The sequence below is a fragment of the Streptomyces sp. NPDC033178 genome, from assembly GCF_055577685.1.
This window is the reverse complement of record NZ_JBVIPT010000011.1, coordinates 278471-371669: the sequence shown is the minus strand read 5'-3', so window position 1 is coordinate 371669 and position 93199 is coordinate 278471. Positions and strand designations below refer to the sequence as shown.

At 70.8% G+C, this 93199-nt stretch carries 90 protein-coding genes and 2 pseudogenes (1 of these 92 only partly in view); 45 read left to right on the top strand and 47 right to left on the bottom strand.

The annotated features are described in order from the left end of the window. Nucleotides 1–143 precede the first annotated feature (143 nt). A complete protein-coding gene (locus ACZ5VQ_RS27720; RefSeq protein WP_469107247.1) occupies nucleotides 144–1934 on the bottom strand; it encodes an ABC transporter ATP-binding protein in 1791 nt (596 codons plus the stop codon). After that, a complete protein-coding gene (locus ACZ5VQ_RS27715) occupies nucleotides 1931–3730 on the bottom strand; it encodes an ABC transporter transmembrane domain-containing protein (RefSeq protein ID WP_469107246.1) in 1800 nt (599 codons plus the stop codon). Before ACZ5VQ_RS27715 ends, ACZ5VQ_RS27720 begins: the two co-directional genes overlap by 4 nt. A 187-nt stretch (nucleotides 3731–3917) precedes the next feature. Between ACZ5VQ_RS27715 and ACZ5VQ_RS27710 the strand changes: the two genes are divergently transcribed. Continuing rightward, nucleotides 3918–4658, top strand: coding sequence for a hypothetical protein (locus ACZ5VQ_RS27710; protein ID WP_469107245.1), 741 nt, complete (start codon nucleotides 3918–3920; stop codon nucleotides 4656–4658). Nucleotides 4659–4687: 29 nt separating this feature from the next. Here the strand turns inward: ACZ5VQ_RS27710 and ACZ5VQ_RS27705 are convergent, their stop codons facing one another. Both ACZ5VQ_RS27705 and ACZ5VQ_RS27700 read right to left on the bottom strand, forming a co-directional pair. Then, nucleotides 4688–5305, bottom strand: a complete 618-nt coding sequence (locus ACZ5VQ_RS27705; RefSeq protein WP_469107244.1) for a hypothetical protein — start codon at nucleotides 5303–5305, stop codon at nucleotides 4688–4690. Continuing rightward, on the bottom strand, nucleotides 5263–6183 hold the full coding sequence (locus ACZ5VQ_RS27700; protein WP_469107243.1) for a glycosyltransferase family 39 protein: 921 nt from the start codon (nucleotides 6181–6183) through the stop codon (nucleotides 5263–5265). Before ACZ5VQ_RS27700 ends, ACZ5VQ_RS27705 begins: the two co-directional genes overlap by 43 nt. A 118-nt stretch (nucleotides 6184–6301) precedes the next feature. Between ACZ5VQ_RS27700 and ACZ5VQ_RS27695 the strand changes: the two genes are divergently transcribed. Further along, complete coding sequence (locus tag ACZ5VQ_RS27695) at nucleotides 6302–7924, top strand: peptide-N4-asparagine amidase (protein WP_469107242.1); 1623 nt, start codon at nucleotides 6302–6304, stop codon at nucleotides 7922–7924. A gap of 142 nt (nucleotides 7925–8066) precedes the next feature. Beyond that, nucleotides 8067–9467, top strand: coding sequence for a cation:dicarboxylate symporter family transporter (locus tag ACZ5VQ_RS27690; RefSeq protein ID WP_469107241.1), 1401 nt, complete (start codon nucleotides 8067–8069; stop codon nucleotides 9465–9467). Nucleotides 9468–9579: 112 nt separating this feature from the next. Here the strand turns inward: ACZ5VQ_RS27690 and ACZ5VQ_RS27685 are convergent, their stop codons facing one another. Both ACZ5VQ_RS27685 and ACZ5VQ_RS27680 read right to left on the bottom strand, forming a co-directional pair. Further along, the gene (locus ACZ5VQ_RS27685; protein ID WP_469107240.1) at nucleotides 9580–11037 is read right to left on the bottom strand and encodes a Gfo/Idh/MocA family protein; all 1458 of its coding nucleotides are present in this window, start codon (nucleotides 11035–11037) and stop codon (nucleotides 9580–9582) included. A gap of 261 nt (nucleotides 11038–11298) precedes the next feature. After that, nucleotides 11299–11763 carry a MarR family winged helix-turn-helix transcriptional regulator gene (locus ACZ5VQ_RS27680; RefSeq protein ID WP_469107239.1) on the bottom strand — a complete coding sequence of 155 codons (465 nt, stop codon included), beginning with the start codon at nucleotides 11761–11763 and terminating at the stop codon, nucleotides 11299–11301. A gap of 95 nt (nucleotides 11764–11858) precedes the next feature. On the opposite strand from ACZ5VQ_RS27680, the gene ACZ5VQ_RS27675 reads away from it, so the two are divergent. Both ACZ5VQ_RS27675 and mltG read left to right on the top strand, forming a co-directional pair. Further along, entirely contained in the window at nucleotides 11859–13658 is a 1800-nt protein-coding gene (locus tag ACZ5VQ_RS27675; protein ID WP_469107238.1) for an ABC transporter ATP-binding protein, read from the top strand. Nucleotides 13659–13701: 43 nt separating this feature from the next. After that, nucleotides 13702–14547 carry an endolytic transglycosylase MltG gene (mltG, locus tag ACZ5VQ_RS27670; RefSeq protein ID WP_469107237.1) on the top strand — a complete coding sequence of 282 codons (846 nt, stop codon included), beginning with the start codon at nucleotides 13702–13704 and terminating at the stop codon, nucleotides 14545–14547. 2 nt (nucleotides 14548–14549) lie between these two features. Here the strand turns inward: mltG and ACZ5VQ_RS27665 are convergent, their stop codons facing one another. The 7 genes and pseudogenes from ACZ5VQ_RS27665 to ACZ5VQ_RS27635 all read right to left on the bottom strand — a co-directional run bounded on the left by ACZ5VQ_RS27665 (nucleotide 14550) and on the right by ACZ5VQ_RS27635 (nucleotide 19447). Beyond that, nucleotides 14550–15686 carry an NAD(P)-binding domain-containing protein gene (locus ACZ5VQ_RS27665; RefSeq protein ID WP_469107260.1) on the bottom strand — a complete coding sequence of 379 codons (1137 nt, stop codon included), beginning with the start codon at nucleotides 15684–15686 and terminating at the stop codon, nucleotides 14550–14552. A 182-nt stretch (nucleotides 15687–15868) separates the two neighbouring features. After that, nucleotides 15869–16081 (bottom strand): annotated as a pseudogene (locus tag ACZ5VQ_RS27660) (alkanesulfonate monooxygenase); the annotation flags it as partial. Between the two features lie 86 nt (nucleotides 16082–16167). Continuing rightward, complete coding sequence (locus ACZ5VQ_RS27655) at nucleotides 16168–16314, bottom strand: hypothetical protein (protein ID WP_469107236.1); 147 nt, start codon at nucleotides 16312–16314, stop codon at nucleotides 16168–16170. Nucleotides 16315–16318: 4 nt separating this feature from the next. After that, nucleotides 16319–17350 carry an ABC transporter substrate-binding protein gene (locus ACZ5VQ_RS27650; protein WP_469107235.1) on the bottom strand — a complete coding sequence of 344 codons (1032 nt, stop codon included), beginning with the start codon at nucleotides 17348–17350 and terminating at the stop codon, nucleotides 16319–16321. A 175-nt stretch (nucleotides 17351–17525) separates the two neighbouring features. Then, on the bottom strand, nucleotides 17526–18302 hold the full coding sequence (locus ACZ5VQ_RS27645; protein ID WP_469107234.1) for an ABC transporter ATP-binding protein: 777 nt from the start codon (nucleotides 18300–18302) through the stop codon (nucleotides 17526–17528). Then, nucleotides 18275–19189 carry an ABC transporter permease gene (locus ACZ5VQ_RS27640; RefSeq protein ID WP_469107233.1) on the bottom strand — a complete coding sequence of 305 codons (915 nt, stop codon included), beginning with the start codon at nucleotides 19187–19189 and terminating at the stop codon, nucleotides 18275–18277. Before ACZ5VQ_RS27640 ends, ACZ5VQ_RS27645 begins: the two co-directional genes overlap by 28 nt. Before the next feature lie 189 nt (nucleotides 19190–19378). Beyond that, the gene (locus ACZ5VQ_RS27635; RefSeq protein WP_369693269.1) at nucleotides 19379–19447 is read right to left on the bottom strand and encodes a putative leader peptide; all 69 of its coding nucleotides are present in this window, start codon (nucleotides 19445–19447) and stop codon (nucleotides 19379–19381) included. Nucleotides 19448–19738: 291 nt separating this feature from the next. On the opposite strand from ACZ5VQ_RS27635, the gene ACZ5VQ_RS27630 reads away from it, so the two are divergent. Beyond that, complete coding sequence (locus ACZ5VQ_RS27630; protein WP_362068294.1) at nucleotides 19739–20161, top strand: secondary thiamine-phosphate synthase enzyme YjbQ; 423 nt, start codon at nucleotides 19739–19741, stop codon at nucleotides 20159–20161. A 42-nt stretch (nucleotides 20162–20203) separates the two neighbouring features. Here the strand turns inward: ACZ5VQ_RS27630 and ACZ5VQ_RS27625 are convergent, their stop codons facing one another. Beyond that, nucleotides 20204–20863, bottom strand: coding sequence for a response regulator transcription factor (locus ACZ5VQ_RS27625; RefSeq protein WP_362068297.1), 660 nt, complete (start codon nucleotides 20861–20863; stop codon nucleotides 20204–20206). Continuing rightward, nucleotides 20860–21987: a sensor histidine kinase gene (locus ACZ5VQ_RS27620; protein ID WP_469107232.1), complete on the bottom strand. Its 1128-nt coding sequence runs from the start codon at nucleotides 21985–21987 to the stop codon at nucleotides 20860–20862. The genes ACZ5VQ_RS27625 and ACZ5VQ_RS27620 overlap by 4 nt, the downstream gene beginning before the upstream one ends. A gap of 232 nt (nucleotides 21988–22219) precedes the next feature. Between ACZ5VQ_RS27620 and ACZ5VQ_RS27615 the strand changes: the two genes are divergently transcribed. Then, complete coding sequence (locus tag ACZ5VQ_RS27615; protein ID WP_469107231.1) at nucleotides 22220–22618, top strand: DUF6223 family protein; 399 nt, start codon at nucleotides 22220–22222, stop codon at nucleotides 22616–22618. Between the two features lie 77 nt (nucleotides 22619–22695). Here the strand turns inward: ACZ5VQ_RS27615 and ACZ5VQ_RS27610 are convergent, their stop codons facing one another. Continuing rightward, nucleotides 22696–23967: an APC family permease gene (locus ACZ5VQ_RS27610; protein ID WP_469107230.1), complete on the bottom strand. Its 1272-nt coding sequence runs from the start codon at nucleotides 23965–23967 to the stop codon at nucleotides 22696–22698. Between the two features lie 82 nt (nucleotides 23968–24049). Between ACZ5VQ_RS27610 and ACZ5VQ_RS27605 the strand changes: the two genes are divergently transcribed. The 3 genes from ACZ5VQ_RS27605 (at nucleotide 24050) to ACZ5VQ_RS27595 (ending at nucleotide 26243) form a co-directional block, all read left to right on the top strand. Next, nucleotides 24050–24835, top strand: coding sequence for an arsenate reductase/protein-tyrosine-phosphatase family protein (locus tag ACZ5VQ_RS27605; protein ID WP_469107229.1), 786 nt, complete (start codon nucleotides 24050–24052; stop codon nucleotides 24833–24835). Further along, entirely contained in the window at nucleotides 24832–25209 is a 378-nt protein-coding gene (locus ACZ5VQ_RS27600; RefSeq protein ID WP_469107228.1) for a VOC family protein, read from the top strand. The genes ACZ5VQ_RS27605 and ACZ5VQ_RS27600 overlap by 4 nt, the downstream gene beginning before the upstream one ends. A gap of 248 nt (nucleotides 25210–25457) precedes the next feature. Next, the gene (locus ACZ5VQ_RS27595; RefSeq protein WP_469107227.1) at nucleotides 25458–26243 is read left to right on the top strand and encodes a TSUP family transporter; all 786 of its coding nucleotides are present in this window, start codon (nucleotides 25458–25460) and stop codon (nucleotides 26241–26243) included. A gap of 203 nt (nucleotides 26244–26446) precedes the next feature. Here the strand turns inward: ACZ5VQ_RS27595 and ACZ5VQ_RS27590 are convergent, their stop codons facing one another. Then, nucleotides 26447–27289, bottom strand: a complete 843-nt coding sequence (locus ACZ5VQ_RS27590) for a DUF6215 domain-containing protein (RefSeq protein ID WP_469107226.1) — start codon at nucleotides 27287–27289, stop codon at nucleotides 26447–26449. 15 nt (nucleotides 27290–27304) lie between these two features. Here ACZ5VQ_RS27590 and ACZ5VQ_RS27585 point away from each other — a divergent pair, with 15 nt between their 5' ends. Both ACZ5VQ_RS27585 and ACZ5VQ_RS27580 read left to right on the top strand, forming a co-directional pair. Then, nucleotides 27305–27727 carry a hypothetical protein gene (locus ACZ5VQ_RS27585; protein WP_469107225.1) on the top strand — a complete coding sequence of 141 codons (423 nt, stop codon included), beginning with the start codon at nucleotides 27305–27307 and terminating at the stop codon, nucleotides 27725–27727. Nucleotides 27728–27818: 91 nt separating this feature from the next. Continuing rightward, nucleotides 27819–28922 (top strand): hypothetical protein, encoded by a 1104-nt coding sequence (locus ACZ5VQ_RS27580; RefSeq protein ID WP_469107224.1) that lies wholly within the window; start codon nucleotides 27819–27821, stop codon nucleotides 28920–28922. 351 nt (nucleotides 28923–29273) lie between these two features. Here the strand turns inward: ACZ5VQ_RS27580 and pgm are convergent, their stop codons facing one another. From pgm to ACZ5VQ_RS27565, 3 genes are all read right to left on the bottom strand, one after another. Next, nucleotides 29274–30914 (bottom strand): phosphoglucomutase (alpha-D-glucose-1,6-bisphosphate-dependent), encoded by a 1641-nt coding sequence (gene pgm / locus ACZ5VQ_RS27575; RefSeq protein ID WP_469107223.1) that lies wholly within the window; start codon nucleotides 30912–30914, stop codon nucleotides 29274–29276. Between the two features lie 535 nt (nucleotides 30915–31449). Beyond that, complete coding sequence (locus ACZ5VQ_RS27570; RefSeq protein ID WP_055614988.1) at nucleotides 31450–32472, bottom strand: DNA-directed RNA polymerase subunit alpha; 1023 nt, start codon at nucleotides 32470–32472, stop codon at nucleotides 31450–31452. A gap of 253 nt (nucleotides 32473–32725) precedes the next feature. Next, nucleotides 32726–33487, bottom strand: a complete 762-nt coding sequence (locus ACZ5VQ_RS27565) for a class I SAM-dependent DNA methyltransferase (protein WP_469107222.1) — start codon at nucleotides 33485–33487, stop codon at nucleotides 32726–32728. A gap of 287 nt (nucleotides 33488–33774) precedes the next feature. On the opposite strand from ACZ5VQ_RS27565, the gene pqqA reads away from it, so the two are divergent. The 6 genes from pqqA to ACZ5VQ_RS27535 all read left to right on the top strand — a co-directional run bounded on the left by pqqA (nucleotide 33775) and on the right by ACZ5VQ_RS27535 (nucleotide 38240). Beyond that, complete coding sequence (pqqA, locus tag ACZ5VQ_RS27560; RefSeq protein WP_307531887.1) at nucleotides 33775–33906, top strand: pyrroloquinoline quinone precursor peptide PqqA; 132 nt, start codon at nucleotides 33775–33777, stop codon at nucleotides 33904–33906. Between the two features lie 10 nt (nucleotides 33907–33916). After that, nucleotides 33917–34807: a pyrroloquinoline quinone biosynthesis protein PqqB gene (gene pqqB, locus ACZ5VQ_RS27555; RefSeq protein ID WP_469107221.1), complete on the top strand. Its 891-nt coding sequence runs from the start codon at nucleotides 33917–33919 to the stop codon at nucleotides 34805–34807. Beyond that, on the top strand, nucleotides 34804–35538 hold the full coding sequence (gene pqqC / locus ACZ5VQ_RS27550; protein WP_469107220.1) for a pyrroloquinoline-quinone synthase PqqC: 735 nt from the start codon (nucleotides 34804–34806) through the stop codon (nucleotides 35536–35538). The genes pqqB and pqqC overlap by 4 nt, the downstream gene beginning before the upstream one ends. Continuing rightward, nucleotides 35535–35945, top strand: a complete 411-nt coding sequence (pqqD, locus tag ACZ5VQ_RS27545; protein WP_469107219.1) for a pyrroloquinoline quinone biosynthesis peptide chaperone PqqD — start codon at nucleotides 35535–35537, stop codon at nucleotides 35943–35945. Before pqqC ends, pqqD begins: the two co-directional genes overlap by 4 nt. Beyond that, complete coding sequence (gene pqqE / locus ACZ5VQ_RS27540; RefSeq protein ID WP_469107218.1) at nucleotides 35942–37072, top strand: pyrroloquinoline quinone biosynthesis protein PqqE; 1131 nt, start codon at nucleotides 35942–35944, stop codon at nucleotides 37070–37072. Before pqqD ends, pqqE begins: the two co-directional genes overlap by 4 nt. A 61-nt stretch (nucleotides 37073–37133) precedes the next feature. Next, nucleotides 37134–38240 carry a PQQ-dependent sugar dehydrogenase gene (locus ACZ5VQ_RS27535; protein WP_469107217.1) on the top strand — a complete coding sequence of 369 codons (1107 nt, stop codon included), beginning with the start codon at nucleotides 37134–37136 and terminating at the stop codon, nucleotides 38238–38240. A 120-nt stretch (nucleotides 38241–38360) separates the two neighbouring features. Here the strand turns inward: ACZ5VQ_RS27535 and ACZ5VQ_RS27530 are convergent, their stop codons facing one another. Both ACZ5VQ_RS27530 and ACZ5VQ_RS27525 read right to left on the bottom strand, forming a co-directional pair. Then, nucleotides 38361–39218, bottom strand: coding sequence for a helix-turn-helix domain-containing protein (locus ACZ5VQ_RS27530; protein ID WP_469107216.1), 858 nt, complete (start codon nucleotides 39216–39218; stop codon nucleotides 38361–38363). Next, nucleotides 39215–40102, bottom strand: coding sequence for a peptidoglycan-binding protein (locus tag ACZ5VQ_RS27525; RefSeq protein WP_469107215.1), 888 nt, complete (start codon nucleotides 40100–40102; stop codon nucleotides 39215–39217). Before ACZ5VQ_RS27525 ends, ACZ5VQ_RS27530 begins: the two co-directional genes overlap by 4 nt. Before the next feature lie 335 nt (nucleotides 40103–40437). Here ACZ5VQ_RS27525 and ACZ5VQ_RS27520 point away from each other — a divergent pair, with 335 nt between their 5' ends. From ACZ5VQ_RS27520 to ACZ5VQ_RS27510, 3 genes are all read left to right on the top strand, one after another. Continuing rightward, on the top strand, nucleotides 40438–40905 hold the full coding sequence (locus tag ACZ5VQ_RS27520) for a peptidoglycan-binding domain-containing protein (RefSeq protein WP_469107214.1): 468 nt from the start codon (nucleotides 40438–40440) through the stop codon (nucleotides 40903–40905). A gap of 166 nt (nucleotides 40906–41071) precedes the next feature. After that, on the top strand, nucleotides 41072–42019 hold the full coding sequence (locus ACZ5VQ_RS27515) for a hypothetical protein (protein ID WP_469107213.1): 948 nt from the start codon (nucleotides 41072–41074) through the stop codon (nucleotides 42017–42019). A 160-nt stretch (nucleotides 42020–42179) separates the two neighbouring features. Further along, complete coding sequence (locus tag ACZ5VQ_RS27510) at nucleotides 42180–43355, top strand: cytochrome P450 (protein ID WP_469107212.1); 1176 nt, start codon at nucleotides 42180–42182, stop codon at nucleotides 43353–43355. 15 nt (nucleotides 43356–43370) lie between these two features. On the opposite strand, the gene ACZ5VQ_RS27505 is transcribed toward ACZ5VQ_RS27510, so the two are convergent. The 6 genes from ACZ5VQ_RS27505 to manD all read right to left on the bottom strand — a co-directional run bounded on the left by ACZ5VQ_RS27505 (nucleotide 43371) and on the right by manD (nucleotide 50498). Next, a complete protein-coding gene (locus tag ACZ5VQ_RS27505; RefSeq protein ID WP_469107211.1) occupies nucleotides 43371–43994 on the bottom strand; it encodes a bifunctional 4-hydroxy-2-oxoglutarate aldolase/2-dehydro-3-deoxy-phosphogluconate aldolase in 624 nt (207 codons plus the stop codon). A 130-nt stretch (nucleotides 43995–44124) separates the two neighbouring features. Next, complete coding sequence (locus ACZ5VQ_RS27500; RefSeq protein ID WP_469107210.1) at nucleotides 44125–45138, bottom strand: sugar kinase; 1014 nt, start codon at nucleotides 45136–45138, stop codon at nucleotides 44125–44127. 188 nt (nucleotides 45139–45326) lie between these two features. Next, nucleotides 45327–46370: an L-idonate 5-dehydrogenase gene (locus ACZ5VQ_RS27495; protein ID WP_469107209.1), complete on the bottom strand. Its 1044-nt coding sequence runs from the start codon at nucleotides 46368–46370 to the stop codon at nucleotides 45327–45329. After that, a complete protein-coding gene (locus ACZ5VQ_RS27490; RefSeq protein WP_469107208.1) occupies nucleotides 46367–47761 on the bottom strand; it encodes an MFS transporter in 1395 nt (464 codons plus the stop codon). The genes ACZ5VQ_RS27495 and ACZ5VQ_RS27490 overlap by 4 nt, the downstream gene beginning before the upstream one ends. Before the next feature lie 86 nt (nucleotides 47762–47847). Then, the gene (locus ACZ5VQ_RS27485; RefSeq protein ID WP_469107207.1) at nucleotides 47848–49293 is read right to left on the bottom strand and encodes a mannitol dehydrogenase family protein; all 1446 of its coding nucleotides are present in this window, start codon (nucleotides 49291–49293) and stop codon (nucleotides 47848–47850) included. Then, entirely contained in the window at nucleotides 49290–50498 is a 1209-nt protein-coding gene (gene manD / locus ACZ5VQ_RS27480) for a D-mannonate dehydratase ManD (RefSeq protein ID WP_469107206.1), read from the bottom strand. The genes ACZ5VQ_RS27485 and manD overlap by 4 nt, the downstream gene beginning before the upstream one ends. A gap of 101 nt (nucleotides 50499–50599) precedes the next feature. Here manD and ACZ5VQ_RS27475 point away from each other — a divergent pair, with 101 nt between their 5' ends. The 3 genes from ACZ5VQ_RS27475 to ACZ5VQ_RS27465 all read left to right on the top strand — a co-directional run bounded on the left by ACZ5VQ_RS27475 (nucleotide 50600) and on the right by ACZ5VQ_RS27465 (nucleotide 53903). Next, complete coding sequence (locus tag ACZ5VQ_RS27475) at nucleotides 50600–51310, top strand: GntR family transcriptional regulator (protein WP_469107205.1); 711 nt, start codon at nucleotides 50600–50602, stop codon at nucleotides 51308–51310. A 103-nt stretch (nucleotides 51311–51413) separates the two neighbouring features. Further along, on the top strand, nucleotides 51414–52379 hold the full coding sequence (locus tag ACZ5VQ_RS27470) for a hypothetical protein (RefSeq protein ID WP_469107204.1): 966 nt from the start codon (nucleotides 51414–51416) through the stop codon (nucleotides 52377–52379). Between the two features lie 84 nt (nucleotides 52380–52463). Beyond that, nucleotides 52464–53903: a tetratricopeptide repeat protein gene (locus tag ACZ5VQ_RS27465; protein WP_469107203.1), complete on the top strand. Its 1440-nt coding sequence runs from the start codon at nucleotides 52464–52466 to the stop codon at nucleotides 53901–53903. Between the two features lie 45 nt (nucleotides 53904–53948). Here the strand turns inward: ACZ5VQ_RS27465 and ACZ5VQ_RS27460 are convergent, their stop codons facing one another. Further along, nucleotides 53949–54467: a hypothetical protein gene (locus tag ACZ5VQ_RS27460; protein ID WP_469107202.1), complete on the bottom strand. Its 519-nt coding sequence runs from the start codon at nucleotides 54465–54467 to the stop codon at nucleotides 53949–53951. A 204-nt stretch (nucleotides 54468–54671) separates the two neighbouring features. Between ACZ5VQ_RS27460 and ACZ5VQ_RS27455 the strand changes: the two genes are divergently transcribed. Then, on the top strand, nucleotides 54672–55466 hold the full coding sequence (locus tag ACZ5VQ_RS27455; RefSeq protein WP_469107201.1) for an FHA domain-containing protein: 795 nt from the start codon (nucleotides 54672–54674) through the stop codon (nucleotides 55464–55466). 32 nt (nucleotides 55467–55498) lie between these two features. Here the strand turns inward: ACZ5VQ_RS27455 and ACZ5VQ_RS27450 are convergent, their stop codons facing one another. From ACZ5VQ_RS27450 to ACZ5VQ_RS27440, 3 genes are all read right to left on the bottom strand, one after another. Then, the gene (locus ACZ5VQ_RS27450; protein WP_469107200.1) at nucleotides 55499–57532 is read right to left on the bottom strand and encodes a serine/threonine-protein kinase; all 2034 of its coding nucleotides are present in this window, start codon (nucleotides 57530–57532) and stop codon (nucleotides 55499–55501) included. 215 nt (nucleotides 57533–57747) lie between these two features. After that, complete coding sequence (gene katG, locus ACZ5VQ_RS27445; RefSeq protein ID WP_469107199.1) at nucleotides 57748–59970, bottom strand: catalase/peroxidase HPI; 2223 nt, start codon at nucleotides 59968–59970, stop codon at nucleotides 57748–57750. Nucleotides 59971–60003: 33 nt separating this feature from the next. After that, on the bottom strand, nucleotides 60004–60441 hold the full coding sequence (locus ACZ5VQ_RS27440; protein WP_362068389.1) for a Fur family transcriptional regulator: 438 nt from the start codon (nucleotides 60439–60441) through the stop codon (nucleotides 60004–60006). A 108-nt stretch (nucleotides 60442–60549) separates the two neighbouring features. On the opposite strand from ACZ5VQ_RS27440, the gene ACZ5VQ_RS27435 reads away from it, so the two are divergent. From ACZ5VQ_RS27435 to ACZ5VQ_RS27425, 3 genes are all read left to right on the top strand, one after another. Continuing rightward, on the top strand, nucleotides 60550–60843 hold the full coding sequence (locus tag ACZ5VQ_RS27435; RefSeq protein WP_469107198.1) for a hypothetical protein: 294 nt from the start codon (nucleotides 60550–60552) through the stop codon (nucleotides 60841–60843). A 73-nt stretch (nucleotides 60844–60916) separates the two neighbouring features. Next, entirely contained in the window at nucleotides 60917–61558 is a 642-nt protein-coding gene (locus ACZ5VQ_RS27430; RefSeq protein ID WP_469107197.1) for a GOLPH3/VPS74 family protein, read from the top strand. 88 nt (nucleotides 61559–61646) lie between these two features. Next, the gene (locus tag ACZ5VQ_RS27425; RefSeq protein WP_362068395.1) at nucleotides 61647–62252 is read left to right on the top strand and encodes a TetR/AcrR family transcriptional regulator; all 606 of its coding nucleotides are present in this window, start codon (nucleotides 61647–61649) and stop codon (nucleotides 62250–62252) included. Nucleotides 62253–62299: 47 nt separating this feature from the next. Here the strand turns inward: ACZ5VQ_RS27425 and ACZ5VQ_RS27420 are convergent, their stop codons facing one another. The 3 genes from ACZ5VQ_RS27420 to ACZ5VQ_RS27410 form a co-directional block, all read right to left on the bottom strand. After that, the gene (locus tag ACZ5VQ_RS27420; RefSeq protein WP_469107196.1) at nucleotides 62300–62863 is read right to left on the bottom strand and encodes a CGNR zinc finger domain-containing protein; all 564 of its coding nucleotides are present in this window, start codon (nucleotides 62861–62863) and stop codon (nucleotides 62300–62302) included. An 82-nt stretch (nucleotides 62864–62945) separates the two neighbouring features. After that, a complete protein-coding gene (locus ACZ5VQ_RS27415) occupies nucleotides 62946–64826 on the bottom strand; it encodes a SpoIIE family protein phosphatase (protein ID WP_469107195.1) in 1881 nt (626 codons plus the stop codon). 51 nt (nucleotides 64827–64877) lie between these two features. Then, the gene (locus ACZ5VQ_RS27410) at nucleotides 64878–65549 is read right to left on the bottom strand and encodes a class I SAM-dependent DNA methyltransferase (RefSeq protein ID WP_469107259.1); all 672 of its coding nucleotides are present in this window, start codon (nucleotides 65547–65549) and stop codon (nucleotides 64878–64880) included. 191 nt (nucleotides 65550–65740) lie between these two features. On the opposite strand from ACZ5VQ_RS27410, the gene paaA reads away from it, so the two are divergent. The 8 genes from paaA (at nucleotide 65741) to ACZ5VQ_RS27370 (ending at nucleotide 72689) form a co-directional block, all read left to right on the top strand. Beyond that, the gene (gene paaA / locus ACZ5VQ_RS27405) at nucleotides 65741–66715 is read left to right on the top strand and encodes a 1,2-phenylacetyl-CoA epoxidase subunit PaaA (RefSeq protein WP_469107194.1); all 975 of its coding nucleotides are present in this window, start codon (nucleotides 65741–65743) and stop codon (nucleotides 66713–66715) included. Then, entirely contained in the window at nucleotides 66712–67032 is a 321-nt protein-coding gene (gene paaB / locus ACZ5VQ_RS27400) for a 1,2-phenylacetyl-CoA epoxidase subunit PaaB (RefSeq protein ID WP_362068407.1), read from the top strand. Before paaA ends, paaB begins: the two co-directional genes overlap by 4 nt. Nucleotides 67033–67042: 10 nt before the next feature. Next, a complete protein-coding gene (gene paaC, locus ACZ5VQ_RS27395; RefSeq protein WP_469107193.1) occupies nucleotides 67043–67870 on the top strand; it encodes a 1,2-phenylacetyl-CoA epoxidase subunit PaaC in 828 nt (275 codons plus the stop codon). Beyond that, nucleotides 67864–68379, top strand: coding sequence for a 1,2-phenylacetyl-CoA epoxidase subunit PaaD (paaD, locus tag ACZ5VQ_RS27390; RefSeq protein WP_469107192.1), 516 nt, complete (start codon nucleotides 67864–67866; stop codon nucleotides 68377–68379). The genes paaC and paaD overlap by 7 nt, the downstream gene beginning before the upstream one ends. Further along, the gene (paaE, locus tag ACZ5VQ_RS27385; RefSeq protein ID WP_469107191.1) at nucleotides 68379–69584 is read left to right on the top strand and encodes a 1,2-phenylacetyl-CoA epoxidase subunit PaaE; all 1206 of its coding nucleotides are present in this window, start codon (nucleotides 68379–68381) and stop codon (nucleotides 69582–69584) included. Before paaD ends, paaE begins: the two co-directional genes overlap by 1 nt. 220 nt (nucleotides 69585–69804) lie before the next feature. Further along, the gene (locus ACZ5VQ_RS27380; protein WP_469107190.1) at nucleotides 69805–71169 is read left to right on the top strand and encodes an FAD-dependent oxidoreductase; all 1365 of its coding nucleotides are present in this window, start codon (nucleotides 69805–69807) and stop codon (nucleotides 71167–71169) included. A gap of 178 nt (nucleotides 71170–71347) precedes the next feature. Further along, a complete protein-coding gene (locus ACZ5VQ_RS27375; protein ID WP_469107189.1) occupies nucleotides 71348–72049 on the top strand; it encodes an SDR family oxidoreductase in 702 nt (233 codons plus the stop codon). A gap of 70 nt (nucleotides 72050–72119) precedes the next feature. Continuing rightward, on the top strand, nucleotides 72120–72689 hold the full coding sequence (locus ACZ5VQ_RS27370) for a TetR/AcrR family transcriptional regulator (RefSeq protein ID WP_362068424.1): 570 nt from the start codon (nucleotides 72120–72122) through the stop codon (nucleotides 72687–72689). 335 nt (nucleotides 72690–73024) lie between these two features. Here ACZ5VQ_RS27370 and ACZ5VQ_RS27365 read toward each other — a convergent pair whose 3' ends face one another. Further along, nucleotides 73025–73720 carry an HAD family hydrolase gene (locus ACZ5VQ_RS27365; RefSeq protein ID WP_469107188.1) on the bottom strand — a complete coding sequence of 232 codons (696 nt, stop codon included), beginning with the start codon at nucleotides 73718–73720 and terminating at the stop codon, nucleotides 73025–73027. A 125-nt stretch (nucleotides 73721–73845) separates the two neighbouring features. Then, nucleotides 73846–74322 (bottom strand): Lrp/AsnC family transcriptional regulator, encoded by a 477-nt coding sequence (locus ACZ5VQ_RS27360; RefSeq protein WP_306941286.1) that lies wholly within the window; start codon nucleotides 74320–74322, stop codon nucleotides 73846–73848. 281 nt (nucleotides 74323–74603) lie between these two features. Here ACZ5VQ_RS27360 and ACZ5VQ_RS27355 point away from each other — a divergent pair, with 281 nt between their 5' ends. Both ACZ5VQ_RS27355 and ACZ5VQ_RS27350 read left to right on the top strand, forming a co-directional pair. Beyond that, nucleotides 74604–76112, top strand: coding sequence for an FUSC family protein (locus ACZ5VQ_RS27355; protein ID WP_469107187.1), 1509 nt, complete (start codon nucleotides 74604–74606; stop codon nucleotides 76110–76112). A 314-nt stretch (nucleotides 76113–76426) separates the two neighbouring features. Further along, on the top strand, nucleotides 76427–77470 hold the full coding sequence (locus tag ACZ5VQ_RS27350) for a lactonase family protein (RefSeq protein ID WP_469107186.1): 1044 nt from the start codon (nucleotides 76427–76429) through the stop codon (nucleotides 77468–77470). 120 nt (nucleotides 77471–77590) lie between these two features. Here ACZ5VQ_RS27350 and ACZ5VQ_RS27345 read toward each other — a convergent pair whose 3' ends face one another. From ACZ5VQ_RS27345 to ACZ5VQ_RS27330, 4 genes are all read right to left on the bottom strand, one after another. Then, nucleotides 77591–78514 carry a sirohydrochlorin chelatase gene (locus ACZ5VQ_RS27345; protein ID WP_469107185.1) on the bottom strand — a complete coding sequence of 308 codons (924 nt, stop codon included), beginning with the start codon at nucleotides 78512–78514 and terminating at the stop codon, nucleotides 77591–77593. A 119-nt stretch (nucleotides 78515–78633) separates the two neighbouring features. Continuing rightward, nucleotides 78634–79650, bottom strand: a complete 1017-nt coding sequence (locus tag ACZ5VQ_RS27340; RefSeq protein ID WP_469107258.1) for an N-acetylglucosamine kinase — start codon at nucleotides 79648–79650, stop codon at nucleotides 78634–78636. Nucleotides 79651–79673: 23 nt separating this feature from the next. Continuing rightward, nucleotides 79674–80351, bottom strand: coding sequence for a uracil-DNA glycosylase (locus tag ACZ5VQ_RS27335; RefSeq protein ID WP_055614099.1), 678 nt, complete (start codon nucleotides 80349–80351; stop codon nucleotides 79674–79676). 132 nt (nucleotides 80352–80483) lie between these two features. Then, nucleotides 80484–81569, bottom strand: a complete 1086-nt coding sequence (locus ACZ5VQ_RS27330) for a WD40/YVTN/BNR-like repeat-containing protein (RefSeq protein WP_362068438.1) — start codon at nucleotides 81567–81569, stop codon at nucleotides 80484–80486. A 201-nt stretch (nucleotides 81570–81770) separates the two neighbouring features. Between ACZ5VQ_RS27330 and ACZ5VQ_RS27325 the strand changes: the two genes are divergently transcribed. The 3 genes and pseudogenes from ACZ5VQ_RS27325 (at nucleotide 81771) to ACZ5VQ_RS27315 (ending at nucleotide 83786) form a co-directional block, all read left to right on the top strand. Further along, nucleotides 81771–82343 carry an Rv1733c family protein gene (locus ACZ5VQ_RS27325; RefSeq protein WP_469107184.1) on the top strand — a complete coding sequence of 191 codons (573 nt, stop codon included), beginning with the start codon at nucleotides 81771–81773 and terminating at the stop codon, nucleotides 82341–82343. Between the two features lie 260 nt (nucleotides 82344–82603). Beyond that, nucleotides 82604–82912 (top strand): annotated as a pseudogene (locus ACZ5VQ_RS27320) (RNA polymerase subunit sigma-24); the annotation flags it as partial. A 106-nt stretch (nucleotides 82913–83018) separates the two neighbouring features. Further along, a complete protein-coding gene (locus ACZ5VQ_RS27315) occupies nucleotides 83019–83786 on the top strand; it encodes an SDR family oxidoreductase (protein WP_469107183.1) in 768 nt (255 codons plus the stop codon). Between the two features lie 43 nt (nucleotides 83787–83829). On the opposite strand, the gene ACZ5VQ_RS27310 is transcribed toward ACZ5VQ_RS27315, so the two are convergent. After that, on the bottom strand, nucleotides 83830–84909 hold the full coding sequence (locus tag ACZ5VQ_RS27310) for an NADH:flavin oxidoreductase/NADH oxidase (RefSeq protein ID WP_469107182.1): 1080 nt from the start codon (nucleotides 84907–84909) through the stop codon (nucleotides 83830–83832). A gap of 150 nt (nucleotides 84910–85059) precedes the next feature. Here ACZ5VQ_RS27310 and ACZ5VQ_RS27305 point away from each other — a divergent pair, with 150 nt between their 5' ends. Further along, the gene (locus ACZ5VQ_RS27305) at nucleotides 85060–85416 is read left to right on the top strand and encodes an ArsR/SmtB family transcription factor (protein ID WP_469107181.1); all 357 of its coding nucleotides are present in this window, start codon (nucleotides 85060–85062) and stop codon (nucleotides 85414–85416) included. Here ACZ5VQ_RS27305 and ACZ5VQ_RS27300 read toward each other — a convergent pair. Further along, nucleotides 85336–86739 carry a nucleobase:cation symporter-2 family protein gene (locus ACZ5VQ_RS27300; protein ID WP_362068453.1) on the bottom strand — a complete coding sequence of 468 codons (1404 nt, stop codon included), beginning with the start codon at nucleotides 86737–86739 and terminating at the stop codon, nucleotides 85336–85338. The two genes, ACZ5VQ_RS27305 and ACZ5VQ_RS27300, sit on opposite strands and share 81 nt — an antisense overlap. 183 nt (nucleotides 86740–86922) lie before the next feature. Continuing rightward, complete coding sequence (locus ACZ5VQ_RS27295) at nucleotides 86923–88275, bottom strand: FAD-dependent oxidoreductase (RefSeq protein ID WP_469107180.1); 1353 nt, start codon at nucleotides 88273–88275, stop codon at nucleotides 86923–86925. 225 nt (nucleotides 88276–88500) lie between these two features. On the opposite strand from ACZ5VQ_RS27295, the gene ACZ5VQ_RS27290 reads away from it, so the two are divergent. Beyond that, nucleotides 88501–88986 (top strand): DUF6214 family protein, encoded by a 486-nt coding sequence (locus tag ACZ5VQ_RS27290; RefSeq protein WP_469107179.1) that lies wholly within the window; start codon nucleotides 88501–88503, stop codon nucleotides 88984–88986. A 42-nt stretch (nucleotides 88987–89028) separates the two neighbouring features. Here the strand turns inward: ACZ5VQ_RS27290 and ACZ5VQ_RS27285 are convergent, their stop codons facing one another. Further along, nucleotides 89029–89682 carry a DUF305 domain-containing protein gene (locus ACZ5VQ_RS27285; protein WP_469107178.1) on the bottom strand — a complete coding sequence of 218 codons (654 nt, stop codon included), beginning with the start codon at nucleotides 89680–89682 and terminating at the stop codon, nucleotides 89029–89031. A 193-nt stretch (nucleotides 89683–89875) separates the two neighbouring features. Between ACZ5VQ_RS27285 and ACZ5VQ_RS27280 the strand changes: the two genes are divergently transcribed. Beyond that, a complete protein-coding gene (locus tag ACZ5VQ_RS27280; RefSeq protein WP_469107177.1) occupies nucleotides 89876–91378 on the top strand; it encodes an LVIVD repeat-containing protein in 1503 nt (500 codons plus the stop codon). Here the strand turns inward: ACZ5VQ_RS27280 and ACZ5VQ_RS27275 are convergent. After that, nucleotides 91366–92118 (bottom strand): TetR/AcrR family transcriptional regulator, encoded by a 753-nt coding sequence (locus tag ACZ5VQ_RS27275; RefSeq protein ID WP_469107176.1) that lies wholly within the window; start codon nucleotides 92116–92118, stop codon nucleotides 91366–91368. The genes ACZ5VQ_RS27280 and ACZ5VQ_RS27275 overlap by 13 nt on opposite strands. A gap of 243 nt (nucleotides 92119–92361) precedes the next feature. Here ACZ5VQ_RS27275 and ACZ5VQ_RS27270 point away from each other — a divergent pair, with 243 nt between their 5' ends. Continuing rightward, nucleotides 92362–92607 carry a DUF2630 family protein gene (locus ACZ5VQ_RS27270; protein ID WP_359935955.1) on the top strand — a complete coding sequence of 82 codons (246 nt, stop codon included), beginning with the start codon at nucleotides 92362–92364 and terminating at the stop codon, nucleotides 92605–92607. 15 nt (nucleotides 92608–92622) lie between these two features. Here the strand turns inward: ACZ5VQ_RS27270 and ACZ5VQ_RS27265 are convergent, their stop codons facing one another. Further along, nucleotides 92623–93199, bottom strand: the 3' portion of a protein-coding gene (locus ACZ5VQ_RS27265) for an HAD family hydrolase (RefSeq protein ID WP_469107175.1). The gene runs 134 nt beyond the window's last position; 577 of the gene's 711 nt are visible here — the last part of the coding sequence; its start codon lies beyond the right edge, outside the window; its stop codon occupies nucleotides 92623–92625.

The window sequence follows — 93199 nt, the reverse complement described above, 5'->3', positions numbered from 1 at the left end:
GGGGGGGGGAAGGGGGAGGGGGGGGGGACAATTTTTTCCCTACCCCCTCCCCCCTTCGTGTTTGGATTTGGGATTTCCCTTGTTTCCCCCTGCGGGGAGCCCCCCCCGGGGCAGTGCCCGCTCACACCGGGGGCAGTGCCCACTCACCCGTGCCAGGACCGCCACAGCGCCGCGTACGCGCCGTCCGCGGCGACCAGTTGATCATGGCTGCCCAGCTCGCTGATGCGGCCGTTCTCGACGACCGCGATGACGTCCGCGTCGTGGGCGGTGTGCAGCCGGTGGGCGATGGCGACCACGGTGCGGCCGTCCAGGACACGGGCCAGGGAGCGCTCCAGATGCCGGGCCGCGCGCGGGTCGAGGAGCGAGGTGGCTTCGTCCAGCACCAGCGTGTGCGGATCGGCGAGGACCAGCCGGGCGAGCGCGATCTGCTGCGCCTGGGCCGGGGTGAGGGCAAGCCCGCCCGAGCCGACCTCGGTGTCCAGACCGTCGTCCAGCGCCCGCGCCCAGCCGTCGGCGTCGACCGCGCCGAGGGCGGCCCACAGCTCGGCGTCGTCGGCTTCAGCGCGGGCGAGGAGCAGGTTGTCGCGCAGGGCGCCCACGAACACGTGGTGTTCCTGGTTGACCAGCGCCACATGGGAGCGGACCCGTTCGGCGGACATCCGGGACAGTTCGGCGCCGCCCAGCGTGATCCGGCCGACCCGGGGTGCGTAGATCCCGGCGAGCAGCCTGCCCAGCGTGGACTTGCCCGCGCCGGACGGACCGACCAGGGCCAGCCGGGTGCCCGGCGCGACCTCCAGAGTGACCTTGCGCAGCACGTCGACGCCCTCGCGGTAGCCGAAGTGCACCTGGTCGGCGTGCACGTCCCGTCCGTCGGGGGCCAGCGAAGCGTCACCGGCGTCCGGCTCGATGTCGCGGACGCCGACCAGCCGGGCCAGCGACACCTGGGCCACCTGAAGCTCGTCGTACCAGCGCAGGATCAGGCCCACCGGGTCGACGAGCATCTGCGCGATCAGGGCGCCCGTCGTCAGCTGCCCCACCCCGATCCAGCCCTGGAGGACGAAGTACCCGCCGATCATCAGGACCGAGCCGAGAACCGTGACGTGGGTGAGGTTGATGACCGGGAAGAGCACCGAGCGCAGCCACAGGGTGTACCGCTCCCAGGCGGTCCACTCCTGGACCCGCCGGTCCGACAGCGCGATGCGGCGCTCGCTCAGACGGTGCGCCTCGATGGTGCGGCCCGCGTCCACGGTCTCCGAGAGCACGGCGGCCACGGCGGCGTAACCGGCGGCCTCGGAGCGGTAGCCGGACGGCGCGCGCTTGAAGTACCAGCGGCAGCCGACCACCAGGATCGGGACGGCGACCAGCACGGCGGGCGCGAGCGGCGGCGCGGTCACGGCGAGCCCGCCGAGCAGCAGCGCCACCCACACCACACCGATGGCCAGCTGCGGCACGGCCTCGCGCATGGCGTTGGCCAGCCGGTCGATGTCCGTGGTGATCCGGGACAGCAGATCGCCCGTCCCGGCCCGCTCCAGGACGCCTGGCGGCAGCCCCACCGACCGTACGAGGAAGTCCTCGCGCAGGTCGGCCAGCATCCGCTCGCCGAGCATCGCGCCCCGCAGCCGCACCTGGCGTACGAACACGGCCTGGACGAAGAGGGCGAGGACGAACAGCGCGGCGGTGCGCTCCATATGCAGTTCGCGTGCCGCCGCCGTGCCGTCGGAGACGCGCTGGACGAGCGAGCCCAGCAGATAGGGGCCCACCATCGAGGCGATGACGGCGACCGTGTTGACGGTGATGAGCAGCAGGAAGGCCCGGCGGTGCCGTTGGAACAGTTCGGCCACGTAGGCGCGTACGGTCGCGGGGGCGCCGACGGGCAGGGTCTCTGCGGTCGTCGGGGCCGCCGGGTCGTAGGCCGGTGGCGCCACGCCGATCATGCGGTCTCCTCGATTTCTTCCAGTTCCGGCAGGTGGCCCAGTTCGTGGGCGGCGGCCTCGTCGTCGGTCTCACGAGTCACCACGGCCCGGTACCGGGGCTCGCTGTGCAGCAGCTCGCGGTGCACGCCGACCGCCGCGACCTCGCCCTCGTGGACGAGTACGACCCGGTCCGCGTGGTCCAGGAGCAGCGGCGACGAGGTGAACACCACCGTCGTACGGCCCTGGCGCAGGGACCGGACACCGTCGGCGATGCGTGCCTCGGTGTGCGAGTCGACCGCGGACGTCGGTTCGTCCAGGACGAGCACCTCAGGGTCCGTGATCAGCGACCGGGCCAGCGCGAGACGCTGGCGCTGGCCGCCCGACAAGGAGCGGCCGCGTTCGGTGATCCGGGCGTCCATCGGATCGGCGGCGTCCAGCGACCCCTGGGCGAGCGCGTCCAGGACGTCGCCGCACTGCGCGGCGGTCAGTGCCTCCTCGGGACTGACGTCCCCGGAGGCGGGCACGTCGAGCAGTTCGCGCAGGGTGCCGGAGAGCAGCACCGGGTCCTTGTCCTGCACGAGCACGGCGCTGCGGGCGGAGTCGAGCGGCAGTTCGTCCAGCGGCACGCCGCCGACCAGCGCCGACGGCAGCTCCGAGGAGTCCGCCGCATGACCGCCGAGCCGCTCGGCGAGCACGCCCGCCGTGTCCGGGTCACCGCACACCACCGCGGTGAGCCGTCCGGCGGGCGCGAGCAGCCCGGTCGCGGGGTCGTACAGATCGCCGGCCGGTACGACGGCCTCGCGCGAGCCCTCGCCGTCCGTCGCCCGCTCCAGCGACAGCACCCGGGCGGCGCGTTTCGCGGACGGCCGGGAGAAGGAGTAGGCCATCGCGATCTCCTCGAAGTGACGGAGCGGATAGGTGAGGAGCATGGCGGCGCTGTACACGGTGACCAGTTCGCCGACGGTGATCCGGCCCTCGCGGGCCAGGTTCACGCCGTGCCAGACGACGACGATCAGCAGCAGCCCGGGCAGCAGGACCTGGATCGCGGAGATCAGCGCCCACATACGGGCGCTGCGCACGGCCGCGTGCCGGACCTCCTGCGAGGCGCGCCGGTAGCGGTCGAGGAACAGCTCCTCGCCGCCGATGCCGCGCAGCACGCGCAGACCCGCGACGGTGTCCGAGGCGAGCTCGGTGGCGTGTCCGGCCTTCTCGCGCTGGAAGTCGGCGCGCCGGGTCGCCCGGGGCAGCAGCGGCAGCACCGCGAGCGCCAGGACGGGCACACCCACGGCGACGACGACGCCGAGCGCCGGCTGGTAGACCACCAGGGCGACACAGACGAACACGATGGTGACCGCGGCTGCGGTGAACCGCGACACGGCCTCCACGAACCAGCCGATCTTCTCCACGTCACCGGTCGAGACCGCGACGATCTCACCGGCCGCCACGCGCCGCGTCAGCGCGGAGCCCAGCAGGGCGGTCCTGCGCGCCAGGAGCTGCTGGACGCGTGCGGCCGCGGTGATCCAGTTGGTGACCGCGGCCCGGTGGAGCATGGAGTCGCCCAGCGCGATACCGACCCCGCACAGCGCGATCAGCCCGCCCGCCATGCCGAGTCGCGCACCGGAGCGGTCCACGACGGCCTGGACGGCGAAGCCCACACAGAAGGGCAGTCCGGACACGGACATGAAGTGCAGCAGACCCCAGGCCAGGGCCTTCGCCTGTCCGCCGAGCTGGTTCCGGCCGAGCCACACCAGGAACCGGGGCCCCGAGCGTGCGTCCGGCACACCCGGGTCGGGATACGGAAGGTCTTGAATCTGCATGACGTCCCAGGGAGCTCGTTGAAGGGAGTGGGGGAGGCAACAAACTGTGAAAGGTTCGCGTCACAGCGTGTCCGCAGGCAAACGGTTTTCCGCCGCGAGGCAAAGATTCGGCCCGGACCGCCCGCATATCGCCCGGAAGCCGAGGGGCCGGACGCAATCGTCCGGATCGTGATGCGACGATGGACCGATGCGAATAGGCGGTGCGATGCGCACGACGGCCGCGGCCGCGGTGTCCGGTGCCCTTCTGATGTCCCTGGCGGCGTGCGGCGGTTCGGACGGCGGCAGCGGAAAGAAGGGCGACGCGCAGGCGGACGGCCGGCCCGAGCAGGCGCGCACCGTCGACCTCAAGAGCATCCCGGACGTCGGGGACAAGCTGCGGAAGCAGATCCCCGAGGGTTCCCGCCAGGTCGTGGCCGTCTACGGAGAGGGCGAGGACTCGGCGGACTCCACGATCGTCCTCTACACCAAGTCCGGCTCCACCTGGGACAAGACCCGCAGCTGGAAGGGACACAACGGCAAGAAGGGCTGGACGACCAACCACCGGGAGAACGACAAGCGCAGCCCCGTCGGGGTCTTCACGCTCAGCGACGCGGGCGGAGTGCTCGCCGACCCTGGTGCCAAGCTTCCGTACACCGAGTCGGCGGGCTTCCAGGCCCCGCACTACTGGGCCAAGTCGCACTGGAACGACTTCGACTACGTCATCGCCATCGACTACAACCGCGTCAAGGGCACCTCACCGAACGACCCGACCCGCCCCCAGGGCCAGTCCAAGGGCGGCAGCATCTGGCTGCACATGGACCACGGCAGCGGTACGTCGGCCTGCGTGAGTCTGCCCAAGTCCGGCATGGAGTACCTGTTGCGCACCCTCGACCCGGACCAGAAACCGGTCGTGGTGATGGGTGACAAGGCCAACCTGAAGGCCGCCTGACCGCCCGTCACCGGCCACTGCGCGCCCCCTCAGTAATAGTGGCGAAGGGACGGCCACAGACGCGACCACGGCTGCGTCGTCCCCGAGCACAACACCACGGCCGCGCCCTGCTCCTCGTTCTCCACCCCGTGCCCGTTGTCCACGCGCGCGACCCGTCGGCAGTCGGTGAAGTACCGCTCGATGCCGTCCGCGTCCTCCTGCCGGACGACGAGCACCGGTCCGTCGGCCGAGTCCGGCGGAGGGCCCCAGTCGGCGTAGCTCATATGGCTGGAGTAGGGCCGAGGCAGCCCGCGCGCGGGGCCGTAGCGGTCCAGGGCGCCCGCCTCGCCGTAGTTCTGCGTGAAGACCACGGCGCGCGCCCGCTCACCCGCGGGAATCGTGGACCACCCCTTCGCGGCCGCGTCGGCCAGCCCGGGCCAACCCACCTGCTCGCCCTGCTCCTTGTTGAGGGCCATCGGTACGGCGAGCGAACTCGGCGGCAGCACGGGCAGGGTGACCATCGCGTTGACCGCGACGGTCACGAGAACGGCCGCCACGGGCCACGTACGGCCGTGCCGCCGCGTCCAGGCGAGAGCCGGCTCGCAGCCCGCCCCGAGCAGCACGATCAGCAGCGGAACGACGTAGTACCCCTTGCCTCCCAGCGCCACGACCAGCACGCACAACGGGGGGTACGCGACCGCCGCAGGACGAGCCCACCGCAGGGCCGGATCGCGCCAGAACCGCAGCCAGCCGGCGACCCACACCGGCACGAAGAGGGGGACAGATAGATGAGTTGCTCGGGCACGAACAGGATCCGGTTCTCGGTCCCGTCGTCCGTGCCGATGCCCTCCGCGACCGTCAGCTGAGGCCAGTCGTGATCCGCCTGCCACCACAGATTGGGCGCCGCCACCGCGAGAGCCAAGACAGCGCCGGCGAGCAGCCACGGGCTGCGCAGCACCCTCCGCGGACCCACGGCGAGCACGCCCGCGAGCAGCGCGACGACCAGGAGCGCCACGAGGTACTTGTTCAGCAGACCGACCCCGGCGCACAGGCCGATCGCAAGCCACCACCGCCCGTCGCCGGTACGCAGCAGGCGCAGTACCAGCCAGCAGATCAGCAGCCAGGCCAGCAGGTCGAAGGTCGCGGTCGACATCATGTGCCCGACCCCCAACGGCTGTGCGGACACGCCCGCGAGCCCCGCCGCGACCACCTGTGTCCCGCGGTCGCCGCCCAACTCCCTTGCGACGAGGGCGACCACGAAGACGGCGGCCACGAGCGCGAGTGTCGCCGGGACCCGCAACGCGACGGTGGAGTCCCCGAACAGCGCCGTGGCCGCCCGCGCGAGGAACGGCGTCAGCGGCGGCTGGTCGACGTACCCCCAGGCCGGATGATCGCCCGCCGCGAGGAAGTACAACTCGTCGCGGTGGTACCCGTATCGGCCCGACAGCGCGGTCAGTACGGCGGCGAGAACGGCCGTCAGACCCGTCACGGGGCCGAGGGCGAAACGAGGTAACTCGCGCGGCGCGTCGTCCCGTTCCCGATCCATAGCGTCCCCCCGCCAACCGGTCGCAACACCGTACTGAGGGGGACCGATCCGGTCGAGGGGCCCGTCATGACCCGAGGACGCATTGCGGACCGGGCCAACTCCCCGTAGAACACCGCCCATGAGAAGACGGATCATCATGTCCATGCTCGCCGGAGCGACCCTCGTGGCGAGCACCCTCCTCGGGGCGGCCCCCGCTCAATCGGCCGACGCGCCTGCCGAGTTCGGCGCCGACTGGCACGACCCGGTCACCGCCGCCCCGCCCGTCACCCGACCGGACGCCAAGTCATGCGACGTCACCGTCGCCGAGGCCCAGTTCAAGGACTTCACGCCCTACAAGGGCACGTACTCGCCCCCGCGAGGCTGCGGCGACCGCTGGAGCAAGGTCGTCCTGCGCCTCGACGGCAAGGTCAAGGGGCGGCAGTTCGACCGGCTCGGCCATCTGCACATCGGCGGAGTCGAGGTCTTCCGTACGTCCACACCGCAGCCCTCGCCCGACGGCATCGAGTGGTCGGTGGAGAAGGACGTCACGCGCTACAGCGACACGTTCCGGGAGGGCCAGGACGTCGAGATGCTCATCGGGAACGTCGTCGACGACACCTACACGGGCATCATCGACGTCAAGGTCACGCTCACCTTCTACGCGGGCGAGCCCGCCGCCACTCGCTACGAGGGTGAGCCCGCCGCGAAGAAGACCCCCGACCGCGTCCTCACCCTCCAGGACGGCACCCTCACCACGCCCCGCAACAGTGAACGCATCGTCGCCGAGGTATACGCCACAGGGTCGGGCGGCGGCTGCGAGGAGTACTGGTATCTGACGGTGCCCGACGCCGCGCCGTACTCCTGCAAGGCCGGCGACGGCGCCTACCGCGAGGTGCAGATCAAGGTCGACGGCCGGCTCGCGGGCATCGCGTCGCCCTTCCCGACCGTCTGGACCGGAGGCTGGTCCAACCCCTTCCTCTGGTACGTGATTCCGGGCCCACGCGCCTTCGACATCAAGCCCGTCGAGTACGACCTGACACCGTTCGCCGGGCTCCTCAACGACGGCCGTCCGCACCGGATCGACGTCTCCGTAGTGGGCGTTCCCGAGGGGCAGAGCGGCTGGAGCACCCCGGTGAACGTCCTCGTCTGGCAGGACGCGAAGAGCAGGCACGTCACCGGGAAGCTCACCGCGCACAGGGCGGGAGACCTCGACAACTCCTCGACGTACACGCCGGGTTCGGAGCATCGTCTCGACACCGAGGCCGGGCACCGGCTGACCGTGGCCGGGTACGTCGACACCTCGTACGGCCGCGTGAAGACCACCGTCGACCGCAGGCTGGCCAACACCTCCGTGCACCGCTGGACCGACGGCGAGAACACCGATGCCCTGAAGGGGACCTGGACCGACGACGAGACCGTCACCGTGGACGGGCGCGGGCCCGCCAAGTCGACCCGGACGCACCGGATCTACACCATGGACGGCACCACGACACTCGGCGCGGGCGACCGGCTGCGGACCGTGCTGTCGCTGGGGGACCGGGCCGCGGTCGAGGACACACGAGGCGGTCGGCGCACGGCGTGGTCCCGGCTCGACGACAGCTACGCGGGCGACGCCACGTATACGGCGAACGTGCCACGGGACCAGCGGCACGCGGTCGGCACGACCAGCGAGCGTTACCGGCTCTACGGATCCGGCGGTTGCCACGACCGGACGCTCGTGACCGTACAGGGGACGCTCACCCAGGACCGCACGGACTGCTGAACGGTCCGGTGTGGGACGTGCCACATCCTCGATGATTTACACGCATGTCACATCGAGGTTCCCGGCGGTAGCAAACTCCCCCGATAGTGATCACCGCGGAATCCGCTTTCCGCATCCCAGAAGTCCCCCTGGAGGAGTGCCCGTGCCGCCGTCTGTACCGTCCCCGCGACGCGTCGCACGCATACTGCGTACCTCACTGTTCGCGCAGGTCGCCTGCGCGCTCGTACTCGGAATCGTCGTCGGAAGGTTGTGGCCGGACACGGCCACGACCTTCCAGCCGCTCGGCGACGGTTTCGTGCGTCTCATCAAGACGGTGATCTCACCGCTCGTGTTCTGTGTGGTCGTCGTCGGCATCGCCAAGGCCGGCAATCTGAAGGCCTTCGGTCGGATCGGGCTCAAGGCCCTGATCTGGTTCGAGATCGCCTCCACGGCCGCGCTGCTCATCGGCCTGATCGCCGCCAACGTCTTCGCCCCCGGGGCGGGCATGAACGTCGATCCGTCGAAGCTCGACGCCTCGGCGGTCGACGACAAGACCGCAGGCGGCGCGTTGCCGTCGACCACCGAGTTCGTCCTCAACGCACTGCCGCAGAGCGCGGTCGGTGCCTTCGCCGAGAACTCGCTGCTGCAGGTCCTGGTGCTGGCCTGCCTCACGGGCGCGGCGCTGCTCCACCTCGGCCACACCAAGGTTCCCGCGATCCTGCCCGCCATCGAGCAGGCCCAGGAGATCATCTTCGCGATCGTCGGCTTCGTCATGAAGCTCGCCCCGCTCGCCGTCTTCGGCGCGATGGTCCACCTGGTGGGAGAGTACGGCCTCGGGGTCATGAAGACGTACGGCAAGCTGATTGTTCTCTGCTACGCCGTGGCGGTGCTCTTCCTCGTGCTGCTCGCGGTCGCGTTGAAGCTGGTCACCGGGCTGAGCCTGTGGAAGTTCGTCCGCTACACGCGTGCGGAGTTGCTGCTCGCGCTCGGCACCGCGTCCAGCGAGACGGTCATGCCCCGCATGATGCAGAAGCTGCGCCAGGCGGGTGCCCGTGACGACGCGGTGGGTCTGGTCCTGCCGACGGGGTACTCCTTCAACCTCGACGGCGCCTCGATCTACCTCTCCATCGGCACCTTGTTCATCGCGCAGGCCGTGGGCGTCGACCTCAGCCTGAGCCAGCAGGTCACCGTGATCCTGGTGCTCATGCTGACCAGCAAGGGCATGGCCGGCATCCCGGGTTCGGCCTTCCTCGCCCTGTCGGCGACCGCCTCCTCACTCGGCGCCATCCCCGCAGGGGCCGTCGCCCTGCTGCTCGGCGTCGACCGCATCATGGATTCGATGCGCGTCGTCACCAACCTGCTCGGCAACTGCGTCGCCGTCTTCGCGGTCTCCCGCTGGGAGGGCGCACTGGACACGGACCGGGCGAAGAAGATGCTCGACGGCGAGATCGCGTTCGTGGAGGAGGACGTGACGCCCTCCGGCAGCGACCCGAAGGCGGAAGTGCCCTCGCAGACCGCCAAGACTGCCTCGTTGGCCAAGGAGCCTGCGGGCGAGGTGAGTTGAGCGCCGGGGCCCGGCGCATCCGCTCGACGCCGGGCCCCACCCACGCTTCCCATCCCCGAAGGACTCCCGAAGGACTTCAGGAGGACCCGCACCGGGGGTCACTCCCGCCCGGTCACCCCTCCGGCTTCTCCGAGTCCACCCCCGATCGCTCCTTCTTCCACAGCCCGCGCGTGAAGTCCGGGATCGCCTGCGGTGCCCCGTGCGCCTTGATCGAGGCATGGCTCAGCGGCACCGGCGCGGTCCAGGTGGCGGCGTCGTACACGTCGAAGTCCGGGACGAGCCCGAGCCGCATGCACTGCATCAGCCGGAACAGCATGATGTAGTCCATCCCGCCGTGTCCGCCGGGCGGGTTGGAGTGTTCCTTCCACAGCCAGTGATCCCAGTCCGCGTACGCCCCGAAGTCGCCCCAGGCGTCATCTGTGTGGTCCGGCTCTATGTAAATCCGCTCCGGGTAGTCCTCGAAGACACCCTTCGTGCCGCCGAGACTGTTGATCCGTGAGTAGGGGTGTGGCGTCGACACATCGTGTTCGAGCCGGATCACCCGTCCCTTCGCGGTCTGTACGAGGCTGATGGTCCGGTCGCTCTCGATGTACGTCTCCTTCCAGCTCGGGTCGCCCGGCGGCATGTTCGCCGCGCGGTACTCGGCCAGTCCGAGCGAGGGCGTGCCGAAGCTGGAGACGTGGGTGACGCGGTCACCGCGGTTGACGTCCATGTAGTTGGCGACGGGCCCGAAGCCGTGGTTCGGGTAGAGGTCGCCGCGCAGCCGGGTGTGCCAGAGTCGCCGCCAGGGGCCCTCGTAGTAGTCCGGGTCGAACATCAGTCCGCGCAGGTCGTGGTTGTAGGCGCCCGCGCCGTGCAGCAGTCGGCCGAACTTCCCGGCGTGCGCCATGCGCAGGACCCGCATCTCGTTCCTGCCGTAGCAGCAGTTCTCCAGCTGCATGCAGTGTCTGCGGGTGCGCTCGGAGAGGTCGACCAGTTCCCAGAGCTGGTCGAGCCGCATCGCGATCGGACACTCCACGCCGACGTGCTTGCCGCTGAGCATCGCCGTCTTCGCCATCTCGAAGTGCCAGTCCCAGGGCGTCGCCACGTACACGAAGTCGAGATCGCCGCGCTCGCACAGACCGACGAAGTCGTGATCACCCTTCGTGTACGTCGCAGGGGCGGGCTGTCCCGCAGCCACCACCTTGGCCGCGGCGCTCGCGATCTTGTCCTTGACCGGGTCGCACAGCGCGACGACGCGGACTCCGTCGAGGGCGAGGAACAGGTCGATCATGCCGTTGCCACGGTTGCCGAGCCCGATGATCCCCACCCGTACCGTGCCGCGCCCCTCGAAGGGCACGCCGATCATGGTTCTGCCCTTCGCGGCGGGTACGGCGGCCTCGGCTTCCGCCGCTGCCCCGGGCGCTGCCTCCGTCGCCGTGCCGGGCTCGGCCGCGTGAGCCGTGCCCCCACTCGCGAGCGCGCCGATCCCCAGACCCGCTCCGGCGGCTCCGGCCGTGCGCAGGACCGAGCGTCGGGAGTAGCCCTCGGGGTTCTCGTCAGGTTCCGGTGTCGCGTGCTCGTCGTGCATCGGACCTCCTCGGTGGGTGAGCGCGGGTTCGGCGCGCTGTCACCCTCCTAGGGGGCGGACCGGGTCGCAAGGGGCCGAAGTGGCCAGGGAGTTGGACTTCCGGGGCTCGGTCTTTGGACTTCCGTGCGCGGGTGCGAGCGGGCGGCGCGGAGCCATCGTCGGCCCGGCCCGGTGGTGGAGCGGGGCATGCGTCGGCCCGTGGTCCGCAGTGGGCCCCTCACCCCTGTCGGCGCGTCTTCGGCTCCCGTCGGCACCGCCCGTTCAGCAGTCGCGCTTGGGCGCCTCCACCGCGCCCATTCCGTCCACCAGCGTGTTCAGCAGCCCTCCGAGCACTTTGCGCTGATCGTCCGACAGCGGCGCCAGGATGTCCTCCGCCGCGGTCCGCCGCGCGGCGCGCAGCTCGCGCAGAGCCCCGCGGCCGTCGTCCGTCAGCTCGATGCGGATCACCCGGCGGTTGGTGGGGTCCGGTACGCGCCGCACCTTGCCGCTCGCCTCCAGGCCGTCGACCAGTGTCGTCACGGCTCGGGGCACCACCTCCAGACGCTCGGCCAGGTCGGCCATGCGCGGCGGCGAGCCGTAGTGCGCGAGGGTGCGCAGGAGCCGGGACTGGGCCGGAGTGATACCGAGTCCGCGCTTCTCCAGCTGACGCTTCTGGATGCGGTGCACACGGCGGGTCAACCGCAGCAGCTGCTCGGCGAGCAGACCGTCGGCGTCGGGGGTGTCCATGACGGGAACAATATCAGGACTTCGTTCATTGTGAGTATAGGTAACAATGAGCTATGATCCGTCAGTCATCGTTCTCTCACCCTCCGTAGGAGCCCATGCCCCGCGACGACATCAAATGGACACCGCCACCTGTCGAGGACGGACAGCCCCGGCAGGTGCGCCGCATTCTCAAGCTCTTCCGCCCCTATCGCGGCCGGCTGGCCGTCGTAGGCCTCCTCGTGGGCGCCGCGTCCCTGGTCTCGGTCGCCACACCCTTCCTCCTCAAGGAGATCCTCGACACCGCGATCCCGCAGGGGCGCACAGGCCTGCTGAGCCTGCTCGCGCTCGGCATGATCCTCAGCGCCGTCCTCGGCGGTGTCTTCGGAGTCCTGCAGACCCTCATCTCCACGACGGTCGGCCAGCGCGTCATGCACGACCTGCGCACCGCCGTCTACGGTCGGCTGCAGCGTATGTCGCTCGCCTTCTTCACCAGGACCCGTACGGGCGAGGTCCAGTCGCGCATCGCGAACGACATCGGCGGTATGCAGGCGACGGTCACCTCGACGGCCACCTCGCTCGTCTCGAACCTCACCAGCGTCATCGCCACGATCGTCGCCATGGTCGCCCTGGACTGGCGGCTGACCGTCGTCTCGCTGCTCCTGCTGCCGGTGTTCGTGTGGATCAGCCGCCGTGTCGGCAACGAACGCAAGAAGATCACCACCGAGCGTCAGAAGCAGATGGCCGCCATGGCCGCCACCGTCACCGAGTCGCTCTCCGTCAGCGGCATCCTGCTCGGCCGCACCATGGGCCGCTCCGACTCGCTCACCCGCTCCTTCGCCGACGAGTCCGAGGGCCTCGTCGACCTGGAGGTCCGGTCGAACATGGCGGGCCGCTGGCGGATGGCCGTCATCGGGATCGTCATGGCCGCCATGCCGGCCGTCATCTACTGGACCGCGGGCATAGCCCTCCAGTTCGGCGGACCCGCCATCTCCATCGGCACGCTCGTCGCCTTCGTCTCGCTCCAGCAGGGCCTCTTCCGGCCGACCGTGAGCCTGCTCTCCACCGGCGTCCAGATCCAGACCTCGCTCGCCCTGTTCCAGCGCATCTTCGAATACCTCGACCTGCCCATCGACATCACGGAGCCCGAGGATCCGATCCACCTCGACCAGGTCAAGGGAGAGGTGCGCTTCGAGGACGTGGAGTTCCGCTACGACGACAAGAGCGGCCCCATCCTCGACGGCATCGACATCACCGTGCCCGCCGGCGGCAGCCTCGCAGTCGTCGGCGCCACCGGTGCGGGCAAGTCCACGCTCAGCTATCTGGTGCCGCGTCTGTACGACGTCACGGGCGGCCGCGTCACACTCGACGGGGTGGACGTGCGCGACCTGGACTTCGACACCCTCGCCCGCGGGATCGGCGTCGTCTCCCAGGAGACGTACCTCTTCCACGCCACGGTCGCCGAGAACCTGCGGTTCGCCAAGCCGGACGCCACCGACGAGGAGCTGTACGCGGCCGCGAAGGCCGCGCAGATCCACGACCACATCGCGTCGCTGCCCGACGGGTACGACACGGTGGTGGGGGAGCGCGGACACCGGTTCTCCGGCGGTGAGAAGCAGCGCCTGGCCATCGCCCGCACCATCCTGAGGGACCCGCCGGTCCTGATCCTCGACGAGGCGACCAGCGCCCTGGACACCCGCACCGAGCTCGCCGTTCAGGAGGCCATCGACGCCCTGTCGGCCAACCGGACCACCCTCACCATCGCGCACCGGCTGTCCACCATTCGGGGCGCCGACCAGATCGTGGTCCTCGACGGCGGGCGCCCGGCCGAACGGGGCACGCACGAGGAGCTGTTGGAGCGCGAGGGCCGCTACGCCGCACTGGTCCGCAGAGACGCCCAACTGGAGCCAACAAGATGAAGATATGTCGAGATTATGGCGGTATGCGGGTTACCGTGCCCGCATGCAGATCTACACGCCGCCCAGTCGGCCACGGAGAACGATTCGACTGACGAGCCGGGGCCGGACCGCCCTCATCGTGACCGGCGCCGTCGTGGCGGCCACCGCCGTGGCGGTGCCGCTGCTGAGCACGGACGAGAAGAAGGAGCCCCTCGCCCTGGTGATCCCGGAGGGTTGGCGCTCAGGCCAGGTCTACGAGGCCGTCGACAAGGTCCTCGCCCTGCCCGGGGGCACCACGAAGAAGTCCTTGGAGAAGGCGAACCTCAAGCTTCCGAACGACGCGAGCGGCAACCCCGAGGGGTATCTGTTCCCGGCCACGTATCCCATCGACAAGAAGTCGACCCCGGTGTCCCTGCTGACGTACATGGTCGACACGGCGAACAAGAGGTTCGGCGGCGGGACGGTCACGGCCGGGGCCGAGCGGAACGCGATGAACGTCTATCAGACCGTCACCGTGGCAAGCATGGTCCAGGCCGAGGCGGCCACCAAGAAGGACATGGGCAAGGTGGCCCGCGTGATCTACAACCGGCTCGACAAAGGCATGCCCCTGCAGCTGGACTCCACCATCAACTACGCGCTGAACCGCAGCACCCTGCGCACCAGCGAGAACGACACGCGGCTCAACAGCCCGTACAACACGTACGTGCGGATGGGGCTGCCGCCCTCGCCCATCGCCAACCCCGGCGAGGAGGCGATGCGTGCCGCGGTCGCTCCGCCGCAGGGCGACTGGCTCTACTTCGTCACCGTCAAGCCAGGCGACACACGTTTCACCGCCGACTACGAGGAGCACCGGAGGAACGTCGCGGAGTTCAACCGCACCAACAAGAGCGCGTCGCCGAAGTCCGGCTGACCTCACCCCACCGGCGCAACGTTCGGCGCACCCACCGGCACAGCCTTCGGTCCACCCGTCGGCCCACCCGTCGGGGCGGCGCTCGGGTCGACCGCCAGCAGCCGTCCGATGTCACGCACCGCCGCGCGCCCGGCGCGATTGGCTCCGATCGTGCTGGCCGACGGCCCGTACCCGACCAGATGGATCCGCGGATCGGCGACCGCGCGGGTCCCCTCGACACGGATGCCGCCCCCGGGCTCGCGCAGCCGCAGCGGCGCCAGATGGTCGATCGCGGCGCGGAAACCGGTCGCCCACAGAATGACGTCGGCGGCCACGCGACGCCCGTCGTCCCACTCCACGCCGTCCGGAGTGATCCGGTCGAACATCGGCAGCCGGTCCAGGACGCCGTCCTCGATGCCCTGCCGGATCGCGTCGTTGAGCGGCAGCCCGGTCACCGACACGACACTCTTCGGCGGCAGCCCCTGACGGACCCGCTCCTCCACCAGCGCGACCGCTTCCCGGCCCACGTCCTCGGTGAACGGACCCTCGCGGAACACCGGCGGTCGCCGCGTCACCCAGGTGGTTCCGGCCGCGTACGGCGCGATCTCCAGCAGATGCTGCGTACCGGACGCGCCCCCGCCGACCACCACGACCCGCTGCCCGGCGAACTCCTCGGGACCCGGGTACTGGGCAGTGTGCAACTGCCGCCCCCGGAAGGTCTCCTGCCCCGGGTAGCGAGGCCAGAACGGCCGGTCCCAGGTGCCCGTCGCGTTGATCAGCGCCCGCGTCGACCACGTACCGTCGGAGGTCTCGACGAGCAGCCGGCCTCCCTGGCCCTCGCGCACGGCCTTCACGTCGACCGGCCGCCGCACCCGCAGATCGAAGGTGCGCTCGTAGGTGTCGAAGTACTCCGCGATGACCTCGGAGGACGGGCGTGCGGGATCCGCGTCCGTCAGCTCCATCGCTGGCAGCGCGTGCATCCCGTGCACCTTGCCGTACGTGAGGGACGGCCACCGGAACTGCCATGCCCCGCCCGCCCGCGGCGCGTGGTCCAGGACCACGAAGTCCCGCTCCGGCTCGAAGCCGCTGCGCCGCAGGTGATAGGCGCTGGACAGGCCGGCCTGCCCGGCGCCGATCACCACGACATCGACTTCCCGCACTGCCCCCGCCTGCGCTCCGGTGTTGTTCACGCTTCTACCAACCCCGCCGATGGCAAGGATCTTCCCGGGCCCGCGCCCCTTCAGGGGCGCCGGGAACCGCGCGACCAACCACGGAGGCCCGCAGCCGAGGAACGGTCCGCCCATGGCGACCGGCACTCCCGGCGAAACGCTCGCCGGGGCGCTCAGCGACCACTGGCAACCAGGATCGGCGCCCCAGAGGCGGGAACACGCGACAACAGCCCCCGCACGGCCAGCTCGGGAATCACCCCCTCCCCGAACCAGTACTTCTCCTCCAGATGCGGATACCCGGACAGCGCGAAGTGCTCGACGCCCAGCGCGTGGTACTCCTCGATCCGGTCGGCGACCTCGGCATTGCTGCCGACCAGCGCATCACCCGGGGCCGGCTGCTCCTGAACCTCGTCACCAGCGGCGACTCCACCGAGCAGCACCGCCTCGAAGCCCAACTGCTCGGCTGCCTTGGCTATTTGGGCCAGATACTCGATGTCGGGCGCGCGCACCCCACTGACTGCCGGGCGCGGTCGACGGGGTTGGCCGCGTAGGCGTGCCGGTCCACCAGGGTGCGGCCGTCGCCGCCCGTCGGCAGGAACCAGTGCAGACGTACGGTCATGGCGTCACGACTCCTTCGAGGGGCGGGGCGTGGTGGTGGACGGCGGCAGGTCGCCGTTGAAGCGGGTGTCCACGAAGTCGCCGAAGTCGACCTTGCGGGGGATGAGCTTCAGGCCGGTGAACGTGTCCGCGATCTCCTGCTCGGAGGCGATGAGCGGCTTGTCGATGGCCACCGGGACCCTGGTCGCGTTGGTCCGCTTCACCGAGGCCAGCGCCACCTCGTAGGGCAGCCCGGTGTCCTTCGCCCAGACCTTGGCCCACTCCTCGGGGTGCTCGTAGACCCAGTCCTGCGCGCGCCGCAGCCGCTCCAGATAGTCGGCGATCGCCGCGGCCTTCTTCTTGTCCTTGAGCGCTCCGGGCGCCGCCACCTGGAAGGTGAGCCCGTTGACCACGTCGTCGCCGTCCGTCAGGACCCTGCCCTGCTTGGCCTGCAGCACCTGGGAGGTGTACGGGTCCCAGACCGCCCACGCGTCGACCTTGCCGGAGGTGAACGCGGCCAGTGCGTCGGCGGGCTGGAGGTACTTCACCTTGACGTCGCCCAGCGTCAGCCCGGCCGCCTTGAGCGAGGAGACCAGCTGGTAGTGCGCGGACGAACCCTGCGCCACCGCGACCGACTTGCCCTTCAGCTCCTCGGCCTTCTTCAGCTTCGAGTCCGCGGGAACGAGGATCGCGTCTCCCTTGGACCTGCCGCGGTAGGCCGCGACGGCGGTGATCTTGGAGTTGGCGCCGGCCGCGAAGACCGGTGGAGTGTTGCCGACGCCGCCGATGTCGACGGCCTTGGCGTTGACTGCTTCCAGGAGGGGCGGACCGGATGTGAACGTCGACCACTTGATCTTGTAGTTGAGGTTCTTGAGTTCTCCTGCGGCTCGCAGCACCGCTTCCGAACCGCCCTTCTGGTCACCGACGTTGAGGGTGAGCGATCCCTTGCCGTCGGTTCCGTCGCCCGTCGAGGTGCTGGCCGACGAGTTCCCGCCGCAGGCCGCGGCCAGCAGGGCCAGGGGGAGGAGCAGGGCGGCGGGGACGAGGTGTCGTCGCATGAGGATTCCGTTCGGTTGGTTCAGGTGAGGGTGAGGGTGAGGGTGAAGGTGAAGGTGAAGGCGATGGCTTCGGGTGTGCATGGCCGGGCAAACGAGTGGTTCGGGTGCGTGTGGTTGCTCGACCGGGCGGTTCGGGGTCGCGTGGTGGTGTAACTGAGCTTCCTGGAGAGGGAGTTCAGACGGCTTCGGCGGCGGTGTCGACGCCCAGCCGTTCCAGCAGCCCTGCGCGCAGCTCGGCGAACCGCGGGTCGGTGATGTCCCGCGGACGGTCCAGCTCGACCTTGGTCTCGTACGCGATCACGCCGTCGTCCATCACGAGGACGCGGTCGGCCAGCAGCACCGCCTCCTCCACGTCGTGCGTGACCAGGAGCACGGCGCAGCCCCGCCGTTGCCACAGCTCGCCGACGAGCCGCTGTGCCTTGATCCGGGTCAGCGCGTCCAGCGCGCCGAACGGCTCGTCGAGCAGCAGCAGATCGGGTTCGCGCACCAACGCGCGGGCCAGTGAGGCACGTTGGGCCTCTCCGCCGGAGAGGGTCTTCGGCCAGGCGTCGGCCCGGTCGGTGAGGCCCACCTCGGTCAACGCCTGCTCGGCGACGGCGCGTTCGGGCTTTCCGGGCAGCCCGAGCAGGACGTTGCGCCACACCTTCTTCCACGGCATCAGCCGGGGTGCCTGGAAAGCGACAGCCTTGCGGCGCGGCACGAGGACGGTGCCCTCGATGTCGCGGTCGAGCCCGGCGAGGATGCGCAGGAGGGTGGACTTGCCGCAGCCGCTGCGACCGAGGAGGGCCACGAACTCACCCGGCCGCACGTCGAGTCGGAGGTTGTCGATGACGGCGGGGCCGTCGAAGGAGCGGGTCAGGCCTTCGACGCGTACCACCGAGGAGGGGGCGGGCGCGGCGGGAGCGGTCGTGACCTTCTCGGTGGTCACCGGCCGGTGAACGTCGGTCGCCATTGCAGCAGCAGCCTTTCGAGGGAGCGGACGATGAAGTCGGCGAGCAGGCCGAGGAAGGCGTAGACGATCAGGCAGACCACGATCACGTCGGTACGCAGGAAGTCGCGCGCCTGGACCATCAGGAAGCCGATGCCGGCGTCCGCGTTGATCTGCTCGGCGAAGACGAGCGCCAGCCAGGCGATGCCGAGCGAGTAGCGCAGACCGGTCATGGCACCCGGGAGGGCGCCCGGCAGGACGACATGCCGTACGAGTCCCCAGCGGGACAGGCCGAGGGACTCGCCGGCCTCGATCAGCTGCGAGTCGACGCCGCGGATGCCCGCGTACACGTTGAGGTAGAGCGGGAAGGACACACCCAGCGTGATGATCGCGACCTTCGGAGCCTCGCCGATGCCGAACCAGATGATGAACAGCGGGATCAGGCCGACGAACGGTACGGTCCGCAGCATCTGGACGCTCGCGTCGACGAGGTCCTCGCCGATCCTGAACAGGCCCGAGACCAGGGCGAGTCCGGTACCGACGATGGTGCCGAGCAGAAGGCCCACCGCGACGCGCTGGAGCGAGACACCCATCGCGTTCGTCAGCGACCCGTCGGAGACCAGATCGCCGGCCACCCGCGCGATGGTGCCGGGCGAGGCCAGGACGTCGGCCGTCAACACGCCCGTACCGCTGAGGACTTGCCAAAGGGCGAGCAGCAGTACGGGTCCGGAGGTGCGGCGCAGCCAGCGGGGGACGCGAGTGCGGCGGGTCGAGGCGGGGACGATGGGTTCGAGTTCGGGCAGGGCGTCGTGGTCGGTGGACTTGGTATCGCTGGACTCAGAGGCGGCAAGCTCTGGTATTCCCGGAATATCGGGTCCATGAGAGTCCGGCGGGGCATGGCTGATGCTCATGAGGGCTCCACGGCAGGAGAGCGACGGAGGGCGCGCACAGAAGAGATGCGGCGGTGCATGGGGGTGTGCGAGGGACGGGGGCGCGCGTCAGCGTCCCGGCATCGGCGTTGGCATCCGGCTCAGATCAGCCGGGCGTGCGGACGCGGGGGTGCGCTGAGGTGCAGGAGAGGTGAATCGGGTGAAAGGGCGTCAGTGTCCGCGGCGACACGCGGCGGAGGCCACCCGCAGCAGGTCGATGTGACCGCGCGTGGTGAGCATGGCTGAACGCAACATGCGGCTGAAAGTAGCCAGCTGGGCCGCGTACGGTCAATGGCGTCTCGCGGAGTGGACCTCGGGTATCACAGGTCGGGCGAGTGAGGTCCTGGTGGAGCGGGGGGAGCGACCGGCGGCGCGGGGCGGGGAATTGCCGGGACTGCTGGGAGGGGGAGCGGCGGTCGGGACTGTGGGGGCGGCCGGGACTGATGGGGTGCGGCCGGACCCGCGGAACCCGCAACGGGCGCGGACTCCGGCTACAGGTGCGGAATCCGGGGGATCGGCGAGGATTGGTCCATGTCCGATGCCTTCACCAGCCGTGTACTGAACATCGCCTCCGGATCCAGGGAGCGGGTCGTCGACCTCACCCGTGAATGCGAGGCATTCCTCCGCGAGGTCGCGGGCGGTCGCGACGGCCTGCTCAACGTCTTCGTGCCCCACGCGACAGCCGGCGTCGCCCTGATCGAAACGGGTTCCGGCAGCGACGAGGACCTGCTCGCCGCCCTCCACACCCTCCTCCCCGCGGACGACCGCTGGCAGCACCGCCACGGCAGCCCCGGCCACGGCCGCGACCACGTCCTCCCGGCAATCGTGCCCCCACACGCCACGCTGCCGGTACTGGGGGGCCGTCTGGAACTGGGGACGTGGCAGTCGGTGTGCCTGGTCGACACGAATCGGGACAACGCAGACAGGCAGGTTCGGTTGTCGTTCCTCGGTTGAGGGGTGGCGCGTGACGGCCGTAGGTGTGATGTGCCTTGGCTGTCAGCGGTTGCGTGGGGCGACCAGGCCTGATTCGTAGGCGAGGACCACGAGTTGGGCCCGGTCGCGGGTGTGGAGTTTGGTCATGGCCCGGTTGATGTGGGTTTTCGCGGTCATCGGGCTGATCACCATGTGGTCGGCGATCTGGTCGTTGGACAGGCCCTGTGCGGCCAGGGCGACCGCTTCGCGTTCGCGGCCGGTCAGCTTCTCCAGTGCGGCACCGGTGGCGGGGGGTGGCTGGGTGACGTACCGGTGGATCAGCTTGCGGGTGATGGACGGGGCGAGCAGAGCGTCGCCGCGGGCGGCCACCCGTACGGCGTGCAGGAGGTCCTCCGGCACGATGTCCTTGACCAGGAACCCGGCGGCGCCGGCGCGCAGCGCTTCGAAGACGTACTCGTCCATGCCGTAGTTGGTCAGCATGACGACGTGCACGTCGGCCAGGGCAGGGTCCGCGGCGATGCGCCGGGTCGCCTCGATACCGTCCATGACCGGCATCTGGATGTCGATGAGCGCGACGTCGGGCAGATGCTCCTTGACGAGCACCAAACCCTCTTCACCGTCGGCGGCTTCGGCCACCACCTCGATGTCGTCCTCGAGGCCGAGCAGCGCGCGGAAGCCGCTGCGGATGAGCGGCTGGTCGTCGACCAGCAGGACACGGATCATGATGCTCGTTCCACGGGGAGTTCGGCCTGGACGGTGAAACCGTGCTCGGCGCGCGGCCGCGCGCTCAGCCGGCCCCCGAGGGCGGTGACGCGTTCGCGCATGCCGAGCAGCCCGAGGCCGGGGGCCGGGGCGTCATCGGGGGCGGCCTTGCCGTCGTCGTCCACCTGGACGGCAAGGGAGTCGGGCCGGTATTCGATCCGGACCACCGCGGTGGTGGCACAGGCGTGCCGGGCGGTGTTGGTCAGCGCCTCCTGGACGATGCGATAGGCGGTCCGGCCCACGGCGGCCGGCACGTCGTGCCGTTGCCCTTCGATGGTCAGCGTCGCGTCCAGGCCCATCGAACGGGCGCGCTCCACCAGTTCCGGTATGTGCTCAAGGCTCCGCGGCGGGGTCGTGTCGTCGTCGCGCAGGGCCTCCAGAGTCGCGCGCAGCTCCCGGGTCGCCTCCCGTCCGGCCGTCCGGATCGCCAGCAGCGTTTCGGGCACCTGCTCACCACGCCTGCGGGCCACGTGGACGGCGACCTCGGACTGCACCTTGATGATCGAAATCTGGTGGGTGAGGGAATCGTGCAGCTCCCGCGCGATGTGGAGGCGCTCCTCGTCCGCGCGGCGCCGAGCGGTCTCCTCCCGGGTGCGCTCGGCTTCGTCCGCCCGCCGCTCGGCCTGCCGCAGCGCCTCGCCGGCGGCGAACGCGGCGATCAGCCAGGCGATCTCCAGTACGTTCCGGGCCTGCGTGAACGCCTCGCGCGCCGGCCCGTCGCGGAAGACCAGCGCCGTGAGAGGGAGGACGACGAGGAGGGACACGGATGCCACCACGGTCAGGGCACGGTGCCCGGCCCGCACGGCGCCGTACACCGCAACCAGGTACGAGACAGCGAGGATCTCAAAACCCGCCGCCTCGTACCCCACCGCGCACAGGCCGGTGACAGCCAGCACGGCAATCGGAGCCCTACGACGCGCGACCAGCGCCAGGCCGCCCGCCGCCAGCAGCACGGCGCCGAACAGCTCGCGTTCCCCGGCCGGGTGCTCCCCCGACAGCCCGGTTCCCAGCAGCAGTGCCGCCACGCTGACGGCAATCGCCCAGTCCATGGCGTCGGCCGGGACACGAAAACCCCCTGTGTCCATGCGCGCACCCTAGCCGGACGCCGTTGCGGGCGAGTCCCGCCCGCGGACGAGCGGCCGGCTACCGCACCCGCGGTACTTGCCCGCCGACTGCCGTATGCGCGGCAGCCGACTGCCATGTCGACGGCAGTCCGAAGAGACTGCCCCCGCGGGACGACCAGCAGGGTGGTCGACAGGCACGCTCAAGGCACAACGGAAACCGCGGAATTCGCCACGTGCGAAGGAGGAGAGTGGCATGAGTGCAACAGATGTCCTCACGGTGGCCGCCGAGGGCGGAGTCATCGGCGACGGGCGGACGGGGGCGAACCTGGCCCTCGGCGTGGGCCTGATCGGCGTCGCCATCGGCTGGCTGTCCCTGGCCCGCATCGCCGGCCGTATCAGCACGGGCAACGCGCGCACCGGCGCCATGGCGGCCATCGGGGTGGGCCTGGTCGGCACGGCCCTCGCGGCGCTGCACCTGGCCACCTCCAGTGGTGGTCCCGGCACCGGCAACGGGATGGTGGGAGCCATCGGGGCCATCCCCTTGGGGCTGATCGCCATGGCCCTCGGCCGGCGCGCGCTCTCCCGCTCCCGGCGCAGCGAGCGGGGCGCCGAACGCGTCGGACACGGGCGGGAGTTCGGGTCCACCTCATAAGCACCGCCGGACCTACGGAGACGGTCCGCCCGGGCATGTGAGTTCGGGGCGACACCCCGCTCGTGCAGGTGAGCGGCTCAGGACGTCCGGCGGGGGCTGATGGCCCGGCGTACGCCGTAGGCGGCGATGCCGGCGGCCAGGACCAGGGTCCCCCATGCGACGGAGCCGGCGGGCAGGGTGAAGGCAAGCACCAGGCAGCCGGCCAGGCCGACCGCGGGGACGATGCGGGGCGGACGGTTCTCGTCCGGTGTGAGCGTCCAGGCGGAGGCGTTGGCGACGGCGTAGTAGACGAGGACGCCGAAGGAGGAGAAGCCGATCGCGCCCCGTACGTCGGCTGTGGCGGCGAGCACCACGACGACGGCGCCCACCAGCAGTTCAGCGCGGTGCGGCACCTGGAAGCGCGGATGAACGGCGGCCAGGACGTGGGGCAGGTGCCGGTCACGGGCCATCGCCAGCGTGGTGCGGGAGACACCCAGGATCAGCGCGAGCAGGGAGCCGAGCGCGGCGACGGCCGCCCCGACCCGCACGACGGGCGCCAGCCAGTCCGCCCCCGCGGCCCGCACCGCATCCGACAGCGGCGCGGCCGTCTCGCCCAGCCCCCGGGGGCCGAGCACCATCAGGACGGCGACCGCCACGGCCGCGTACACGACAAGTGTGAGGCCGAGGGCGAGCGGGATGGCGCGAGGGATGGTGCGCGCGGGGTCGCGGACCTCCTCGCCGAGGGTGGCGATGCGGGCGTACCCGGCGAAGGCGAAAAACAGCAGGCCCGCCGCCTGCAGCACGCCGGTGACGGTGGCATCGGAGCCGACATCCAGCCGGACGGTGTCCGCCGCCGACGAGGTGAGGCTCGCGACCACGACCGCCGCAAGCACCGCCAGCACGACGGCGACGACAGACCGGGTCAGCCACGCGGACTTCTGGATCCCGGCATAGTTCACAGCGGTCAGTGCCACCACCGCGGCGACCGCCACCGCGTGGGCGTGATCGGGCCACACATACGAGCCGACGGTCAGCGCCATCGCCGCACAGGAGGCGGTCTTGCCGATCACGAAGGCCCAGCCGGCCAGGTAGCCCCAGAAGTCGCCGAGGCGTTCGCGGCCATAGACGTACGTGCCGCCGGAGGCCGGATAGCGGGCGGCCAGCCGGGCGGAGGAGGTGGCGTTGCAGTACGCCACCACCGCGGCCACCGCCAGAGCGACCAGCAGCCCGGAGCCGGCCGCGCGGGCGGCCGGGGCGAGCGCCGCGAAGATGCCCGCGCCGATCATCGAGCCCAGCCCGATGAGGACGGCGTCGCCGACGCCGAGCCGCCGCTGGAGCTGAGGTGACGCGGAATCGGCGGGCTGACTCATGACGTGCCTCCGTCTTCCGGCATTGAGCGTCGTGACTCCCGACAGCAAGGTACATCAATTCGGTTTGATGTATTTTGGCTTCATGAGGCCCTCGGATCCTGCCGCTCCGACGTTCGTGCAGCTGGCCGCCCACCCGCTGCGGTGGAAGCTGCTGACCGAACTGGCCACGAGTGACTACCGGGTTCGTGAACTGGTGGAGCGGGTCGGTCAGCCACAGAACCTGGTCTCCTACCATCTGCGGCTGCTGCGCGGCGGCGGGCTGGTCACCGCCCGCCGCAGCAGCTTCGACGCCCGCGACAGCTACTACCACCTGGACCTGGAGCGATGCGCCCACGCCCTCGCCCACGCCGGTAGCGCCCTGCACCCGGCGCTGGGATTCGCCCCCGCCCCGCCGCCGCCCTCGACGTGGCCTTGGCCTGAGAGGCGGCCCACCGTCCTGTTCACCTGCACCGGCAACAGCGCCCGCTCCCCGATCGCCGAGGCTCTGCTGCGCCACCGCACCGACGGTCGGGTCGAGGTGGCCAGCGCCGGCAGCCATCCCAAACCCCGGATCCATTCCGATGCCGTGCGGGTCCTGCGTGAGCACCACGGCCTCGACATCTCGGGGCAGCGTCCACGACACCTGGACACCCTGATCGGCCGCCGGTTCGACTATGTGATCAGCCTGTGCGACAAGGTCCGCGAAGTCTGCCCCGACTTCGGCGACCAGGTGCGGCTGGTGCACTGGAGCATCCCCGACCCGGCTGCAGCCGCCGGCCCCGGCCCGACCGGCCACCCCGCATTCGTCCGCACGGCAGCAGGGATCGACACCCGTATCCGCTACCTGCTGCCGCTGCTCATCCCCACGCCACAGGAGGTTCAGCCGTGACCACGTCCGACCAGTTCGCCGGCGTCCGCTACCTTGTCGACGACGTCCAGGCGGCCATCGACTTCTACACCACCCACCTGGGCTTCACCCTCCGCAGCCACCCCGCCCCCGCCTTCGCCGACGTGACCCGCGGGCCGCTGCGGCTGCTGCTGTCCGGCCCCGCCAGCTCCGGCGCTCGCGCCACCCCCAGCGACCTCGGCGCCGGGGGCAACCGCATCCACCTGATCGTCGACGGCCTCGACGCCGAGATCGACCGGCTGCGCAGCGCCGGACTGACCTTCCTCAGCGATGTGGTCTCGGGCCCCGGCGGGCGTCAGATCCTGCTCACCGACCCTGCCGGCAACCTCATCGAACTGTTCGAACCCGCCCGCTAGGCGAAGCGCATTCCCGCCCGCCGCGGTGGGCCTGTGCCGGTGGATGTGGGTCCACCAGTGACAGTGCGCGGAATCCTGAAACCGGAGAATCGTGAATCATTGATTCCTGGTGCACGGGCGCCGCACGAGTGCTGCTCGTCCCGACCGGCAGCGCTCGGCTGATCATGAACATCTTGTTGCAGGCCGCGCCGCTTCCCTTTCGGGCGCCGATACTGGCCGGGCGATCGAGGAGCCGGGGGGGGGCGACGGTGGACTGGACGGTGCCGGGAGGGCTGGCCGTCGGCCTGCTGATAGCGACCGTAACCGCGCCGGTCGGCGTGTCCGGCGCGGTGTTCCTCCTGCCCATCCAGCTGAGCGTCTTCGGCGTGCCCAACCCGGCGGTCAGCGCGACCAACCTGCTGTTCAACGTCGTCGCCGGGCCCGGTGCCCTGTGGCGCTACCGCCACGACGGCACACTGCGCGGCGACCTCGCCCGGCGTCTGGTGCTGGGCACGCTGCCGGGCGTCGTCCTCGGCGCTGCCATCCGCGTCTTCGCCCTGCCAGGTCCGGACGTATTCCGGCTCCTGATCGCCACTCTGCTGCTGCCGCTGGGGCTGTGGCTTTGCCTGCGGGCCCTTTCCCCGGCGCACCAACAGCATCCGCCCGCTGGAGAGTTGGGGCCTCGCACGCTCACTGGTATCGCGCTGGCGGTCGGCGTGGTCGGGGGCGTCTATGGCATCGGCGGTGGTTCGCTGCTCGGCCCGGTTCTCGTCGGTCGCGGTCTGCCCGTCGCACGCGTTGCTCCGGCCGCGCTCGCCGCCACGTTCGCCACCTCCCTTGTCGGCGCAGTCGCCTACGCGCTGCTGTCACTCGTGAGCTCCGGAGAGGTCGCCCCCGACTGGTGGCTCGGCCTCGCATGCGGCATCGGCGGCCTGATCGGCGGTTACCTCGGGGCTCGCCTCCAACCCCGCCTGCCCGAACGAGCCCTGCGACTTCTGCTCGGCACCCTCGCCACAGCCCTCGGCGCCCTGTACGCCGCTCAGACCCTGAACTGAGCCCACCCAGTGGGGAACTACGACGGAGGACCTGAACGGGCGTTCGGCATTGGACAACGGGTAACGGGCAACGAGGAACCCTGTCCACGACTCCGGCTCTGCTGTCCACCCCGCGGGCAGAGCGGGGCCCTCCACGGCGACGGTGAGCATCGGCCAGAGCAAGGACCACGTCAAACGGTTGTGCCTTCCATGTTCTCGGCGTCTCATCGGACAGGTCGTTCGGGGATCCTCGGAAGAACCTTTCCAGCGATGTCGAGGAGAACGCTGTCGTCCGCGAGGGCTCCGGATGTGCTCCACACGGTGATGTCGCAGTAGCCGCCCCGGTCCTTGCTGTCGAGGGCCACGGTCAGCGTCCTGGCCAGGGGACCTTGTTCGACCGGTCCGCCGGATCCGCTGCTTCCGAGATTGATCTCGAACTTCATGGTGTGAGCCGAGGAGAAGACCGCGGGCCGACCGAGAACCGTAAGGGTCTTGATGTCCGTCTCGTCCCCGAACTTCATCAGCTTCACGTACTGGTCAGTCGTCAGCTCGTTGTAAGTGGCCGAGACGTTCACGGTGTACGTGTCGAACGTGACCTCGGCCTCCGGTTGGGCGACCTTCCCATCGGTCAGGGGAGCGGTGTTGTTGGTGCCGGAAGCAGCGGTCGGCGTCTCTCCAGGCGTTCCCAGGAGCTTGGCCAGGTCCGGCCGGTTGAGCGCCTTGCACAGCTCTTCACCGGTCACAGGCTGGGGCGTCTGCTTGTAGGTCTTCGGCAACTCCTCGTGTGTCCCGTCCGAACACGAGGCGGGCTGCGGGGTGCTGACGTCGGAAGGCATCATGCGTGGGCCCACCCACAGCGCGGCCGCGAGTGCCCCGAACACGGCCACGGCCGCAACGGCCTGGCCCCATGCGTTGTGATCCTTCTCCGGAGTGACCGGGCCGGGACGAGGCCCCGTTCCGACCTGGGCCTGCGCCTGCGCCTGCACCTGGGTCTGGGCCTGGGCGGCAGCATCGACCGCAGCCCCGTCTGCGGAGGCTGCCGGACTCGGGTTCCGGCGTGCGCGCAAGGCCCGGACCATTGCATGGACGCGTATTGCGGTGAACACGAGGAACACCGCGCCGAGACCGGCCGCGACCCGATCGTGATCGCGCACGGCGAGATACGTGATGCGTACGCCGAGAACGGACCCGACCGCGATGAGGAGGGGTTCGCGGACCCAGAACGGCAGGAGACGGAGGAGGAAACCGAGCATCCGGTGATCTCACCAGGACAAGACCACATTCGCCGTGGTGGAAGCCACAATTCCGGGTACGTGCGGGCCCTGCCGATCAAGAGACGCCAAGCCGGCGATCCCGAGACCGCTTTCGGGGCGTCAGCGGGTGCGGGCGCTTGCGGCCAAGCCCTTGCTCTCGACGTCCATCTCGACCTGTCCGCGCTGATCGTTTTCGCGTTCTTCCAGCGACGGTTCGTCCAGGGCGTCTCCAGTTCCGCCGTCAAGGACTGAGCCAGAGCTGCCTGACGCAGCGGCCGTAAAAACGCGTTGGCCGGCCGCCGTCGAGCTGCGACGATGCCCCTGTTTCCCCAGCGGAGGGCATTTGTTCGTTTTCGTGTGTGCGGGGTGCGGCGCCAGGCTGACCACCCCGCTGTCCCAGGTGGCCCTGCCGGTCCACGCCCATCAGAAGTACGGGAACGGGATTCAGCTCCCGGTGCTCATGGAGTCGGGCACGTTCGCCGTGGACCCGGAACCCTCGGGGCCGCCGTGGCGGACGTGGGAGGAGATCGATCCGGACGAGGCGGAGGCCTGCGGCATCTATGCGCCGGTCCATGCCCTGTCCGGTGGCGCGCCCGGTGCGATCGTCATCGCGCCGGGAGACGCACGCTGCACCGTGCTGATCCCGGAGAAGGGCGGCGGCTACTGCTGCGGACTCGACGGGGCCGACGGCCCCAACATGGCCTGCGAGGCATGCGGCCTGCCCGTGGCGAGCAGAATCGACGACTGCTCGCTCTGGCAGGCGGTGTGGCTCGCCCCGAACGCCGTGCGTCGCCGCTCCGTCTCCGCCGACGCCGCACCGCTTTCCTGGGCGGAGCTGACGGCAGAGGGGAAGGGCACGCCCCCGTTCGAGCCGATCGCCACGTGGGGATCCCGGCTGGGGTCGAGCCACTGGTGGTCATGGAGCCCGCAGTGGGAGGCGGCAGTCGGCCAAGCGCTCGCCCACTTGCTGGTGGCCTCGGAGGGCCGGCCGGTGACCGTCCCGGACGGCCTGATCGCGGACGTGTTCCAACGCGCCCTCGACGCCCTGCTGCCCGCAGGTCCGTCTGCGCGGCGCGCCGTCCTGGCCGGACCGGGAAGATGCGCCCCCTACGCGAACGCCGACATCCTCCTCGTGCCTGCCCATCCGCAGACGGGGCAGACCTGGACCCCGCCCGACCCGGCCGCCTCGGCATACTCGGTGCCGCTGCCGTTCGGGATATGGCTGTGGCTGGCCTCCCCCGAGCCGTACTTGCCCGTCCCTGCGGCGGGCGGCATGCCCGACGGCGTCCTCCGCGACGACCCGCCCGCGCCGCGCCCCCGTCACCTGTTCCGGGCCGACCCGGGAGTGTTCCAGCACGCCCTGGTCCGGCTGCCGGCCGTCCGCAGCCCGTGGCTGCGCGAGATCCTCGAGAACCTCACGCAGCACATGCGTGCCCGCCTCTTCTAGCCAACTGACAGAATGCGCCTACGCCGGTTTTGCAGCGCTCCGCCGGCGCATGAGGGCCGCTGTTCCCGGAATGGCCGATCGCAGCGCCCGACAAGGGAGATTGAGCCGACAGGGCCGCATGGACGGCGACCTGTGATCCGAGGCTGTCCACGCGGTTCTCGGTCGGACCGATCCGCCCGGTTCGGTTGTCGTTCCTTGGCTGAGGGGCAGCGGCCGCCTGCTGCCGACCGGCCTCCCAAGCGGCCGCCGCCTGGCGCTTGGCCGCAGCAAGCGTGAGCAGTCCCGTGAGACCTCCGCCGTCGATCGCGGCCCCGGCCGCGATCAGCGCCGCGCATGACGGCCTCGTCCGTGTCAGGCGTTGAGCGCCGCCAGTACCACGGACCTGGCCTCCTCCTGGACCTGGCGCAGATGGTCGGGGCCGAGGAAGGACTCGCCGTAGATCTTGTAGACGTCTTCCGTGCCCGAAGGGCGGGCCGCGAACCAGGCGTTGGTGGTGGCGACCTTGATACCGCCGAGGGCGGCGCCGTTGCCGGGGGCCTCGGTGAGGACCGTGGTGACCGGCTCGCCAGCGAGGGTGTCGGCGGTGACCTGGGCCGGCGACAGCTTGGCGAGCAGGGCCTTCTCCTCGCGGGAGGCCGGGGCGTCGACGCGCGCGTAGGCGGGGGCGCCGAAGCGGTCGGTGAGCTGCGCGTAGTGCTGCGACGGGGTCTTGCCGGTGACGGCCGTGATCTCGGAGGCGAGCAGGGCCAGGATGATGCCGTCCTTGTCCGTGGTCCACACCGAGCCGTCGCGGCGCAGGAACGACGCGCCGGCCGACTCCTCGCCGCCGAAGCCGAGCGTTCCGTCGGACAGGCCGTCCACGAACCACTTGAAGCCGACGGGGACTTCGACCAGCGGCCGGCCGACGTCCGCCGCGACCCGGTCGATCATGCTGGACGACACCAGGGTCTTGCCGATCCCGGCGCCCGCGGGCCACTGCTCCCGGTGCGAGAACAGGTATGAAATCGCCACGGCCAGGTAGTGGTTGGGGTTCATCAGGCCCCCGTCCGGTGTGACGATGCCGTGCCGGTCGGCGTCGGCGTCGTTGCCCGTGGCGATGTCGAACCGGTCGCGCTGCTCGATGAGCGAGGCCATGGCGTACGGCGAGGAGCAGTCCATGCGGATCTTGCCGTCCCAGTCCAGCGTCATGAAGCGCCAGGTGGGGTCGGTGAGCGGATTCACCACCGTGAGGTCGAGCCGGTGCTGTTCGGCGATCCGGCCCCAGTAGGCGACCGAGGCGCCGCCCAGCGGATCGGCGCCGATGCGCACTCCGGCGGACCGGATCGCCTCCAGGTCCAGCACGTTCGGCAGGTCGGCCACATAGGTGCCGAGGAAGTCGTACCGGCCGGTGCCGGGTGCGGCCAGGGCGCGGGTGCAGGGGATGCGCCGTACGTCCTTGAGGCCGCCGGTGATGATCTCGTTGGCGCGGTCCTGGATCCAGGAGGTCGCCTCGGAACCGGCGGGGCCGCCGCTCGGCGGGTTGTACTTGAAGCCGCCGTCGGCGGGCGGGTTGTGCGAGGGGGTGACCACCACGCCGTCGGCGAGCGCCGAGGTGCGGTTGCGGTTGTGGGTGAGGATGGCGTGCGAGACGGCCGGGGTGGGTGTGTAGCCGTCGGTCTGGTCGATGAGGACGGTGACGTCGTTGGCGGCGAACACCTCCAGGGCCGTGATCCGCGCGGGCTCGGACAGGGCGTGGGTGTCGGCGCCGAGGAAGAGGGGGCCGTCGGTGCCCTGAGCGGCGCGGTACTCGCAGATGGCCTGGCTGGTGGCCGCGATGTGGTCCTCGTTGAACGCCGCCGCCAGGGACGAGCCGCGGTGTCCCGAGGTGCCGAACGCCACCCGCTGCCCGGGATCGGCCGGGTCCGGGTGCAGCGCGTAGTACGCCGTGACCAGGCGGGCCACATCGATGAGGTCCTCGGGCCCGGCGACCTGCCCCGCTCGCGCGTTCTGCATGTGCCCGCTCCTCCGCAAGAGTCGACCATTGGGTACGGCCCTCATTCTCCCCTGCCCGGCCCGCAGCGACGCGCACCGGGCGGCCGTGGTGGCACGCGTGCGGCGGGTACGACGATGCGAACGTCGCGCGCAACACCGCGCGGGCGGCACGAAGACACTAGGCCGCGCTCAGCAGAGTCCCACCTCCCGACCCCCTGCCGGACTTCGCCGACGAGGTGACACAGCGCTTGGTAAACGACATGTCAGGGACGCCATGGGACGGGCGGGCGTCGGTTTTACGTTCGAAGGCCCCCCAAAGGGCTACGCCCGGGTCTTCGACTCGTCCAGCCTCGTCCACCTCGGAACAACCGATGCGGCGCTCACGGAGGTTGGCGTCACGGACAAGGCAGGTGAGGCGGGTGAGGTGCCGGGCAGCTCACCCTGAGTGAGCCGCCAGAGGGCGTCCGCCGCGGCGGACGCCCTCTCGTGTGCCGTCTCGTCTTCACCGGCTCCACTGTTTTCCCGGATCCCCCGTGATCCGGTCACGGCGCGGGGATCAGTACTGCTCGGTCTCCACGAAACCCGCGTCCGCGTCGTCGTCGGCGCCGAAGGCGTCGGCGGCGGCGGTGGGGTCGAATCCGGGCGGGCTGTCCTTGAGGCCCAGGCCCATGCCGGCGAGCTTCGCCTTGACCTCGTCGATGGACTTCGCACCGAAGTTGCGGATGTCGAGCAGGTCGGCCTCGGAGCGGGCGACCAGCTCACCCACGGAGTGGACGCCCTCGCGCTTGAGGCAGTTGTAGGAGCGGACGGTGAGGTCGAGCTCCTCGATCGGCAGCACCAGGTCGGCGGCGAGGGCGGCGTCCGTCGGGGACGGGCCCATGTCGATGCCCTCGGCGTCGATGTTGAGCTCACGGGCCAGACCGAACAGCTCGACCAGGGTCTTGCCGGCCGATGCCATGGCGTCACGCGGAAGCATGGCCTGCTTGGTCTCGACGTCGACGATCAGCTTGTCGAAGTCGGTGCGCTGCTCGACACGCGTGGCCTCGACCTTGTACGTGACCTTGAGGACCGGCGAGTAGATCGAGTCGATCGGGATGCGCCCGATCTCCTGGCCGACCTGCTTGTTCTGCACGGCGGAGACGTAGCCGCGACCGCGCTCGACGGTCAGCTCCATCTCCAGCTTGCCCTTGCCGTTGAGCGTGGCGAGGACGAGGTCGGGGTTGTGGACCTCGACACCGGCCGGGGGCGCGATGTCGGCGGCGGTGACCAGACCCGGGCCCTGCTTGCGCAGGTACATCACGACCGGCTCGTCGTGCTCCGAGGAGACGACCAGCTGCTTGATGTTGAGGATCAGGTCGGTGACGTCCTCCTTGACGCCCGGCACGGTGGTGAACTCGTGCAGGACACCGTCGATGCGGAGGCTGGTGACAGCAGCGCCGGGGATCGACGAGAGGAGCGTGCGGCGGAGCGAGTTGCCGAGGGTGTAGCCGAAGCCCGGCTCCAGCGGCTCGATCACGAACCGGGAGCGGAACTCGTCAACGACCTCTTCGGTCAGGGACGGACGCTGAGCAATGAGCACGAGGTGTTGCCTCCAGTAGTTTGGCGCCCGCTATGTGACGCCGTAGACACCTCGAAGGGTACGGGCGTTCCGGGCGTTCCGGTCTCACCGGAGGCCGAACCGCCGTCTCCGACCCGGCGAGGAAGCTGCGGGCCTTCCTTCCGCCACCGAGGAGGACTCGGCTCCGGTCAGCTCGTACGACCGGTGGTTTCGGCAGGAATTGCGCCTGTTTCGGGAACGGGAATCGCACCTCTTTCGGGCAGCGGACCCGAACCTACGGCGACGGCTTGCGCCACACCGAGATGTGCTTCGCCGAGTCCTCGGTGAACGGTTCTCCGGACCAGTCCGCGACACGCCGTTCCAGTTCGAGCCCCGCGAGCCGGGCCATCAGGTCGAGCTCCGCCGGCCACGCGTACCGGTGCCGTGAACTGTCGCGGCGGTAGTGATCGCTGTCGCTGTCGCCGTGGCCGTCGCTTTCGCGGGTGAAGTGGTGCGAGACGAGGATCTGCTCGACCAGGTCGAAGGTGTCGAAGCCGAGATGCCGCTCGGACACGTCGAACGGCACCGCCACCTGCCCAGGCGGCAGGAACCGCAGCGGCGGCACGCCCAGCTCGATGACGAATCGGCCGCCGGGCGTCAGGTGGCGCGCGGCGTTGCGGAAGCACTCGACCTGCTCGTCCTGGGTGAGCAGGTTCGTGATGGTGTTGTAGACGAGGTAGACCAGCGTGAAATCGCCCGGGACGACGGTCGTGGCCATGTCCCCGATGGTGACCGGGAGCGTTTCCTCGTCGACCTTGCGCCGCAGCACCGCCGCCATGTGCTCGGACAGCTCGATGCCCGCCACCGGCACGCCGCGTTCCCGGAGCGGGACGCCCACCCGTCCCGTTCCGATCGCGAACTCCAGCGCCCGGCCGTCTCCGGCGAGGTCGGCGAGAAAGGCGAGAGTCGGTCCCAGAAAGGCGGCCGAGGACCTTTCGTTCTCCTCGGTGTCGTAGCGGTCGGCGTTCGCACGGGTCCACAGCTCACTGCTCGTCACGACCAGTCACTCTGCCGGGCACCGTGAGGCGGTGTCGACGCATTTTCCTTCCGGCGCGCGGCAGGACGAGCCGTGGGATCGGATCGGGCCGGATCTGATCCGGTTCGGTTCGAGTGATTGACCGTGTTCCGTCAGATGGAGATGCTGGAGCAGAGGACTGAACGCGAAGCACTCTTATGAACGCCGTGTCCAGTCTGTCCAGGTACACCAGTAATGATCTGTTCGATCCTGAACCCCCACGCAGGAAGGCAGGAACAGACATGCAGGAGATCCAGGAGCCCCAGGAGATCAGCAGGACCCAGGAGACGCCGGACCGGTCCGGAGCCACCTTCACCGGTGGGACGGGCTGGCAGTCACCCGAGTACGAGGTCGTCGACACCGCGCTCGAAGTGACGGCGTACGCACTGGTCACGCGGTAACCCCGCCGCTGTGCTGCTGCAGGTGCTCGGCACCGCGGCGGGCGGCGGACTGCCCCAGTGGAACTGCGCGTGTCCCGGCTGTGCCGGGGCACGCGCCCATCCGGAGCGGCGCCGCCGCCACGCGTCCCTCGCCGTGCGAGCGGACGCCGGTCGCTGGTACATCGTCAACGCCACCCCCGACATCGGGGACCAGATCGAGGACACCCCCGCGCTTCACCCCGGTCCCGGCGCCCGGCAGACCCCGGTCGCGGGCGTCGTCCTCACCGACGCCGAACTCGACCACACCCTCGGCGTCGCGCGGCTGCGCGAGGCGGACGGCGTGGAACTGGCCGCCACTGCCCCGGTGCGCGAGGCACTGCTCACCGGCCCGCGCCTCGGAGCCGTGCTCGGACCGTACACGGAGCTGCTCTGGCGGGAGTTGGGCACGGCTCCGCTGCCACTCGGCCCGGAACTGGAGGCCGTCGCCGTGCCCATCGCCGCCAAACGACCCCGGTACGCGGCGGGAACGGGCGCCGACGACCCGCGCTGGGTGGTCGCCCTCGTACTCCGCGAACCGTCCACGGGGAAGACCCTCGTCTACGGCCCCGCCCTCGCCGCCTGGCCCCACGCGCTGCAGGAGGCCGCCGAGGCCGCCGACTGCGTCATCGTCGACGGCACCTTCTGGGACGAGGACGAGCCCGTGCGCACCGGGATCTCCAGCAGGACCGCCAGCGGCATGGGACATCTGCCGATCGACGGCTCCGCCGGCACCGCGCACCGACTGACCGGGCTGCGTGCCCGCTGTCTGTACACGCATCTCAACAACACCAACCCCCTGACCGACCCGGACGACGACCGGCACAAACAACTGGCCGACCGGGGACTAGAGGTCGCCGCCGACGGAATGGTCATCGAGCTGTGACGACAACACCTGTACGGGACACGACCGCCCGGGACCGCCAGAACCCCTGGAGCCGCGCGGAGTTCGAAGCGCGGCTGCGCGACATCGCCGCCACTCGCTACCACGACCGCCACGTCTTCAACGTACGGATGCACGAGGGCGCACTGACCCCGGCCGAGCTGCGACGCTGGATCGCCAACCGCTTCCACTACCAGCGGCACATCCCCGTCAAGGATGCCCTGATCCTCGCCAAGTTCGAGGACCCGGCGCTGCGCCGCATGTGGCTGCGCAGGATCGTCGACCACGACGGCGTACGGGAGGGGGAAGGCGGCATCGAGCGCTGGCTGCGGCTCGGCGAGGCGGCCGGGCTCGACCGGGAACGGCTGTGGTCGGCCGAGGACGTACTGCCCGGGGTGCGGCTTGCCGTCGACGGATACGTCAACTTCTGCCGGCTCAGGTCCCCGCTGGAGGCCGTCGCCGCCTCCCTCACCGAGTTGTCCGCTCCCGGAATCATGCGCACCCGCATCGCCGCCTTCGAACACCACTACCCGTGGATCGAGTCAGAGGGGCTCGCCTACTTCCGTACCCGCGTCGAGCAGGGCAGCCGGGACAGCGCCGAGGCGCTCGCACTGGTCGAACGGTGGGCGCTCACCCGAGAGGAACAGGAACGGGCCGTCGCCGCGCTCGCCTTCAAATGCGACGTGCTGTGGTCGCTGCTCGATGCCGTGGACGGGGCGGGGGAGCGGCCATGAAACCCCTGCGGGAGGCGCCTCCCGGTGGCAGCGCCTCGGCCACGAACGAGGCCGAGAACGCGAACGCCAGCGAGAGCGCGGGCGAGACCGCGGGCGAGAGCGCGAACGGGGGCGAGAACGAGCACGCGGGCGCGGGCACCGTTGCGGACGCCGCGGACTGGAGCCCCGCGCTGAGCCGGTCCGTCATGCTCCGGCACGACCGGGTGCGCGGCACCGACCTGTTGCTCATGCCCGAACGCGTGGTCGTGCTGCGGGGCAGCGCGGGTACCGTCCTGAGGCTCTGCGACGGCCGACGCCAAGTCACGGCGATCGTCGCGGAGTTGGCCGAGCGCTATCCCGGCGCGTCCGTCGCCACGGAGGTTCCGGAGTTCCTCGGGCGGCTGCGCGAGGAGGGCTGGATTCGATGACCGGGACCTCCGCCGCGCCCATCGCCCCTCCCTGGGCGCTGCTCGCGGAACTCACGCACGGCTGCCCGCTGCACTGCGCCTACTGTTCCAACCCCTTGGAACTGGTGCGCAGATCCGCCGAACTCCGTACCGACGAGTGGGCCGACGTCATGCGCCAGGCCGGGGAGCTCGGCGTCGTCCACACGCACCTGTCCGGCGGTGAACCGCTGCTGCGGCGCGACCTGCCCGAGATCGTCGGGGCGGCCGACTCGGCGGGCATCTACACCCAGTTGGTCACCAGCGGCGTCGGCCTGACCCGGGAGCGGCTGACCGGCCTCACCGACCGCGGGCTGCGCAGCGTCCAACTCTCCGTGCAGCACGCCGAATCCGCCGCCTCCGACCGGATCGCCGGGACCCGCTCCTTCGCCGCCAAGCGGAAGGCCGCGGCCCTGGTCCGGGAGGCTGGACTGCCGTTGGGCCTGAACGTCGTGCTCCACCGGGACAACCTGGACGCGATCGGCGCCCTCCTCGATCTGGCACTCGACTGGGGAGCCGAGCGGATCGAGCTGGCGAACACCCAGTTCTACGGCTGGGCGCTGGTCAACCGGGACCGGCTGCTGCCCGGCCGGGAGCAGATCGACCGGGCACGGGCCGTCGTCGAGGCCCGGCGGGAGCAACTGGCCGGACGGGTGGACGTGGTGTGGGTGGTGCCGGACTACATCGACGGGATCGCCAAGCCCTGTATGGGCGGCTGGGGTGCCGTCTCGCTGACCGTGGCACCCGACGGCACGGTGCTGCCCTGCCCGGCCGCCGCCACACTGCCGGGGCTCGACGCCCCGAACGTCAAAGACCGTTCCCTGGAGTGGAGTTGGCGTCATTCGCCCGCGTTCCACCGCTACCGGGGCACCGGCTGGATGGCCGAACCCTGCCGTTCCTGCCCCGAGCGGGAGACCGATCTCGGGGGCTGCCGCTGCCAGGCGTACGCGCTCACCGGTGACGCCTCCCGCACCGATCCCGTGTGTCGGCTGTCCCCCGACCACGGTGTCGTACGGACGCTCGTCGAGGCACCCGTGTCGCGGGCCGCCCTGCCGACGGTCCCCCGTTCCCATCCATCGCGAGGCGCCCCGCAGGGCCCTCGGAGGGTGTGACCCACCACCAGATCCCTTCCAACCCCCACTTGGAGGACCGATGCGAACGACCAGCAGGCGCATGACCCGCAGAGCGCTGACCGCGGGCGCGGCCCTGTCCCTGACCGGGCTGTTGCTCACGGGAGTCCCCGGACTCGGAACGGCCCAGGCCGACACCGCCGACACCACCGCCCCAGCGGCAGTCACCGGCGTACCGACCGGCGTCACCCCCATCACCACCGGGCTGACCGTCCCCTGGGGCGTCGGCTGGCTGCCCGACGGCTCCCACGCCCTGGTCACCGAGCGCGACGACTTCCGGGTCTGGAAGGTCACCCCCGACGGCGCCAAGACCCAGGTCGGTACCGTGCCCAACAGCCAGACCACCGGCGGCGAGGGCGGACTCATGGGCGTGGCCGTCGACCCCGGCTGGGCCACCAACCGCTACGTGTACTTCATGCACACCGCCGCCGAAGGCAACCGCATCGCCCGCATGACGTACAACGGCACCTCGCTCACCGGCTACACGGTGATTCTCCAGGGCATCAGCAAGGCCCGGTACCACAACGGCGGACGGCTGGCCTTCGGCCCCGACGGCTATCTGTACGCCACGACCGGCGACGCCCAGAACACGGCTCTCGCCCAGGACCGGAACTCACTCAACGGCAAGATCCTGCGCCTGACCACCTCCGGGCAGCCGGCCCCCGGCAACCCGTTCGGGAACCACGTCTACAGCCTCGGCCACCGCAATCCGCAGGGACTCGCCTTCGACCGCAACGGGCGGCTGTGGGAGGCCGAGTTCGGCAACACCCGGTTCGACGAGCTGAACCTGATCAAGCCCGGCGCCAACTACGGCTGGCCCACCTGCGAGGGCACCTGCTCGACCGCCGGGATGACCAACCCGAAGAAGACCTGGACCACCGGCGAGGCCTCGCCCAGCGCCATCGCCATCGCCGACAACGTCGTCTACATGGCGGCGCTGCGCGGTGAACGCCTCTGGCGCATCCCCATCGACGGCGACACCGAGAACGTGGGCACGGCGACGGCGTACTACATCGGCACGTACGGCCGGCTCCGTACGGTCGTCAAGGTGCCCGGCCGCGAGCAGCTGTGGCTGACGACCACCAACGCCGACGCCAACGGAGGCGAGCCGGACGGCGCGGACCGAGTCCTGCGGGTGACCCTGGGCTGACCGCCGAGGCCGGTCCGGAGAGGTGACGGCTCCTCGGACCGGTCCGGTCGGCCGGTCCGGTCGGCCGGTCAGCCCGGCGCGTGCGTTTCGTGTGGGCTCGCCCGGCGCACGATCGGCCGCTCAGCGGACGCGGCTCTCGAAGCACTCCTCCCTGCCGTCCGACGCCGGACGGAAGCAGGCCCGTACGACAGTGCCGGAGCGGGTGGTGGTCATCGGGGTGTAGACGTACGCCGCCGCGTCGGCCTCGTCCTCGACCTCGGCAGAACGGGGGCGGCCGTCCGCGGTCACCTCCAACCGGTCGCCGATCCGCGTTCCCCACATCCGGGCCCAACTGGTCCCGCACGTCCGGCTGTGGCGCAGTTCCAGCATCGCTCCCGAGGCGGTGCGGTGCGAGGCGAGGGTCTGCGGCCCGACCCCGCACTTCATGTCCATCGGGTTCCGGCCCTCGCACGCAGCTCCCCGGCAACGGGGCCCGGTGGCGGACGGGGACGGGGAGGGGGAGGACGACGAGCGTGGCGCGTCCTGGCCCAGGACGAGGAAGAGAGTGATCGCCACACCGCCGACGACCACGGCGCACACCGACGCGAGCACCGCCACGGCCGCACCCTTGCGCCCGGCATGCGTGTCGTCCAGCGACGCCGGAGCGGACGCCTCGGACGGGACCGGTTCCGGAGCCGGTGACGGCGCCTTTGCGGGCGTGTCCGTACGTCGTTCCTGTGCCGCGCGCCCGCTCCACTCCGACTCCGCGATCTCCCACAGCGCCAGACAGCGCCCCTCCGGTTCGCCGGCGAGCCGGCACAGTTCCCGCACCGCGTCGCGCGGCGGCACGCTCTTGCCGTTGAGGTAGCGCTCCCAGGACGACTTGCTGAACGCGGTCCGTTCCGCCAGGCCCACCATGCTCAGGCCCGTGCGTGTCCGCAGGTCCCGCAGTGCGGCCGCCAGTCGTGCACGTTCCGGCGACGGCGTCGTGCGCGTCATCGCCGTAGTGCTCCCCAGGTGTGCCGGCCGATGATGCCGTCCACCACGAGGCCCGCCCGCTTCTGTAACTGCTCGACCGCGCTCTTGGTGTGCGGACCGAAGATCCCGTCGACGACCCCCGGGGCGAGGCCCGCCCTGCGCAGCAGACACTGCGCCTCGGCCACCTCCGGACCGGCGAGGCCCTCCGCCAGGACGGCGTCCCGGGTACGGCTGTTGCCCGCGTACCAGCGGCCGTCGATCCGCTCCACCTCGCAGGCGTACGTACGCGGCCCCGACGGCGACGCCGACGGCGACACGGACGAGGTGGCCGAGCCGAGAGGGGTTGCCGACGCCCTGCTGTCGCCGTCCGAGAGCCGTACGGCCAGCAGGACCGCCGAGGAGACGGCCAGCACCAGGGCCACGGACCCCGCCACCAGCGCGACGCGCAGCGAACGCCCGTGCCGTGTCTGCTCGTTCGGGGCCGACGGGCTGTACGGCCCGGTGTCGTCGGCTCCGGCTGCCCGAAGCGCGCCGGCCGCTTCAACCGTGTGAGCCGCTCCAGCCGCTCCAGTCGTGCCGGTCGGGCCAGTTGCATCGGATGGTTCCGGTGTTTCCGGCGCCGACGTGCCCGCGCGTCCCTCTCCCCAGGCCTCGGCGGCGACCTCGTGCAACGCGAGCAGCCGGGTCGGATCGTCACCGCCGATCCGGGCCATCGCCTCCACGGCCTCCCGGGGCGGCAGCGACCGCCCGCCCAGGTACCGCTCCCACGAAGACGCGCTGTACCCCGTCTTCGCCGCCAGCTGCCGCAGGCTCAGGCCGCTGTGGTCCTTGAGCCGGCGTAGGCGCACCACCAACTGCCGTACACGCGGATCCAGTTCTCCGGGCAGCGCTTTCCAACGCGACATGTTCCCCCCACTCGCGTTCGCGGACCATGGTCAGCGGTCCAATTTCCCGCGCATTCTGCATCAGCTTTCACGATGTGCCCCATACACCGGTTCCGCCCCCGTACCGAATCGGCCACCGTCCGCCACGACGGCCCAGGCCGGAACCGTCCCGCGGGATCGTCCCGACGAGTGAGGTCCTCGCAGGTCAGCGAGTGGGACGTCCCGCGATGACGTCACTTTCCCGGCGGTCGTGGCGCAGCACACCGTCCGCCACACAGTCTGATTGCCGAGCCGACCACACGGTCGGCCCGGCCCACCGAGGGCACAGAGGGAACCGAAGCATCGGAGGGGAAAGTATGCGAGCTCTGACGAGGACGATCGTCAGTGTCACCGCCGCCGTCGGGATCGCCGCGGGGGGCCTGGCGGGCTCGGGCGCCGCCTTCGCGGACTCCGCACCGGCCGTGAAGACGGCGGTGAGCACCCAGGACAGCACCATCCTCGCGACGAACAACCTCGGCCTGAGCACCCAGCAGGCCAAGAACATGCAGTGCTTCCTGCGGAACTCTCCGGCGAGCTACACCGGCGCCATCGACGGACTGCTGGGCACCAACAGCTGGAAGGCGTACCAGCGCTGGCTCAAGGAGTACTGGGACTACACCGGTGCCATCGACGGCATCGTCGGCCCCAACACGATCAAGGCTCTGCAGCGCAAGCTGGCCTTCAACTGGGGCTACACGGGCGCCATCGACGGGATCGCCGGATCGGGGACCAAGGCCGCGTTCAAGCGGCTCGCCAACGACAACAGCGTCTTCTTCCCCTGCTGACACGGAAGTTGACGCCCAGTCGGATCGTCGCCGATTGAGGTGAGGACCGCGGTCTGTCCTCTCACGGGGGAGGGGACAGGCCGCTTCTCGTTGTCAGTGGTGGTTGTTACAACTGTGGTGCGGGTGTCCACCGGGGGCGCCCACCACCACAGAGGGGGATGCATCCGTGCGTAGACGCACTGGATGGCGACGCGTCCTGACCGGCGCGTTGGCGAGCCTGGCCGTGACGGCCGGCTTGAGTACAGCCCTGGCCCAGCCCGCCGCGGCGGCCGCCGGAACACCGGCGGCGATCACCAAGTACAGCTACACCAGCCAGGCCGGTGACTACATCGGCCAGGGCGTCAGCGCCGCCTACACACCGGCGACCGCGACGATCACGGCCGGGGGCACCGCGGAGTACGCGCGGTTCCGTGTCTCCACGGACACCACGTGGTGGGACGTCGACCTCGCAGCCCCGGTGGGGGAGGAGCTGCACCCCGGCGTCTACCGCGACGCCGAGCGGGCCGCGTTCCGCACCGGCCGCTCCCCGGGCCTCGACGTCTCCGGCGACGGCCGCGGGTGCAACGAGGTGTACGGCCAGTTCTCGGTCAACCAGTTGGAGACGGACGCCTCCGGCGCGATAACCGTCCTGGACGCCACCTACACCCAGCACTGCGAGTCCGCCGACGCCCCCGCCCTCAAGGGAGTCGTCAAGTACCGGGCGTACCCGCTGTCCTACGCCTACACCAGCGACGCCGGCGACTACATAGGCCAGGGACTGAGCCAGACCCACACCGGCGCCACCAGCACGTTCTCCCTCTCCGGCGGCGCTGACGGGATCCGGTACGGCGTCTCGGGCAAGCGCGAGTACTGGAGCGCGTCCCTCGCCCCGCCCACCGGCGAGCAGTTCGAGGCCGGGCGTACCTACCAGGCCGAGCGCAGCGCCGCCGCGGGCGTCGCGGGGCTCGACGTGGACGGCAACGGACGCGGCTGCAACACGATCACCGGAGAGCTGACGGTGACCAGGCTCGCGCTCAACGACGACGGCACCATCAAGGCGTTCGCGGGGACCTTCGTCCAGCACTGCGAGGGCGCGGAGGCGGCCCTGCGGGGCACGATCCACTACTACGCCTGACGTCAGCAGGGTCTGACCTGTACCAGGTCTGTCCCTCCAGGCCTGTCCCTCTTTGCTGCGTCTGACCTCGCGAACAGGGTGCGGGGGCCGATCCCGGCCCCCGCGCTCAGCGGTTAGCCTTGGCTATGATCGGTTTTCCTGCACTCGGCCGGGCCGCGCGATGAGCGTCGCCGACTCCTTCCCGCTCGGGGCCGCGACCACGCTCGCCGAACTCGCCCGGGATCCGCATCCGCGACTGGCGCAACTGCGTGAGCGGGAGCCCGTGTCGTGGCTGCCCGAACTGGACGGCTGGCTGGTGACCCGGCGCGACCTCGCGATGAGCGTGATGCGGGACGCGTCGACCTTCACCGTCGACGACCCCCGGTTCTCCACCGCGCAGGTCGTCGGGCCGAGCATGCTGTCGCTGGACGGCGACGAGCACACCCGCCACCGCGAGCCCTTCAACCAGCCCTTCCGCCCGCGCGAGGTCCGTAACGGCTTCGCCTCGTTCATCGAGCGGGAGACCGATCGGCTCATCACCGCACTGGAACCGACCGGTGCCGTCGACCTGCGACGCGCCTTCGCCGGCCCGCTCGCGGTCGCCGTCGTCACCGAGGCACTCGGGCTGGTGGGCACCGACGCGGACACAGTGCTCGCCTGGTACGACGCCATCGTGCGGTCGGTCTCCGACATCACCGCCGGACATGAGGCGGCGCCCGCCGGCGCCGCGGCGTACGCGCGGCTACGGGCCGCCGTGGAAGCCACCGTCGCCGACCGGGGCACGTCGTCGCTCCTCGTCTCGGCCGCCGGGCGGCTGGCGGTGCCCGAAGTGGCGTCCAACGCCGCGGTCCTGATGTTCGGAGGCATCGAGACCACCGAGGGGATGATCACCAACGCGCTGCTGCATCTGCTGCTCCACCCCGACCAACTCGCCCTGGTCCGGGCCGACCTCGGCCTCCTGGACGGCGCGATCGAGGAATCGCTGCGCCTCGAACCCGGGGCGGCGGTCGTGGACCGCTACGCCACCTGCGACACCGTCCTCGGCCCGGCCACGATACGCAAGGGCGACCTGGTCACCGTCTCGCTGACGGGCGCCAACCGCGACCCGGCCGTCTTCGCCGACCCCGACCGCTTCGACGTCCGCCGAGAGAACGCACGCCTCCAACTGGCCTTCGCCCACGGCCCGCACTACTGCCTCGCCGCACACCTGGCCCGCCTGGAGACCCGGATCGCGCTCCAGCAGCTGCTCGAACGCCTCCCCGCCCTGCGCCTCGACCCGGAGCACCCCACCGCTCCGTACGGCCTGGTCTTCCGCAAGCCGCTCACCCTGCATGTGCTGTGGGACAGCCCCGCCTGAGGCCGCCCCCGGCCGTCATCGACAGGAGTCCGTGAAGACACGGGCCCGCCGGGTGATCTCCGGCCAGTCCCCGGCGGCCACCAGGGACGGCGGTACGACGTTCGAACCGGCGCACACCGCACGCGCCCCGGCGGCGAGGAAGGCGGCCGCGTTGTCCTCGTTGACGCCGCCCGAGGCCACCAGCGGTACGTCCGGGAACGGGCCGGCCAGATCCCGGAGGTAGCCGGGGCCGAAGGCGCGCGCGGGGAAGATCTTCACCGCGTCGGCGCCGAGGTCGAGCGCCAGCCCGACCTCCGTGGGGGAGAGGGCGCCGAGCACGACCGGCACTCCGGCCGCCGACGCCACCTCGGCCACCTCCGGGCGGCAGCCGGGGGTGACGAGATACCGGGCACCCGCGTCGATCAGTTCCTCGGCCTGTTCGCCGGTCATCACCGTGCCCGCGCCGATGCCGTCCCCGTCGTCGGCCACCGCCCGTCGCAGGTGCGCGGCGAGTCCGGGCGTGGTGCGGGTGAACTCGATCCAGCGGATGCCGCCGGCGCGCAGGGCCGCGCACAACGCCGCCGCGTCGGGTATCTCCGGCGCGCGGACGACGGCGATCACACGGTCCTTCGACAGCTGGGAGAGGAAGTCGGCGGTCATGGGCGGGAGTTCTCCTTCGACGGGGCCCGAACCGGTGGGGCCCGAACCGGTGGGGCCCGAACCGGTGGGGCCCGAACCGATGGGGCCCGAATTGGTGAGGCCTGGCTCGGGCGGTTGCACGGCGGTTTCCTCAGCGGGGCGCCGGGGCGGCCCACGCGTCGTCGTCCAGGGCGAGGCAACGGTCGGTTTCCGTGCGCGGCGGCATGACGGGAACGTCGTCCCGGGTCCGCAGCGCGGCGGCGGCCGCCAGATGGCCGAGACGCAGCCGTGACCGCTCGTCGCGGTCCTCAAGGACACCGGCCAGGTAGCCGGCCGCGAAGGCGTCGCCCGCGCCGACCGGTTCGACGACCTTGGTGGGCAGCGAGGGCACGAACGTCCGCACCCCGTCGGCGTACGAGGTCGCTCCGTGTTCGGCGTCCTTGACGACCACGACGGGCGCGGGAGCGAGCAGGGCCGCGATGTCGTCCGGACGGGCGGTGCCCCACAGCTCCTCGGCCTCGTCCCGTCCCACGAACACGATGTCCGCGGCGCGGGCGAGGGCCAGCAGGCTCTGCGCGGCGTCCGTACCGCGGTCGCGCCAGAGCGCGGGACGGTGGTTCACGTCGAAGGAGACGACCGGACCACGCGTGGCGCGGCCTTCCCGGCCGAGGAGCAGCGCCTCGAGCAGGCTGGCGCAGCTGTCGGAGACGGCTGCGGCCACGCCCGACAGGTGCACGACGCGGGCCCGGCGGAGTACGGGCCGCCCGGCCAGCTCCGGCCCCATCCGGGAGGCGGCCGATCCGCCGCGGTAGTAGTGCGTACGGGTACGGTCCGGACCCGGGTCCTTGAAGTAGACGCCGGTCGGCCGCTCCGGATCGGTCTCTACGGCGCTCACGTCCACGCCCCGCGCGGTGAGTTCGGCCAGGATGCGACGGGCGAACGGATCGTCACCGAGTCGGCTCAGCCAGGCGGCGCGGTGCCCGAGACCGGCAAGTCCGCAGGCGACGTTGGACTCGGCGCCGCCGATGGCCATGCTGAGCGCGGGCTGCTCGGCGAGCGGGCGGGCGTCCGGCGGGCTGAGCACGGCCATCGTCTCGCCGACGCACACGACGTCGGCCACCGGCTCCTGGCTGTCGGCGGTGGGGGGAGTGGACGTCAGGGCCACGGGATTCTCCTGGCGGACGGTGCGGGATTGCGGACTCGACGGTGTGACGGGCGGTCGGGGGAAGGAGGCGACAGGCGGCGGGCGGGGGCACGCCGGGGTCGCATGGTGCTGCGAACGAGCGACCCGCAGGCGCCCAGTGCGACGGGCGGCCCATGCAGGCGGGTCCGTGCACAAGGACCCGCCGCGCCTCACAACACGGTGCCCTCGGTGGCAAGTTGCAGCATCACCTTGCTGCTCCCGCTCCCCGGGTCGGCGGCGACGGCGAGCGCCTCCTCGGCCCGTTCCAGCGGGAAGCGGTGGGTGATCAGCGGGGTCACGTCCAGGCCGTCCCGGAGCGCGAGCAGCGCCTCGTCGATCTCCTCGACGAACCGGTACGAGCCGATCCAGGTGATCTCCCGGGTCACCAGGTCCCCGAGCGCGGCGGCCACGGCCGTGCCGGGCAGGTTGCCCACCTGGACGAGGGTGCCTCCGCGGGCCGTGGCCCGCAGCACAGGACCGAGCGCGGCCGGGGCGCCGGACGCCTCGAAGACCACGTCCACGTCCTCGGGCAGCCGGTCGCCGGTGGACAGGTCGCACGTCTCGTCGGCGCCCATGGAGCGGGCGACGGCGAGGGAGGACGACGCCAGATCGGCGGCGACGATCCGGCCCGCTCCCCGGTATCGCGCGGCGGCGACGACCAGGGAGCCGATCGGTCCACAGCCGTTGACCAGGACCGTACGGCCGCGCAGTTCGGGGGCCCTGCCGACGGCGTGCAGGGCGACGGCCAAAGGCTCGGCGAGGGCGCCCTGTTCGGTGCCGACACCGTCCGGCAGCGGCCGGATCTGGGTCGCGGGGACCGCCCGGTACTCGCTGAACCCGCCGTCGGTGTGCGGGTCGAAGGCCGCCGAGCCGAAGTAGCGGACGCGCGGGTAGAGGTTGGTGCGTCCGGCGATCCGCTCAGGAAGGACGCCGTCGCCGACCAGTTGGGCCGGGTGCACGGTGACCGGCTGCCCTTCCCGGAGGCCGGTGACTCCGTTGCCGAGCGCGGCGATCCGGCCCGCGAACTCGTGCCCGAGCACCAGCGGGTGCGTGAGCGCAGCGGTGCCGGACGCGCCCTTCTTCCAGTACGCGATGTCGGATCCGCAGATCCCGCCCCACTCCAGGGCCAGCAGCACCTCACCCGCGCCCGGCACCGGCCGGGCCCGCTCGTCGACGCGTACGTCGCCGGGACCGTGCACCACGACCGCCCTCATACGGCGTCCTCCAGCCGGACCAGATCGCGTCCGCGTGTCTCGGGCGCGAGGAACGCGCTGACGAAGGTGATGAGTGAGTAGACGACGAGCATCGCCGCGATGGGCCACCAACTGCCGGTGACGGCCGTGAGCGTGGCCGCGAGGACCGGTCCGATCGCCGTGGCGAGGATGCCGCCGATCTCCTTGGCGAGCGCGAGCTGGGTGAACCGGGTGCGGGAGCCGAAGAGTTCGGCCATCGTGACGCTCTCCAGCGAGAAGAGACCGAGGACGCCTACGTTCAGACCGAGGACCATGCCGAGCATCACGCCGGGGGTGGAGCCGGAGGTGATGAGGAGCATCACCGGGACGGCGAGGACGACGGTCAGAGCTGAGAGCGCGAGGTAGATCACACGGCGTCCGAAGCGGTCGCCCAGCAGGCCGACCACCGGCACGGTGGCGAAGCCGACCAGCGAGCCGTACACGATCGCGTCGGTCGGTACGGACCGGCCGACCGCCAGGTTGGTGGCGATGTAACCGACGAGAAACGTCTGCATCAGACCGGAGTTGCCCGCCTGGCCGAAGCGCAGCCCCAGCGCGAGGAAGAACGCCTTGCCCTTGCGCTGGCGGATGCCCGCCGCCAGGACACTGCCCTTGTGCTCGTCCGCCGTGGCGATAGCGGACTCGACCTCGTCACGGGCCAGCGCCACCCCGTCCACCACGTCGGGGCGCTCCTCGAAGACCGGGCTCTCCTTGAGGCTGCGGCGAATCCAGACCGCGAAGATCATGAGCACGAAACTCAGCAGGAAGGGCAACCGCCAGCCCCAGGACAGCAGTTGGTCCTCGCTGAGCACGGCGAGCAGTATGGCCCACAGGCCGGAGGCAGCGAGCGTCCCGGAGTTCGTGCCGAGCGACACCAGCGAGGAGATCAGCCCGCGCTTCTGTACGGGCGCGTACTCGGCCAGCATCACGGTCGCCCCGGCGATCTCGGCACCCGCGCCGAACCCCTGCACCAGGCGCAGCACGACGAGCAGGATCGGCGCGAGAATGCCGATGGTGGCGTACGTGGGCAGCGTGCCGATGAGCGTGGTGGAGGCGCCCATCAGCAGGATCGTGAGGAACAGGACCTTCTTGCGGCCGATCCGGTCGCCCATCCGCCCGAAGTAGACGGCCCCGGCGAGCCGGGCGACGTAACCGACGCCGTAGGTGGCCATCGCGGCGATGAGGCCGATGGCCGGGCTGACGTCCGGGAAGAAGATCTTGTTGAAGACGATCGCGGCGGCCAGCGAGTAGAGCTGGAAGTCCATGAACTCCATGGCCGTGCCGAGCCAGCCCGAGACGGCGGCCCGGGTCAGATCGCGGGTGCTGCGCTGAGCGGATGGCGTCTGCTGAGCGGCTATGACGCTGTCCTTCATCGTGAACTCCATTGTTCGGCGAACGATGTTCGGGGACGGGGAGGCTGTGGGGGAGGACCTGGGATGTTGCGGGGAGGGACCGGGGATCAGATCTCGACGCGTCCGGCCCGCAGCTCGGGGAGCCGGTCCGCGACGGCGGCGGTGAGCGCCTCGTCGTCCGCCAGGTCCACGGCGCCGAGCACGCGCAGCAGTGCGCGTACGGTCTCGGCGGGGCGGGTCGCGGGCCCCCAGCAGGCGGCGAGCGCCTCGGCGGCCGGATCGGCGGGCCCGTCGACGCGGCGGGTGCTCTCCGCCCAGGCGGCCAGGGCGAGTTCGAGGACCGGGGTGCTCGCGCCGCGGGCCCGCAGTTCGCGCAGGCCCGGCAGCCAGCGCTCCGTGATCTTCACCGATCCGTCGGAGCCGATCTGCCGTAGCAGGTGGTGCATGGCGGGATTGCGGAAACGTACGACGAGATCGTCGGCGTACGCGACCGGATCGGGGCCGTCGGCCGGGAGGGTGGGGGCGACCTCGGCGCACAGCGACCGTACGAGGCGCTCGCCCCAGTCCGCCGTCATGGTCTCGGCGACCGTGGCGAGCCCCGCGGCGCTGCCGAGGTAGGCCAGGGCCGAGTGGGAGCCGTTGAGCAGCCGCAGCTTGGTGAGCTGGTAGGGCGCGACGTCCGGCACGAACAGGGCGCCGTCGAGCTCCCAGGGCGGCCGGGGCGCGGCGAAGGAGTCCTCCAGCACCCACTGCCGGTACGGCTCACCCGTCACGGGGAGGGCGTCCCGCACCCCGAGCGCGGCGTCGGCCACCGCCCGGTCGGCCTCGCTGGTCGCGGGCACGATCCGGTCCACGACCGTCGCGGGGAAGGCGACGGACTCGGCCAGCCGGTCCAGGATCTCCGCGCGGTCGGGCCAGGCCGAAGCACGGATGTAGTCGTGGATCACACGACTCAGCGCTGTGCCGTTGTCCGCCATGTTGTCGCAGGACACGACATTGATCGGGGGCGCGCCCGCCCGCATCCGCGCGGCCAGCCCGGCGGCCAGCCGTCCGACCACCGTGGTGAGGTGCCCGTCGGCCGCAGCCGCGAGATCGGCGGCGACCGGTCCGGCCGCGGTGTCGAGCCCGCCCGTCGACGGGGAACGGTGATAGCCCTTCTCCGTCACGGTCAGGGTCACCACCGTCACCTCGGGGTCGGCGAGCAGGGCGTCGACGGTCCTGGCATCGGGGCCCATGGCCAGCGCACCGACGACCGAGCCCACGACGCGCGTGCGGTGCCCGTCCGGACGGCGTTCGGTGAGCGAGTACAGACAGTCCTGGTCCCGCAGGGCGCGTACGGTCGCGGCCGACCGGGGCGCGACCGCGGTGATGCCCCAGGGCTCGCCCGAGCACGCGGCGGCGTGCTCGGTGAAAACGGCCTGGTGCGCCCGGTGGAAGGCGCCGAGACCGAAGTGGACGACACGGGTGCGCAGTTCGGCCGGATCGACGGCGGGCCGCAGTTCGGGTGGGAGCCGGCGGAGGGACTCACGGCTCAACCGGTCGTCGGCGCTCACCAGTCGTGCACCGACCCGTCGAGACGGCGGGCGACCGGGAGGTAGCGCCGCTGGTAGGGGAAGCGCTCGGCGGCCTTCTCGTCGTACTCGACACCGAGGCCAGGCTCCTCGGAGGGGTACAGCATGCCGTCGGCGAAGGTCACCCCCGTACGGAACACCTCGGCGGTCTCGTCGGGGTGGCCCATGTGCTCCTGGATGCCGAAGTTCGGCACGCTGATGTCGACGTGCACGGCGGCCGCCATGCTGACGGGGGAGAGGTCGGTCGCCCCGTGGGATCCGGTCCGCACCTGGTAGAGCGCGGCGAGGTCGAAGATCCGGCGCAGGTGGGTGATGCCGCCCGCGTGGACGACGGTGGTGCGTACGTAGTCGATGAGCTGCTCGGTGATCAGGTGCTGGACGTCCCAGATCGAGTTCATCACCTCGCCGACCGCGATCGGCGTCGTGGTGTGCTGCCGGATGAGCCGGAACGACTCCTGGTTCTCGGCCGGGGTCGGGTCCTCCATCCAGAACAGCCGACAGCCCTCGACGCTCCTGCCGAACCGGGCCGCCTCGATCGGGGTCAGCCGGTGGTGCACGTCGTGCAGCAGGTGGAAGCCGAAGCCGAAGCGCTCCCGCACCGCTTCCAGGTAGGTGGGCGCGAAGCCGAGATAGGCCTCGGTGTCCCAGGGCTGCTCGTCGGGCAGCTCGGTCGCGGCCGGCTCGTAGACCTTGCCCTTGCGCACGCCGTACGTGCCGCCGACCTCGGGTACGGCGGCCTGCGCCCGTACGGCCTTGTAGCCCAGCTCCAGATAGCGCTCGACGTCGTCCAGCAGCGAGGGGGTGTCGGTGCCGCTGGCGTGTGAGTAGACCAGCACGCCGTCACGCGACCGGCCGCCGAGGAGCTGGTAGACGGGCAGTCCGGCCGTCTTGCCCTTGATGTCCCACAGGGCGGTGTCGACGGCGGCGATCGCGGTCATGGTGACCGGCCCGCGCCGCCAGTAGGCACCCTTGTAGAGGTACTGCCACATGTCCTCGATACGAGCCGGGTCCTTGCCAATCAGCAGGGGAACCACGTGGTCGCGCAGATAGCTCGCCACGGACAGCTCACGACCGTTGAGTGTGGCGTCACCGAGTCCGGTCACCCCGTCCGTGGTGGTGATGCGCAGCGTGACGAAGGTGCGGCCGGGGGAGGCGACGAACACCTCGACGCGTTCGATCTTGCTCACAGGTACTCCTTGGGTACTCCTTGGTCGCGAAGTACTTGTATACAAGCATCTGTCGCGCAGCATGGCAATACTTGTGCCGCCGCCCTACGTACGATGTGGACATGGCTCAAACGAACGGGCGGACGAGTCGGCGCGATATCTACCTGAAATTGCGTCAGTTGGTCCTGACCCTCGAACTTCCCCCGGGCGCGGCCCTCTCGGAGAACGAACTCGCCGCGTCGCTGGGCGTCAGCCGCACGCCCGTGCGGGAGAGCCTGATCCTGCTGGCCCAGGAGGGCCTGGTGCAGGTCTTCCCGAAGATCGGGTCGTTCGTCTCGCGGGTGGATCCGGCACAGGTCGCCGACGCGCAGTTCCTCCGGGAGGCGGTGGAGCTCGCCTCGCTCGACGATCTTCCCGAGCAGCTCGACCCCGCGGTCGTCGAGGAACTGCGGGGCAACCTGAACCGCCAGCAGCGCGCGGACCTCGACCTGGAGGAGTTCTTCGACCTTGACGAGGCGTTCCACCAGGGCCTGATGCGCCTGAGCGGTCACGGCAACGTGTGGACCACCGTCGCCGCGGCCAAGGGACACCTGGACCGGGCCCGCCGCCTCGGCCTGCACGAGAACGTGTCCCCGGCCGTCTTCGCCGCCCAGCACCACGAGATCTTCGAGGCGATCGTCGGCGGGAACGTCCCGCTCGCCCGCACGGCCATGCGTACGCACCTGCGGGCCGTCTTCAGCGACATCGAACGCATCCGCGCGCACTCGCCCGAACTGTTCGCGACCGACGCCTCGACGGTTCCCGTGCGACGCAACGTCGTCGTCTGGGAGTGACCCCGCCGCTCGTCCCGGCCTCGGAAAAGTACTTCCCGTCTGCAACCAATACACTGCGGCGACGCGTCCGTCACTTCAGCCGCGAATCGGGGGAGTTGCAGAGATGAACGCCTGGAACCCGCAGGGGCCGCCGCCGTACGACCCGCACGGGGGCAATGTGCCTCCGCAGCCCCAGGGCCCGTACCCGTACAACTCCCCACCGCCGCCCGGCGGTTACCCGCCCAACGCCCCGCAGCCCTACCCGCCGCACCCCTATCCTCCGCACCCCTATCCTCCGCAGCCCGGTCCGCCGTACCCGGGGCCGCTGCCCCAGCGCCGCGTGGGACCGCTCGGGCGGCTGTGGCGCACCGCGGGTCCCATCGCGGTCGGGCGCAAGGTCTTCACACCGTCGCGGCCGGGCCGGGTGGACGACGAGGTGGTCGCCCGTATCCAGAAGATCCGCACTGTCGTCGGCCTGTGCGCCGTCGTGTGGGTGACGCTCTCCTACAAACTCGCCGCGTCCGCGGGGGACATCGCGAGCGACCGCGGAAACCAGGCCTGGAACAACGTCCTTGTGCTCGCGGTGACCTTCCCCGTGGCCGTCGGTGTGCTGATCGCCGCGGCCCGGCCGCCGGCCCGTCAGGAGCTGCTGCGCCGCACCGCGAAGCCCTTCGGTTCGATCCTGGCCATCATGGGCGCCATGTTCGTGTTTCCCGCGGGCGTGCTCACCGGCTTCGTCAGCGGGCGGTTCGCCACCAATCCCGTGATGACGGTGGTCACCGTCGTCGTCACGCTGCTCGCGATCGTCTGGGTCCTCCCGTTCGTCTTCTACGGCGTCGGTATGTCCCTCGTCCATGTCTTCCGCACCGCGGACATCCATGAGACGGTGCCGCCGCTGCTGGCCATCACGCTCGTGTGGGAGATGGCACTGGTGGACATGTTCACAGGGGCCTACGACACCCTGCCGGGGCCCGTCCGGATCGTTGTCACGCTCGGCGCGCCGCTGTCGGTCACCGCGGTGGGCCTCTGGGAACTGCGCCGCCTGCGTACCAACTACGGCCTCACACTGCGCGGCGCACTCATGCGCTGAGGGCGCAGCCCCGGGAGGGGTCCCGGGGCTGGGGCAGCACCATGCCGACATCGAGACTCGTTCTGCGACCCGGGGGAGACCAGGATGAACGAACCGACGCATGCCCTGCCCGACATGCCGGAGCCCACGCCTCCCGAGGACCGGACGCACGACCCGCTGGCCGTCGCCCTCGGCAACGCCTCCCTTCTCGGCGTCGGTTACCTGATGCTGCGGCGGCGCAGATTCGCAGTCGCCGCAGCGGTCGTCACCGTCGTGCTCGTCTCCCGGCTCGTTTCGACCGCCCGGCCGGCGTACGAGATCGCCTTGCTCGTGTGGTGGGTCGCGGTCATCGCCCACGGATGGTTCCTGGCGCGCAGAGGCGGCAGCGGGGTCGCCTCGCGCGGTCAGCGCGTGGTCGCCCTCTGCATCACGCTGTCGGTGGTGCTGGCCGTGACGCTGCTGCGATTCGACGCGTCCAGGATCGAGGAGAGCGTCACCGAGGCCCGCGAAAGCGGAGACTGCGCCGGGGTGTCGAGCGCCCAGGACAGGGTGTGGTTCGGGCATCGCGTCGCCGACGCCCCGCTGTCCGCCCAGGGCGACGAGAGCGTAGAGGCATGCGACCGGCTGCGGTCGGCCCGGACGGAACTGAACACCGCGCTGACCGGGAACACCGATGCCCTGGACGAGGGCTTCGGCACACTCGCCTCCGTCCTCGCCGAACCCGGCAACGAGAAGACGGTCGAGACGACCCTGACCGGATTCCTCGGGGGCCTGCCCGCCAAGGACCCCTGCACCACCGTCACCGTCACCGAATGGCTCCGCGACCGGAAGCGCAGCGACGACGTACTGGACCGGTCCGCCGACACGGCACGGCGAACCGCACCCGCCGCGCTCGTCGGATGCGGCGACGAGCTGATGGCGGACAGCAGCTGGCAGGACGCCCGTGCGCACTACGAGCGGCTGCTGGAGCGCTACCCCGGCGACGACCTGGCGGACAAGGCCAGGAAGGGCGCCCGGAAGGCCACCCAGAGCATCGAGTTGGCCAACGTGCGCAGCCTGCTCGCACCGGGCTCCGGAACCCAGCCCGAGTACTGCTCCCATCCGGCGAAGTACAGCGGCGCCAAGCCCATGGGCAAGGGCACCAACCGCGCGCTGTTCCACACCGGCAACACATACGGCGACGACTACTCCGACAAGCTCCCCGGCTCCTGGAAGGCCGCCGACGCGGCCGACGCCGTCCTGGTGGTCTGCATGGGCGAGGACACCTTCGGCACGTCCGTCCGCACCTGCCCGTACCAGGGCCGGTCCTCCGGGTCCACCACCTACGTGACCTTCCACAAGATCGCGATCCCGGTGAAGGTCTACGAGGTGCGCACCGGCAAACTCGTCGCCAAGCGCAAGATCCAGATCAACGGGTCGAGTTGCCCCGCCCTCATCACGTACTTCACCGCCGGCGAATCCGACTCGGGCCCGCCGTCGACCAGGTACGTCAGCGAGTCGAAGTCCGACGTGCGCTCCGCGTTCCGGCCGCTGGTCGTCCGCTGAGCGGCAGCCCGGCCGGGCGAGGGCCGAGTAGAGGGAGGCAGGGAGTCAGCTCTTGGGGAAGAACTCCAGCACCGCCTTGCCACCCTTCAGGGACTTCACGTGGAAGCCGAGCCTGTTCAGCCCGCCGGTGCCGCCCTCACCGACCGAGGTGCTCAGGAACACGCCGGAACCGGAGGACTGGAGCATCACGGCGTCCTCCGTGACCTTCGTGACCCGGAGGTTGCTGACCCCGAACCGGCTGTCGACCTTGATGGTCATGGGCTTCGACACGGTGATCTCACACCGCCCGTCGAAGCAGGCGTCGGCATCGGTGCCGCCGCCGGGGGCGTCCGACGTGGCCGGTCCACTCGGGGACGGGGACAGGGGCGGGGACGGTGAGCTGGACGGCGACGCCGACTGCGAGGACGGCCGTGCCGACTCCGACGGTGTACGCGTGGAAGACGACTCCACCCCCTCCCCGGCGCCGTCGTCCCGGCCGCCATCGCCACCCCCTCCGCAGCCGGTGAGGACCACCATCAGGGCCAGCACCCCCGCGACTCCGACCCGGCCCCTGCCCGTGCTCATCCGTTCACCCTTCGACGCGTATCAACTCGTACGCCCACCACGGCCGTTGAGCGCCGAGCTCCGAGCGAGGGGGCATCCCACTCCTACTTATACGGACCAGCCTTGGGGAGGGGTCCCGGAGAGGGTGCGGACCCTGAGGAATACACCTGTTGGTGAACCGACACCCCTGACAACCCAGACCCCGACGAACCGAGGAGTCCAGCGATGCCCCTCTCCGCCAGCCTGGCGCGCGGTGTCGCGCCGGCCGCCCCCGGCACCCTGCATGCCCGTACGGTCACCGGCGACCTCAGTGCTCCGCCCCGGCAGGGCCTGACGGTCCGCTTCGGGCGCGGTGAGAAGCCGGACGTCGACCTGGGCGTCGGCCTGGACGACCTGCGGGTGAGCCGGCGGCACGGCGAACTGACGTACCTCCAGGGGCAGTGGTGGCTGCGCAACACCGGGCAGCAGCTCGTCCGGCTGCCCCGCGGCCGGATGATGCACCTCAGCACCGAGCCGCTCCCGCTCACCACCGGCTACACCCCGCTGTTCGTCAAGGGCTCCGGCTACCGGGAGCACCTCGTCGAGCTGTACGTGGCGGGCCACGACGACCAGGGCCCGGTGTCCCGACGCCGCGCCGAGACCGTACGGCCGGAGACCTGGGCGCTCGACGACGACGAACGGCTGCTGCTCGTCGTGCTCGGTCAGCGGTACCTCCTGTACGAGGAGGACCCGAGACCCCTGACGTACGCGATGGCCGCCAAGCAGCTCATCTACCTTCATCCGGACGGCAATTGGAACGAGCGCAGGATCGAGTACCGGATCGAGGCCGTACGCAGGCGACTGCACCGCACCGGATTCCGGTATCCGCTGATGCACGACAAGTCGGAGGGCCGTCCCAACGACAACGGTCTGCTGCACAACCTGCTCAAGGGGCTGGTGGAGTCCACGACGCTCGTACCGCCGGACCTGGACCTGATGGAGGACAACACGGCCTGGCCGGACCCCGAGCAGCGGGGGTGACGTGCGGGGACTCGGCCCGGGTCCTCCGCAGGTCATTGCGTGCGCAGTGCGGCAGCGGCCGCGGCGGCGAGGTCGGTCACCATCGTGCAGAGCTCGTCCGTGGGCCGTTCGCCGCCGACGCGCAGGCGCAGCATCTCGGCGGCCGTCTCGGTGTCCTGGCCGCTGTACTCGCGGTACTCGACGAAGACCGTGCACGTCCTCTCGCCGTTGCCCTCCGGTACGACCAAGGCGTCGTAACCGCTGAGTCTGACAGGGGCGCCGTCCGCCGTGGACCTGGGCTCGTCGCGGAAGAAGCCCACCTCCGCCTCCAGATCGTCGACGCGGCTCTGCCACTCGCAGCTCCAGTCCGCGACGCCGACCTTCGGCACGTCGAACCTGACTCCGGGAACGACGGACAGCGCCTCGGCGTCGAGCAGTTCGCAGGCGTTCGCCCAGACCAGTGAGGCGGCCGGGTAGGCAGGGGAACGGCGGGGGACCGGGCCCTGGTTGAGGACCTCGGCCGTGCTCCGGGCGGCCACGTCGGCGACCGCGCACAGCGTCGCGTTGCCGCCGGCCACAGAGCCGTCACCCATGTTGACGCGGATGCCGACAGTCATGCCGCCGGTGTCGCCATCGGGATGACGGTCGGGATCGCCGACGGGCGTCAGCAGCAGTCCGCACTCGTCGTCCTCCGGCGGCGCCTCCGTGATGTCGATCGCCCCGATGGTTCTGACGGGCTCCGACGACTCGGGCGGCGAGCCCGCCCGAAGCTGGATCGACACGTCGATCCGGGTCTCGTCGTCGGGGTGGACGAGTACGTCGCAGCGGTCGAAGTTCCCGTAGTCCACGTCCAGTTCGGCCTCACCGAACCGGCCGAGAGCACCGGTGTCGGCCAGGGCACACAGGTCGGCGGTGTGCGGATCGCCGATCAGGGCGCGGGGTTCGCCCTTCGTGCCCTCCGCGCCCTTTGAGGCGTTGTCCTTGAGCCGACTCTGGCCGGATCCGGAGGTTGCTCGTCCGTCATGGCCGCCGTCGGGGACGACGGCGAGCCCCAAGGCCAGCGCGGCGCACACGCCGAGGGCCGCCGCGATCAGCGACCGACGCCGACGCCATCGCGGCCGCCCGGCGGGCTTTCCCACCAAACCATCCGCACCGTCCAAACCATCCGCACCGTCCTGACCATCCGAGCCGCCCAAGTCGTCCGGACTGTCAGGGGTATCGATGGACTCCAGGAGCTGCCTGACCTCGGCGGCGTCGGGGCGTTGCCGCGGATCGCGTCGCAGCATGGCGGAGAGCACGGGATACAGGGGTCCCACGGCCGCGGCGTCCATCTCGACGACGCCCTGCTCGGCCTTCCAGTACCTGAGGCGTTCGCCGTCCTCCCCGTTCCCTGCCTCCCCCTCCTCGCCCGCCTCCCGGTGGTCGTCGCCCTCCCCGGGCTCGCCGCCGCGTGGAGGCGAGCCGGTGACCAGCGCGTAGAGAGTCGTGGCCAGGCAGAACACGTCCGAGGCGGGTCGGGGGACGTTCCCCCGGGCCAGTTCGGGGGCGGCGTAGTCCGGAGTGAAGCTGAAGGGGCCGTTGGCCGTGATGGTCTCGGTGCCGCCGATCCGGTACGCGGCGCCGAAGTCCAGCAGCTTCGCGGTACCCCGCCGGGTGAGGCCGATGTTGGCGGGCTTGACGTCGCAGTGGACGATGCCCGCCTCGTGCAACGCGGCCAACGCGTCCGCGAGTTGGGCACCGATGCGGGCCGCCCGTAAGGGAGACATCGGCGGCTGTCGGTCCAGGCTGCCGCCGGACACGTACTCCGTGATGAACCAGTACGTCTCCGCGCTCTCCTCGTCCTGAGGCACGGTCACCACGTCGAGCAGGGTCACCACGTGGGGATGGTCGCGGAACCTGGCCATGGCACGCGGCTCGCCCAACAGCCGCCGTACCGCGGTCTCGTGGTCGCCGTCGATCCGCTCCGGTTTCAGGGCGACGTCCTGCCCGACCACCGTGTCGTGGGCCAGCCACACATCGCCGCTCCGCCCCGCGCCGATGACCTCCTTGAGGACATAGCGGCCGGTCAACCGCTCTCCGGAACGCACAGTTCCCCCCTCACCCCGAGTCCCCGACGCACGCGGCCGCGGGGCCGCACACGTGAATCGAACCTACTGCGTGTGGCGATCAGTACGCAGAGTCTGCGCGGAGCCTGCATCAGACGTCCGCATGCGTAGAGGTTGTGGGGCCGGCGGAGAGGTCCCGGAACGAGAACGTCCGGGCCGGCCTGTGCAGGCCGGCCCGGACGGTCACCATGAACTGATCAGACGAGGTCGAACCGGTCGAGGTCCATGACCTTGGCCCACGCCGCGACGAAGTCGTTCACGAACTTCTCCTTCGCGTCGTCGGCCGCGTAGACCTCCGCGAGCGCGCGCAGCTCGGAGTTCGAGCCGAAGACGAGGTCGGCACGGGTGCCGGTCCACTTGACGTCGCCCGTGGCGTCGTCGCGGGCCTCGAAGGTGGTCGCGTCCTCGGACGTCGCCGTCCACGTCGTGCCCAGGTCGAGCAGGTTGACGTAGAAGTCGTTCGTCAGCTTGCCGGGGGTCGCGGTGAGGACACCGAGCGACGACTGCTGGTGGTTGGCGCCCAGGACGCGCAGGCCACCGACGAGGACCGTCAGCTCGGGGCCGCTGAGGGTCAGCAGGTTCGCACGGTCGAGCAGCAGGTACTCGGCCGGCAGGCGGTTGCCCTTGCCGAGGTAGTTGCGGAACCCGTCGGCGGTCGGCTCAAGGGCGGCGAAGGACTCCGCGTCGGTGTGCTCCTCCGTGGCGTCGACACGGCCCGGGGTGAAGGGCACCGTGACGTCGTGACCGGCGTCCTTGGCGGCCTTCTCGACGGCCGCGCTGCCGCCGAGCACGATCAGGTCGGCCAGCGAGACCTTCTTGGCGCCGGAGTTGAACTCCGCCTGGATGCCCTCCAGGACACGCAGCACCTGGGCGAGCTGGTCGGGGTCGTTGGCGTCCCAGCCGCGCTGCGGCTCCAGACGGACGCGCGCGCCGTTGGCGCCGCCGCGCTTGTCGCTGCCGCGGAACGTCGAGGCCGAGGCCCAGGCGGCCGAGACCAGCTGCGAGACGGTCAGCTCCGAGTCGAGGATCTTCGCCTTGAGGGCGGTGACGTCCTCGGCGCCGATGACCTCGCCCTCCGCCTCCGGCAGCGGGTCCTGCCACAGCAGGGTCTCCGCCGGGACCTCCGGGCCGAGGTAGAGCGACTTCGGGCCCATGTCACGGTGGGTCAGCTTGTACCAGGCGCGGGCGAAGGCGTCCGCGAACTCCGCCGGGTTCTCGTGGAAGCGGCGGGAGATGGGCTCGTAGATCGGGTCGAAGCGCAGCGACAGGTCCGTCGTGAGCATCGACGGGGCGATCTTCTTCGAGGAGTCGTGGGCGGCCGGGACGGTGCCCTCGCCCGCGCCGTCCTTCGGCTTCCACTGGTTGGCGCCGGCGGGGCTCTGCGTGAGCTCCCACTCGTAGCCGAAGAGGTTGTCGAAGAAGCCGTTGCTCCACTGGGTGGGCGTGGTGGTCCAGGTGACCTCCAGGCCGGACGTGATGGCGTCCGCGCCCTTGCCGGTGCCGAAGGAGTTCTTCCAGCCGAAGCCCTGCTGCTCGATCGGGGCGGCCTCGGGGTCGTCGCCGACGTGGTCCGCCGGGCCCGCGCCGTGGGTCTTGCCGAAGGTGTGACCGCCCGCGATCAGGGCGACCGTCTCCTCGTCGTTCATCGCCATCCGGCGGAAGGTCTCACGGATGTCGCGGGCCGCGGCGATCGGGTCCGGGTTGCCGTTGGGGCCCTCGGGGTTGACGTAGATGAGGCCCATCTGGACGGCGCCGAGCGGGCTCTCCAGCTCACGGTCGCCGGTGTAGCGCTGGTCGTCGAGCCAGGTGGTCTCGGGACCCCAGTACACGTCCTCCTCGGACTCCCAGACGTCCGCACGGCCGCCGGCGAAGCCGAAGGTCTCGAAGCCCATCTGCTCAAGCGCGACGTTGCCGGTCAGGATCATGAGGTCGGCCCAGGAGAGGCTCTGGCCGTACTTCTTCTTCACCGGCCACAGCAGACGGCGGGCCTTGTCGAGGTTGCCGTTGTCCGGCCAGCTGTTCAGGGGAGCGAACCGCTGCTGACCGGCACCGGCGCCGCCGCGGCCGTCGCTGATGCGGTAGGTGCCCGCGCTGTGCCACGCCATACGGATCATGAAGGGGCCGTAGTTGCCGAAGTCGGCCGGCCACCAGTCCTGCGAGGTGGTCAGTACCTCGGCGATGTCCTGTTTAACGGCCGCGAGGTCGAGGTTCTTGAACGCCTCGGCGTAGTCGAACTCCTCCCCGAGCGGGTTGGCCACGGCGGGGTTCTTGGCAAGGATCTTCAGGTTGAGCCGCTCCGGCCACCACTGGCGGTTTCCGCCGCCCTGGGTCGGGTGCGGCGCGCGCTCGTGTGCGACCGGGCAGCCTCCCGCCTCCGAGGGCTTCGGGTCAGTGACGATCGCATCATGGTTCTCAGTCATGAGAGTCCTTCCGAACTGGGTGTATCACGGTGCTCAGGAACTGCGGCTGGTGGAACAGGCGGGGCACAGGCCCCAGTAGATGACTTCGGCCTCGTCGACCGCGAAGCCGCGGTCGTCGGACGCGGTCAGGCAGGGGGCGTGGCCGACCGCGCAGTCGACGTCGGCGACGACGCCGCACGAACGGCACACGAGGTGGTGGTGGTTGTCCCCGACGCGTCCCTCGAACCGGGCCGGGCTGCCGGGCGGTTCGAGGCGGCGTATGAGTCCCGCCGCGGTGAGTGCGTGGAGGGCCTCGTACACGGCTTGGAGGGAGATGTGGCCCACGCGGTCGCGTACCCCGGAGGCGATCGCCTCGACTCCGAGGTGGTCGCCGCTGCGGACGGTTTCGAGCAGTGCGACGCGGGCGGCCGTCACCCGCAGGCCGACACCGCGCAGCTCCTCGGCGGTGGTCGGAGTACGAGGTGTGGTCATGGCGCCAAACCTAGCGCCCTAAACACGAATAGTTCAAGAAAGCGAAGGTTCCAAGTTAGGTAAGTCCCGCCGAACGGATCGTCGGGCCCGTCACCACCTTGACGGGTGATGAAAACTCCTGCGATCATCATCACCTGTTCGACAGGTGACGCGAACGGGCCGGGTGACGCCGCCCTCGCCACGATCGAGCCCGGAACGAACCCGGATCGACCTCAGGAGGACGAGATGGTGCATCAGGAGAACGCTCCGGACACCGCCCAGGTCGCACGCCGTACGCGATTCGGCACCTTGCCGGAGCGCGTCAGCCTGGCGGACATGGTCGAGGAGAAGCCGGCGACCGTGCCCGACCCGGCGAGGGACACGTACAACTCCGACGAATGGCTGGTCCGTACGTGTCTGTGAGTCCGGGCGACCGCGCGGCGGGCCTCGACGTCGGCGACGTACGCTTGCTCATACCTCCGAGGGGAAGCGGATCATGACCACACCGCGGGACCTGTTGATCGTCGCCATGGATGGGGAATCCGGCCGCCCTGCGGACCGGGGCAGCCTGTCCCTCGCGCTCGCCGGGGCCGAGGTCGTCGACCTCCTCGGTGTCCGGGCCGTCGCCCTGGACGGCGACCGCGTCGTGCCCGGCGACCTGCACGCCCTGGACGACCCCCTGCTGCGTGAGGCCGCGTCGTCGCTCGTCCGCCAGGCGCCGTACGAGTCGGTGGAGGACTGGCTGTGGCGCCGGGGCCGTGACCTGTCATCGGCCTATCTGGCCGCCTTCGAGACCGAGGGCCAGCTCACCCGGCAACGCCGCCGTCTGGTGTCCTTCCGGGCAGGTGAGGTGGCGCTCGTCGATTCCCCCGCCCGCCGCGGGGCCGTCGATCGCTGGGAGTCGCACGAGCCCGTTCTGGTCGCTCTCGCGACGGCCGCCGGGCTGTACGGCGAGCCGCTCGACGAGACTGGGGCCGCCGAGGACTCCCCGACCACGCCGGACACCCCGGACATCGCTGACGACGAGGTGGCGACGGTACTGGCAGCCGTCAACGACGCGGTGATGGAACTGGAAGCCGTTCGTCAGCGCCGCTCCATCGAGGACGCGGCCTTCGACAACGTCTGGCGCGGCCTGTGACACGAGCCCGGGCCGGAGCGCCCGTGGGCGACCGGTTCACGGGGTACCGGTTCACGGGTAAATAGTCGATCGGTCGTATATTGGTCGTATGGGACGGACCAGCAACGCCAGGGAGAAGATCCTCACCGCCGCACAGTCACTCATCGGGCAGCGGGGTTACTCGGCCCTCGGCACCGCCGAGATCTGCAAGGTCGCGGGCGTGCCGAAGGGCAGCTTCTACTACTTCTTCGAGACCAAGGAAGCGCTCGCCCTGGCTGTTCTCGACGAGCACTGGGAGACTCAGCGCGGCGACTGGAGCCGCATCCTGCGCGGCGGCGGTGAGCCGCTCCAGCGGCTGCGTCAGCTGTTCGAGGAGACCGAGGCGGGCCAGCGTGCCGGTCAGCAGAGCTGCGGCACCGTCTCGGGGTGTCTGTTCGGGAATCTGACACTGGAACTGAGCAACCAGACCGAGGCCGTTCGTTCGCGTCTGCAAGGAATCTTCGACGCGCAGGTCGGCATGGTCGAGGAGGTCGTCGTCGAGGCCGCGGAGCGGGGCGAGATCGCCATCGGCGACCCCCGCGAGGCCGCCCGGTCCGTCGTCGCGCAACTCGAAGGCCAGGTGCTCTTCGCCAAGCTCTACAACGACCCTCAGCGCCTCGACGTCCTGTGGAGGAACTGCCTCGCCATCCTCGGGGCCCGGCTGCCGGCGGCATAGGCCGCGGGTGCTTCCTGCCGGTACGAGAACCTTGGCACCCCCGTGTGTCAGCGAGCCGCGGTTGTCCGTGCCCGCTTCTTGCGGGCGCGGTAGGCCGCGGCCTTGACCTTGTTCCCGCACGACTCCATGCCGCACCACTGCCGGCGCACACCGCGCGACCGGTCGATGTAGACGCGGGTGCATTCGGGGTTGCCGCATTCCTTCAGCAGCGGAACGTCGGGTCCGGCGAGGACTTCGACCGCCTGGCGTGCCACGGCGGCCAGCGCCTCTTCGGGCGTCGCGGCCGTCCATCGCCCCGTCGCGGTGAGCTGGGGCGCCGCGGAGGGCTTGCGGGCCGCGCCGTTCACCGTGGCGAGCGCCGCTTCGTCGTAGGCCTCGCCGAGCCGCCGGGCCGTGATCAGGCCGTAGACGGCCTCCCGTACGGCGATCGCCTGCTCGACGTCGGCCTCCCGGCTGGGGGAGACGGTGTCGACGACTCCGGACTCGACGTACCAGGCGTCGAGTCGGTCCGGTGACACGAGCGTCTCGAACCGGAGCGTGCGGCGGGCTCGGAGCGTGGCCGCGAAGTCGAGCGCGGGGTTCCCGCAGAAGAAGGCATGATCCAGATTCACGTCACCATTTTGACCGGTGACACTGGGGCAGGGCAAGGGAGGCAGAGCAAGGGAGACGGGCAAGAGAGGCGGGCAAGGGCCCTCACTGATCAGGCCGGTGATGGCCTGGCGGCCGCTGCTTCTTCGGGATCTGTTGCTCGAACCAGACGACCTTGCCCGTGCTGAGCCTCGTCGCGCCCCAGCGCTGCGCGAGCTGGTCGACGAGGAAGAGGCCCCGGCCGCCCTCGTCGCCCGGCTGCGCCTGCCGCATCCGGGGCACCTGGGACGAGTCGTCGGTCACCTCGCAGCGCAGGACGTCGGTGCGCAGCAGCCGCAGCGCGATGGGCCGTGAGGCGAAACGGACGGCGTTCGTCACGACCTCGCTGACCATGAGTTCCGTCGAGTCGAGCAGCGATTCCAGGTCCCAGCGGCGAAGTGCCCGGCGGGTCAGACGGCGGGCCTGTCCGGCGGTCAGCGGGTGGGGGTCCAGGTGCCAGTACCCCACGCTGTCCGGAGGGAAGCCCTCGAACCGGGCGGTGAGCAGCGCGATGTCGTCGTCCCGGGAGCCCGGCACCATGACGCCCAGGATGTGGTCGCAGAGCAGTTCGAGGGAGGGCGCGGAGCGTCCCCCAGCCGCGGCTCGGAGGCTGCTGCGCAGCGCCTCGACTCCTGTTCCCACGTCCGTCTCGCGCGACTCGACGAGGCCGTCGGTGTAGAGCAGAAGGGTCGCTCCGGTGGGCGCGTGCATCTCCACGGACTCGAAGTCGACCCCGCCGACACCGATGGGGGCGGCCGGTGGGACGCGCAGGACCTCGCCGTGGCCGTCCGGGTGCAGGAGCACCGCGGGCGGGTGGCCGGCGTTCGCCATGAGCAACCGGTGCGAGATCGGGTCGTAGATCGCGTAGAGACAGGTGGCGATGTGGTCGCTGCCGAGGCGCTGGGCCTGCTCGTCCAGGTGGTGCAGGACCTCGTCCGGAGGCAGGTCGAGCCCGGCGAGGGTCTGCACGATGGTGCGCAGCTGGCCCATGATCGCGGCGGAGGTCATGGAATGCCCCATGACGTCCCCGACGATCAGCGCGACGCGGTTGCCGGGCAGGGGGATCGCGTCGTACCAGTCGCCCCCGACCTGGGCGGTCTTCGAGGCGGGCAGATAGCGACTGGCCAGCCGGATTCCGGTGGGCTCGGGCAGTGACGACGGGAGCATGGTGTGCTGCAACGTGTCCGCGACGGAGGCCTCGTGTCCGTACATCACCGCCTTCTGTACGCCGATGGCGGTGTGCGTCGCGAGCTGTGAGGCCACGAGCAGGTCGTCACGGGTGAAGGGGGACCGGTCGGGCCGACGCAGGAGGACGACCGTCCCCATGACGTGCCGACGGCCGTGCAGCGGGGCGATGATCAGCCTGCGCCCCGGCGGAATCGCCTCCGGCACCCTCGCCAGGGGCCCGAGCAGTTCGGCCACCGCGGGCGCGATGCCCGGCGCGTCACCGAAGGCGGGCCGTCCGGCCAGCAGCAGCTTCGAGAGCCGGCCGGCGACGTCCGGCCGTACGCGCTCGGCGATGTCCGAGTGCAGGGGATGGGTCTTGAGCTGGGGCGACCGAGAGGTGACGGATGCTTCCGGCTTCCTGCTGACGCTGTGCAGCTGCAGGACGACGGGCGCGGCCGACTTCTCGTCCCCGACGGGGAGCGGATCGTGCAGATGGACGATGATCGCGTCCGCGAAGGCGGGGACGGCCGCCCGCCGCAGTTCGCGGAGCGTCTCGTCGAGATCCATCCCCCGGGCGATCCGCCGGGTCGCCACGTCCAGGTACTGGAGTCGGTCGGTCTGTGCTCCTCCACTGTCGAGGTCCGGGTCCGGGTCCGGGTCCGGGGAGTTGTCCGGCCCAGGACCCTGCGAGCCACGGCCCCCGGCACGGAAGCCGTGCGGAGGGGGCGGCTGGGGGGTCCGGGTGACCCGCGGGCCCTTGGGGGTGGGGTGCTCCGTCACGCGTTTCGTCCCGTCGATGGGCCGCGGTCCGCGGTGAAGGGTCGTGCCTGTTCAGTCGCGCCGTCGGCAGCAGAGGAAGACCTGCTCCTCGGGCGGGACGTCGGCGACTGCCGGCGCGTAGGTGTAGGAGGCCTCCTTGACGATCTCGAAGCCACCGGCCTCGATGACCTTGTGCAGGTCCTCCAGCACGTAGCCGGAAACCCGGATCGTGTTGCCGAGGAAGGGGATGGCGTAGTTGTCCACATCGGCCTCGACCATCGAGAGGACGAACAGGCCACCGGGAACCAGCAGGTGGCGGATCGTCTGCAGCGCGAGGGGAATCTCCACGCGGGGCAGCATCAGCAAGGAGAAGAACGCCGCGACGGCGTCGAAACGGCCGAGGTCGTGCGGGCCGCCGGGGCGCAGGTCGGCGATGTCCAGCTGGTGGAACGTCGCCGCGGGAACGTACTCCCTGGCGAGCTGCACCATCCGGCGCGACAGGTCGACGCCCACCACCTCGAAGCCGGCGTCCGTCATCTGGCGCGTGGTCGGCACTCCGGTGCCGCAGCCGAGATCGAGCACACGCGAACCCGCCGGCAGTGAGTCGATCAGCCATTCTCCGGCGGAAAGCTGGCCCTCCTTGTGCGGGAAGGCCTCGTCGTAGCGGTCGCCGATGGCGTCAAAGGCTTCGGCCTGACCGCTGCGGTCAAACCGAATGCTCTCGTAGTCAGCGCCATTGCTCATCTTGGTCACGAAAGCAGCCTTTCGTAGCTCAAATTGAATTATTCCACAATCGCATGATCGGCGGCCGCGGGTGAATCCAGGTGTTCACGGACCGGGAGCCGCGCCGCCCCGATCGTGCTCGGGTCTTGCCCGGTCGGCGGAAACACGTCACACTGATACCGAACGAATGGTCGGTTGGGAAGCTGGTATCGATGACCACGACACACTCCACCGAGGTGCCGCCCCAGGAGTTGCAGCAGCAGTTCGACGCGACGATCGCGCGGGACCAGCGGGTCGAGCCGCGCGACTGGATGCCGGACGGCTACCGCAAGACGCTCGTGCGGCAGATCGCGCAGCACGCGCACTCGGAGATCATCGGCATGCAGCCGGAGGGCGAGTGGATCACGCGCGCGCCCTCGCTGCGCCGCAAGGCCATCCTGTTCGCGAAGGTCCAGGACGAGGCCGGCCACGGGCTGTATCTGTACTCGGCGGCGGAGACCCTCGGCGCCGACCGCGCTGACCTGACCGAGCGGCTGATCGAGGGGCGCCAGAAGTACTCGTCGATCTTCAACTACCCCACGCCGACCTTCGCCGACGTCGGCGTCATCGGCTGGTTCGTGGACGGCGCCGCGATCTGCAACCAGGTCCCGCTGTGCAGGAGTTCGTACGGGCCCTACGCGCGCGCGATGGTGCGGATCTGCAAGGAGGAGTCGTTCCACCAGCGGCAGGGCTACGAGCTGTTGATGACGATGATGCGCGGCACCGAGGCTCAGCGGACCATGGTCCAGGACTCGGTGAACCGCTGGTGGTGGCCGTCGCTCATGATGTTCGGCCCGCCCGACGGCGACTCGCCCAACTCGGCGGCGTCGATGGCCTGGAAGATCAAGCGGCACAGCAACGACGAGCTGCGTCAGCGGTTCGTCGACATGACGGTCCCGCAGGCCGAGAAGCTCGGCGTCACACTGCCGGACCCGGAGCTGCGCTGGAACGAGGAGCGCGGCAGCCACGACTTCGGCACCCCCGACTGGGCGGAGCTGAAACAGGTGATCTCCGGCGGCGGGCCGTGCAACGCCGAGCGGGTGGAGCGCCGCCGCAGCGCCCACGAGGAAGGCGCCTGGGTGCGTGAGGCGGCCACGGCCCACGCGGCCAAGCAGGCGGCACGCGCGCGTGAAGGAGCGACGGCATGAGCGACATCACCCCGGGCACCCCCCAGGGGTCCGGCAAGGGCGACTGGCCGCTGTACGAGGTGTTCGTGCGCGGCAAGCGAGGGCTGAACCACGTCCATGTGGGCTCGCTGCACGCAGCCGACGACGCCATGGCGCTCACCCACGCCCGCGACCTCTACACCCGGCGCAACGAGGGCGTCTCGATCTGGGTGGTGCGCTCGGAGCACATCGCGGCGTCCACACGCGACGAGAAGGACCCGTTCTTCGCGCCGAGCGCCGACAAGGTCTACCGCCACCCGACCTTCTACGACATCCCCGACGACGTCCCGCACATCTGAGGAGCAGGGCATGAGTGACGACCACGTCTACATGACCCTCGCCGAGGGACACGAGGACGACGCCCGCTGGGCGTACGGCACCGGCTTCGAGGACCCGCTGCACGGCGTGGACACCACCGTGCCCGAGGGCGTCGACGCAGGCCGGCTGGCCGCCGACTGCGTGGCACTCGCGGACGACGCCCTGGTCTCCGCACAGCGGCTCGCCGAGTGGACCACCCGCGCCCCGGAGCTGGAGGAGGAGGTCGCGCTGGCCAACATCGGCCTCGACCTCCTCGGCCAGGCCCGCCTGCTGTACGCACGTGCCGGGCAGGTCGACGGCACCGGACGCGACGAGGACGCGTACGCCTACCTCCGGGACGCGGAGGACTTCGGGAACGTCCGCCTGGCCGAACTCCCGGGCGGGGACTTCGCGTTCTCGATCGTGCGGCTGCTGGTCCTGTCCAGCTGGCGCCTCGCGCACTTCGGGGAGCTCTCGTCGCACTCCGACCCCGTCCTCGCGGCCATCGCCGCCAAGGGCGTCAAGGAGCTGACGTACCACCGGCAGTACGCGGCCGAGTGGGCGGTCCGCCTCGGTGACGGCACGGACGAGTCGCGCCGCCGGACTCGTACGGCCATGGAGCAAGTGGCCCCGTACCTCGGCGAGCTGTTTACGGCGTACGACGTCCGGGACGAGGTGGTCGCCGTGCTGCGGCAGGTCACCGAGGCGGCCGGGCTGCCCATGCCGGTGTACCGGCCGCTGCCCGGCGCAGGGCGCGGCGGGGAGCACACCGAGCATCTCGCGCCGCTGCTGGCCGAGTTGCAGAGCGTGGCCCGTGCACATCCGGGGGCGACATGGTGACCGTACTGACGGACGTGCGGCATGCCCGGCACATCGCCGAGCAGGTGCCGGACCCCGAACTGCCCATGCTGACCCTGGCCGACCTCGGCGTTCTGCGAGCCGTCGAGGTGACCGGGGACGGGACAGTGGTCGCGAGTCTCACGCCGACCTACTCCGGCTGCCCGGCGATGGCCGAGATGCGCGCGGACGTGGCGGCACGGCTGCGCGGCGCGGGATACACGCGCGTGGAGATCCGTACGGTCCTGGACCCGCCGTGGACGAGTGACTGGATCACCCCGGAGGGCCGTCGCAAGCTCGCCGAGCACGGCATCGCGCCGCCGGGTGCCGCACCCCGCCACGCCGCCGGTCCCGTTCCGCTCGTGCTGTCGCCCACCCGGCGCACGGTGGACTGCCCCCGCTGCGGTTCGGCCGACACCGAGGAGACCTCCCGCTTCGCCGCCACGTCCTGCAAGGCGCTGTGGCGCTGCCTCGCCTGCCGCGAGCCGTTCGAGTACGTCAAGGAGATCTGATGGAAGGCCTGAGGGAAGAGCCGATGGGAGGCCTGAAGGACCCGGCCGCGCCGGCCGCCGCTTCCAGTCCTGCTACCCCTTCCCGTCCCGCTACTGCTTCCGGTCCCGCGTCCGGCACGGCGGTGCGTCCGCGTGTACGCACCCGACGTCCGGTCTTCCACACCCTGCGCGTCGCCTCCGTACAGCCGTTGTGCGAGGACGCGGCGGCCGTCAGCTTCGAGATCCCGGAGGAACTGGCCGAGGAGTTCGCCTTCGCGCCCGGGCAGTCGCTCACGCTGCGGCGCGAGATCGACGGACGGGACGAGCGGCGCTCGTACTCGATCTGCTCTCCGGCCGGTTCGGTGCCGCGCATCGGGGTGCGGGTGGTGCCGGGCGGCCTGTTCTCGGCGTGGCTCGTGCAGGACGTACATCCCGGCGACACCGTCGAGGTGATGGCGCCCACCGGCTTCTTCACGCCCGACCTCACCACGCCCGGCCATCACGTGCTGATCGCGGCGGGCTCCGGCATCACGCCGATGGTGTCCATCGCCGAGTCCGTGCTGGCCGCGGACTCCCGCTCCACCGTCACGCTCTTCTACGGCAACCGGCGCACCGGCACCGTGATGTTCGCCGACGAGCTGGCGGACCTCAAGGACCTGTACCCGGCCCGTTTCCAGCTCGCCCATGTGCTGTCGCGCGAGCCCCGGGAGGCCGAGGTGCTCTCGGGCCGCCTCGACGCCGAGCGGCTCTCCGCGCTCGTCGACGCCCTGGTCGATGTGAAGGGGGCCGACCACTGGTGGCTGTGCGGCCCGCACGGCATGGTCCGTGACGCGCAGGCGGTGCTCGCCGGTCTCGGAGTGCCCGGCGACCGCGTCCACCAGGAACTGTTCTACGCCGACGACGAGCCCGTACGGGAAGTGCGCCACGAGGAGGCCGCCACCGAGGGTGCCGTCAGCCAGGTGACCATCACCCTCGACGGGCGCTCCACGACCGCCGCCCTCGCCCGGGACCGGAGCGTTCTCGACGGCGCCCAGAAGACCCGCCCCGACCTGCCGTTCGCCTGCAAGGGCGGCGTCTGCGGCACCTGCCGGGCGCTGGTCACCGACGGCAAGGCCGACATGCGCCGCAACTTCGCCCTCGAAGCCGACGAGGTGGACGCGGGGTACGTTCTCACGTGCCAGTCGTATCCGGTCTCCGAGACGCTGACCGTCGACTACGACAGCTGAGTCGGCGGGAGCCGACTGACCAGGCGAGGGAATCGACCGGCCAGACACGGAAGTCGCCGGAACCGGCACAGGAGCCGATTCCTTCCCCTTTCATGCGCGCGGACCCCATAAAGCGGCCTTATGGGGTCATAGATCGGGCCCGACTACTGACTTAGGCATGCCTTAGTTTAGGCTCCGGGTGAGTACTCCTGATCGATCATCGCTCGAAGGGAACCTGAACATGTCTCGCCCCCTGCGGGTAGCCATAGTCGGAGCCGGCCCCGCCGGGATCTACGCCGCCGACGCGCTGTTGAAGTCCGCAGTGGCCGTCGAGCCCGGCGTGTCCATCGACCTCTTCGAGCGGATGCCGGCCCCGTTCGGCCTGATCCGCTACGGCGTCGCCCCCGACCACCCGCGCATCAAGGGCATCATCAACGCCCTGCACCAGGTGCTCGACAAGCCGCAGATCCGCCTCTTCGGCAACGTCGACTACCCGGGCGACATCAACCTGGACGACCTGCGTGCCTTCTACGACGCGGTGATCTTCTCCACGGGCGCCACGGCCGACCGGGCCCTCGACATACCCGGCATCGACCTCGACGGCTCGTACGGCGCGGCGGACTTCGTCTCCTGGTACGACGGGCACCCGGACGTGCCGCGGACCTGGCCGCTTGAGGCGGAGAAGGTCGCCGTCCTCGGTGTCGGCAACGTCGCGCTCGACGTGGCACGCATCCTCGCCAAGACCGCCGACGAACTGCTGCCGACCGAGATCCCGGCGAACGTGTACGACGGCATCAAGGCCAACAAGGCCCTTGAGGTGCATGTGTTCGGCCGCCGTGGCCCGGCGCAGGCGAAGTTCAGCCCGATGGAGCTGCGGGAGCTGGACCACTCCCCGAACATCGAGGTCATCGTCGACCCCGAGGACATCGACTACGACGACGGTTCGATCGCGACCCGGCGGGGCAACAAGCAGGCCGACATGGTCGCCAAGACCCTGGAGAACTGGGCCATCCGCGACGTCGGCGACCGGCCCCACAAGCTGTTCCTGCACTTCTTCGAGTCGCCGACCGAGATTCTTGGCGAGGACGGCAAGGTCGTCGGTCTGCGCACCGAGCGCACCACTCTCGACGGCACCGGCAACGTCAAGGGCACCGGCGAGTTCAAGGACTGGGACCTCGGCGCGGTGTACCGGGCCGTCGGCTACCTCTCCGACAAGCTGCCCAAGCTGCCCTGGGACGTCGAGACGGGCACTGTCCCGGACAAGGCCGGCCGCGTGATGCAGGAGACCGGCGAGCACCTGCAGTCGGCGTACGTCACCGGCTGGATCCGGCGCGGGCCCGTCGGCCTGATCGGCCACACCAAGGGTGACGCCAACGAGACGGTCGCCAGTCTGCTGGACGACCATGCCAACGGCCGTTTGCACACGCCTGTTTCGCCCGGTCCCGAGGCCGTGGACGCGTTCCTCGCCGAGCGGAACGTCCGCTTCACCACGTGGGACGGCTGGTACCGCCTGGACGCCGCAGAGAAGGCGCTGGGCGAGCCCCAGGGCCGCGAGCGCGTGAAGCTCGTCGAGCGCGAGGACATGCTCAGGGCGAGCGGCGCGTAACACCGACCGACCGCCACCGATTCAACGGCCATGTGGGGCCCCGTCGCTACGACGGGGCCCCACACGCGTCTGCCCGCGGCTCGGCCGCCTTGCTTTGTGAAACCGATCGGTTTACGCTCCTCAATCAAGGGAAACCGATCGGTTTCCAAGTGTTCGCGTGTTGAGTTCGGAGAGTGACATGACTGCGATCGAGGGTTCCGTCGTCCTGGTGACCGGCGGCAGCAGGGGGATCGGCAAGGCGCTGGTGGAAGGGCTTTTCGAGCGGGGCGCGAAGAAGGTGTACGCCACGGCCCGTGATCCCCGGACGGTCACGCACCCCCGGGCGGTCCCGCTGGCGCTGGAGGTCACCGACCCCGCGTCCGTCGCGGCGGCGGCCGAGCAGGCCGGCGACGTCACCATCCTGATCAACAACGCCGGGGTCGCCGTGAACGCGTCCTTCCTGGAGGCGCCGGTCGAGGACGTCCGCCGGGACTTCGAGACGAACTTCTACGGACCGCTGCTCACCGCGCGGGCGTTCGTCCCGGTCATCGAGCGCAACGGCGGCGGCCACATCCTGAACGTCCACTCCGTGCTGTCGTGGATCGGTCTCGCCGGCTCGTACAGCGCGTCCAAGGCCGCGGTCTGGTCCCAGACCAACTCCCTGCGGCTCGACCTCAAGCCGCGCGGGATCGGCGTCACCGGGCTCCACGTCGGATACGTCGACACGGACATGGCGGCGAAGATCGACGCCCCCAAGGCCTCGCCCGAGGATGTGGCCTCCCAGGCGCTCGACGGCATCGAGAGCGGAGCGTTCGAGGTGCTGGCCGACGATCTGTCCCGCCAGGTGAAGTCCGGGCTGTCCGCGGATCTCTCGGTGCTGTATCCGCAGCTCGTCGCCTAGCCTCAGCGGCCGTGTCGGCAGTAGACCGATCGGTTTTGGGGGCGCTCCCCGACGGAGGTAACCTCCGCTCATGGCCAGTACGGACAAGACATCCACGAGGGACCGGCTGCTCGACGCGGCCACGGAGCTCTTCTACCGCGACGGCGTCTCCATCGGCGTCGAGGCGCTGTGCCGGGCCGCCGGGGTGTCCAAGCGTTCGATGTACCAGCTCTACGCCAGCAAGGACGAGGTGCTCGCGGCGAGCCTGGAGCGGCGTGCGCCGGAGTACGCGCGGCAGTTGGACCTCGACCCCGACGACACCCGGCCGCCCCGTGCCCGGATCCTGCACATCTTCGAGTTGCTGGAGCAGGCCTCGACGAAGGACGACTACTGCGGCTGCCCGTTCCTGTCCGCCCTGGTCGAGCTGAAGGACCCCGAGCATCCGGCGAGGGCCGTCGCCCTGCGGGCCAAGGGCGCCCTGACCGAGGCCTTCCGCGTCGAGGCCGAGCGCGGCGGCGCCCGCGACCCCCAACTCCTCGCCCGCCAGCTCACCCTCGTCTTCGACGGAGCGAGCGCCCGCGCCGGAGCAAGGGCAGAAACCCTGGCAGGCCTGACCACAACAACGGCAACGGCCCTGCTGGACGCGGCGGGCGTCGCATAGAGGGAGGGCACGCGCCCTCCAGGGGCGCGGGGAACGGCGCGCTGAGCCACAGCAGACCGGCGGCTGAAGCACTTCCGTGCGCCCCCCCAGCGGCGCGGGGAACGGCGCGCTCAGCTACAGCAGACCGGCGGCTGAAGCACTTCCGTGCGCCCCCCAGGGGCACGGGGAACGGCACGCTCAGCCACACCAACCCGCAGCCGCAAGACTTCCCCGCGCCCTCCAGGGGCGCGGGGAACTGCGCGCCCGGCCACAGCCGGCCCGCAGCCGCCAAACTCACCTACGCCTCCCTGCTTCCCCGCCTCACCGGCGGAGCCGCCCCCAGCCGCCAAACTCACCTACCCCTCCCCGCCCAACCGGCGGAGCCACTCGTACGCGGCCCGGGCCGTGAACTCGGCCTGCCCGCCTCGCATCAGCAACCCCACCGTGGCGAAGGCCGGATCGTCGGCCTGCCCCGCGACGTATGGGACCGCGATGCACCGCATCCCGGCCGCGTGTGCCGCGGCGGCCCCGGGCGCGGCGTCCTCAAGGACCACGCAGTCCCCGGGAACCACCCCGAGCCGCCGCGCCGCCTCCAGGAAGACATCGGGAGCGGGCTTGCCGGAGGCGACCTCCTCCGCCGAGACGACCGTCCGCAGATACGCGGACAGCCCCGTGCCGGCCAGGATCGCCTCGATGGCCTCGCGAGAGGACCCCGAGGCCACGGCCATCGGCACACCCTCCCCGGCCAGCAGTTCCACGAACTTCCGCATCTCCGGGTAGACCGGGGTGGACGCGCGGGCCAGCTCCAGATAGCGCCGGTTCTTGTCCGCGAGGAGCACGTCGAGCGGGGCGTCCAGGGCGTACCGCTCCTTCCAGAGCGCGATCGTCTCCTGCGTGCTGATGCCGACGTACCGCTCGTGGTCGGCCCAGGTGAAGTCCGTGACGCCCTGCCCGGCGAGCGTCTGCCGTCCCGCCTCGTAGTAGTTCGGCTCGCTGTCCACGAGTGTTCCGTCGAGATCGAAGATGACCGAAGTGCTGCCGAGATTGCTCATGGGATCCAGGATGCCGGGTCCCGCATGCCGACGATCAACCCCTGGCCGCACCCCCGGTCAAGCCGAGCCGCCTCCGCCGGTCAACCCGGGACGTACGCTCCCTCACCTCCGGGCCGTACGTCCCTTCACCCCCGGGCCGTACGCCCGATCGACTCCACCAACGGCAGCATCCGCTGCGGCACCCGCTCGCGCAGCGCCACCTCGGTCCGGGTACGGACGACGCCCGGCAGGCTGATCAGTGCCTGGATCACGTCCTCCAGATGGCCGTTGTCCCGCGCGACGACCCGCGTCAGCAGATCTCCGCCGCCGGTGATCGAGAACGCCTCGATGATCTCCGGCACGGCCGCCAACGCGTCCCCCACGTCGTCGAGATGCCCCTGGGTGACCTCGATGTGCACGAACGCGAGCACCGGGTGCCCGAGCGCGGCGGGGGAGAGCGAGGGACCCGTGCCGGTGATGACGCCGTCCCGCTCCAGCCGGTCGAGCCGTGCCTGCAGGGTGCCGCGGGCGATGCCGAGGGTGCGCGCGTACTCGCGCACGCTGGTGCGCGGCTGCTCCATGAGCAGCCGCAGGATGCGGGTGTCGAGCTCGTCCACGGCCATGGTCCGTTGGTCTCCCTGCGGTCTTGACTGATCGTTCCTGACTGTACCAATGGCCCAGTCGATCGCGAGCCTGTTGAGCCACTGCCCCCGCACTGCTTACCTTGGGGGTATTCCTGGCGCGGACACGCGCCGTTCATGGCGCCGCGAAGCGCCGGACCGGCAAGGAAGCCGGATCCGGACCCGCGGCGCCATTGCCATGTCCCGAAGGCACGTCCTGAACAAGGCGTGTCCTGACGGTGGGGTCGACACGAAGTGGGGGCGGGTTGCCGACGGTGAAGAAGATGTTCATGGCTCCGGATCCGGGCCTGGCACGGCTGCGGATCTCGCTGCGGGCGGTGCTCGGCATCGGTCTCGCGGTGGCCGCGTCGGAGCTCGCCGGACTCTCGCTGCCCGCCTCGATCACGGGCGGTCTCGCCGCGCTCCTCGCGCTGTTCACGGTCGGCGACCCGACCGTGCGCGGCCAGGCGGTCACCACCGCTCTGCTGCCCGTCGTCGGCTTCCCCGTGCTCGCCCTCGCGGCGACGCTGCACACGGTGCCGACCGTGCGCGACGCGATCTGGCTCGTCGTGATCTTCTGCGGGGTGTACGCCCGCCGCTGGGGGCCCCGCGGCCACGCGCTCGGCATCTTCGCGTTCATGACCTTCTTCATCACGCAGTTCCTGCACGCCGTGCCCGGCCAACTCCCGCAGCTGTACGCCGCGATGGCGCTGGCGCTGGCCGCGTCCTCGGTGGTGCGTTTCGGCGTGTGGTGCATCGAGCGGCGCACCGGTCCGCCCGTCACACCCGCCGCGCCGGGCGGCCGCGGGCTCTCCCGGCCGACCACCCGCCAGGCCTTCCAGGCGACGGCCGCCTGTACGTTCGCGATCGCCGCGGGCCAGGTCCTCTCCCACGAGCGCTGGTACTGGGCCGTCGGCACCGCCTGGTGGATCTTCGTCAACACGTCCTCGCGCGGCGAGACCCTCGTACGCGGCTTCCGGCGCGTCGTCGGCACGGTCACCGGCATCGTGGCCGGCCTGCTGATCGCCGTACCGCTGGACGGCGCCCCCGCACCCACCGCGGCGATCGTGGCGGTCTGCGTCTGGGGGATCTTCTACACCGCGGCTCTCTCGTACAGCTGGATGATGTTCTTCGTCACCGTCATGGCCGGCCTGCTCTACGGGCTGCTGGGCGTGCTGCACCCGGGCCTGCTGGGGCTGCGTCTCGCGGAGACCGCCGCCGGCGCGCTCGGTGCCGCGCTCGCCGTCGCGCTGATCCTGCCCGTCACCACGCACGCGGTCACCGACCGCTGGGTGGGCCAGGCCGTGCGTGCCGTGCACGGGTGCACCGCGGCGGCGGCCCGACGCCTCGCCGGTGACCCCGATGCCGACCCCGCGCGGCAGGCGGCGGAACTGGAGGCGATGCTCGGCCGGGTCCGGTTCGCGCTCGCGCCGCTCGTGCACCCCCTCAACCCGATGCGGGCCCGCAAGGCCCGGGCCCGTCAGGTCCTCGCCCTCCTCGACGACTGCGCCCGGGAGACCCGTGGTCTCGCGGCCGTCGCCGCCGACCCGGACGCCTCGTACGACGTACGCCTGACGGCAGCCTGCGGGCGTGTCGAGGCGGCGGTGGAGGTCCTGGTCGGCGCGGTGCCGGAACGCGCCGTGACGACGACCGCGAACGCGCCGGGCCGGCACTCCGCGGCCCGGGGCCACCATGCCGGCACCGAGCAGGCGCTGGTCCACCTCCACGGCCTGGAACGAGCGCTCGCCGCGCTGGCCACGCCCCTGCGCGGCTCGTCGGCCGTGAGCGCCTGAACTCCCTCCGTACGCACGACGGTTGGACACATTGCCCATGAATGAGGCAGTTTCACCGGCCACGTAGAGGGTGGATCAGGCCGTCGGACGGGTACCCCCGCGGCTGTCAGCCGCACGGAGTCCGCGGACCGCGCGGGAGCGGTCCGCGGGCGCAGCGACCTGAGGGCGCGCCAGGCGCAATGCCCCGCACGGAACCGGCCAATGCCTCACCGGCGACGGGACCGGGCCGACCGGCGGCCGAGGCATCCCGTCTGGTCTAGGCCATTGACTGCTACCGTCGCCCCGAACGGCTTGGGTACCGAGAGGGGACGGCAGTGGCGGACGGCGACGGACGGCGGCGACGGGCCTACATCGGCTCCTTCACGGCGGCAGGGGGCCTCGGCGTCCTCACCGCGGCCGTGGACGAGGAGAGCGGCGCCCTGACGCTGCTGGGCGCCGTGAACAGCGTCGCCGACCCCTCGTATCTCGCCCTGTCACCCGCAGGGGACATGCTCTACGCGGTGAGCGAGACGGCCGACGGCGCGATCGCCGCGTACCGGCTGAAGGGCGATGAACCGTCCCTGGCAGGCCCGTTGGTACCGGTCGGTGGCAGCGGACCCACCCACCTGAGTCTCTTCGACGGGCACGTCCTGACGGCCAACTACGGTTCCGGCAGCGTCAGCGCCGTGCCGATCCGCCACGACGGGAGCCTCGCCACCGCCTCCGGTGTGCTGCGGCACAAGGGATCGGGTCCGCACGGACAGCGCCAGCAGGGCCCGCACGCCCACCACGTGCAGCCCGACCCGAGCCGCCGGTGGGCCGTGAGCGTCGACCTGGGAACCGACTCGGTACGCGTGTGCGCGCTGCGGGACGGGGTGCTCTCCCTGCACCGCGAGTTCGCGCTGCGGCCCGGCTCGGGGCCCCGCCACCTGGCGTTCCACCCGGACGGCGAGCGCGCGTACGTCCTCAACGAGCTCGCGCCGACCGTCACGGCCTGCCGGTGGGACGCCGTCGAGGGAGCGCTCCGGCCGGTCGGTGAGACGTCCGTGCTGCCGGACCTCCCCGACGGGGACGCCTACCCGTCCGGCATCGTCGTGTCGCCCGACGGCCGCTTCCTGTGGACCGCCACGCGCGGCCAGGACGTCCTCTCCGTGCTCGTGCCCGGCCCGCCGGGCGAGGGGCCCCGCCTGGTCACCACGGTGCCCTGTGGGGGCACCTGGCCACGGGCCCTCGCCCTCGACCCGAGCGGGCGCTTCCTGTACGTGGCCAACGAGCGCTCGGGAAACGTCACGTGGTTCGAGGTGGACCAGGTCACGGGCGTCCCGAAGCGGGGCGGCTCGGTCAAGGCGCCCGCGGCGTCCTGCGTGGTGCTCGACTAGGGCGCCGACGGGGAACACCGCCAGGGCAACTGCGGGGAGAACGCCGCAACCCCGAAGGGCCCGGCTCCGGACAGCGGAGCGGGCCCTTCGGGATTCGTGCCTGTGCGACTGCCGTCCGCGTCAGCGGACCGGCGCGCCCTGCGGCTGCGGGGGCGCGATGCCCAGCGCCGAGGTGTACTTCGCGAGCGCCAGCTTGCCGATCGCCGGGTACGGGCCCAGCGCCTCGGCGGCGGAACAGCCCGCTTCCTTCGCGGCTGCGTCGAGCAGACCCGCGTCGAGCTCGGGACCGATCAGGTACGGGGCGAGCGCCAGCTGCTGCGAGCCCGAGGAGCGCAGCTGCTCGGCGGTGGCCGCGATCGCGCCGTCCACGTCGAGCGCCGCCGCCATCACGGGTACGGCGAGCCGCGCGGCGAGCAGCATGCCGGTGATCCCGGCCGCCTGCACGGCCTCGTCGCCACCCACGGACGCCAGGATGATGCCGTCCGCGGCCGTCGCCACGGTGAAGAGCCGGGCGCGGTCGGCGCGGGCCAGCCCCGCCTCGGACAGCCGCACGTGCAGCCCCTCGGCGAGTAGCGGGTGCGGGCCGAGCACATCGGTCAGCTCGGCCGCCACGCGGCTGTCCATGACGGCCTGGCGGACGCGGCGCAGCAGCGCGCCGTCCGGGCCCGCGAGCAGCGGCACGACCACGGCGACCGGGCCGTCGGGCTCCACCACGTCCACACCGGCGGCACGGGCCTGCTCGAAGCGCGCGACGCGCTCCTCGGAGGCGTGCGCGAGCACGGACTGGAGCGTGGGGAACTCCGAGTCGTCCCCGTCGAGGTACCCGATCCGGCCGTCGAGGCCGGGAAGCTCGGAGCGCGCGATGCTCACGACCTCCTCGGCGAGGCTGCGGGTGGCGGCGCTGGGCATGCCCGGCACCGCGAGGACGAGCGCGGGCGCGCCCTCGGGAGCCGCCAACGGTTCCGGTCGGCGGTGCCGGCCGGGCTGGCGGGGTCGCGGCATTCGTACTGGCAGGCCGGACGCGGGCCCAGTGGGGGAGCTCATGGCGCCGAATGTTACTGGTTTCCTGGGCTCCCCTGTTCGGGGAGGGTGCAGGTGAGCGGTATCCGTCCGGTTTTGTCTGATGAGTTACGTACGGATTGATCTCACTGGCTGTCCACGGATCAAGGGGAGTGCGTCGGCCGACGGGAGTCCGGGGACTTCGAGGCGTCCGTCACGACGTACAGCATGCTCTCGTCGCGCGGCAGCGTCAGCCGGTCGTCGGCCACGTCGACGGCGATGCGTACGGCACCGTCGAGCGGGTCGCCCGCTGCCGGGACCTGCCGGGCGTACGGCAGCCGCTCCGCCAGGGCGGCCCGCAACGGTACGAGGAGGGGGTCGCCCATCCTGAAGAGACCACCCGTGAGGGCGACCTGGACTTCTCCCGGAGCCTCGTCCGGGCACACCGCGGCCGCCGAGTCGGCGATGTGCCGGGCGGCGGCGGTCAGGATGTCCGCCGCCACCGGGTCGGTTCCGGCGCAGGCGGCCACCTCGGGTGCGAAGGACGCCAGCACGGCGGGGCGGTCCGAGCGCGGGTAGAGCTGTCCCGGCAGCGCCGAGGCAGAGCCGAACATCTCCTCGGCGCGGGTGAGGAGGGCGGCCGAACCGCCGGGCCGTCCGTCGTCGGCGCGCAGGGCCGCTTCGAGTCCGGCCCGCCCGATCCACGCGCCGCCGCCGCAGTCGCCGAGCAGATGGCCCCAGCCGTCCGCCCTGCGCCAGCTCTTGAGATCCGTGCCGATCGCGATCATCCCCGTGCCCCCCGCGACGACCGCGCCCACCCGCTGTCCCAGGGCACCCGTGTACGCCGTGACGGCGTCGGCGACCAGCGCGAGCCTCCGTACGCCGAGCTCGCGGGCCAGCGCCGACGGCAGATCGGCGCGCAGCGAATCGCCCAGGGTGGTGAGACCGGCGGCGCCGACCGCGATCGCCCGGAGCCTGTCGACCCCGGTCTCGGCCGTCAACCGCCGGGCCATCGGCACCAGTTGTTCTAGTAGATGCCCGGCGTCGATGCCCCGAGGGCCGGTGCGCACCGGCTCCCTGGAGGCCAGCGGAGCCGTGACCCGGCCGCCGTCGACGGCCAGGACGACACGCAGCCCCGAACCCCCGGAATCCACCCCCAGTACGCCCGACGCCTCCGGCATTCCCGGCGCCCCGCCGGGAGGGGTCACGGCAGCCGCCAGTCCACGGGGGCGCCGCCCTGGCGGGTCAGCAGGTCATTGGCCCGGCTGAACGGACGCGAACCGAAGAAGCCGCGGTCCGCCGACATCGGTGACGGATGCGAGGACTCCACCGACGGCAGATCGCCCAGCAGCGGCCGGAGATTGCGGGCGTCGCGCCCCCACAGGATCGACACCAGCGGACGTCCCCGCGCGGCCAGTGCCCGTATCGCCTGTTCCGTGACCTCTTCCCAGCCCTTGCCGCGGTGGGCGGCCGGCTTGCGCGGGGCCGTGGTCAGCGCCTTGTTGAGCAACAGCACACCCTGCTGGGTCCAGGGGGTCAGATCGCCGTTCGTCGGCGGGGGCAGGCCCAGGTCGGTGGTCAGCTCCCGGTAGATGTTGATGAGACTGCCGGGCAGCGGACGCACCTCGGGCGCGACCGAGAACGACAGCCCCACCGCGTGCCCCGGGGTCGGATAGGGGTCCTGGCCGACGATGAGGACCCGGACGTCGTCGAAGGGTTGCTGGAAGGCGCGGAGCACGTTCGGGCCCGCCGGTAGATAGGTGCGTCCCGCGGCGATCTCCGCACGCAGGAAGTCCCCCATCTCGGCGATCCGTCCGGCCACGGGTTCGAGGGCTTTCGCCCAGCCCTGTTCGACGATTTCATGCAACGGTCGTGGTGCCACGGCGTCACCCTACTGCCGTACGCGCATGGTCGATCAACCGGTGGTCGCCGCACGGCCCGGGGTGGTATGTGCGGTGACAGCGGCGGGTGTTGGGGCCCCGGAGGGTGGCGGGGCCCAGCCCGGTCCCGGGGCTCAATCGATCACCGCGGCCCGTACGCAGAGGACGTCCGGCAGATGGGACGCCAGCTGCTGCCAGCTGTCGCCGTCGTCCGCCGACGCGAAGACCTCGCCGTTGCGATTGCCGAAGTACACGCCCGCCGGGTCCGCGTCGTCCGTGCACATGGCGTCGCGCAGCACCGTGCCGTAGTGGTCCTCCTGCGGCAGCCCCGCCGAGAGCGGCTCCCAGGTCCTGCCCGCGTCGGCCGTGCGGAAGACACGACATCGGTGGTCCGCGGGAACGCGGTCCGAGTCGGCGTTGATGGGAAAGACATAGGCGGTGTCACCGCGATGCGGATGGGCGGCCGCGGCGAAGCCGAACGTGGACGGCAGACCCTCGCCGATGTCCGTCCACTGCGCTCCGGCGTCGTCGCTGCGGTAGACACCCCAGTGATTCTGCAGATACAGACGGTCCGGTGTCGTCGGGTCCTGCGCGACCTTGTGCACGCACTGGCCGAACTCCGGGTTCGGATCCGGCAGGAACACCGCGGAGACACCGGAGTTGGACGGCTCCCAGCTCTCCCCGCCGTCCTTCGTGCGGAAGACGCCGGCCGTGGAGACGGCGACCGTCACCGCGCGCGGGTCTCGCGCGTCGGTGAGGATCGTGTGCAGGCCCTCTCCGCCGCCGCCGGGCACCCACTTCGAGCGGGTGGGGTGCTCCCAGAGGGGACGGACGAGCTCGAAGGACTCGCCGCGGTCCGTCGAGCGGTACAGCGCAGCCGGTTCCGTGCCCGCGTACACCACGTCCGGTTCGGCCGCTGCCGGGTGCAGCTGCCACACGCGCTCCAGAGAAGCGCCGGTGTCCTGGGGGAACTTGACGGCGGCCTTGGCCGGCTCGGTCCAGGTGCGGCCCAGGTCGTCGGAGTGGAACACGGACGGGCCCCAGTGTGCGCTGTCGCCGCCGACGAGGAGCCGCGGCACGTCACCACGGGTGTCGATCGCGACCGAATAGACCGCCTGAGCGTTGAAATACGGACTGTCGTCGAACTCCCAGGCGCCGCCGCGCCGCCGCCCGACGAACAGTCCCTTGCGTGTGCCTACCGTGAGCAGTACCTCGGCCATGCCGGCCACCTCCGGACGTCGTTGTCTCAGATATCGGCCAGTTTGCACCCCGGCACTGACAGTCACCCCCGGACGCGGCATCTGCGCAGGTCAGAACGTTTCTTCGGTGGTGCCGCCGATGTGGGGCACGTCTCCTGAGCAACAGGGCGGCGACGTTCGTATGGGAGGGCGTCGGTGTGCCGGTGATGAGGAGGGCCCGCGATGGCGGCGTTACGAGGTCCGAGGGCGTTGCTGTGGCGTTGGTGGCCCAATCCGCTGCGGCGCCGCAGCGACCGGCTGGAGGCCTGGACCGTGCTCGCCACCTGGCTGCTCGTTCTGCTCGCCGGGTTGGTCGCGGGTCTGGCGGCCGCGCAGTCGGTCGAGCGCACCCTGGCCAGGGAGCGCGTCGAGTGGCGGCCCGTACCCGCACTGCTCACCGAGCGGGCGCCCGGCACCAGGGCGGCCGGTGCGGAGCGGGTGTGGGCGAAGGTCCGCTGGACCGCGCCCGACGGTTCGGCCCACGAGGGCCAGACCCGGGTCGACCCCGGCAGCGCGGCCGGCACCCCGGTCACCGTGTGGACCGACCCCGACGGTCTCCTCGTCACCAGGCCCGCGACGGAGGCCCAGGCCGGTCTGCGGGCGGCGATGATCGGCATTCTGATCGGAGTGAGCGCCTCGGCCGTGCCCTTCGCCGGCGGGCGGATGGTCCGCGGGCACCTTGAGCGGCGGCGGATGGACCAGTGGGACACGGAGTGGGAGCGGGTCGGTCCCCAGTGGGGATGGAAGACCGGCTGAGGGGGCGGACCGCGGTGGCGTGAACCCCGCGGCCTCCCGCGTCACGTCGTGTGCCCCGTGAAAGAATCCGCACGTTCATGGTGGGGCTCACGGAGGCGGAGGCAGCAGCCATGCGCTCGGAGCAGCCGGAGAGAGCGGCAGCGGCGACGCACTCTGAGCCTCCCGGGACGAGCGCGCTGGACGAGGCCGCCACGGTCTTCGTCGGCGTGCGGCGACGGCTCTTCGGCATCGCCTACCGCATGCTCGGCAGCGCGGCGGAGGCCGAGGACGTCGTCAGCCACTCGGACGGCGGGGGAGTGCGTGGCGCGTCGAGGATCCCGGTGCTCGGCAGTGCCCGGGTCGCCAAGTACCTGGCGGCCTTCGCGCCGAGGTTCTGGCCCGGTGCCGGGACCGAGTGGGTCGAGGCGAACGGCCGCCCGGCCGTGCTCGTCTCCCACGAGGGCCGAGCCGTCGCCCTGCCGGCCGTCGACGCCTCCGCGCGGGGCATCGAGCGGATCATGTGGGTGATGAACCCCGCCAAGCTCGACCCGTACGTCCGGTCGCTGTCGGGTCCTCGCGGCACTGCGTAGGAGGCGGACGCAAGGAGAGGAGCCGGGCTGTCACAAACCCGGACCCTGTCCGGTCCACACGGTCAGCAGGTCCGATTCCGTCGGACGAAACCGGAAGGGTTGCACCATGAAGATCGTAGTCATCGGCGGCACTGGGCTCATCGGGTCGAAGCTCGTGGAAAGGCTCAGGGCGGACGGCCACGAGGTTCTGCCCGCCTCCCCGAACACCGGTGTCAACAGCATCACGGGCGAGGGCCTCGACGACGCGCTCAAGGGCGCCTCGGTCGTCGTCGACGTGTCCAACTCGCCCTCCTTCGAGGACAGCGCGGTGCTGGAGTTCTTCCGTACGTCCACGGGCAACCTCGTCGCGGCCGAGGCCGCCGCGGGCGTGGGACACCACGTCGCGCTGTCGGTCGTGGGGAGCGAACAGCTGCCCGACTCGGGCTACCTGCGCGCCAAGGTCGCCCAGGAGGAGCTGATCAAGGACTCCGGGGTCCCGTACACGATCGTCCGCGCCACCCAGTTCTTCGAGTTCGTGAAGGGCATCGCGGCCGGATCCACCGAGGGCGACACGGTACGGCTGCCCTCCTCGCTCCTCCAGCCGCTCGCGTCCGACGACGTGGTCGCGGCGGTCGCCCTAGCCGCCGAGGCGGCTCCGCTGAACGGCACCACCGAGGTGGCCGGCCCCGAGGAGCTCCACCTCGACGAGTTCGTCCGCACGGGCCTGGCGGCCGAGAAGGACCCGCGCGAGGTCGTCACCGACGAGTCCGTCGGCTACTTCGGCGCGCACCCCCAGGGGCGCGAGCTGCTGCCCGGCCCCGACGCCCACGTCGCCGGGACCAGCTTCACGGAATGGCTCGGCCGCCAGAAGCAGGCCGAGTCAGCCGAGTCATAGGCAGATCACGGCAGAGACAGGTCCCGCCTCGGGCGGGACCTGTTCAGACCGAACGGTGGTACTGGTCCGGCACGTGCACATCGCCCCCGAGTTCGCGGGCCGCGTGCCGGGCCCACGAGGGGTTGCGCAGCAGCTCCCGGCCGAGCAGAACGGCGTCCGCCTCACCGTTGGCGACGATCTTCTCGGCCTGCTCGACATCGGTGATGAGACCGACGGCCGCGACGGCCATCGACGTCTCGCCCTTCACGCGCGCGGCGAAGGGCACCTGGTAGCCCGGCCCGACGGGGATGCGTACGCCGGACGCGTTGCCGCCCGTGGAGACGTCGAGCAGGTCCACGCCGTGGGCGGTCAGTTCGGCGGCGAAGCGGACCGTGTCGTCGGCCGTCCAGCCGTTCTCCTCCAGCCAGTCGGTGGCCGAGATGCGGAAGAACAGCGGCTTGTCGTCCGGCCACACCTCGCGCACGGCGTCCACGACTTCGAGGGCGAAGCGCGCGCGGTTCTCGTACGAGCCGCCGTACGCGTCCGTGCGCCGGTTGGAGTGCGGGGAGAGGAACTCGCCGATCAGGTAGCCGTGCGCGCCGTGGATCTCGGCGACCTCGAAGCCGGCGTCCAGCGCCCGCCGTGCGGCGTCGGCGAACTGGCCGACGATCTCCTTGATCCCGTCCACGGTCAGTTCGGTGGGCACGGGGTGGTTCTCGTCGAAGGCGACCGGGCTCGGTCCGAGCGGCTGCCAGCCGTAGGCGTCCGGGCCCACGGGTGCGCCGCCCTTCCAGGGGCGGTCGGTCGAGGCCTTGCGGCCGCCGTGCCCGAGCTGGATCGCGGGAACCGTGCCCTGGGACACCAGGAACCGTGTGATCCGCCGGAACGCCTCGACCTGGGTGTCGTTCCAGATGCCCAGGTCGTACGGCGAGATCCGCCCCTCGGGGCCGACCGCGGTGGCCTCGACGATGATCAGGCCGGTCCCGCCGGCGGCCCGCGCCGCGTAGTGCGCGAAGTGCCAGTCGTTCGGGGCGCCCGTCTCGGGGCCCTCCGGCGCGGCCGAGTACTGGCACATCGGCGGCATCCAGACCCGGTTCGGGACGGTCAGATCGCGCAGGGTGTAGGGCTCGAAGAGCGCGCTCACGGCGGACTCCAATTCGTGACGGGGCCGGGTTGCGACTCGTACGATAGGCATCGTAGTACGGGAGATGTCAAACTACGAGACCTCTCGTACAATGAGGTTCTCCGGAGACCTCGGACCTCAGATCTCCGGCCCCGACGGACTGGAGCCGCCGTGACGACCGCCGCCCCCACCAGCAGCCGCGACCTCCCGCACCCCGGGCGCACGGAGATCCGGCTGGAGGCCGTGCTGCACGCGCTCTCCGATCCGATGCGGCTGCTGGTCGTGCGAGAGCTCGCCGCCGACGGCGACGAGCTCTCCTGTTCGCACTTCGACCTGCCCGTCACCAAGTCCACGACCACGCACCACTTCCGGGTGCTGCGCGAGGCGGGCGTCATCCGGCAGGTCTACCGGGGCACCGCCAAGATGAACGGGCTGCGGCGCGACGACCTAGACGACCTCTTCCCGGGGCTTCTCGACAGTGTCCTCGCCGCCGCCGCTCGCCAGGCCGTCCGCCTCGGGGGCAGCTGAACCGCCCTTCGAGGGAAGGTGGTTGAAGAGCAGGTTCAGCACGATCGCGGTGAGACAGCCCGCGCTGATACCGCTGTTCATCACCGTCTGGAACCAGTCGGGGAACTTCGCGTACACCGTGGGCACGCCGACCGGCAGCATGCCCACGGCGACCGAAACGGCCACCACCGTGAGGTTGTTGTTGCCCTTGAAGTCGACCTGGGCCAGCGTCCGCAGCCCGCTCGCGGCGACCGTGCCGAACATGACCAGGCCCGCCCCGCCGAGTACCGGAGCCGGTATGGCCGCGACCACCGCGCCGAGCTTGGGCAGCAGACCGAGCAGGACGAGGATGCCGCCGGCGGTGGCGACCACCCAGCGGCTGCGGACCCGTGTCATGCCGACGAGGCCCACGTTCTGCGCGTACGCCGTGTACGGGAAGGTGTTGAAGACACCGCCGAGGACCGTGGACAGGCCGTCCGCCCGCAGGCCGTCGGCGAGTGAGCGGGGCTCGATCTTCCGGTCGGTCATCTCGCCGACCGCGATGAAGTCACCGGTCGTCTCCGTCATCGTCACCAGCGCCACGACCAGCATCGACGCGATCGCCGAGGCCTCGAACGTGGGGGCGCCGAAGTGGAACGGCGTGCTGATGCCGAGCCAGTCCGCGTTCCCGACCCCGTCGAAGTCCGTGAAGCCGAACGGCACGGCGACCGCGAGCCCCACCCCGATGCCGAGCAGCACCGCGATCCGGCTCAGGAAGACCGGCGCGAACCGTTGCACGGCGAGCACGACCGCGAGGACGAAGGCCGCCAGCGCGAGGTTCTTCGGTTCGCCGAAGTCCGGCGAACCCACCCCGCCGGCCGCCCAGTTGCCCGCCACCGGCAGCAGCGAGAGCCCGATGATCAGAATCACCGTGCCCGTGACGAGCGGCGGGAAGAACCGCAGCAGCTTCCCGAAGACCGGCGCCAGCAGGATGATCGCCAGCCCGGCGACGATCACCGACCCGTAGATCGCGGGCAGCCCGCCGCCGCCCGTACCGATCAGCACCATCGGCGACACGGCCGCGAAGGTACAGCCCTGCATGATCGGCAGCCGCACGCCGAAGCGCCAGAAGCCGACGCACTGGATGAGCGTCGCGATGCCGCACAGCAGCAGGTCGGCCGTGATCAGGTACGCCATGTCCGCCGGCGACAGCTTCATCGCGCTGCCGACGATCAGGGGGACCGCGACCGCGCCCGCGTACATCGCGAGGACGTGCTGCAGGCCGAAGGCGGCGAGGTGGCGGACGGGCGGGACCTCGTCCACGGGGTGCACTTGACGTGCGGGGGTGGGGGTCGGGGTTGCCATGGGCACTCCAGGAGCGGCGGGGAGCGGGGACTGCACGTGACCGTACGTGGCTTGAACAGTTTGTTGATTTCTGGCCTGTTGCCGCCAGGTGTCATGCCCGGAGAGGTGTGTGGCTGTCCGCGGGTTGTGTGTGGCTGGTCGCGCCCACGCGGCGGAGCCGCACATGTCACAGCCCCGCGCCCCCTACGGGGCACTCTGTGCCTGGGCTGCTTCCATCAGTGACTGCCAGTCGGGGAGCTTGACAACGTGCCTGCCCAGCGAGGCGCCCAGTGCTGCCTCCGCCCGTTCGATTGCCTGCCAGCCCTCCCACTCGACCGGGTGCAGGCCCGCCGCCCTCAGTGCGGCCAGCGGGTCGTGCAGCACATCGCGCTGCACGAGCGTGGGCGCGTCCTCCAGGAGTGACGTCACCGTTTCCTTTGCGCAGGGGCGGTTGGTGCCGATGACGCCTGTGGGGCCGCGTTTGATCCAGCCGGCCACGTACTCGCCGGGGGAGACCGAGCCGTCACGGAGGACGCGGCCCGCGAGGTGGGGGACGGTGCCGAGGCTCGTGTCGAAGGGGAGGCCCTCCAGCGGCACTCCGCGATAGCCGACCGAGCGGAGGACCAACTGGGCCTCGATGTCCTCGAACTGGCCCGTCCCGGTCACGCCGCCTCGGCCGTCCGGGAGTGTCCGTTCGAAGCGGACGGCGCCCACGCGCCCTGCGTCCGGGAGGAGTTCGACCGGGCGGAGGAAGAAGCGGAGCCGGATGCGTCGGGTGCCGGAAGGGTGCGGGTTTTCGGCCCAGCCGCGCAGCACCTCGACGTTGCGGCGCTGCGCGGCGGGCAGCGCGGAGGGGTCGGCGTACGCCGGATCGAGCGCCAACTCCGCGGGATCCACGACCACTTCGGTGTCCGGCAGGCCGCCCAGTTCGCGCAGTTCCTTGGTGGTGAAGCGGGCCTGCGACGGGCCGCGCCGCCCCACCATCTGGATCTCCCGCACCGGGCTGGCGGCCAGTGCGGCGAGCGCCGCCTGGGGCATGTCGGTGGGGCTCAGCTCCGCGGCACCGCGGGCCAGCATCCGGGTCACGTCCACCGCCACGTTGCCGACACCGATGACGACCGCCGCCCGCGCGCCGACCACGAAACCGTCGGACAGGGAGTCCGGATGCGCGCTGTACCAGGACACGAACTCGGTCGCCGACCAACTGCCGGGCAGCTCCTCGCCCGGCACCCCGAGATGCCGGTCGGTGGCGGCGCCCACGCAGTACACGACCGCGTGGTACAGCTCCCGCAGCCGGGCGGCCGGCAGCCCGTCCGGGCCGACCCGGACACCGCCGAGGAACCGCACCCGCTCGTGCTCCAGCACCGTACGCAGATTGTTCTGCAGCGACTTGATCTTCTCGTGGTCGGGTGCCACTCCGTAGCGCACCAGTCCGTACGGGCACGGCAGCCGGTCCAGGACGTCCACCCTGACTTCCGGCACCTGGCCCTGCTGGACGAGACCCTGCGCGGTGTACACCCCACTCGGCCCCGAGCCGACGACGGCGACCTGCAGCACGGCTGAACCCCTTCCCCGAGGAGAACGAGGAGATCGCTGGTGCTTCCAGCATCGCACCGCATGGCGCGCCCGGGGAGGGGCGGCGCACGGTGCTGCGCCGACGGGGTGCCCTGCCGGGAACGTACGCGTGCCTGTTCGCAGTGAATGTGATCATGCGGTTACGTTGCGTATGTGCTGGAAGCATCCTTTCTTAATCTTTTTGATCGATATGCGCCGGACGGTGTCGTGTCCGTGTGGCCCGCCTGGGAAGTGCGGGAGCGCGAGCAGGAGCGAGACACCGCCACGACGTGGTGCAACGTCCGGCTGTCCTTCGATGACGGCGCCCAGGTCGACATGGTCGCCGTGGTGTGCGACGGATGCGTCTCCATCGAGGACGTACGGGCGCAGCCGGCACTCTCGCTCGACGACCTGGCGGTTCTTCCGGAGTGGATCGAGGGCCCGCTCCTGGAGGCGTGCGGGGGAGCGGCGGAGCCGGTGAGTGCCGCGCTCGCCGAAGGGGCTTCGGACAAGCGGCACGCGCGCCCCGCCCGGCCGCGCGGCATCGAGGGCCGGCGCTTCGTCGCCGGGGAGTATCTGGCGGCTCAGGGGGCGGGCCGGGACCCGGTGCTCGCGGTGATGTCCGCGACCGGACACAGTCGCAGGCGCGCGCTCAGGCTGATCGCCGGAGCGCGCGACGCGGGTCTGCTGACGCCGCGTCATGTGCGTCGCTGAGCGGGGGATCGGGCGATCGGGCGATCGGGCGATCGGGCGCCGTCAGGACATCTCGCGCATCCGGCTGATCTCGGCCGTCTGCTGGGCGATCACGTCGTCGGCCATCTCCTCGATCTGGAGGTTGTTGCCCTGGGCCTTCACGTCGGTGGCCATGGTGACGGCCCCGTCGTGATGGGTGATCATCAGCTTCAGGAACAGCTCGTCGAACGCCTTGCCCTGCGCCGCCCGCAGCTTCTTCAGCTGAGCCCCGGTCGCCATGCCCGGCATCGGCTCGTGGTCGTGGGACTCGCTCTTCCCCGCGCCGCCGTGCTTCTCCAACCAGCCCTTCATGGTGTTGATCTCGGGTCGCTGCGCGGCCGTGATGCGGTCGGCCAGCCCCTTCACCTGGGCCGACTCGGCGTGCTTCGCGGCGAGTTCCGTCATCTCCAGCGCCTGCGTGTGATGCTCGATCATCATGCGCGCGTAGTCGCGGTCGGCGGAGTTGGGAGAGTCGTCCTCCGCCCGGTGCTTCGCGGCGTCCTCGGCGGAGAGCGTCTGCGCGGCCTCACCGGGCTTGCCGGGGGCGATGACCGAAGGGCCCGTACCCGCCGCGGACTTGGACGGGGTCTCGTCGTCCGAACCCGTGCAGCCCCCGAGCGCGAAGACGGCGGACGCCGCGATCGCGACGCGGTACAGGGACGTACGGCCAAAGGGCACAGCGACCTCCTGAGTCACCCGGGACAACAGACACCTCGTGAGTGTTGATGACCGTCTTAGCACGCTGCTGAACGTGATTGATCAAAAACATTCATTACGAATGCGTTGCCGCCTGTTGATCTGTGCATGATGAAGACGATACTTCGGGTGAACCTGAACCGTTCGACTGCGAACGGCTACAAGGGAGGACGCAGTGACCCTGTTGAACAATCACCGAACGCGGCGCAGACGTCTGGGAGTTGCCGCCACCGCGGCCGGCCTCCTGGCCGCGCTGCTCACGGCCGGTCCGGCGGTCGCGACCCCAGACCCCGGGGACTCGCCGGCCACGTCGCAGAAGGTCTCCAAGAGCGAGGCGGCCGAGGCCAGGGCCGCGATAGCGAACGGCGAGATACCCGGGCAGGACGAGATCGTCCACTCGGAGAACATCCAGCACCTCGCCAACATCCCCAAGGACACACTGCCGGGCACCAATTCGGACCTGGCGTTCCAGGGCAAGTACGCGTTCGCCGGCAACTACGACGGCTTCCGCATCTTCGACATCAGCAACCCGAAGTCCCCGAAGACGGTCTCCCAGGTGCTCTGCCCGGGCTCGCAGAACGACATCTCCGTCTCCGGCGACCTGCTCTTCCTCTCCACCGACTCCTCGCGCAGCGACAACTCCTGCAACAGCACCACGCAGCCTGCGACCGAGAAGTCCTCCTGGGAGGGCATGAAGGTCTTCGACATCAGCGACAAGAAGAACCCGCAGTACGTCGCCGCTGTCGAGACCGCGTGCGGTTCGCACACCCACACGCTGGTGCCGGAGCGCAAGAACGTCTACGTCTACGTCTCCTCGTACTCGCCCAGCGCCTCCTTCCCCGACTGCCAGCCGCCGCACGACGGCATCTCGGTCATCAAGGTGCCGCGCAAGGCCCCGCAGAAGGCGAAGATCGTCAACTTCCCCGTCCTGTTCCCCGGTTCGGGGCCTGACGGCGGCGGCAACCCGGGCGGGCCCACCAACCCGGGCGTCTCCAAGACCACCGGCTGCCACGACATCACCGTGCTGCCCTCCAAGGACCTCGCGGCGGGCGCCTGCATGGGCGACGGCATCCTGTTCTCCATCAAGGACCCGGAGAACCCGAAGATCATCGACCAGGTCCAGGACAACGTGAACTTCGCGTTCTGGCACTCGGCGAGCTTCAACCAGAAGGCCAACAAGGTCGTCTTCACCGACGAGCTGGGCGGCGGCGGCGCGGCCACCTGCAACGCGGCCATCGGTCCGAACCGCGGCGCCGACGGCATCTACGACATCGTCGGCAAGGGCGACAAGCGCGAGCTCGTCTTCAAGAGCTACTTCAAGATCCCGCGCCACCAGGCCGACACCGAGAACTGCGTCGCCCACAACGGCTCGCTGATCCCGGTCAAGGGCAAGGACATCATGGTCCAGGCCTGGTACCAGGGCGGCATCTCCGTCTGGGACTTCACCAACTCCTCGAAGCCCAAGGAGATCGCCTACTTCGAGCGCGGTCCGCTGAGCACCGACACCTTCTCGGTGGGCGGTTCCTGGTCGGCGTACTACTACAACGGTTACATCTACTCGAACGACATGGCCAAGGGCTTCGACGTTCTGAGGATCAACGACCGTCGTACCGACCCGGCGAAGAAGCAGCGCCTGCGTGAACTGAACGTCCAGACGCAGCCGGACTACTTCGACTGACCTGACTGTTTCGGTCGGCCGGACTGCTCCGGCCGGCCGGTCCGGTCGGTCTCGTCCGTCTCGCGGTTGTGCTCACGGCCCTGTTCCCGGCTCTCGGGAGCGAAGAACCGTGAGAGGTCCTCGTGGCAGGTCCCGTCGGGTGTCTCGGCGCCCGGCGGGGCACCCCGCTCCCAGTCGAGCCGGTAGCGCCGGAACAGCTCTGCCCGCAGCGTCCGCAGCGGCATCGGGACTCCGGGCACCAGCGCCGCGTACACCGAACCCATCAGGAGCGCGCGCAGCATCGGGTAGTCGGTGGCGGCGTCCGGTGAGCCGTAGCGGGCCATCGTGTCGCTGAGCAGTTCCGCCAGGCGCTGCTGCTCCGGGCACTGCATGAACCCCTCGGCCTGCAGGATGCCCGCCATGTGCTGGCGCATCAGCATGGGGTGATCGCGGGCCAGGCCCAGGATGGCGTCAATGGCCCGCGCCATGCGCTCCCGACCGTCCTCCGTACGCGGCTCGCGCTCCAGCGCCTCCTCCAGCGTGCGGTGCATCAGCCGGTGCACCGCCGACTGCACGAGCTGGCGTTTGCCCGGGAAGTAGTACGAGACGAGGCCGCGGGCGGATCCTGCCCGGTCCGCTATGTCGCCCAAGGTCGTGGCCTCGTACCCACGCTCGCCGACCAGCTCCAGGGCCGCCTGCAGAAGCCTCTCGCGGGAACGCCGCCGCAACTCTTCATTGACCGAGGCGCTGCGAGGGGACATCCTATGTACTCCTGCGTTGACTGGCTGCCAGCCAACTATACTCAGCGCGTCCGGAGCGGCTCCCCTCAGGGATCTTCTACGGGCTGCCGTCCGCTCGGGGCGACGCGGGGGATCGTCCCGGGCGGACGGGAAGTACTGCCGCCTCCGTGCCTTCCCGCACAGCCGCCCGGGCCCGACCAGCAGCTGTCGCCGAGCCGTCGCCCGCTCCTTACAGTGGGCTGGAGTGCCGAGGAGGCGTAGGACATGGATCAAGAGCAGATCCTGGCCAGGATCACGGCGATGGTGGACGACGAACGCAGGCTCCGCGACGCCGTCGCGTCCGGGCAGATCGACAGCGCGACCGAACACGAACGGCTCGGACAGCTGGAGCGCGAGCTCGACCAGTGCTGGGACCTGCTGCGCCAGCGGCGCGCGAAGTCCGAGTTCGGCGAGAACCCGGACGAGGCGCGCGCCCGTCCGTCGTCGCAGGTCGAGGGCTACCAGAGCTGACCGGTCCGCCGAGACTCAGGTCGGGCCACCAAGTCCGGCCACCAGATCCAGTACGGGCCGCAGCCCGTCCGGGCGCTCGGTGACCGGCAGGTGGTCGACGAAGTGCACTCCGCAGCCCAGGGCCGCGGCTCCGCCGTCCGCCCGCCGGTCGTCGCCGACCATCAGGGTCTCCCGCGGATCGGCCCCGAGCGCGTCACAGGCGGTCGCGAACAGCCTGGGGTCCGGCTTCTGGATGCCGTGCTCGTACGACAGGACGTACGCGCCGATGTACGGGTCGAGGCCGTGGTCCCTGAACACCGGCCGCAGATCCCAGCCGATGTTGCTGACCACGCCGACGGCGACACCGCGCTCACGCAGCGCGCCCAGCACCTCGGCGGTGTCGGAGTACGGGCGCCAGGCGGCCGGCGCCATATGGCGGTCGTACAGCCTGTCGTGCAGCGCCGGATCGGGTAGCGCCACCTGACGGGAGACACCGGTGTATGCCGACCGGTGCAGCTCGGAACTCTGGTCGCGGATGCCCCAGATGGGGGCCACGTCGGCCGGTACCGGCGCCGACGGGTGGGCCCCGCCGGGCAGCGCCCCCACGGTCTCC

What these genes read in the sequence shown, in the direction of transcription:
- pqqE (WP_469107218.1), top strand. Translation starts at nt 35,942, where the DNA reads ATGACCGGGACCTCCGCCGCGCCCATCGCCCCTCCCTGGGCGCTGCTC.
- ACZ5VQ_RS27440 (WP_362068389.1), bottom strand. Translation starts at nt 60,441, where the DNA reads ATGACCACACCTCGTACTCCGACCACCGCCGAGGAGCTGCGCGGTGTC.
- ACZ5VQ_RS27640 (WP_469107233.1), bottom strand. Translation starts at nt 19,189, where the DNA reads ATGAGCATCAGCCATGCCCCGCCGGACTCTCATGGACCCGATATTCCG.
- ACZ5VQ_RS27490 (WP_469107208.1), bottom strand. Translation starts at nt 47,761, where the DNA reads ATGAAGGACAGCGTCATAGCCGCTCAGCAGACGCCATCCGCTCAGCGC.
- ACZ5VQ_RS27710 (WP_469107245.1), top strand. Translation starts at nt 3,918, where the DNA reads ATGCGAATAGGCGGTGCGATGCGCACGACGGCCGCGGCCGCGGTGTCC.
- ACZ5VQ_RS27435 (WP_469107198.1), top strand. Translation starts at nt 60,550, where the DNA reads ATGAAAACTCCTGCGATCATCATCACCTGTTCGACAGGTGACGCGAAC.
- ACZ5VQ_RS27620 (WP_469107232.1), bottom strand. Translation starts at nt 21,987, where the DNA reads ATGGACACAGGGGGTTTTCGTGTCCCGGCCGACGCCATGGACTGGGCG.
- ACZ5VQ_RS27330 (WP_362068438.1), bottom strand. Translation starts at nt 81,569, where the DNA reads ATGGCCGAGGTACTGCTCACGGTAGGCACACGCAAGGGACTGTTCGTC.
- paaB (WP_362068407.1), top strand. Translation starts at nt 66,712, where the DNA reads ATGAGCGACATCACCCCGGGCACCCCCCAGGGGTCCGGCAAGGGCGAC.
- ACZ5VQ_RS27360 (WP_306941286.1), bottom strand. Translation starts at nt 74,322, where the DNA reads ATGGCCGTGGACGAGCTCGACACCCGCATCCTGCGGCTGCTCATGGAG.
- ACZ5VQ_RS27615 (WP_469107231.1), top strand. Translation starts at nt 22,220, where the DNA reads ATGAGTGCAACAGATGTCCTCACGGTGGCCGCCGAGGGCGGAGTCATC.
- ACZ5VQ_RS27715 (WP_469107246.1), bottom strand. Translation starts at nt 3,730, where the DNA reads ATGCAGATTCAAGACCTTCCGTATCCCGACCCGGGTGTGCCGGACGCA.
- ACZ5VQ_RS27655 (WP_469107236.1), bottom strand. Translation starts at nt 16,314, where the DNA reads ATGACCGTACGTCTGCACTGGTTCCTGCCGACGGGCGGCGACGGCCGC.
- ACZ5VQ_RS27605 (WP_469107229.1), top strand. Translation starts at nt 24,050, where the DNA reads ATGAGGCCCTCGGATCCTGCCGCTCCGACGTTCGTGCAGCTGGCCGCC.
- ACZ5VQ_RS27625 (WP_362068297.1), bottom strand. Translation starts at nt 20,863, where the DNA reads ATGATCCGTGTCCTGCTGGTCGACGACCAGCCGCTCATCCGCAGCGGC.
- ACZ5VQ_RS27695 (WP_469107242.1), top strand. Translation starts at nt 6,302, where the DNA reads ATGAGAAGACGGATCATCATGTCCATGCTCGCCGGAGCGACCCTCGTG.
- ACZ5VQ_RS27720 (WP_469107247.1), bottom strand. Translation starts at nt 1,934, where the DNA reads ATGATCGGCGTGGCGCCACCGGCCTACGACCCGGCGGCCCCGACGACC.
- mltG (WP_469107237.1), top strand. Translation starts at nt 13,702, where the DNA reads ATGCAGATCTACACGCCGCCCAGTCGGCCACGGAGAACGATTCGACTG.
- pgm (WP_469107223.1), bottom strand. Translation starts at nt 30,914, where the DNA reads ATGCAGAACGCGCGAGCGGGGCAGGTCGCCGGGCCCGAGGACCTCATC.
- paaA (WP_469107194.1), top strand. Translation starts at nt 65,741, where the DNA reads ATGACCACGACACACTCCACCGAGGTGCCGCCCCAGGAGTTGCAGCAG.
- ACZ5VQ_RS27585 (WP_469107225.1), top strand. Translation starts at nt 27,305, where the DNA reads ATGGACGCGTATTGCGGTGAACACGAGGAACACCGCGCCGAGACCGGC.
- ACZ5VQ_RS27300 (WP_362068453.1), bottom strand. Translation starts at nt 86,739, where the DNA reads ATGGCAACCCCGACCCCCACCCCCGCACGTCAAGTGCACCCCGTGGAC.
- ACZ5VQ_RS27370 (WP_362068424.1), top strand. Translation starts at nt 72,120, where the DNA reads ATGGCCAGTACGGACAAGACATCCACGAGGGACCGGCTGCTCGACGCG.
- ACZ5VQ_RS27430 (WP_469107197.1), top strand. Translation starts at nt 60,917, where the DNA reads ATGACCACACCGCGGGACCTGTTGATCGTCGCCATGGATGGGGAATCC.
- ACZ5VQ_RS27510 (WP_469107212.1), top strand. Translation starts at nt 42,180, where the DNA reads ATGAGCGTCGCCGACTCCTTCCCGCTCGGGGCCGCGACCACGCTCGCC.
- ACZ5VQ_RS27315 (WP_469107183.1), top strand. Translation starts at nt 83,019, where the DNA reads ATGAAGATCGTAGTCATCGGCGGCACTGGGCTCATCGGGTCGAAGCTC.
- ACZ5VQ_RS27365 (WP_469107188.1), bottom strand. Translation starts at nt 73,720, where the DNA reads ATGAGCAATCTCGGCAGCACTTCGGTCATCTTCGATCTCGACGGAACA.
- ACZ5VQ_RS27475 (WP_469107205.1), top strand. Translation starts at nt 50,600, where the DNA reads ATGGCTCAAACGAACGGGCGGACGAGTCGGCGCGATATCTACCTGAAA.
- ACZ5VQ_RS27345 (WP_469107185.1), bottom strand. Translation starts at nt 78,514, where the DNA reads ATGAGCTCCCCCACTGGGCCCGCGTCCGGCCTGCCAGTACGAATGCCG.
- ACZ5VQ_RS27270 (WP_359935955.1), top strand. Translation starts at nt 92,362, where the DNA reads ATGGATCAAGAGCAGATCCTGGCCAGGATCACGGCGATGGTGGACGAC.
- ACZ5VQ_RS27505 (WP_469107211.1), bottom strand. Translation starts at nt 43,994, where the DNA reads ATGACCGCCGACTTCCTCTCCCAGCTGTCGAAGGACCGTGTGATCGCC.
- ACZ5VQ_RS27355 (WP_469107187.1), top strand. Translation starts at nt 74,604, where the DNA reads ATGTTCATGGCTCCGGATCCGGGCCTGGCACGGCTGCGGATCTCGCTG.
- paaE (WP_469107191.1), top strand. Translation starts at nt 68,379, where the DNA reads ATGGAAGGCCTGAGGGAAGAGCCGATGGGAGGCCTGAAGGACCCGGCC.
- ACZ5VQ_RS27380 (WP_469107190.1), top strand. Translation starts at nt 69,805, where the DNA reads ATGTCTCGCCCCCTGCGGGTAGCCATAGTCGGAGCCGGCCCCGCCGGG.
- ACZ5VQ_RS27675 (WP_469107238.1), top strand. Translation starts at nt 11,859, where the DNA reads ATGCCCCGCGACGACATCAAATGGACACCGCCACCTGTCGAGGACGGA.
- ACZ5VQ_RS27525 (WP_469107215.1), bottom strand. Translation starts at nt 40,102, where the DNA reads ATGTCGCGTTGGAAAGCGCTGCCCGGAGAACTGGATCCGCGTGTACGG.
- pqqD (WP_469107219.1), top strand. Translation starts at nt 35,535, where the DNA reads ATGAAACCCCTGCGGGAGGCGCCTCCCGGTGGCAGCGCCTCGGCCACG.
- ACZ5VQ_RS27535 (WP_469107217.1), top strand. Translation starts at nt 37,134, where the DNA reads ATGACCCGCAGAGCGCTGACCGCGGGCGCGGCCCTGTCCCTGACCGGG.
- ACZ5VQ_RS27650 (WP_469107235.1), bottom strand. Translation starts at nt 17,350, where the DNA reads ATGCGACGACACCTCGTCCCCGCCGCCCTGCTCCTCCCCCTGGCCCTG.
- ACZ5VQ_RS27495 (WP_469107209.1), bottom strand. Translation starts at nt 46,370, where the DNA reads ATGAGGGCGGTCGTGGTGCACGGTCCCGGCGACGTACGCGTCGACGAG.
- ACZ5VQ_RS27520 (WP_469107214.1), top strand. Translation starts at nt 40,438, where the DNA reads ATGCGAGCTCTGACGAGGACGATCGTCAGTGTCACCGCCGCCGTCGGG.
- ACZ5VQ_RS27340 (WP_469107258.1), bottom strand. Translation starts at nt 79,650, where the DNA reads ATGCCGGAGGCGTCGGGCGTACTGGGGGTGGATTCCGGGGGTTCGGGG.
- ACZ5VQ_RS27530 (WP_469107216.1), bottom strand. Translation starts at nt 39,218, where the DNA reads ATGACGCGCACGACGCCGTCGCCGGAACGTGCACGACTGGCGGCCGCA.
- ACZ5VQ_RS27455 (WP_469107201.1), top strand. Translation starts at nt 54,672, where the DNA reads ATGCCCCTCTCCGCCAGCCTGGCGCGCGGTGTCGCGCCGGCCGCCCCC.
- paaD (WP_469107192.1), top strand. Translation starts at nt 67,864, where the DNA reads ATGGTGACCGTACTGACGGACGTGCGGCATGCCCGGCACATCGCCGAG.
- katG (WP_469107199.1), bottom strand. Translation starts at nt 59,970, where the DNA reads ATGACTGAGAACCATGATGCGATCGTCACTGACCCGAAGCCCTCGGAG.
- ACZ5VQ_RS27425 (WP_362068395.1), top strand. Translation starts at nt 61,647, where the DNA reads ATGGGACGGACCAGCAACGCCAGGGAGAAGATCCTCACCGCCGCACAG.
- ACZ5VQ_RS27275 (WP_469107176.1), bottom strand. Translation starts at nt 92,118, where the DNA reads ATGTCCCCTCGCAGCGCCTCGGTCAATGAAGAGTTGCGGCGGCGTTCC.
- ACZ5VQ_RS27375 (WP_469107189.1), top strand. Translation starts at nt 71,348, where the DNA reads ATGACTGCGATCGAGGGTTCCGTCGTCCTGGTGACCGGCGGCAGCAGG.
- paaC (WP_469107193.1), top strand. Translation starts at nt 67,043, where the DNA reads ATGAGTGACGACCACGTCTACATGACCCTCGCCGAGGGACACGAGGAC.
- ACZ5VQ_RS27460 (WP_469107202.1), bottom strand. Translation starts at nt 54,467, where the DNA reads ATGAGCACGGGCAGGGGCCGGGTCGGAGTCGCGGGGGTGCTGGCCCTG.
- ACZ5VQ_RS27325 (WP_469107184.1), top strand. Translation starts at nt 81,771, where the DNA reads ATGGCGGCGTTACGAGGTCCGAGGGCGTTGCTGTGGCGTTGGTGGCCC.
- ACZ5VQ_RS27470 (WP_469107204.1), top strand. Translation starts at nt 51,414, where the DNA reads ATGAACGCCTGGAACCCGCAGGGGCCGCCGCCGTACGACCCGCACGGG.
- ACZ5VQ_RS27680 (WP_469107239.1), bottom strand. Translation starts at nt 11,763, where the DNA reads ATGGACACCCCCGACGCCGACGGTCTGCTCGCCGAGCAGCTGCTGCGG.
- ACZ5VQ_RS27630 (WP_362068294.1), top strand. Translation starts at nt 19,739, where the DNA reads ATGTCCGATGCCTTCACCAGCCGTGTACTGAACATCGCCTCCGGATCC.
- ACZ5VQ_RS27685 (WP_469107240.1), bottom strand. Translation starts at nt 11,037, where the DNA reads ATGCACGACGAGCACGCGACACCGGAACCTGACGAGAACCCCGAGGGC.
- ACZ5VQ_RS27410 (WP_469107259.1), bottom strand. Translation starts at nt 65,549, where the DNA reads ATGAGCAATGGCGCTGACTACGAGAGCATTCGGTTTGACCGCAGCGGT.
- ACZ5VQ_RS27700 (WP_469107243.1), bottom strand. Translation starts at nt 6,183, where the DNA reads ATGGATCGGGAACGGGACGACGCGCCGCGCGAGTTACCTCGTTTCGCC.
- ACZ5VQ_RS27465 (WP_469107203.1), top strand. Translation starts at nt 52,464, where the DNA reads ATGAACGAACCGACGCATGCCCTGCCCGACATGCCGGAGCCCACGCCT.
- ACZ5VQ_RS27645 (WP_469107234.1), bottom strand. Translation starts at nt 18,302, where the DNA reads ATGGCGACCGACGTTCACCGGCCGGTGACCACCGAGAAGGTCACGACC.
- ACZ5VQ_RS27610 (WP_469107230.1), bottom strand. Translation starts at nt 23,967, where the DNA reads ATGAGTCAGCCCGCCGATTCCGCGTCACCTCAGCTCCAGCGGCGGCTC.